This window comes from Nakamurella alba (assembly GCF_009707545.1).
GTDB classification, from domain to species: domain Bacteria; phylum Actinomycetota; class Actinomycetes; order Mycobacteriales; family Nakamurellaceae; genus Nakamurella; species Nakamurella alba.
Genome location: NZ_WLYK01000006.1, coordinates 1 through 115,343, shown reverse-complemented (window position 1 = coordinate 115,343; position 115,343 = coordinate 1). Strand labels below are relative to the sequence as shown.

Here is a 115,343-nt window from a genome sequence, read left to right as displayed (position 1 = left end):
CACCGCACGGCGGCGGGCGGTGGTGGCGAGCCATGCGGCCGGGTTGTCCGGGGTCCCGGCCAGCGGCCAGTGCTGCAGCGCCCGCTCGACCGCGTCCTGCAGGCAGTCCTCGGCCAGTTCCCAGTCGCCGGTGGTGCGGATCAGCCCGGCGACGATCGGCACCCGCTCCTCGGCGACGGCTCTGGCGACAGCCGATCGTGCCGCCTGCTCCTCGCCGGGTCGGTGCGGAGTCTGTGCGGTGCCGGGCACCGGCCCCGGATCGGCGGGGTGTCGATCCGGGGCGGGCGGGACGTCGGGATGTGCGGCGACGGCTCAGTCCTCGAACGGCCAGAAGGGCCGCAGCTCGAGCCGGCCGCCGCGGGCCATCGGGTGCCGGCCGGCGATCTCGATGGCCTCGTCCAGGTCGTCGCACTCCAGGATGTCGAACCCGACGATCCACTCCTTGGACTCGGTGAACGGGCCGTCGGTGACCAGCAACTCACCCGCCCGGACCCGGACCGTGGTGGCGTCGGCGACCGGCCGCAGCCGCTCCCCGTCCAGCCGCTTCCCGCGGGTGTCGACGTCCTCCACCCACTCCTCGATGCTCTCGCCGTTGTCCGGAGCCGTGTCAGGGGCGGGATCGGTGCAGACGAACATCATGTACTTCATGGGGTCTCCTCCTCGTGGGTCGAACCGTACGACCCCACGACGAACGGGACCCGCCCGATCGGACAACCCGGCCGAAGAAAATGTGCCCTAAGACCCCAGGTACCCGCGAGGATCTTCATCGCAGGCGCGTACGAAGTGGTCGACTCCTGCACCACCCGTCCCAAATGCGGCAACTTCCCACGCGCAGGCGATGAAGATCCTGGCGCCAGGGTGGGGTCAGGCCATGTCGTCGAGGGGGCGGAGCTCGTCGGCGTAGGACACCGACTTCCGCCGGAGCATCCCGCTGCGCGACACCGTGTACTGGCCCATCCGCCACAGCGGCGGGGAGTAGGCGTGCACCGAGACGCTGCCCGGATCCCGCCCGGTCAGCCGGTGGATGTGGTCGGGTCCGAAGGCGAAGACCTGTCCGGCCGGCACGTCCGTCGCCAGCGACGGCGTGCCGACGGCGAGGTTGTGCTCGGTGAGCGTGCCCTCGGTGACGGCCACCGCCCCGGACGACACGTCGTGGTCGTGCCAGCCGGTGTCGTTCTGCGGCGTCCAGCACAGCACCCACACGTCGACGTGCGCATCGCGGTGCAGGGAGACGTAGTGCCGCTTGTCGTCGGAGAAGGCGACGTGCTGCTGCCACTGCGTCGGGTCCGCGGCGATCGAGGCCGCGAGCTCGCGCAGCTCCTCGGACTCCAGGTCGCGGCCGGGCAGGGTGTCGAGGGTGAGCCGGTCGGGACCGGCAGCCTGCAGCACGTCGTCGATCGGGCGGGCGCCGTTGACCGGCGCCCCGTCGGTGCCGGGCAGGGCGATGATCCGCTCGGCCGTCAGGTCCTGCCCGACCTCCTGCGTGCCGGCATCGGCGAGGTGGGTGGTGTGGCTGTCGGCAGTGGCGGTGGTGCGGTGGTGCAGGTGTGCGGTGGTCATGAGGGAACTCCGGGTGATCGGCGGGTGGCGATCGCCGGGTACCGCGCGGGTACCCCGGGGGCGATCGGGGGTCGCGTGCGCCGGGGAAGAGGCGCTGATCAGCCGGAACAGAGTGCGCTGGAGACCCGCTGCAGATCGACGTGGCGGCGGCCGTGCGGGCGCAGGCCGCGGTCGGATCCCGGGTGGGACTGCTGCCGGTGTGTCATGGCGGGTACTCCGTCGACCGGCCGCCCGGGGGCGGCGATTCCGTGGTTGCCGGCGCCGTTGACGCCGACCTGGTCCTCATCCGGAGCACCCCAGCCACGGTCGGAGGGTTGCCGCCCAGCAAGCCGGAGCTTGTCGCTGGGACTCATGACCAACACCCGTCACGCTAGCGCCGATCCGGCGCCGGGGCAACGGAACGCCTCGACCGGCAGGGTCAGGACGGAGCCGCGTCGGACCCGGCGACCGGACCTTGATCGGGAGAGGATGCACCCATGGCGACGTCGCAGTCCGGGACCCGTTCCCCCGTACCCGCTCTGGTGGCGATCCTGCTGCTCGGCGCCCTCGCCTGGTGGGCGGTGGCGTCGGTGCAGCCGCCCGATGCGGAGCCGGCCGACGCCCCGGCCGCGGAGTTCAGTGCCGGCCGGGCCATGGCGCACGTCGAACGGATCGGCACGGAGGTGCACGTCGCCGGGTCGCCGGCGGCCGACGAGGTCCGGCAGTACATCATCAACACCCTCGACGGGCTCGGGCTGGACCCGGTCGTGCAGGACGCGATCGGCGCGGACGACGCCCTCGGTGGCTTCGCGATGGCCAGGGTGCAGAACGTGGTGGCGGTGATTCCCGGGACGGCGTCGACCGGGCGGGTGGTGCTGATGGCGCACTACGACTCGGTCCAGGTCTCTTACGGCGCCAACGACGACGGGGCCGGCGTCTCCACGCTGCTGGAGACCGCGCGGGCGCTGGTGGCAGGACCGCCGCAGCGCAACGACATCGTCCTGCTGTTCACCGATGCCGAGGAGGCCTGCCTCTGCGGCGCGGAGGCCTTCGTGACCCAGAGCCCGCTGGCCGCCGACGGCGGCGTGGTGCTCAACGTCGAGGCCCGCGGATCCTCCGGACCGGCGATCATGTTCGAGACCACCAGGGACAACGCCGATCTCGTCGACCTCTACGCGGGCGCGGTGCCGTACCCGGTGGCCACCAACTTCGCCGTCGAGGTGTACCGGATCCTGCCGAACGACACCGACTTCTCGCCGCTGCGAGACTCGGGCCGGTTCACCGGACTGAACTCGGCCTACATCGACGGCAGTGCCACCTACCACGCGCCGGAGGACCGGCCGGAGTACCTGTCGACAGCGTCGCTGCAGCACCACGGTGCGAACACGCTGGCCCTGGCGTACGCGCTGGGCGGCAGTGACATCGGAGCGCTCTCGCAGCCGTCGTCGGGCGATGCCACCTACTTCCCGGTCCTCGGCCACCTGCTCGTCTACCCGGGCTGGTGGGTCTGGCCGCTGGCCGTCCTCGCCGTGCTGCTGGTGGCGGCGGCCGGGCTGCTGGCGGTGCGTCGCGGGTTCTGCACCGGGGGCGGTCTGGCCGCGGCCGGCGGACTCGGCCTGATCCCGTTGATCCTGGGACCCGCTGCGGCACAGGGATTCTGGCTGCTCATGACATGGATCCGGCCCGGGTGGTCGACGATGATCGACCCCTGGCGGCCCGGCTGGTTCCGGATCGCGGTGGTGGCCCTGGTGCTGCTGCTCGTCCTCGGCTGGTTCGTCCTGCTGCGCCGGCGGCTCGGCGCGTACACGCTCGCCGTCGCCGGACTGGGCTGGCTGGCCGTGCTCGGTGCGGTCCTCGCCGCGTTCGCCCCCGGCGGTTCCTACCTCGCCGCGATCCCGGCCGGTGCAGGAGCCCTGGCCATCATCATTGCGATGCTCGTGCCGGAACCCTGGTCGTTGGTCCCGGTCACTCTGGGCGGCGCCGTCGCCGTCCTGGTGCTGGCGCCGACGGTCGCGCTGTTCTTCCCGGCCCTGGGCCTGGCGACCGGCGCCGCCGCCGCGCTCTTCGCCACCCTGCTGGCGTTGGTCCTGCTGCCGGTGCTGGACGGGATCCTCGCCGAGGACTGGGGCCCGGCGGTGCGGCGGCGCTCCTTGTTGCCGGTCGGCGTCGTCGCGGTGGTCGCCGTGGCGGCGACGACCACCGGGCTGCTCACCGACCGGTTCGACGCCCGGCATCCCGCGCCGGTGGAGCTGATGTACGCGATGGAGGCCGGTCCGGGCACGCCGCAGGCCTGGTGGGTGCGGCCCGGGGAGGACCCGACCGGCTGGAGCGACGCGATGGTCACCACTGGCCAGGATCTGGGCGACCGTTTCCCGCTGCTGCCGGACGACACCACCGTCGGTCCCGCGACTCCCGCGGCACTGACGCCGCCCGAGGTGCAGGTCGTCGCGGAGTCGGCCGGTCCGGGCGGCACCCGGCAGCTGCAGCTACGGGTCACCTCGGTGCGTGGCGGGCGACTGGTCTACGTGGAACTGCCGTCCAGCACGGTGGTCTCGGCCTCCGTCCAGGCCGGGCGGGGCACCGCGCGGGACATCCCGGTCGCCGACGTCGGCGAACCCTTCGGCCTGCTGTTCCACGCACCACCTGCCGACGGGATCCTGCTGTCACTGACCCTGCAGGATCCCGGTCCGGCGCAGGTGCGGGTGATGGACGGGTCCGACGGGTTGTCCGCGCTGCCCGGCTTCGTCCCACGGCCCGTGGGTGTCGGGGTGCTCGGCTCGCACACCTCGGAGACCGCGCTGGTGGCCACCACCGTCACCGTCTGACGGGTGGTCGGGGGGAAGAATGCCTGACGTGAACGCTGCCGAACCGCCCCTCGTCCCTGCGACCGACTTCTCCGTGTCCGTCGACCTGTCGACCGCCGGTGGTGAGGCGCTGGCCACCGCACTCGGGCTGGAGCCGCTGGATCCCGAGGGCGGCCGCTTCCGCCGGGTCTACACGGGCGGGTCGAGCACGGCGATCGAGTTCATGGTGCTGGCGCCGGACTTCTCCGCGATGCACCGGATGCGCACCAGCGACGAGCTGTTCTTCCACCATGCAGGGGCACCGCTGCGGATGCTGCTGCTGGACGTTCCCGGCGGCCGGGAAGTGGTGCTGGGGACCGACATCGGCTCCGGGCAGGTGCCGATGGTGGTGGTGCCGGCCGGCATCTGGCAGGGCTCCTCGCCGGACGGCCCCTGGTCGCTGGTGTCCACCGTGGTCAGCCCCGGCTTCGAGTGGTCGGACTTCGAGATGGCCGACACCGACGGCCTGATCGCGGAGCACCCGACCGCGGCCGCGCGGATCCGTGAGCTGACCCACCGCACTGATCCACTGCATTGATCCATCGCACTAACCCACTGCAGTGACCCACCGCACTAACCCACTGCAGTGACCCACCGCACTGACCCCTGCACTGACTCACTGCACAGACCCACCGGACCCGGCCCGCTGAGCCGGCCCACAGCTTCGATCCGCTGATCTGCCCGGAGCGCCGCCGCGCCTGCCGTGCGCCCGGGCGGCCGGTGGGCGTGGGATCATCGGAACTCGTGACCGCTACGCTCGTCGCCAAGGGACTGTCCGCCGGCCACGGTGCCCGCACGCTCTTCGCCGACCTCGACCTCGTCGTGGCACCCGGCGACGTGATCGGGCTGGTCGGAGTGAACGGGGCCGGCAAGTCGACGCTGCTGAAGATGCTGGCGGGCCTGCGCCGGCCCGACGCCGGTTCCATCAGCCTGTCCCCGCCCGATGCCGCTGTGGGCTACCTGGCGCAGGAGGTGCTGGCCGGTGGCGACGCCGGATCCGAGGACGTGGCAGGGTTTCTCGCCCGCCGCACCGGGGTCGCCGCTGCGGAGGCCGAGTTCACCGCCGCTGCCGAGGGCCTCGGGTCCGACGATCCCGGCGCCGACGACCGGTACTCGCGTGCGCTGGACCGGTACGTGGCGATCGGCGCCGCGGACCTGGCCGAGCGGGCCGAGGTGGTGCTGGCCGACCTCGGCCTGGACGTCGGCACCGACCGGCCGATGACCGCGCTGTCCGGCGGGCAGGCCGCCCGGGTCGGTCTCGCAGCGGTGCTGCTGTCCCGGTTCGATGTGCTGCTACTGGACGAGCCGACCAACGACCTCGACCTGGCCGGGTTGGCCCGGCTCGAGCAGTTCGTCACCGAGACCGCCGGTCGCAGTTCGGCTCCCGGCATCGTGCTGGTCTCCCATGACCGGGAGTTCCTGGCCCGCACCGTGTCCACCGTGGTCGAGCTGGATCTCGCGCAGCAGCAGGTGGGGATCTACGGCGGCGGCTACGAGTCCTACCTCACCGAAAGGGATGTCGCCCGTCGGCACGCGCGGGAGGCGTACGAGGAGTACGAGGACACCCGGCAGGGCCTGCTGCTGCGATCGCGCACCCAGCGGGCGTGGATGGACGGCGGTGTGCGGAAGGCCCTGGCCCGGCCGAAGGACAACGACAAGATCGGCCGCAACAAGAAGGTCGAGTCCACCGAGAAGCAGGCGGCGAAGGTGGCGCAGACCGAGCGGATGATCGAGCGGCTGCCGGAGGTGGCCGAGCCACGCAAGGAGTGGCAGCTGCAGTACACGATCGCCGCCGCGCCGCGGTCGGGATCGGTGGTGGCGACACTGAACGGGGCGACCCTGGACCGCGGCGACTTCCGTTTCGGGCCGGTCACTCTCGGGGTGGACCAGGGCGACCGGATCGGCATCACCGGGGCGAACGGAGCCGGCAAGACGACACTGCTGCGGCTGTTGCTGGGCCGTGAGCAGCCGGAGTCGGGGAGCGCGTCGCTGGGATCCGGGGTGGCGATCGGCGAGGTCGACCAGGCCCGGTCGTTGCTGGAGGGATCGGGCAGCCTGCTCGGCGCCTTCGAGGATCTGTTGCCGGACACCGCGCCGTCGGAGCTGCGCACTCTGCTGGCGAAGTTCGGACTCACCGCCGACCACGTGCTGCGACCGGCCGGCAGCCTCTCGCCCGGCGAGCGCACCCGGGCCGCGCTGGCCCTGCTGCAGGCCCGCGGGGTGAACCTGCTGGTGCTCGACGAGCCCACCAACCACCTGGATCTCGCCGCGATCGAGCAGCTCGAACAGGCGCTGGAGGGCTACACCGGCACCCTGCTGCTGGTCACCCACGACCGCCGGATGCTGGACGCGGTGCGGCTCAATCGGCGGTGGACCGTCGACGCCGGTCGCGTCACCACCGACTGACCCGCCCTCCCCGCGCGGGGATCATCATCCGCGGCGCGTAGGAAAGTGGCGACAGCAGTCACACCAGTACCGATAGCGGCAGGATCGCACGCGCAAGCGAAGTTGATCCTCGCGCCGGGGTGGGGGCAGGGAGAGCGGGGGTGGGGTCAGAGGGAGGCGGCGGGGGTGGCGATGTCGGTGTCGGTCAGCTCCGGCAGGGCGGTGATGGCCCGGCGGATCGCGGCGGCGTCCAGGTGCGCGGGAGCGCTGACGGTGATCTCCATGTGCTCCCGGAGCCGGTGGGCGAAGATGGTGATGCCGTCCGCCGAGACCGGGAAACCACCGCCGACGTAGACCTTCTCGCGACCGGGCAGCCAGGGCAGGTCGGAGGTGCCGGGAAGGCCGGGCATGGAGTTGAAGGTCATCGAGATCGATCCACCTGCCGGGGCGGACCCGTGCTCACCGCTGCCGCGCCGCAACACGGACGAGATCCGGTGCAGCACGGCGCCGATCAGCGTCGCGGCGGCCGGGCGGCCGCTGTCGATGGTCTCCTGCAGCGCATGGTCGACCGAGGTGGGATCGGTGAGATCGCAGGGCAGGTAGATGCTCTTGCCCAGGTTGCCGGTGAGTGCGGCACCCTCGGCGGCATACCGCCGCAGGTCGAACAGGCTGAACATGCCGTCGGCGCGCACCGGGATGCCCTCGGTCACCAGCGCCCGGCGCACCAGGACGGCCAGCACCGCGGTGATCGAGGCGCCCTTGGCATTCCGGTTGCGCCACTTGTTGATCCGGATCATGTCCTTGTTGGACAGCCGCATGCCGATCATCTGCGCGCCGGTGTCAGCAGTCGCGGTCGGGGCGCCCGCAACGCCGGCATCGGGCGCTGCGGGGCCGGTGTCACCGCGGTGCCGGGCCGCCCGGACCCAGTCCCGGCCGTGCGCCCGGAACTGCTGCCACGCCGCCTTGGTGACGGTGGCGGTGGTGGCGCGGCCCAGCAGGGTGCGGCGCAGCAGGTCCTCGTCGAGGTCGATGACCGCGCGGATGATCGCGGTGCCGGTGGCGGCGTCCCCGGCCACGTGCGAGGTCAGGTAGCCGACGGTGGACGGACCGACGCCGATCCACATCGGAATGCCCGGGTCGACATCGGCGGCGATCGCGTTGAGCAGGTCGTCCTCGGCGCCGGGGACGGGATCGCCGATGGGCCGGACGATCTCGACCACCCGATCGCGACGCGCAGCCGCAGCCACCGGCACCCAGCGCTGCCGCTGCGGATCGAGCACGCTCAGGTGCGGGGCGGTCGGCAGGTCGGCCATGACCCGTTCGACCATGGCGCGCACCGCCTCGATGTCCGGGAGGACCACCGGGGTGACCATGATCGCCGACCAGTGGTCGGCCCACGGGCGGTCGATCCAGCTGACGGAACGTGACGACGAGCGGGCGGAGGTGCCCATGTGATGCCCCCGGTGGTTCGAGATCGGTGTGTTCACTGTCGATCTGATCACGTCGAGGTACACCTGACGCGTCGATCGGGCGATGTCCACCCAATCGGGGACGTCCACCACCACACGGGGGGAACCGTCCAGGGCCGCGTTCACGGCGGCGGCGATCCGATCGGTGTCCACGGCGGCACCGGCCGGGTCGTCGGAGTCCCTCGCCGGTAGCAGCACCGCCGCATCCCCCAGGTAACGCCGGGTGATCTCGCGGTGCGCCGGGATGTCGGAGAGCACGACCCGGGCACCGGCCGCGGCGGCCTCGAGCGGCGCCATGCCGAAGGCCTCGTGGTCGGACAGCGAGACCAACACCGAGGCGGTGCGCAGCCAGCGGTGCAGGTCGGCCGTGTCCACCCCGCCGAGCAGGCGCAGCCGCTCCCCGAGGCCGAGAGCGTCCGCACGGGAGCGCAACTCGGCCGCACTGCTGCCGCTGCCGATGATCACCAACTGCGCCCCGGGCACCGCGACCATTGCTTCGGCCATCCGGTGCACACCCTTGTACGGCTCCAGTCGGCCCACCACCAGCACGGTGGGGGGTTCGCCGAGGAACGGCGCCGCGGCGCGGATCGCCGTGGTGTCGGCGCCGTTCGGGATGACCACCGTGCGGCCGCGGGTCGCGGGGAAGTCCGCCTCGAGCAGGTCCCGCTCGGCGTCGGAGACGCAGATGACGGCGGCGGCCGATCGGAACATCAGTCGGCCGGCGAGTCCGTACACCAGGTGCAGCGCCCGGGCGGCGGCCGTGTGCCCGCCGCCGTGGTAGTGCGGGGTCAGCACCAGTGGTCGCTTCCGGCCGGCCAGCGCGGCGAATCCGCTGCTGGCGTGGTAGCTGTGCACGTGCACCACGTCGTCGGGCACCGAGGCGCGCCGCACGGGACCGCCCGCCCGGCGGATCCGCCGGAACGCCTCGGGCAGCATCCCGGGGGCGATCGACATCGCCGTGGTCGCGGCGGCTCTCACCGTCCGGATCTCCAGACCATCTGCCCCGATGACCGTCCCGGTCGGAGCGCTGCGGTCGGCGGTCAGCACCCGGACGTCGTCGCCGCCCCGGGCCAGCTCGGCGGCCAATCGGCCGACGTGCTCCTCGACACCGCCCCGGACGGGCGGGAAACCTGGTGTGACCAGCGTGATCCGGAGCGGACCCGGACCCGACGGCGCCGGCCGGGTCACTTGGTCCAGCCGACCGCGGCCAGGATCTTGTTGGCGTACCACTCGTAACCGGCGGAGTTGGGGTGCAGATCCTGCGACTCGCAGAAGTGCGTGTAGGCACAGACCGTCGCGACCGGCAGCGGCAGGGTCGTGCCGGCCAGTTCGGTGGTCTCCGACATCGACCCGTAGGCGCCGGAGTCCGCCGTGGCGTCGATGAAGAAGGCCCCGGACGCGGTGTACACCTCGTCCAGCACGGGGTTGAGCAGGTCCTTGAACACCTTCAGCGACGCCTCGGCCCGCGCCTTGTCGTCGGCGTTCCCGGTGAGGGTGAGCCCGAGGTAGATGTCGGGGTAGCTCAGACCGACGATCTGGGCGTAGGGCACGATGCTGCGCACGGTGCTGACGATGGTGGTGAGGTTCTTCTTGACCGTCGCCACCGCGTCCTCGGCGCAGGGCAAGGGGTCGACGTCGTCGAAGCACGGACGGATGTCGTTGCCACCCACGATGATCGTGACCAGCCGTACGGAGTCGGGTGCGGACCGCAGCGCCTGCTCGGCGGCGGCGAGCTGCGTCGTGTCCGGGTGTGCGATCGAACCCGGTGCGCTGTCCTGCGTCTCGCAACCCACGTCCTCGACGACGGCGGCGCTGGTGGCGCCCGGACAGCCGAAGTTCTCCAGCTCCAGCGGGTTCCCGCTGCCCGCGAGGTCGGCGACCAGCTGCTGCGCGAAGCCCTCGTCGGTGGGGAACCCGTCCGGCTGGTACCCGGCCGCGTAGGAGTCGCCGATGGAGATGTACCGGTACGCGGTGGCCGCCGAGGTACCCGTGCCGGAACCGGTCGTGGACGAGCCCGGCGTCGACGACGCACTTGTGGTGACCACCACACCGGAGCCGTCAGGGGACGAGGAGCAGGCCGTGACCAGCGACAGTGCCAGCAGGAGCGGCACGATCACGGCCGACCGGATGCACGACCGGCGACGGCCGCCGGGCCGGCGGGACGTCTCGGGGCGGTGGCCCGGCGTCGCTGACATGTCCTTCGTCGTCCTCCTGGGATCCGACCACGTCAGAGGGCCGGGATGCTGGCCGGACCCCGGTGTCCGGGCGTGCCGTGCGGGCGCGCCGGACACCATCATTCATCACGTTCCGAAGACCTGCGGCGGAACCCGCGCCGGTCCCCGCCTGCCATTCTGTCCGCCCTGGGCGTCCGGAATCCAGCGATTGCGCAGGTTAGGCCATTAGTGGTTAGCGGTGGGTGAATGGTCTGTTACGTACAGCTGATGCCACATATTACCGCTTCAGTGGGGGCCATTTCACTCGTTCGGAAGCAGGCGATGGCATGTCGGTGGCATAGAGTCATGACAGCCGGTCGACGCGGAGGTGCCGCAAACCCTCCCTTCGAACTCGACGTCGAGACCGGCGGCCGATCCAGCAGCATGCCGTCCCGGGTCGGACTCCGACCCGATCGAGAAAGCTGAGCCGATGATCAAGTTGACCGTCGTCATGCCCGTGTACAACGAGGCACGGACGATCGAGCACGCGCTGCGCCGTGTGCTGGACGTCGACTATCCCTGTGCTGTCGAGATTGTCGCCGTCAACGACGGGTCACGGGACGACACCGCGTCGATCCTGGATGCCATCGACGACCCGCGGCTGCGTGTCGTGCATCACCCGGCGAACCGGGGCAAGGGTGCTGCGGTGCGGACCGGTGTGGACCACGCCACCGGTACGCACATGATCATCATGGACGCCGATCTGGAGTACTCGCCGGCCGACATCCCGACGATGCTGCGCCCCGTCCTCGATGGTGTGGCGGATCATGTCTTCGGCGTGCGGGTCTTCGGACTCAACACCCGCTACCAGTCGTTCAAATTCGCGGTCGGGGGACGGGCGACCACTCTCGCGGCGAACATTCTTTTCGATTCCATGCTCACCGACATGCATACGTGTCTGAAATTGCTGCCGGTGGCACACTTCCGTGCACTCAGGCTCCGGCAGACCGGATTCGGCCTCGACACCGAGCTGACGGCACGACTGCTGCGCGCCGGCGTCCGCCCGTTCGAGGTGCCCGTCAGCTACAACGGACGCAGCGTCGCCGAGGGCAAGAAGATCGAGTGGCGGGACGGCGTGCAGTGCCTCGCGGTGCTCGCCCGGGTGCGCCGCGAGCAGCCGCAGCATCTGCCCGAGGTGGTCGTACCGCGGGCCCTGCCGAGCGCCACGGCGCCGGCTCCCGCCGTGCCGGCGCTGCCGGTGCAGAGCGGGGACCGGGAGCCGCACCTGGTCGTGGTGCCGGACGCGGACCTGGACCGCCAGGTCGTCTGATCCGGTGCCGGTCCCCGATGGTGTGAACGGGGCCGGTGCCGCGTGCTGTCCCCGAGTGGACGGCGTCCCACAGGGGAGACCGCGAGGGGGCGGGGGAAATGCCGCTGTCCGTGAACAGCGGCCGAACAGCGATCGAAGAGGGAGTGACCGGTGAGCGTGTCGGTGGAGGGACCTGCGGCGGTGCAGAGCGCGGGTGAGACCCCGGTGCGGCACCGGATCTGCCTGGTGGGGCCGGGTTTCCGGTTCCTCGGCGGACTCTCCGTGTACACCTGTCGGCTGGCCACCGCGCTGGCCGAGCAGCACGACGTGTCGGTGATCACCCTCGACCGGCTGCTGCCCGCCCGGTTCTACCCCGGCGGACACCGCGTGGGACAGCAGCTCTCGGTGCTGCGGTACCCGGACACCGTGCAGCAGGGCCCCTCCGTGGACTGGTGGTGGGGGCGCACGATCGCTCGTGCCGTTGCGCACCTGCGGCGGGAGCGCCCCGAGGTGCTGCTCCTGCAGTGGTGGACCGCCGCCACCTTGCACACCTACCTGGCGCTGGCGATCGCCGCGAAGCGGCTGGGCATCCCGGTGGTCATCGAGTTCCACGAGCTGCAGGACACCGGCGAGGCCGGGATCCCGCTGATCGGCCCGTACCGGGCGCTGCTCATGCCGCGCCTGCTGAAGCTCGCCTCCGGCGCCCTGGTCCACAACCAGCACGACCTGGAGATGCTGCAGGACGAGTACCGTGACCACCTCGATCATCTCGCGGTGGAGATCGCGCCGCACGGCCCTTACGACCACCTCGGTGCCGAGACCGCCGGCACGGCCGATGCCGCCGTCACGGAGGACGCCGACGGCGCCGACGGCGTGACCCGGCTGCTGTTCTTCGGCCTGATCCGGCCGTACAAGGGCGCGGAGGACCTGGTCGAGGCGTTCAACGCGCTGACGGCGGAGGAGGCCGCGCGTTTCCGGCTGACCGTGGTCGGCGAGACCTGGGAGGGTCACACCCGTCCGGCCGACCTGATCCGGGACAGCCCGCACCGCGACCGCATCGAGTTCGTGAACCGCTACGTCAGCGACACCGAGGCGGCCGGGTTCTTCGCCGACGCCGACGCCGTGGTGCTGCCCTACCGGCGGGGTTCGGCCAGCGGACCGCTGCAGATCGCGATGAGCAACGGCCTGCACGTCCTGCTCTACGCCGTCGGCGGGCTGGTCGAGGCCGTCCGCGACTACCCGGGTGCCGTGTTGCTCCCGCCGGACGACGTGATCGCCCTGGGCAAGGCCATCCGGTCGCTGCCGGAGCGGCGCGGAGAGCGCTTCGAGGACCCGCACAGCTGGTCCGCCACACTGGACGCGGTGTCCCGGCTCGCAGCGGCGGTGCACCCCGGCCAGGTGTCCTCCGCGTGAGCCGAACGGGGGCCGGGGCGGTGACCGACGACCGGACGGAGGCGCTGTCCGGGGACGAGGCCATCGCAGTTCCGGCGACGCCGCCGCTGGCGCCGTCGACCGCCCGACCCGGCACGGCGCGTGCGCTGCGCTGGGTGGTGGCGGTCGTCGCCGCGGCGCTGGGCACCGTGGTGGTCGGTCTGTCCTACCGGCTCTCCGGCAGCGGCGAGCCGTCCGGCCTGTACTACGCGGTCTTCTGGGTCGGCATGCTGCTCGGCACCGTGCCGACGATCCTGCTGCTGATCGGCACCCGGGTGCGTGCTGTCGACCGGGCCCGGGCGCTCGGGTTGCTCGGGCTGTTCACCGCCGTGCCCAAGTACCTGCGCAACCCCGCCGGGCCGCTGTACCACGACGAGTACGCGCACTGGCGCGAGGTCGTCGACATCTTCTCCACCGGCTCGCTGATGCGGCCGAACGCGATCATCCCGATCATCCAGTTCTACCCGGGCACCTCGACCGCGACCTCGGCGATCGACGCGATCACCGGGCTGTCGATCTGGGACTCCGGCGAGCTGCTGATCCTGTCGGCGCACGTGCTGTCGTTCTTCGCGATCCTGGTGCTGGTGCGGACGCTGCTGCACTCGGTGCGGGCCGGAGCCGTTGCGGCCGTGGTCTACTCGCTGAACCCCTCGGTGCTCTACTTCGACACCCAGTACGCCTACGAGAGTGTCACCATCGCGTGGTTCCTGTGGGTGCTGGCGTTCGGTGTGCTGGCCGCGCGGCAGCCGCGGAGGATCGCCCGCTGGTCGCTGGTGGGCGGTGCGATCGTCTGCGGCGCTGCGACGGTGCTCACCCATCACCTGACCTCGCTCGCGCTGATCGGGTTGCTGCTGCTGGTCACGGGTTTCGTCGTGCTGCGGCCGGTGCTGCGCGGCCGGACCGCCCGTCGGCTGCGGCTGCGCCGCCGGGTCCGTTCCGCCCGGCGGACCCGCCAGCACCCCGGCGCGCTACGGCAGGCGATCCCGGACCGCGCGCCGTACCCGTTCGTCTGGGTCGGCATCACCGGTGGCGTCCTGCTGGTCGCGGTGATCTGGCTGGTCACCGCCGCCTGGCAGACCATCGTCTACCTCTCCCCGTACGCCGGCAGTTCCGTCGGCCAGCTCACCGAACTGGCGGGCGGCAACCAGGAGGCCGGCCGGGAACTGCTGGCGGCCAGCGTGCAGCCGCTCTGGGAACGGGCGCTGTCCGGACTGGCGCCGGTGCTGATCGGGTTGGTCTGCCTGGCCGGGCTGCTGCTGCTCCGCCGCCAGCGCCGGCGCTGGCCCACCGACACCCTGGCACTGATCGCCTTCGGGATGGTCTATTTCCCGTCGCTGCCCTTCATCCTCGCGCCGATGGGTGCCGAAGGGGCCCGCCGCTCCTGGGCGTTCACCTACGCCGGTGTCGCGCTGCTGGTCGCCCTGGTCACCGTGTGGCCCGGTGTGCGACAGGCGTTGCCGCGCCTGCGCCGCCGCACCAGCGCGCGCAACCGTTGGGCTGTCGCGATCGTCGGACTGGTGATCATCATGATCGGCAACGTCGGCGCCGGCCTGAACGACCCGTACCGCTTCCCCGGCCCGTTCAACTGGGGCACCGACACCAACTCGGCCAGCCAGGAGGCCCGTACCGTGGCCGAGCAGCTGCACATCCAGGTCGGGCCGGTCCGTGCGGTGTCCGACCGCTACACCGGGCTGGCCCTGTCCGCCTACGGCGGCGTGTGGGTGGCCACCCCGTCCACCGGTTTCCCGGCCGCCGACGTGATCCAGACCGACCAGGACCCGACCCCGGAACTGGCCGAGATGATGGTGACCTCGCGCTACGACTACCTGGTGGTCGACACCCGGATGTCGGAGCAGCCCGCTTACAACGGCGACAACTTCGGCTCCGCCGACCCGCTGCCCGGCGAGGCGACCCCGATCGCCTATCTCAACCGGCTGAACGCGGTGCCGTGGGCGAACCTGGTGATGTCCACCGAGCACCTGCGGGTGTACCGGCTCGACCTGGCCCGAATGGGCCAGGTCGTGGTGGGTGACTCGTGATGGCGCGGCATCTCACCGCCCCGGAAGGAGGCGCCCGGATCGGCCTGGGGCCGGTGCTGCCGCGCGCGCTGGCCGGTCTCGCGCTCCTGGTGGTGGCGGGCGTCCTGGTGCTCTCTGGGATGCCGTGGCAGCTGCGGCTGCCGCTCGCACTGCCCGCGGTGATCGCCGTCGCCGGGATCAGCGTGACCGTGCTGGTTCTCGGCCCGCGGACACCCCGGGCCCCGGACCTGGCCGACGACGCACCGCCCGCTGTGTCCGCCGATCCGTTGCTACGGGCCTGCGCCACGGTGATGTTCGGGGTCATCGCCCTGCTGCCGCCGGTGCTGTTGATGGGCCTGTTCGGTATCCGGATCACCGACACCTCCATCGCCTGGGGTGTTCTCGTCTTCGACCTGGCGCTGCTGGTGGCCGCGACGGCCCGGCTGGCCGGCGCCCGGTCCGAGGCCGACGTGGCCGTCTTCCCGACCCGCGACGTCCGCCGCGGGTTCTTCGTCGCCGGTGCGGTCGTCGCCGCGCTCGCGCTCCTGGTGGGGGCCACCGCGGTGGCCCGGTCCATGGAGGTGCAGCGGGTCGAGAGCTACGCCCAGTTCACCCTGGGGCAGCCGCAGCTGTACGCCTCCGGCGAGCTGACCGCCGCGCCGGGCGCGCAGGTGGAGGTCGGTTGGATCCTGCGCGGCTACGCCCTCGACCTGCCCGCGGATCCGTCCGTCACGGTCGAGGTCGGTGGGGAGCCGGTGCAGGCCACCACCGCGCCGCTGGACGTGCCCGCGGACACCACCGGGGCACAGGTCACCAGGTCCGGTGAGGTGCTGTTCGCCGCACCGACCGAGGCCGGCCTGTACCGGGTCCGGCTGTCGGTCGCCGATCCCACCGGGGGCACCCGGGAGCTCCTGCTGCTGCTGGCGGTGAACGTATGAGCGCGGACGAGACGGTGGCCGGGCCGGAGCTCGGGGCCGACCCGGTGGCGCCGGGACCCCGGCCGGGTCTGCTGGCGCGGCTGACCGGCGACCGGATGTTCCGCAGCACCCTGGCGATCATGGCCACCACCGTGGTCACGTCCGGCCTCGGGTACGTGACATGGCTGCTGGTGGCCCGGTTCTCCGGCACCCAGGTCAGCGGCGACGGCGCCGCGGTGACCAGCCTGATGATGGCCGCCGCGCTGCTGGCGGCGATCGGCGCCGCCACCGCGATGATCGAGTGGCTGCCGCGCGCGGTCGACGCCCGCGCCTGGCGGCTGCGGGTGACCGCCGGACTGGTGGCGACCGTCGGCGGAGCGCTGGTCGGCGGCGTGGTGGCGGTCGGCGTGGCCGGCTACTGGCTCGGTGCGATCCCCTCGCTGACCACGGTCACCGGTGGTGTGCTGTTCGTCGCCGGCACGGTCGCCACGGCCCTCGGGTCGCTGTTCGACTACATCTGCATCTCGCGCGAGCGCGGCGGGATGATGTTGCTGCGCAACCTGATCGCCTCGGTGGTCCGGATCCCGCTGGTGCTGGTGCCGATCACCGTCGAGGGTCACCCGCTGGAGATCCTGCTGGCCTGGACGGCGTCGGCGGCACTGTCGCTGCTGGTCTGCATGCCGCTGTTCGGCGGCCGCGCGACCGGTCACCACCTGTGGCCGACCCGCGGCGGGATCCGGTCCGAGCTGCGGCTGATGTTCCGGTCGGTGGTCGGTCAGCACCTGATCACCGTGTCGGCGATGCTCACCACCTACCTGCTGCCGGTGCTGGTGGTGGCCCGGCTGGACGCCACCGCCAACGCCTACTTCTACGTGACATGGATGCTGGGCTCGCTCTTCTCGATCGTCAGCCCGGCGGTGTCGACCTCGCTGTTCGCCGCGGCCGCCGCCGACCCGGCGGGGATCCCGGGCGCCGTGCGGCGCAGTTCGCGGATCATCGCCCTGCTGCTCGCCGGCCCGGTGCTCGTCTACCTGCTGGGCGGCCGGTTGCTGCTGTCGATGTTCGGCGCGGACTATCCCGACGCCGGCTGGACACTGCTGGTGCTGCTGACGATCTCGGCGCTGCCGGACGCCGTCACCAACATCGCGGTCGCGGTGCTGCGCGCGGTCGGCCGGTTCGGCGCGGCCATCCGGCTGAACGCCTTCATGATGATCGGCTGCCTGATCGGGTCGGTCGTGCTGCTGCCGGTGCTCGGCATCGCCGCGGTCGGCTGGAGCTGGCTCGGGGCGCAGACCCTCGGCGCGGTGTGGGCGCTGGCGACACGGTCCCGATGGATGAGGGCGGCCTGATGCGGATCCTGCACGTCACCGACAACTATCCGCCGGCGACCGGTGGGCTGGAGCGAGCGGTGCAGGCCATGGCCCGTGGCCAGGCCGAGTCCGGGCACTCCGTCCACGTCGCCACCCTGGGTCGTCCCGGGCTGCCCGATGTCGAGGTCGACGGCGGGGTGCTGGTGCACCGGGTCGAGGGGCTCACCCGCTTCCTGCGCCGGTTCTCCGCCGATCCGGACCACCAGTTCCACCCGACGATCGCCGACCCGCAGTTGGTCCGCGCGCTCGAGACCCTCGTCGACACCGTGCGTCCCGATGTGGTGCACGCTCACGGGTGGATCGTCGCGAGTGTGCTGGGCCTGCGCCGGCGACCGGGGATGATCGTCGCGCACACCCTGCACGACTACGGCACCACCTGCGCCCGCAAGACCATGATGCGCGGCGGTCGGCTCGACGAGCTGTGCGCCGGGCCGTCGCTGCGCCGTTGCCTGCCGTGCGCGAAGGGCGCGTACGGTGCGGCGAAGGGGACCGCGTTGACGCTGGGACTGGCGACGCGTCGGTTGTCGAGGATCGATCTGTACCTGCCGATCTCGTCCGCGGTGGCCGGGACACTGCACGACGTCGACCCGTCCCGGGTGCGCGTCCTGCCGAGCTTCGTGCCGGACGAGGTGGCGGCGTCGGTGGCGCCCAACGCGCCGGAGACGTTGCCCCGTCCGGACTTCCTGCCGCCCGGGCCGTTCCTGCTGGCAGTCGGCCAGCTCGGTGAGCACAAGGGGATCGGCACCCTGCTCGAGGCGCACCGGGCGATGCGACATGCGCTGCCACTGGTGCTGATCGGACCGCGCCGGCCGGACACCCCCGATCTCTCCGGCACGCCGGACCGCCCGGTTTCGGTGCACGAGGGTGTGCCGCACGAGCAGATCATGGCGGCCCACCGTGCCGCGGAGGTCGTGGTCGCGGCGTCGCGCTGGGCCGAGCCGCTCGGCCTGGTCGCGGTCGAGGCCCTGGCCGCCGGAACTCCGGTGGTGGCAGGCGATGTCGGAGGGCTACCGGACGTCGTCGGCCCGGACTGCGGGGTGCTCGTACCGCCCGGCGACGCTGCTGCCCTCGCAGCCGCGCTCGACGCGCTGCTGGACGACCCGGAGCGGCGCGCCCGGCTCGGCGCCGCCGGACCGGCCCGGGCCGCTCGCTTCACCGCCGCGGCGGTGCTGCCCGAGCTCGAGGCCGCCTACCGGGAGGCGCTGGAGGGTCGCGCCTCTCGTGACGGTGTGACCAGCCTGTCCGCGACGGGCGCCACCAGCGCCACCTGATCGGCCGGGCGGCCCGCGCTGCACACGTGGGAGCGGGTCCGCAACGATCCGGGCGCCCGTTTCGCGAAACTCCACCCGTACGGCCGACGTCTCGGCGGCGCGCTGTCTTCCGACCACGCCGTTGCCCCACAGGCCGTAGGCCCCCGCTCGCCGGGCCACCAGGCGGCCGCACCCGAATGTGCACTGTCACCTGGTTGCCCGGAACAGCGAGCGACTCCGGTGACGGTCGAGGCGTCCGTCCACCGCATCTCCGTTGACACGGCTGCGACGATTCCGGCATGTCCATGTGAAAGCAGCTTTACCTTCACGGAGGAGAACCCCATGCGTCGTTTCCTCGCACCACTGGTCGCGATCGGCTTGTTCCTCGGCGGGTCCCTGGCCGTCGCCGCGCCGGATCCGGCCACCGTCACTGCCGCGGAGCAACAGGCCCCTGGCACCCAATCCTTGTCGGGAACCTCGGTCTACCAGGCGATCACGCCCGTCTGTCGGATCTTCGACACGCGCACGTCGAACCCGCCGGCGCTGATCGCGGGCGCGGCCCGCCAGGTCGACGCCCTGGACAACTGTTTCGACGTCTTCACCCCGTTCAACAACAACGTGGTGGTCGCGGTCGCGGTGACGGTGACGATGATCAGTCCGTCCGGGAACGGGTTCCTGCGGTTCTGGCCGCAAGCGACCACCGAGTCCAACACCGTCATCAACTTCACGACGGGCGAATCCCAGTCCGGGTTCTCGATCGTCCCGACGAACCGGAACGAGTTCAAGGGCCGGTTCTTCAACGTCCGCGCGGCTGGTGCCTCCGGGCACTTCACCGTCGACCTGGTGGGCATCTTCCGGCTCTGACGGGGAACGCCCGCTGTTGTCCGCCGGTCGGTCCGCTAAGGCGCGGGCCGACCGGCTGATCAGTCGAGACCCCAGCTGCGGGAGACGATGTCGGTCGCCCAGCTGTCGTACCAGTAGCCGGAGTAGGGCCCTGACTTGCAGGTGCCGTCCGACTCACCGGGGTGCTTGATCCAGAGGTAGGCGTCGGCGTGGGCGCCCGCGGTGTCGGCGGTCGGTTGCGTCCCGAGGGTCCGGCCGGCCGGGTTGCACCAGTTCTCCGGCTCGGCCGGCGCCGGGCCTGATCCGTTGCGCGAGGTGTCGAGCACGTAGTGCTTGCCGCCCAGCAACGTCGAGACCTTCTCGCCGTAGGCGATCTCGTCCGCCGTCCGGTAGAAGTTCGACACGTTGAGCGAGAAACCGCGCGCCTGGGCGACATTCGCCTCCGTCAGTCGCCGGGCGGCCTCTGCGGGCGGCAGCCACTCCTGGTGCCCGGCGTCGATGTAGACGGCGGTGGTCGGGTCGGCGGCCAGGATGCCGACGGCCTCGCCCAGCAGGTCCAGTCGCTCCTCCGTCGCGGCGGTGTCCCCGCCGCAGCCACCGTTGGTCAGCGCGTCCGGCTCGACGACGACGGCCACCGGGCGGTCGGCGATGCCGGCGCGGACCTCGCGCACCCAGTCCAGGTAGCTGTCGCCGGAGGAACGGCCGCCGGCCGAGTAGCTGCCGCAATCCCGGCCCGGAACGGCGTAGAGCACGGCCACCGGGTAGCGCCCGGCGGCGGCCGCCTGGTCCATGTAGAGGTCGACCGAGGCCGAGGTGTCACTGTCCACGAACCACTTCGCCTGGGGGATCGCCGCGAGCTTCGCACCGGCCGGCGAACCGGCGGCGCCGGCCTGGGCAGCGGTGGAGTGCGGGTCGGCGAACAACGTCCGCCCGGCGAAGGGATTGCCGTCGGCCGGCAGCGCCGACGTCGTCGTGGAGGGTGCTGTGGTGGACGGTGCTGTGGTGGACGGTGCTGTGGTGGACGGTGCTGTGGTGGACGGTGCTGTGGTGGACGGTGCTGTGGTGGACGGTGCTGTGGTGGACCGGGGCGTGGTCGGCGCTGCGGTGCTGACCGGTGTCGTCGTCGTCGGTGCTGCGGTCGTCGACGGGGTGCTGGTGCCCGGCAGGCTGATCGACACCGATGGGATCGGATCCGACAACTTGCGGGAGGTCGCGCTGCCCAGCGAGATGGTGATCGGGACGGGGCCCGCACCGGCGGCCGGTACCGCGGCCGAGGCGGTGTCTCCGCCCGCGTCGTGCAGGACGGCCTGCCCGGTGACGACCACTGCGACCACGCCCAGCGAGCAGAGCAGTGTGCGGAGGGTCGACATGTGGCGCGGTCCTGACGAAGCGGGCTCTCGGAGCAAGAACGGTGACGTTTGGTCACCAAGAGTCTCGCATTGGTTGCGCTGCGTGAGAAGGGGCAGGGAGGTGATCTCCCGCATCGGGGGAGGAGCCGGACATAGTGCGTGACGTGCGCTGCGCAGGGTGACGGCGGCACCGCCGGCGGAGCGGTAGGAGCAACGGTGACACCGTGCCGTCGCCCGATCAGGGAGCCGGCCGGCGGTCGCCGTGTGCGGTCGGTGACCGTTCCGCGTCCTGCCGCACCCGCGCACCCCCGGGAGAACGGGTGACGGTGCTCACCGCTGAGCCGACCGCGCGCCGGGCAGCGACGAGCGCCGGGCACGAGCGCCCGTGCCCAGGCGGGCACGGGCGTGACGGGGTGCCTGCGGGGTGCGGCGTGCGAGCTGCGGCGAAGGCCCGTGGTCCTGCGATGGCCGCGATGAAGTCCGGGTGCGATGGAGCCCGGGTACGACGAAGGCCCGGACCCGCGGGTGCGGGTCCGGGCCTTCGCCGGTGTCGATCAGGTGGTCCGTGCGGACCCGCCCGATCGGATCAGGGCGTCACTTGGCGGCGACGTACTTGAAGTCCGGGGTGGTGGACAGGATCGTCGGCACCCGGAACTGGCCGCGGCCGAGCATCGAGTCGCGGTAGGCGACCTTGCCGCTCATGGTGGCCGGACGGCCGAGCATGTCCCGGTAGATCGCGTCGACCTGCCGCTCCTTCCAACCGGAGAACTGCAGCATGTGCCGGACGGCCCAGGCGCGGCCGTTGGCCTGCGCAGCGGCGGCGAGGCGGTTCACCTCGGCCGAGGACGGGGTCCGGCCGCTCAGCATGTTGTAGGTGCGCAGGATCCACTGCGGCATGCTGCCGCCGGCCACCCAATAGGACTCGGCCGAACTGCAGACCGACTCGTACAGGTGGTAGACGGTGCCGGTGGCCAGCGCCGCGGTGCGGGCGGCCAGCCACTCGGTGGACGGTGCACGACCGACGCAGTCGCGGTAGGCGTCGATCACGTACTGCTGGCGCCGCTGGATGCTGGTGGACACGTCGGCGGTGACCAGCTGGATGGCGTTGTGGCCGACCGCGAGCTGATCCCGGTAGGACGCGCCGGTGGCGCCGCCGCTGCGGTCGAGCAGGCCTTCGTAGACCTCGTTGACCCAGTCGGAGGCGGTCGGCTTCGGGATGACCGCGTACGGGGCCGGCTCCGGCTCGGGTGCGGACGCGACCTCGAGCGGCGGGGCGGTGCCGTCACTGAGCGAGACCATGCTCGCGCAGGCCCACGGGCTCCAGCCGCGGCTGCGCCACAGCCGCAGCGCCATCTCGTCCTGCACGGCCGGGCTGGCCTCGTGCGGGTAGCCGCTGCCGCCGACGCTCCGCCAGGTGCTGAGGTCGAACTGGTACGCGCCGTAGTAGCCGTTGCCGGTGTTGATCGAGTAGTTCCCGCCCGACTCGCACTGGCGGATCGCGGCCCAGTCGGCGGCGGTCGGATCGGCGGAGGCCGGTCCGATGGCGAACACCAGGCCCACAGCGGCGAGGCCGACCGTGGCAACGGCCTGGGACCTGCGGAAACGGGAGACTGCGCGGTGGCGGCCGGTGGTCCCGGTCGTCTTCCGACGAATCATGCGTTGTCCTGCTTTCGGTTCGTCCCCCAACGGGGGTACGGCCGTCAGGAACGACGACCGTCGGTGTATTCGGCACACCGGGCGAGGACGTTACCGTTTCGAGATAGAAACTCGATAATTCGTGATCGGCGCAACTCATCCGATCAAGATCATTCGCAGCCGTTCAGGACGAATCGGACGGCGTGTCGGAACCTGCACCCAGGGCGCGGACAGGCGCCGCCCAGCCGTCGAGCCACAGTCCCATCAATTCATAAGCAGAGGCTCTGACCTGCGGAGATGACAGAAGAACGTCATGGATCGCATCACGGATGCGTAAACAGGTGACGTTCGGTCCGAGTCGTGGTGAAAGATCGGCAATCGCATCCGCATCCAGGACCACATCTCCGGTGCTCACAACCGTCGACCATTCCTTGACCCTCAGCGCCCGCGACGAGCACATCAGCAGCACCGGGACGGGCAGTCCGAGACCCTGCCGGACGCGGTGCTGGGCCCTCCGGACGGCGGCCAGCCAGCCCATCCGGACCGGCACACCGTGCAACGGTTTCCACGGAAGATGGAAGTCCCATTCCCCGTTCGCGCTGGTGTGCAGGCTGCGTCCGTACAGTCCGTGATCGGGCAGCGGCAGCACCTGCTGCGGTCGGCGCGGTCCGACCAGGTCGATGACCGGCCCCATCACCGTCCGCACCGCTGCCGACGCGGGGAGGGCGAGAAACGGCGAGTTGAGCACCACGGTGTCGATCGGCTCCGGTGACGGGCGGGATGCCAGCCAGACCGCGGTGATCAGGCCGCCGGTGGAGTGGGCGACCAGGGTGACCGGACCGTGCCCGTCGGCGGCGATCACCGCGAGGGCGGCCTCCAGTTCAGGGACGTACTCGGCCACGTCGGACATGTCGTAGGGGATCTGACCGTCCCGCAGCGAGCGGCCGTACCGACGCAGGTCCAGCGCGTAGAAGGCCTCGCCGCGGCCGGTGTGGAACTCGGCCAGTTCGGTCTGGAAGAAGTAGTCCGCGAAGCCGTGCACGTACAGCACCGCCCGCCCTCCGGGCACGGCCGGTCCGTCCGCGGCCCGGTGCACCAGGGTGGCCACGGCCGGATCGCCCGGGCCGTTCCCAGGGCCGCCCGGGAGCCGGAGGGTGCGGGCGCGGTAGGGCTCGCCCAGCATGTCCGGGACCGCGTCGCCGACCTGTACGTCCGCCGATTGCACGAGCCGAGACTAGGAGCAGAGTCCGCGGCGGAGGTCGGCGGCCCTGCTCGTTTCCCGTCAGGAGCGGCGGCGGTGTCCGAAGCCGGGGTCCGGGCGCGGGTCGGTCCCTCTCGTGCAGGTCAGCGCAGCGAGGCGCCGGACCTGCCACGCCAGCGGGCCGGCAGTGCCCACCAGATGCCGAGGATCATCAGGACGCCGGCCGTCATCGACAGCACGGAGGCGAGGCGACCGCCGACCAGATCGACGACCAGCCCGACCCCGGCGATGATCGTGACGCCGAGGGCGATCAGTCCCAGTACCGCGAGCCGCCCGGCGAAGACCACCAGGTCGTCCTTGCGGCGCCGGCGGAACAGCACCCGGTGCGCGGCCACCGGCGCGACGAACAGCACCACCGCGGTGGCCGCGGCCAGCAGGGTACCCAGATACCAGGCCTGATGACCCTCGTCCAGCTGCGAGAACCGGTTCTGGAACGGCAGTGTCAGCAGGAAGGCGAACAGGATCTGCACGCCGGCCTGTGCCACCCGGAACTCCTGCAGCAGCTCGCCGTAGTTCCGGTCCAGTCGCTGGGCATCCGTCTCGTCCCGGACGTAGCTCTCGCCGTCCTTCGGCACCGGGGTGGCGGCCGGCGGCGGGGTGGTGGACGCACGATCCGGTGTGCCGTCGGTCGGGCCTCCGTGGGTCCCGCCGCTGCCAGATGTCTCCGCCATCCCGCCATTCTCTGCGCACCGCCGCTCCGGCCCCGCCCCGCCGCTCCGGCCGGTGTCTCCCGGTCAGCCCCCGCCCGCGTGCACCCCGTCGCGCCCGGAACCCGTACCCCCCGACCCCCACCCGTCGCGATGATCAACTTCGTCGACACGTGAGTTCGGGGCGGAAATGGGACGGGTGGGACAGGAGTCGACGACTTCGTACGCGCCGACGAAGTTGATCATCGCGGCAGGGGGCGGTGCGGTCAGGCGTCGACCGGCTGCCGGTGCGAGCTGCGCAGCAGGACCGCGACCACTCCCAGGACCGCCAGCAGCACCACCGCGAAGACCGTCATGGCAGCGACGGAGGAGACGACGAGCGAGGCGACGCCGATGCCGAGGGCGGCCAGACTCAGCCCGGCGTAGGCGATGACGAAGACCGCAGCCAGTGCGCTGCCGCGCTTCTCGGGCACGGCGGTCGCGATGACCATCCCGATGGCTGCCTTGAACAGCGTGCCCGCACCGGCACCGGCGATCACACCGCCGACCAGGAAGAGCGTCAGGTCCGCCGCGTACGTACCGGCCAGCACGGTCGGGATGCCGACGGCGATCGCCCACAGCCCCAGAGCGGTGCGGCGGGGCAGTGTCAGCGATCCGGTCAGGCTCTGCGCGATCGCCGCCGCCCCGAACACCGCGAACACCAGGCCGCCGGCCAGGAAGCGGGAGCTGTGGTGCAGTGTGCCACCCACGAAACCCGGTGCGACCGAGGTGAACAGACCGAACACCGCGAAGGCGGCGGCGCCGGCCACTCCGGCGGCGATCATCCGTGACCGGGCGCCGCCGGTACCGAGGTCGACCCGCTGCGGGCGGTAGGGAGCCCGTTCCCGGTCGGCCGGCACGGTCTCCGGGGCGAGGAGCACGGCGACGATCGCGAGCACCAGCAGCACGGCGAACACGACGTACGGGGTGCGCAACGGGCCGTCGACGTACTGGGCGAGCGCACCGGCAACCAGTGGCCCGACCCCGAGGCCGCCGATGTTGGCGGCGGTCGAGACCAGCTCGAACCGCTGCCGCGAGGCGCCCGGGCGATGGGCCGCATGCAGTTCCGCGAGGTGCGCGGTCGCGGTGGCCGAGATCATCCCGACACCGAGGCCGGTGATCAGCCGTGCGGCCAGCAGCACCGGCAGCGTCGGGTCGGACAGGAACAGTGCTGCCGCGACCAGTTCGAGCAGCAGTGCGGCGACCAGGATCCGGCGACGGCCGAAGGTGTCGGAGACGTGACCGGCGAGCAGCAGGCTGACCAGCACACCGATCGCGTAGACGCCGAAGACGACCGTCACCATGAAGGTCGAGAAGCCGTCCCGCGCCTGGTAGAGGGTGTAGAGCGGGGCCGGGACGGTGGAGAACGCCATCGCCGTGAGGAACGCGAAGGCGATCAGCCAGAAGCCGGCGCCGTGGCGGGCCGGCGAGGGCGGCGCCGCCGGGGACGCGGCGGGCCTGGCGGTGAACGTGGCGGTCATGAGACAACTCCGGGTGCTCGGTCGGGTGGCGCCTCCCGGCGGCCGATCCCAGTGTCCGAACATGGATGCATCAAGTCCAACGACTGTTCATGCTCGTAGTCATCGCGAATCGCGATCGTCAGGCCTAGCATGCACCGATGGAGCTCCGGCATCTCAAGTACTTCGTCGCGGTGGCCGAGGAGCGGAACTTCACCCGCGCCGGGGAGCGACTGCACATCGTGCAGTCGGCGGTGTCCGCGGCCGTGAAAGGGCTGGAACGGGAGCTCGGTGCCGAGTTGCTCGACCGCGGGTCGCGCCGGGTCCGGTTGACCGACGCCGGCGAGGCGCTCCTGCCGCAGGCCCGACTCACCCTCGCCGCAGCCAGGGACGCCAGGGACGCGGTGGCGCAGGTGCGTGGCGGGCTCCGCGGCACACTCCGGGTCGGCACCCTGACCTCGGTGAGTGGGCTGCTCGACCTACCGGCGGCGCTGGGGGAGTACCACCGCCGACACCCCGGCGTGGTGCTCCGGACGAGCGCCGCCCCCACCGGGTCGCAGGGGCTGGTGGACGCACTGATCGCCCACCGGCTGGATGTCACCGTCGTGTCGCTGCCCGGGCCGGCACCGGCCGGCATCACCGTCGTCGATCTCGCCTCGGCGCCCATCGACCTGGCGGTGCCGGCGGAGCACCGGCTCGCGGACCGCGACACCGTGACGCTGGCCGACCTCGACGACGCCGACTTCATCGACTCCCCGATCGGCTACGGCAACCGGGCCGTGGTCGACCGGGCCTTCGCCACCGCCGGGCTCCGGCGCCGGGTGACGATCGAGATCCCTGACATCGCCACGGGTGTCGAGTACGTCCGGCACGGCCTGGGCATCGCCCTGCTGCCCCGGTTCGTGTTGCCCCGGTTCACGCAGCCAGGGTCGGGCGTGGATGCGGGTGTCCGAACGATCCGGGTGACCGGCGCGGAGCTGGACTGGCCGCTGTCCGTCGCGGTGCCGGCCGACCGCGCACCCGGGGCTGCGGTCACTGCGCTGCTCGAGCTGATCGGCGACTTCGTCAGGAGCTGAGCCGGCCGGTTCCTGATCAGGTGCCATCCGGTGCGGCGGGTGCCGCGGCAGCGTCGACCGCCGCGGTCCGGCCTGCACAGCGGGGTCGGACGACGGACAGGATCGGTCCCGACAAGGGAGCGCTCGGGCACACGGCGGACGTTCGGCCACTGGAGAGCGCTCGGGCAGATGGAGTGCGCCCGGGCAAAGGAGGGATGGTCGCCGGAAACGGAACGGCCCCCGACGCAGTGCGTCGGGGGCCGTTCGCGGCGGAGGATAGGGGATTTGAACCCCTGAGGGCGGTTAACCCAACACGCATTCCAAGCGTGCGCCATAGGCCACTAGGCGAATCCTCCGCCGAGGAGTCTAGCGGGTGCCGGGGGGTGATCCGGACCGTGAACGCCGCCCGCCGGTCACTGCTGTTCGGCGACGAGGGGAGCCACGGGGTCCTCCCGCCGGCGGGCGCGACGGCGCAGCGCCCACCAGACCAGCCCGCCGACCAGCACCGCACCGACCGCGATCGCCGCCCACGGCGAACTGACGGCGAGCCAGATCGCCCCTTCGATCGCGGCGAGTCCGACCGTCGCGTAGAGCACGGCCCACAGCAGGCACCCGGGGATCATCGCCAGCAGGTAGCGCCCGAACGGCATCCGGGTCAGGCCGGCGGCCGCGTTCATCACCGTCTGGAAGCCGACGGTCAGGAACGAGACGGTGATCACCGGGGGGCCGTAGCGGTGCACGATCCGGGTGGCCCGCTGCACACCGGGTCCGGACAGCTTCGCGGAGAACCGGCTGCGCAGCGCCCCGGTGGCGGCCCCGCGGGCGATCCAGTAGGTGGCCTGCGCCCGGCAGAAGACGATGACGGCCAGGATCGATGCCGCGATCAGGAACGGCTGCCCGGTCACCCAGCTCGGCATGCCGGCAACGCTACCGGTGAGGCAAGGGCACCCTTCCCCGGGCCGGTCGGGGTGGTCCGATCCGGGCGTCGACGCCGCCGCAGGGCCGGTCGACAGCCTGAAGGATCGGCGGGGCCGCCCGGCCTGACGGTGCGTTAGAGTTGTCGGCGGACCCCCGCGGCGTCCATCTCATCAACCCCCCCAGGGCCGGAAGGCAGCAAGGGTCCGTGAGCTCTGGCGGGTGCGGGGGTCCCCTTTCGTCTCCGGGGCCGGCGCCCGGGCCGGGCCGCCCGCCGGGCTGCCCGCCGGGATCTTCCGGACGCATCTCGCCGGGCCGGTTTCCCTCCCGGATCTGTATCTCCCCGATGCACCGCTCCGGGGTCCTCCACCCGGCGTCGACCCTCCGTCGGACGGTGAGGGGCGCCGCGGGCGCCCCTCACCAGCAGGCTGTGGACGCGTGATGCCGGGTGTCGGCCGGGCCACGTAGTCTCGCCCCGTGGCGCTGGCTCTCTATCGCAAGTACCGCCCGGCGACCTTCGCCGAGGTGATCGGTCAGGAGCACGTCACCGATCCCTTGCGCACGGCGCTCTCGGCCGGCCGGATCAACCATGCCTATCTCTTCTCGGGCCCGCGCGGCTGCGGCAAGACCTCGTCGGCGCGCATCCTGGCCCGGTCCCTCAACTGCGAGCAGGGGCCGACGCCGGATCCGTGCGGGGTCTGCTCGTCCTGCATCGCGCTGGCCCCGGAGGGGCCGGGTTCGCTGGACGTGGTCGAGCTCGACGCCGCGTCGCACGGCGGTGTCGACGACACCCGGGAGCTGCGGGACCGTGCCTTCTACATGCCGGCCGAGTCGCGGTACCGGGTGTTCATCATCGACGAGGCCCACATGGTCACCCCGCAGGGCTTTAACGCCCTGCTGAAGATCGTCGAGGAGCCGCCGGAGCACCTGGTCTTCATCTTCGCCACCACCGAGCCGGACAAGGTGCTGACCACCATCCGGTCGCGCACCCACCACTACCCGTTCCGGCTGATGCCGCCCGCGGTGATGCGCGGCCTGCTGGAGCGGCTGTGCGAGCAGGAGGGTGTCCCGGTGGAGCCGGCGGTGTACCCGCTGGTCATCCAGGCCGGTGGCGGTTCCGCGCGTGACTCGCTCTCGGTGCTGGACCAGCTGCTGGCCGGCGCCGGCGAGGGCGGGGTCACCTACCGGCACGCGATGGCGCTGCTCGGCGTGACCGACGCGGCTCTGCTGGACGAGATGGTGGACGCCCTGGCGGCCGGTGACGGTGCGTCGGTGTTCGGCGCGGTCGACCGGGTCGCCGAGGCCGGGCACGACCCCCGCCGGTTCGCGGCCGACCTGCTGCAGCGCATGCGCGACCTGGTCATCCTGTCCGCGGTGCCGGGCGCTGCGGGCAACGGCCTGATCTCCGCGCCCGACGACCAGCTGGAGTCCATGACCGGCCAGGCACAGCGGCTCGGCACGGCGACCGCGTCCCGGTGGGCGGACGTTCTGCACACCGGGCTGGTCGAGATGCGCGGGACCACCGCGCCCCGCCTGGTGCTCGAGCTGATGTGCGCGCGGATGCTGCTGCCCGCGGCGTCCCTCGCCGACGGCGCGCTGCTGCAGCGGCTCGAGCGGATGGAACGCCGGATGGCCATCGCCGGGGAGGACCCCGGTCCGGGCACCGGTGAGGGTGACCGCTCCACGGACCTGCCGGGTGACCGGACCGCCCCGTCGTCCGGATCGCTGTCGTCCGGATCGCCGTCGGGCGGTGCGGACGGCGCAGGACGGCAGTTCCGTCGCCGCTCGCAGGAGGCCTCGCCCACCGGCGGGCAGCCGGGCACCGGAGCTTCTCCCGCCGTGCCTGCCGCGGCCGCGCCCGGCGTTCAGGCGGACGGTTCCCGGTCCGGTGCCGCGCCCGCGGCCGTCCCGGCCTCACCGGCGGCGGCATCCCCGTCGTCGACAGCGCCTGCGCCGGACACCCGTGGCGGCGCCGCCGCGCAACCGGACGCCGGAACGGTCCCGGACGAGGGCGGCCCCTCCGCCCCGGGTGGTACCGCACGCGACAGTCACGATCGAACCGAGCATCGGACTGCGCAGGATCGGACCGATCCCGCTCACGCCGGGTCGCCGGTCCAGGACCGTGCTCCGGCCCCGTCTTCGACCCCGCCCGAGCAACCGGTCCGCGCCCAGGCCGCGCCGGCCGGCCCGGACCTCGGGCTGCCCGCCCCGCCCGGCCGGCGGACCTCGGTGCCCGCAGCGGGTGCCGGGCCGGATCTCGGCCTGCCGGCGGCGCCCGGCCGGCGGCCCCGCGGCGGGGACCCGGCCCCCGCCGCTCCCTCCACGTGGGCGGCGCACGGGGAGCCGTCCGGCACCGATCGCGGTCCGGCCCGGGAGCGCCAGGGGGCAACGCCACCGACCCGCACGGCGCAGACGCCGCCGCCGGCGCCGACAACGCAGACACAGCAGCAGGTCCCGTCCGCACCGCCCGCCGCCGCTCCGGCAGCTACCGCCCCGGCCGGGGTCGGCGTGCCCGACGTCACCGACGTCCGCCGGGTGTGGAAGGAGATCCTCGCGTCCGTCCAGCGCACCAGACGGACCACGCAGGTGCTGCTCGAGGGCGCCACGGTGACCTCCGTCGAGGGGGGCGTGCTCGAGCTGACCATGTCGACCGCGGCGCTGGCCCGCCGGGTCAACGAGCCGGCCAACATCGAGCTGCTGCGCAAGTCGCTGCAGGAGGTGCTCGGCGTCAGCTGGCAGATCCGGTGCGACACCGGCACACCGGCGCCGCCCCCGGCGGCAGCATCGCGTCAACCGGTCGACCCTTCGGTCCCACTGCCCCCGGAGCCCCCGGCCGAGGACGACGACATCCCGGACGACTACGGCGCCGAACCGGACCCGAACGCGCCGCCGGTCAAGGTGCAGGACCCGCAGGATGCCGCGATCGAGTTGCTCACCAGCCAACTCGGTGCGCGGCCGCTCGACGAACGGGCCTGACCACCGGAGTGGTGACCGGGTCGCAGGTGGCGGGTCGCAGGTAGCAGGTCGCCGGTTGATGGTGGCCGGTTGCAGGTGGCCAGTTGTCGCCGACGGACCACCGCTCCCGCGCCCGTGACGACGCGTTACGGTGCGTGCACCGATGCCGTCGGCCGCAGCGCCCGCAGGCGGCTCGGCCAGGACATCCGAGCGGATCGGACCGGACCAGCCCGGCGAGCGGAGGTGGCGGTGATCGCCTCGATCCTGCCGACCGATGTGGCCGCAGCGCACTGCTACGGGGACCTGTTGCACGGCAGGGTCTTCCCCGCGGAACAGGAACGGGTCGCCGGCGCGGTGGAGGTCCGGCGCCGGGAGTTCACCACCACCCGGGAGTGTGCGAGGCAGGCGTTGGGCGTTCTCGGAGTGGCGCCGGTGGCCATCATCGCCGGGCGGCGCGGCGAGCCCCGGTGGCCCGACGGTGTCGTCGGCAGCATGACGCACTGCGTCGGCTACCGGGCGGCCGCCGTTGCCCGCAGTTCGGTGGTGGCCAGCCTGGGGATCGACGCGGAACCGCACGGGCCGCTGCCGGACGGGGTGCTGGACGTGGTGTCCGGGGCGGGGGAGCGGGAGCATCTCGCGGAGCTGTCCCTCCTTCCGGGTCCGGTCCGGCACTGGGACCGGCTGCTGTTCAGTGCCAAGGAGTCGGTCTTCAAGGCCTGGTACCCGGTCATGCGCACCGAGCTCACCTTCCGCGACGCCGCCGTCCGGTTCGATCCGGCGGGCGGCTTCCGGGCGGAGTTCGGCCGGCACGTCCCGGTGGCAGGTTTCGGCCAGGTCGTCACAGGCAGGTGGTCCGTGCATGCCGGGATCCTGCACACCGCCGTGATCCGGAGGATCGGTCACGCAGAGCCGTGATCCGTGGGCCCGTTCCGGCCATGTCGGTCGCTCGCGTCGTCCCGGTGGGCGCAGACGTGGCACACACCCTCGCCGGGCTGACCGATTTGCCGCTTTCACCGTCGCATTCGTGCGACAGGTCCAGCCGATCCGGGCGGTGCATCCGGGGAAGGCGGGTGTTGCGATCCGGCCGCCGGACGGCCGTCGTTCGCCGGGTGCGGTCGGACTCCGCCCGCTGCCACCGTTCTCGACCTGCAGGTACGGACAAATGGTCATCGAAAGGAAACATCCCGTACAGGCCACGAACCGCCCGGTAACCGGTAGCGTTCGCATCGGACGACGCGCCTGACGGCCGTCAACGGGGATCCGTGCCGAGGTGTCGTCCGTGGCATTTGATCGAGGGGAACCTCTTGCACCGCAACCGGTTCGGCCGTTGCCGGTACGACAGCGCAACAACGGCACTTGATCTCGAACAGTTCGGGAGGGTCCGATGCAGACGGACGTGCACGACCAGGAGACCGACTGCGCCACGGTCTACCGGTTCGCCCTGCGCACCGGGTCCATCCCGTGCCTGGAGACCCTCGCCACCACCCTCGCCATCACGCTGCCCGATCTCCGGGCCGCGGTCGAGCTGCTCGTCGAGCGCCGGTTGCTGCGTCGGGACGGCGTCAGCTTCATCCCGGTGGATCCGGAGATCGCCGCTGCCATCCTGGTCTCGCCGATGGAGCGGGAGATCCAGCAGAACCGCGAGCACATCGCCCGCATCCGCGCCCGGACCGACGTCTTCCGACAGGACTACGTGGACTCGGTGCAACCGCTCGCCGGCGACGACATGGCCGCGCAGCGGATGGGCGGATCCGAGCTCTGCGGGTACCTGCTGGCCGCCGCGCAGAACTGTCGCAGTGAGGTGCTGGTGCTGCTGTCCGGTGGGCACGAGCGGGAGGCCTTCGGCGACTTCCTGCAGCTCTGCCGGTACCTCGCCGAACGGGCGGTGCCGATCCGGGTGGTCTGCCAGCACCGCGGGCGGGCCGACCTCGCCGTCCGGACCCGGCTGAAGGCCCTCACCGATCTCGGAGCGGAGATCCGGACGGTCACCTATGTCCCGCGGTCGGCGGTGGTGCTCGACCGGCGGAGCGCGCTGCTGTTCGGCGGGGACGCCACCGAGATCACCGCGAACCGGATCGGACGTGTGGACGTCGTCGGGTTCCTCCTCGACATGTTCGACCACATGTGGGATCTCGCCACGCCCATGGCCAGTCACCGATCCGGCTACGACGAGGTGTCCGACGATCTGCAGCGCACCCTGTCCAGCATGATGGCCAAAGGGTTCACCGACGAGGTCCTCGCCCGCAAACTCGGTCTGTCGGTACGGACCTGCCGCCGCCACATCGCGACACTGATGCGTGACCTGGGGGCGGTCAGCAGGTTCCAGGCGGGCGTGCTGGCCTCCCGGCGGGAGATGGTCGACGACTGATCGTCGTCCGGCGCGGTTGGCAGCTACTGCAGTTCCGGTTCCGGCCAACGTCTTTCCGGTCCATGTGGACCCTGCCCTCTTCCCTCAGTGCGTCCCTGCGCGCACGCTGAGGGCGAGCCCGTTCGTTGTCCCGGGGCGCGATCGGAAGGGGAACGATCCTCGTGGAGCGCGCGGACGGCGGATCCTGGGTGGCCCGGGCATGACGTCGCCGGGTGTTCCGCACTGGGACGCGTGGGTGGCCGGCCGTGCCGCAGCCGCGGTGGCGGCCGCGGCGGGGAGCCTGACCCGACTCGGTCTCCGCCGGGGAACGCGCGTCGGGGTGGACGTCACCCTGTCCGCGGCCCATCTCCCGGCCGGTGATCCCGACCTCGGCGTACTCCCGCTGCTGGCGGCGATCTCGCAACTCGGCGCCGTCCCGGTCCCCCTCTCCGCGGCGACCACCCGTGAGATGCGCCGGGTGCTGGCCGCCTGCCGCGTCGATGCGGTGCTCCCCGGCAGCGGGATGCAGTCCCTGGCGCAGCCGGCGACCGGTTCCGGGGCGGAGGGTGATCCGGCAGGACCCGGGCCGCGGCCGGGCACGGTGCAGGGAGCGCCCGGGGAGGTGATCTTCTGCGTGCCGGACGGGCCGGAAGGTCCGACCTGCCGGCGCTTCTCGCCGGCGACGCTGATCGCGGGGGCCCGGACGCTGGCCGGGCACCTCGGGTTGGCGGCCGACGACCGGATGCTCGTCCGGAGCTCGCCGGCCACCGTCGCGGGCTTCTGCGCCGCACTGGCCGGGCTGTCGGCCGGCGCCGTGATCGACCTCCGGCCAGGGCCCGCCGAGGGGGTGATCCGGCGGTGCCGGCAGGACGGCGTCTCCGTGCTCGTCGACACCCCCGCCGGTTTCGCCCATCTCGCGGCGACACGACAGCTGGGACCGGGCGGGGTGGACGCACCGGGGGTGCGGGTGTGGCTCGGGGTGGGGCCGCAGATCTCGCCACCGGTGGTGCAGCGCCTCCGGGAGGTGCTGCCGATGGCGGACCCGGTCCTGTTGCACGGATCGGCCGAGGTGGTGGCCACCGCCGCGGTGCGCATCGACGGATGGGACGGCGGTGCCGAGCTGCTCGACACGCCGCTGCCCGGTCAGACCGTCAGCGTCCGGCGACCGGACGGGACGGAGACCGACCCCGGTGAGGTGGGCGAACTGGAGCAGTCCGGCGACCTGGTCTGCGACGGCCCGCCGGACCGCCCGCGCCCCGGGACACCGGTCCGCACCGGCGATCTGGCCACCCGGTCGGAGAGCGGGCAGATCCGGCTGGCCGGCCGCGCCGACCAGCTCATCGTCGCCGGCGGGATGCGGTTCAGTCCCGACGAGGTGGAGGAGGTCGCCTGTGCCAGCGGTTTCGTCGGGGAGGCGACCGCCTTCGGGATCACCGACGAGAACCAGGTGCAGCAGGTCGTTCTGGCGGTGACCGCGCCGCTGGACGGGCGCTGCCGACTGGCCGACCTGGACATCCTGCTCCGCGAGGTGCTGCCGTCGTACATGGTGCCCTCGCTGGTCGTCGAGCTGCCCGAACTGCCGCGCACCGGCACCGGCGCGGTGGACCGGCATCAACTGCGCCTGGTCGTCGGCTAACGGGCGCCCGGCGGCCCACCACACGGCGGGGCCCGCGGATACCCCGTGGTGCTGGCACGTACTCCCGGCCAGTCCCTGCCACCGCCGGGGCCTGTACGGCGACGGGCCGAGGCGCGAGAGTCGTGATGAGGAACGGAGTCCGGGCACACCGCGACGACTCCCGGCCGCGGGCCGGGGAGTCGTGGTCGTCGTGCGCCGCCGGCCGAGGGAGGGTCGCGAGGATGGTCCAGGGACCGCAGCACTGGCGCGATCGCGCCGTTGTGCCTGCGGACGCCGGTGCGCGGGAGGGTGTCCACCCACTCCGCGGCGACCGGGCCCCCATCGCGGTCGTCGGCGTCGGCTGTCGGCTACCGGCGGCCGAGACCCCCGACGAGTTCTGGGATCTGCTCGCCGACGGCCGGGACGCGGTGAGCGACGCACCGGCCTCCAGGAGGCAGGCGGGCACGGCCGGGATGGGCCGCGGCGGGTTCCTCGACGCGGTGGACGAGTTCGATGCCGCCTTCTTCGGGATGTCCCCGGCGGAGGCGGCGACGGCGGACCCGCACCACCGGCTGGCCCTGGAACTCTGCTGGCGGGCGGTCGAGGACTCCCGGTTGCCGATGGAGTCGTTGGACGGCAGTGCGACCGGGGTGTTCCTCGGCATGCTGTCCACGGATCACGCGGTGCTGGCCGACCGGGCCGATGCGTCCGGACCGCACGTCTACACCGGGTCGGCGCGATCGCTGGCGGCCAACCGGCTGTCCTACCGGTTCGGGTTGCGTGGTCCGAGCCTCACCGTCGACTCCGGGCAGTCCTCGTCCCTGGTCGCCGTCCACCTGGCCGTGCAGAGCCTGCGCCGCGGCGAGTCGACCGTGGCGTTCGCCGGTGGCGTGAACCTGGCACTCGGGCCCGGGACGACCACGGCCATCGGCGATTTCGGCGCGCTGTCGCCGCAGGGGCGCTGTGCGGTGCTGGACGTGTCCGCCGACGGATACGTGCGTGGCGAGGGTGGTGTGGTGCTGCTGCTCAAGCCGCTGGACGCCGCGCTGCGGGACGGCGACCCGGTCCGCGCGGTGATCCACGGCAGCGCTGTCAACAACGACGGCGGTGGTCCTGGCCTGACCGTTCCGGTGGCCCGGGCGCAGGCCGACCTGTTGCGACGGGCCCTGGCCGACGCCGGCGCCGCCGACACCGCGATCGGCTACGTCGAACTGCACGGCACCGGCACCCCGGTCGGCGACCCGGTCGAGGTCGCTGCGCTGCGCGCGGTGTTCGGCCCTCCGGATGCGGTCGGCGACGATGACCCCGGCGACCGCACGGTGCTGGTGGGATCGGTGAAGTCGACGATCGGGCATCTCGAGGGCGCCGCCGGGGCCGCCGGGCTGCTGCGCACCGTGCTGGCCCGCCAGCACGCCTGCGTCCCGGCTACCCTGCACCACCACACGCCGTCGGTTCCCCTGGGCCCGCTGGTGGTCGCGACGGCCCCGACCATCTGGCCCGCCGTCGCGCCGCTGGCCGCGGTCTCCTCCTTCGGCATGGGCGGCACCAACTGCTCGGTGGTGGTCGGCCCGGCCCCGGCGCTGCCCGCGGCGGCGACCGGCGCTGTGACAGCGGACGGTCCGGTGCCGATCTCCGCAGCGAACCTGGCTGCGCTGCAGCAGATTTCCGTGGAGCTCGCGGAGGTCACCGGGACGGCCGGACCGGGGCCGGTCGCAGCGGCACTGCGGCGCACCCGGTCTTCGCTTCCGCACCGGGCCGTGCTGCTGCCCGCGGCGGGTCGGACGGAGCCGACCGACCTGTCGTCCCGGTTCCGTGCGCTGGCCGCCGGGAGACCGGACCACCGCACGGTGCTGGGCCGCGCCGCCACCGGCAGCACCGCGTTCGTATTCCCCGGGCAGGGCAGCCAATGGCCGCGGATGGCGGCCGGGCTGATCGCGGGCGTGCCGGCCGCCGCGCGGCGACTGGCGGAGTGCTGCGACGCGCTCGCGCCGCACCTCGACACCGACCTGCACGCGCTGCTCCGGGACGGGAAGCCCTTGGAGCGAGTGGATCTCGTCCAGCCGGCCCTGTGGGCGGTGCTGGTGTCGCTGGCGGAGTGGTGGCGGGCCGCCGGGGTGCTGCCGGACCTGGTGCTCGGGCACTCGCAGGGCGAGATCGCCGCGGCCACCGTCGCCGGGGTGCTCGACCTGTCGGACGGCGCGCGGGTGGTCGCGCTGCGCAGCCGGGCCCTGGTCGAGCTGGCCGGGTCCGGTGGGATGTTGTCGGTCCGGCTGGACCCGGAACTCGCGGCGCAGGTGGCCGCGGCGTCGGGTGCCCACCTGGCTGCGGTCAACGGTCCCACCTCCTGTGTGCTCTCCGGATCGGCGGAGTCATTGCAGGAGGCCGGGTCCCGGGTGGTCGCGGACGGTGGCCGGGCACGGCCGATCGCGGTGGACTACCCGTCGCACTCACCGGCGGTGGACCGCATCCGTGACCGGGTGCTGGCCGACCTAGCGCTGATCCGTCCGCGGCCGGCGCGGATCCCGATGATGTCCGCGGTCACCGGTGCGCCGGTCGACGGCGAGACCCTGGATGCCGCCTACTGGTTCACCAACCTGCGGTCCACGGTGCGGTTCGATCGGGCGGTCCGGGCCGCGCTGGCCGCCGGTGCCGGCCGCTTCGTCGAGTCGTCCCCCCATCCGGTGTTGGTCGACGCGGTGCTGGACGTCGCGGATGCGGGCGGGGTGCTGGTCTCCGCCTCGGGCACCCTGCGCCGCGACGCCGACCCGGTCGACGAGTTGGAGCTCGCCCGCGCCACCGCCTGGGTCGGCGGCACACCGGTCGCCTGGCCGGTCGCCGACCCGCCGCGGTCGGCGCTGCCGGCCCTGCCCGGCCACCCGTTCGACCGGCGGCGGCACTGGTTCGAGACACCGGGACCGTTGCCGGAGCGACGCCGGCCGGTGTCGCCCCCGGTCACCACAGGCGTTGTCGCCGAGGACCTCCCGGCACCCGGGGGGACGGCCGCTGTGGCCGGGGAACTGCTCGACCTGGTGCGCACCTGCACCGCCGGCGTGCTCGGCCACCCGGACGCCTCCGCCGTCGACCCCGACACCACCTTCGCCGACCTGGGTCTGGATTCCGCCGGCGCGCTGGCGCTGCGCACCCGTCTACGGGCGCTGACCGGTGAAAGCCTGGCCGCCGGTGTGGTCTACGACCACCCCACGCCGCGGCGTCTCGCCCGGTCCATGGAGCGCCGCAGCGGATCCGTCGGCACGGTCGACCCGCCCCACCAGGCCGATCCGGTGCCGTCGACCGGCCAGGTGGCACCCGATGCGCGGCGACCGGCAGGTGCCGCCGCCGGCGATCCGGTCGTGGTGGTCGGAACGGGCTGCCGGTTCCCGGGCGGTGTCGACGGGCCGGAGGACCTGCTCGCGCTGCTGGAGTCGGGCGGCGAGGTGGTCGGGTCCGCGCCGGTGGACCGCGGCTGGGGGGTCGGACCGGACCGCCTGCGGGGCGGCTTCCTCGACACGGCAACGATGTTCGACCCGGACCAGTTCGGCATCAGTCCGCGCGAGGCACTGGCGATGGACCCGCAGCAGCGGGTGCTGCTGGAGGTGGTGCTGCAGACGCTGGACCGGGCGGGTCTGGATCCGGCGGCCGTCGATCCGACCCGATCGGCGGTGTTCGTCGGCGCGATGGCCGGCGACTACGGGCCCGCCCTCGCCCGCCCCGACAACGCGGGCGGCGGCCATCTGCTCACCGGCACCACACCGAGCGTGCTGTCCGGCCGGATCGCCTACCAGTTGGGCTGGCAGGGCCCGGCGATGACGGTGGACACCGCGTGCTCCTCCTCGCTGGTGGCCACCCACCTGGCGGTGCGGGCCCTGCGGCAGCGGGAGTGCGACCTCGCCCTCGTCGGTGGTGTCACCGTGATGTCGACGCCGGGCATCTTCGTCGAGTTCGGCCGCCAGGGCGGCCTCGCGGAGGACGGCCGCTGCAAGGCCTTCGCCGACACCGCCGACGGCACCGGGTGGTCCGAGGGCGCCGGGGTCCTGCTGCTGACCCGCCGGTCCCACGCGCTGCGCCTGGGCCTGCCGGAGCTCGCGGTGATCCGCGGCAGCGCGGTCAACCAGGACGGCAGGTCCAACGGGCTCACTGCGCCGAACGGGCCGGCCCAGCAGCAGGTCATCACCGCGGCCCTGGCCGATGCCGGGCTGACGCCGTTCGACGTGCTGGGGGTGGAGGCGCACGGCACCGGGACCCGGCTCGGCGACCCGATCGAGGCCGGCGCCCTGGCCGCTGCCTACCGGTCCGCCGAACGCGCCGCGGAGACCGGCGCCGCCCCGCTGCTGCTCGGATCGGTGAAGTCGAACCTGGGCCACACCCAGGCCGCCGCCGGCATCGCCGGCCTGCTGCGGGTGATCCTCACCCTGCGCACCCGGCAGTGGCCGCGCACGCTGCACGTCGACGCCCCGAGCAGCCGGATCGACTGGGACGGCGGGATCCGGCTGGCCACCGCGCCGGTGCCGCTGCCCGACTCCGGCCCGCTGCGGATCGCCGTGTCCGGCTTCGGGATCAGCGGCACCAACGCCCATGTCGTGCTCGAGTCACCGGCACCGGCTTCCGCGCCGCTCGGCGGGGTACCGGGCGACAGCGGAGTACCGGGCGCCGGACCGATCTGCTGGCCGCTCTCCGGCCGGGACGACGAAGGGCTGGCCGCGCTCGCCGCCGCCCTGCTGCCGGTCGCCCGTGACCTCGACCCGGCCGTGCTGCCCGCCGCCGGCCGCCGGTTGGCCGGCCGCTCCGCCGGATCCGCGCGGGCCGTGCTGGTCGCCGGGGACCGGGACGAGCTGCTGGCGGCGTTGGGCGCGCTCGCGGAGCAGTCACCCGACCCCGGTCTGGTCCGCGGCACCGCAGTGCCGGGCCGCTCACCCGTGCTGGTCTTCCCCGGGCAGGGCGGCCAGTGGCCGGGCATGGCGGTCGAGCTGCTGGACGCCGATCCCGTGATCGGGGCCGCCTTCGACGCTGCCGATGCGGCGCTGCGGCCGCACACCGGCTGGTCCGCCCGGGCGGTGCTGCGCGGTGACGAGGACGCACCCGAACTGGCCGGATCCGCTGTGGTGCAACCGGTGCTGTTCGCGCTCGCCGTGGCGCTGGGCCGTGGGTGGGCTGCTGCCGGGCTGCCGGTGCGGACAGTGATCGGGCACTCCCAGGGCGAGATCGCCGCGGCCTGCGTGGCCGGTGCCCTCGACCTCGACACGGCGGCGCTGGTGGTGGCCCGGCGCAGTCGCGCGCTGGCCGACGTGGACGGGACGGGCGCGATGCTGTCCGTGCCGGCGCCCGCGGACGAGGTCACCCGCTGGCTGGCGGACCTGCCGGAACCGGTGTGGGTGGCCGTCCGCAACTCGCCCGAGTCCTGTGTGATCGCCGGGACCCCCGGTGGCATCGCGGCTTTCGAGCAACGGCACGGCGGGCAGCTGCGGCTCCGGCGCACCGGTGGCGACTACGCCTCGCACACCCCGATGATGCGGACGCTGACGGACCGGCTGCAGACCGACCTCGCAGGTGTCCGGCCGACCCCCACGGCCGTCCGCGTCGTCTCGGCGGTCACCGGTTCCGATGCGCCGGCGGCGAGCCTGGACACCGGGTATTGGATCGACAACCTCTGCCGCCCGGTGGTGTTCGACGCGGCACTGCGCACGGCCGCCGGAGCGGCCGACCCGGACGGCCGGGAGCTGCTGTTCGTCGAGGTCGGCCCGCACCCGGTGCTGACCGGCGCGATCGCGGGCACGTTGCCGCGGGCGGCGGTGGTCGGCACGCTGCGGCGTGGGGCCGGTGACCGGGCCCAGTGGCTGCGGGCGCTCGCCGCGGCCTGGTGCGCCGGTGCGCCGATCCGCTGGGCCGATCTGCTGCCGGGCAGCGGAACCGCGCCGACCCCCGACCTCCCGGTGACACCGCTGCGCCGACAGCGGTTCTGGCTGACGGACCCGGCGCTGTCCACGGCCGGGGACTCCGGACCGCTGCTGGGACCGCAGGTCCCGGTGCTCGCGACCGGCGAGTCGCTGGCCACCGGGACCCTGGACGCCCCGTGGCTGGCCGATCACGCCGTCGCCGGCACCCCGATCCTGCCCGGCACGGCCACCCTGCTGGCGGTGCTCGGTGCCGGCGGGGGCCGGGATCTCGCCGAGCTGACGTTGACCGCGCCGGTGACCACCGGCGCGGACCACCGGATCCAACTGCGCCTGACCGGGACCGCCGACCCGGTCCCCGGCCGCGACGGTGTGCAGGGCCTCGAACTGCTCGCCGCCGATCCGACCCCGTCGGTCCGGGCCCATGGTCGCCTGGTGCCGGCCGCGCCCCCGCCGTCGGGCCGGTTGCAGGTCCCGTCCGGTGCGGTGCCGGCGGCGCTGCCCGACTACGCCCTGCTCGCCGCCACCGGCTACGGGTACGGGCCGGCATTCCGCTCGCTGCAACAGGTCTGGACCACCAACGACGGATACCTGGCGTTGGCCGTGCTCCCGGACGGGGTGACCGCCGACCACCCGGTGCACCCGGTGCTGCTGGACGCGGTCCTGCACCCGCTGCTGGTGGAACCGGCAGCGGCCGGCCGGCTGCTGTTGCCGCACACGGTGTCCGACGCTCGGTGGGGAGTGGTGGACCCGGTCCGCGCGCTGCTGGCGCGGGTCCGCCGCGTGCCCGGTGCCGACCCCGGTTCCGTGACGGTCCGGATCACGGCCGCCGTCCCGCACCAGGTACCTGGGGCAGGTCCGGCAGCGGTGCCGCCGGATGCGGCGCCCGGCGGCGAGATCGTACTGGAGATCGGGTCCCTCGGACTTCGTGGGGTACCGGCGAGGGGCGCCGCGGGACCCGCGGCCGGCGCGGCAACGGTGCAGTGGACCGAACTCGCCGCGCCCGATCTCGCCGCCCGGTGGGCCGTGCTCGATCCGGAGGGTCTCGGCGGGGCACCGGCCGACTGGCCGGAGGCCTGGCAGCCGAGCGACCTGGCGGGTGCGGACCTCGCCCTGGTGCCGGTCGACATCACCGTGGCAGGCGGGGACGTCCCCGCCGCCGTGCGCACGGCGCTGGCCCGGGTGCTGGAGGACGCCCAGGGGTTCCTGGTCGAGGAGTCCTGCGCGGCCGTCCGTCTGGTGGTGGCCGTACGGCCGTCACCCGGTACCCCGGAGGAGCTGGTCGCGGCCGCGGTGGCCGGGCTGGTGCGCACCGCCGATCAGGAGCATCCACGGCGGTTCGCGGTCGTCGATCTGCCGGCCGACCCGTCCGCTCCCGTGCCCTGGGCCGCCGTGGCCGGTGCCCTCGCGGCCGGGGAACGTGAGATCAGGGTCCGGGACGGGCGTCTCGAGGTGCCGCGGGTGGTGGAGACCGTCAGCGTCCCGGGCGCAACGTCGGCCGAGGCCGCCACCCGTCCGCCGATCTCCGGGACGGTGGTGGTCACCGGCGGCACCACGGGTGTCGGGGCACAGCTGGCCCGCCGGCTGGTGCGCGTCCACGGCGTCCGGGACCTGGTGCTGGTCTCCCGGCGCGGCGGTGCCGCACCCGGGGTGGACGACCTGGTGACGGAGCTCGCGGCGGACGGCGCCCGGGTGGCCGTCCGCGCGCTCGACCTGGCAGCGCCCGGCGCGGTGCGGGAGATGCTCGACGGCATCGATGATCTCGCCGGGATCGTGCACGCCGCCGGTGCCCTCGACGACGCGCCGCTGACGGTGCTCGGGCCGGACCGGGTGGAGGTGCCGCTGCGGCCGAAGGTGGACGCCGGGTGGGCCCTGCACCTGGCCACGGCGGACCGGGCCGATCCGGGCTTCCTCGTGTTCTGTTCCTCCGTCGCCGCACTGGTCGGCAACCCCGGGCAGGCCGGTTACGCCGCGGCCAACTCCTTCCTCGACGCCCTGGCGGTGGCGCGGCGGGCCGCCGGGCTGCCGGCCACGTCCGTCACCTGGGGTCTGTGGGAGGTGGGGTCCGAGCTGACCGCGCGGATGGGTGCGGCCGGGGTGGACCGGCTGGCCCGCGCCGGGGTGGACCGGCTGGATCTGAACTCGGCCCTGTCCCACTTCGACACCGCGCTGCAGCAGCCGGATGTCGATCCGGTCGCGGTGGCGTGGAACGCCGCGGCGCTGGCCGCCCGCGCCGGCACCGGCGACCTGCCGGCGGTGCTGCGCGGGCTGACCGTCGCGCAGCCGGTCGCGGCCGCCGCCCCCCGGTTCCCGGAACCGGAGCACACCGGGGCCACGGCGACGGCCCGGCGGACCGGGCCGGCCGCCCCGCTGTCCGGCATGGACCGCGACGAGGCGGCGCGGTGGCTGACCGAGAAGGTCTCCGGCCACGTGTGTGCGGTGCTCGGGCACCGCACCGTCGCGCCGGACCGCGCGTTCTCCGAACTCGGCCTCGACTCGCTGACCGCGGTGGAGCTGCGGAACCGGCTGGACGCCGAGACCGGGCTGCGGCTGCCGACCACCACCGCGTTCGACCACCCGACGGTCGAGGACCTGTCCGCACACCTGCTCGGCGTGCTCCGGCCCGCCCCGCCGGCCGCGGACCTCCGGCTCGCGGGCTGGCTCGCCGAGCTCGAGCAGGACCTGACCGACAGCTCGCCGGAGGTCCGGACCCGGGTGCTGGACCTCCTGTCCGCGGGAGCGCGACGGCTGGCCGGTGCACCGGCCGCCGACGACCTCGCGGGCGCCACCGACGACGAGATCTTCGACTTCATCGACACCCAGCTGGGTGGGGCCGACCCGGCACCCGGTGCCGGTCCCGCAGCAACCGGCGGAGCACCTGGAAGGGGCTGGTCATGACCGCAACGCTGGATCCGGCGGGGACCTCGCGCGAGGCCAAGCTGCGTGACTACCTCAAGCGTGTCACCGTCGACCTCACCGAGACCCGGCGCCGGTTGGCCGATCTCGAGCGGGGCGCGGCGGAGCCGATCGCGGTCGTCGGGATGGCCTGCCGGTACCCGGGCGGGGTCCGGGGCCCGGAGGACCTGTGGCAGCTGGTCGAGCAGGAGCGGGAGGCGATCACCGGCTTCCCGACCGACCGCGGGTGGGACCTGGACGCCCTGTACGACCCGGACCCGGACTCGATCGGCACCGCATACACCCACTGGGGCGGCTTCCTGGACGACCCGGGCGGCTTCGACGCCGCGTTCTTCGACATGAGCCCGCGCAGCGCCCTGGCCACCGACCCGCAGCACCGGCTGTTCCTGGAGACGGCCTGGGAGGTCTTCGAGCGGGCCGGGATCGACCCGTCGTCGGTCCGCGGCAGCCGCACCGGTGTCTACGCCGGGAACATGTACAACGACTACCTGCTCCGCTACAGCGGCCGGGTTCCACCGGCGCTCGAGGGCATCGTCGCCATCTCCAACGCGCCCAGCGTGCTGTCCGGCCGGGTGTCGTACCTGTTCGGCCTGGAGGGCCCGGCGCTGACCCTGGACACCGCCTGTTCGTCGTCCTTGGTGGCCGTGCACCTGGCCACCCAGGCGCTGCGGCGCGGCGAGTGCTCGCTGGCGCTGGCCGGCGCGGCAACGGTGATGGCCACCCCGGATCCCTATGTCGAGTTCAGCCGCCAGCGGGCCCTCGCCCCGGACGGCCACACCCGCTCGTTCGCCGCCTCCAGCTCCGGTGCCACCTGGTCCGAGGGTGTGGGAGTGCTCTTGCTGGAACGACTCTCGGATGCGGAGAAGGCCGGCCGGTCGATCCTCGCGGTGATCCGCGGCAGCGCCGTCAACCAGGACGGCCGGTCGAACGGGATGACCGCACCGAGCGGGCCGGCCCAGGAACGGGTGATCCGGCAGGCGCTGGCCGACGCGCGGCTGGAGGCGGACGACGTCGACGTGATCGAGGCGCACGGCACCGGCACGGCGCTCGGCGACCCGATCGAGGCGCAGGCGCTGCTGGCCACCTACGGCCGGCGCCGGGACCCGGACCGGCCGCTGTGGCTCGGCTCGGTGAAGTCCAACATCGGGCACACCCAGGCCGCGGCCGGGGTCGCCGGGATCATCAAGATGATCGCGGCCATGCGGGCCGGCACGCTGCCGCGCACCCTGCACGTGGACGCCCCGACCCCGCACGTGGACTGGTCGGCCGGCGCGGTGCAACTGCTGACCGAGCCGCAGCACTGGGCCGGATCGGCGGAACACCCTCGGACGGCCGGTGTCTCGTCGTTCGGCATCTCCGGAACGAACGCCCATGTGCTGCTGCAGGAATACACCGCGGGCGCCGCCGCCACCCCCTCGCTGCCGCACGGGAACGCCGGCCCGGCCGGGACGGACACGGTGACGGACACTGCGGCCGACACGGTCACCGACACCGTTGCCGACGCGCCGACCGACACTGTTGCCGACACGGGGGCCGCGGCCACCTGGGTGCTGTCGGCCCGGTCGGCGGCCTCGTTGCGGGAGGGCGCGGGCAGATTGGCCGCCTGGTCCCGCTCCCACTCCGCCGTGCCGGTGGTGCGCACCGCGCACGCCCTGGCCACCCGGCGTGCGGCCCTGCGCGAACGGGTGGTGCTGCACGGCGACCGGGCCGCGCTCGAGCGGGCCCTGGACGGGCTGACCACCGGGACGGCGGGTGACGGAGGCCCGGCGGTGGTCGCCACCGGCAGCGCCCCGGAGGTGGTGCGCACCGCGTTCCTGTTCACCGGTCAGGGCGGTCAGCGGGTGGGCATGGGGCGTGACCTGTACGCGAGCGAGCCGGCCTTCGCGGTCGCCTTCGACGAGGTGACCGCTGCACTCTCCCCGCACCTGCCCCGCCCGCTCACCGAGATCCTCTGGGCGGAGCCGGGTTCCGCAGACGCCGCACTGCTGGACCGCACCGCGTGGACGCAGCCGGCGCTGTTCGCATTCCAGGTCGCGAGCACCGCGCTGCTGGCCGCGCGCGGCGTGCGACCGGACATGGTCGCCGGCCACTCAGTGGGCGAGTTCGCCGCCGCGGTCGCGGCCGGCGTGCTCACCGTGGCGGACGCGGCGCGGTTGGTGGCGGTCCGCGGGGCCCTGATGGACGCGCTGCCGGCCGGCGGCGCGATGATCTCGATCGGCGTGGACGCCGAGCAGGTGCGCCCGCTGCTGGACGGCGAGCCGGAGGTCGGCATCGGCGCCGTCAACGCCCCCGACGCCTGCGTGATCTCCGGCCCCGTCGAGGCCTGCGAGCGCATCGCCGCAGTGTTCGCCGACCAGGGGCGCCGGGTGCGCCCGCTGCAGGTCAGCCACGCCTTCCACTCGCCGCTGATGGAGCCGGTGCTGGACGACTTCGACCGGGTGCTGGCCACGACGGTCTTCTCCGCGCCGCGGCTGGCCGCGGTCACCGCGCTCACCTCCCGGCCGGACCTCGACTGGTCGATGCCGGCCTACTGGCGCGAGCAGATCCGCCACGGCGTCGAGTTCGCCGCCGCCATGACCGGTCTGGACACCCGCGGTGCCACCGCCTTCGTCGAGGTCGGCCCTGCGCCGGTGCTCTCGGCGCTGGTCCCGATGATCCTCGGCCCGGACCGACCGGTGCTGCCGGTGCGGCGCACCGACCGGCCCGAGACGGAGTCCTTCGCCGGTCTGCTCGCCGGTGCCTGGGCGGCCGGGATCACCGTCGACTGGTCCGGTCTGCTCGCCGCCGGTGCGGGCGGCACCGACTGGCAGGACCTGCCGGTGTACGCCTTCGACCGGGGTACCCGGTACTGGGTGGCGCCCCCGGACAACGGTGCGGGCCGGTCGGCCGGGCACCCGTTGCTCGGCCGGACGGTCGAGATCGGCGGTGGGGGAACGGTCTCCACCGCACGGGTCGGTGTCGACGCCCTGCCGTGGCTGGCCGACCACCGGATCTCCGGCGCGGTCGTCCTGCCCGGCACGGCCATCCTGGAGGCGGTGCTCGCGGCCGCCGCGGCGGTCGGCTGCGACGAGGTGACCGAGTTGCTGTTCCGCGCGCCGGTGGTGATCCCGGACGGGGGTGCGGTCGAACTGCAGACCGTCACCGACCGACCCGACGGTGACGCGACCGGCGCGACCGGCGCGGACGGCGCGGACGGCGCGGACGGCGCGGACGGGAGCGGCGGTGGTGCCGGACCGCGGGCCGTGCGGGTGCACGTGCGTGGTGCGGACGGGGGGTGGATGCTCGTCGCGGACGGCCGGATCACCACTGCCGACGCCGCCGCCGCCACCGCCCCGGCACCCGCCTGGGACGTCGCCGGGGCCGGGACCCTCGCGGTGGACAGCGGTTACGACGCGTTGTTGGACGCCGGATACGACTACGGCCCGGCCTTCCGTGGCCTCACCTCCGTCTGGCACCGGGGCGAGGAGTACCTCGGCGAGCTGACCGTGCCGGCCGATCTGGACCTGTCCGTCGGTGGCCTGCACCCGGCGGTGCTCGATGCCGCCTTCCACCCGATGCTGCTGGCCGGCGGCGCCGGCGGCCGGACGAAGCTGCCGTTCCTGTTCGCCGGGGTGCGCCGCGGGCCGGGGGCTGTCGCCGCCGGCGGGATCCTGCGGGCCCGGCTCGCCGCCCCGGCATCCGGTGCGGCCGACGAACTCGGCGTCCACCTGGTCGACAGCGCGGGCGCGACGGTGCTGTCGATCGACACGCTGCGCGTCCGGGAGATCGACCCGGCCGCACTGGCCGGCGCGCCGGCGGCCGGGCCGACGCCGCAGATGCTCACCTGGGTGCCGATCGAGAATGCCTCTGTGGCCACAGCTGTCGGAGCCTCCGGGCTGCCGGACGGGTGGCGGTGTCTCGCCGGCGACGCCGGAGCGGACCTGTCCCGGATCGCGGCGGACCCGCCTGCCGGTCCCGCCGTCCTGGTGCTGACCGTCGCGGAGCCCGCGGCGGAGGTCACGCCCCCGGTCGCGGTCGCCGAGGCCACGTCCGCGGTCCTGGCGGTGCTGCAGCGGTTCTCGGCCGCGGCCGGCCTGCAGAATGCGCGGTTGTTGGTGCACACCACCGGGGCCACCGGCACGCCGTCGGGCGCCGCCGGTATCGCGGGTGCAGCGGTCCAGGGCCTGGTGCGGTCCGCCGAGTCGGAGCATCCCGGCCGGTTCCTGCTGGTGGACAGCGATCCCGGCGGGCCGCCGCCGGACTGGGCCGCGGTCGCCGCCGCGGCGGAGTCGGAGTCGCAACTGGCCTGGCGGGACGGTGCCGTGCTGGTACCGCGGCTGGCGCCGGTACCGCCGGGCGGCATCGGCGACGTCGCAGGCACCCCGGACCCGAGCGACAGGGACACCGGGGACGGCGATCTCGGCGACGGGACGGTGCTGGTCACCGGCGGGCTGTCCGGGCTCGGCGCGCTCACCGCGCAGCGGTTGGCGGAGGTGCACGGGGTGCGGCACCTGCTGCTGGTGTCCCGGCGTGGCCGCGACACCCCGGGCACCGACGAGCTGATCTCCGGGCTGTGCGCCGTGGGGTGCGCGGTCACCGTGGCCGCCTGCGACGTGACAGATCCATCCGCCCTGCGTGAGGTGGTGGACGGCCTGCCGCCGTCCCGGCCGCTGATCGGCGTGGTGCACACGGCGGGCGTACTGGACGACAGCACGCTGGCCGGACTGGATGCCGACCGGCTGGCCCGGGTGGCCGGACCGAAGATCGGTGCCGCCTGGGCCCTGCACGAGATCACCCGGGACCGGCCGCTCCGGCTGTTCACCGTCTTCTCCTCGCTGGCCGGCGTGCTCGGCAACCCAGGCCAGGGCAACTACGCCGCGGCGAACGCCGGGCTGGACGCGCTGGCCGCGTACCGGCGCGGGCAGGGCCTGCCGGGCCGGTCGCTGATCTGGGGGCTCTGGGCGGCGGGTGGGATGGCCGGTGAGCTGGACGAGGCGGACCTGGCCCGGCTGGGCCGGTCCGGAGTCGGTGCGCTGACCGTCGACGACGGCCTGGCGCTGCTCGACCTGGCGATCCGGGCCGACCTGGACGCGACGGGACCGGCGCCGCAGCAGGCGAACTGGGTCTGTGCGGTCTGGGATCCGGCCGGGCTCCGGGCCCGCGCCGAGGGCGGTGTGCTGCCGCCGGCCCTGCGTGGGCTGGTCCGGGTGCGCCGGTCCGCCGCACCGGCGACCACCTCCGCCGACCTGGCCGCCGAGCTCACCGGACTGCCGGAGCCGGCCGGCCGGGAGATGCTCACCGGGCTGGTCCGCGGTCACGTCGCGGCGGTGCTGGCGCACGCCGATCCCGGTGGCGTGTCGCTCGACAGGTCCTTCAGCGAACTGGGTTTCGACTCCCTGACGGCGGTGGAGCTGCGCAACCGGCTGGGCACGGCGACCGGGATGACACTGCCCGCGACGATCGCCTTCGACCACCCGACCGTGGCCGCACTCGCCGACTTCCTCTACACCGCACTGGCTCCCACCCCGCCCTCGGCGGACGAGCTGCTGGAGGCGGATCTCGACCGGCTCACCGGGCAGCTGGAGTCGGTCGACGAGGACACCCGCGGTCGGTTCCTCGGGCTGCTCCGCGGCCGGCTGGCCCGCTGGGAGAGCGGCGGAACGGGCGGAGGGGTGGCCGCGCTGGTCGCGGACGCCTCCGACGAGGAGATCTTCGCGCTGATCGACGACGAACTCTGACCCGCACCCCGCGACCGCCCGCACCGGCGCACACCACCACGTCGCACCCGCACACCGAGGAGGATCGATGGCCACCGCCGAGGAACTGCGCAGCTATCTCAAGCGCGCCGCCGTCGACCTGACCGCGGCGCGGCAACGGGTGGCGGAGCTGGAGTCCCGGTTGGCCGGTGCGCCGGTGGCGGTGACCGGACTCGCCTGCCGCTTCCCCGGCGGTGCCGACGACCCGGCCGGGTACTGGGACCTGCTGTCCCGCAGCGGATCCGGCGTGCGGGAGATTCCGGAGGACCGGTTCGACCTGTCCGCGGAGGAGCTCGCGGACCGCCGTGTCTACGCGCGCCACGGCAGCTTCCTGGACGACGTGGCCGGCTTCGACGCCGCCCACTTCGGGATGGCCCCGCACGAGGCGCTGCGGACCGACCCGCAGCACCGGCTGCTGATGGAGCTGGTGTGGCGCGGTCTGGAGGACGCCGGGCTGCCGCCCGCCGAGGTGGCCGGCAGCCGGACCGCGGTGTTCGTCGGCTTCATGGACCCGGTGCAGTACGCCAGGGTCGAGACCGAGCGCACCGGGTTCGGCATCCTGGCGGATCCGCAGTTCGGGCAGGGGGTCTCGTCCAGCGTGGTGGCCGGCCGGATCGCCTACCAGTTCGACCTGCGAGGACCGGCGGTCACCCTGGACACCGCCTGCTCGTCGTCGTTGGTCGGGGTGCATCTCGCGGTGCAGGCCCTGCGTCGCGGCGAGTGCGACCGGGCGATCGTGGCCGGCGTCTACCTGATCCTCCACTCCGACCCCTACATCCAGGGCTGCGTGACCCGGATGCTCGCCCCGGACGGCGCCTGCAAGACCTTCGGCGCGGACGCCGACGGCTACGTGCTCGGTGAGGGCGGGGGGCTGGTCGTACTCGAGCGGCTGGACGACGCCCGGTCCGCCGGTCACCGGGTGCGCGCCGTGGTGCGGGGCAGCGCCATCGGCCAGGACGGCCGGTCCAACGGGCTGACCGCCCCGAACCGGGGCGCCCAGGTCGACGTGATCCGCCGGGCGCTCGCCGACGCCGGCACGACCGCGGACCGCATCGGCTACCTGGAGGCGCACGGTTCCGGGACGTCGCTGGGCGACGCCATCGAGCTGGGCGCGCTGCACGACGTGTTCGGCCGCCGGGGCTCCGGCCCGCTCCCGGTCGGGGCGGTGAAGACCAACCTCGGCCACACCCAGGCCGCCGCGGGGGTCGCCGGCCTGGTCAAGACGGTCCTCACGCTGGAGCACGGCCGCTACCCGGCGAACCTGGTCACCGGCGCACCGGCAACCGCCGTCCCGGCCGACGGGAGCGTCGCCCCGGCGGTCACCGGCGGGCCGCTGGATCCGGAGGCCTGGGCCGGGGTGAGCTCGTTCGGTTGGTCCGGCACCAACGCCCATGTCGTGCTGTCGCCGGGCACCGGGAGCGGGAACCCGGCGGCCGGGGAAGGCGATCCGGCGCCGGCCGTGGACCTGCTGGTCTCCGGGTCGACCCCGGCGGCGGTCACCGCCCAGCTCACTGCGCTCGCCGATCTGCTCGGGTCCGACGGCGCACCGGCCCTGGTCGACGTCGCGCACACCCTGGCGGTCGGACGGGCCCGGCTCGACCACCGGATCGCGGTGCCGGTCGCGGCGGGCGCCGATCCGGTCGCGGCGTTGCGGTCGGCGGCGCAGCGGACGCCGGTCCGTACCGGTGACCCGGCCGCCGCCCATCCCTTCGAGGCCGGCGACACCACCGTGCGCGCCCTCCCGGACGGTGTCGACGGGTCCCTGGTGCCGCTGCCGCCGCACCCGTTCCACCGGCTGCGGTTCTGGCCGGAACGGGAAGGTGCGGGCACGCCCTCCGCCGGGACGGCGGAGGGCGGCAGGTCGGCCGCACCCGGGAACCGCAGTTTCCGGCCCACCTGGCGGGTGGACCGCACCGCAACCCCGGGTGAGGTCCCCGGGCCGGTGCTGCTGGTGCCCGACGCGCTCGGCATCGCCACCGCACTGGCGGCGGAACTGATCGCGCTCGGCCATCCGGTGCTGACGGTGACCGACGGGCTGACCGCCGCGGAGGCGGTCCGCGAGGCCGTCGCACTCGCCGCCGGCCCGGTGCAGCTGGTGCAGCTGTCGTCGGTCGGAGCGGTCGCGCCCGGTGCCCGGTGGGACCCCGCCGCGGCGCTGCCGTTCGCCTTCGACGACACCCTCGCCGCCGTCCAGGCCCTCGGTGCCGCCGGTGGCCCGGCCCGCCTGCTGACGGTCACCTGTGGCGCGCAGCTGGTCACCGGGGGCGATGCGCGCGCCCCGCTCACCGCCGCGGCCCACGGCCTGGGTCGCTCCGTCCGCCACGAGTACGCCGGGATGTCCTGGTCCGGCATCGATCTCGATCCCCGGGCGGACGTGGCGGACTGCGCCGCGGCGCTCCTGGCCGAACTGACCCTGCCGCCCCGGCCCGAGGTCGTCGCCCGAAGGGCCGGGCGCCGGCACCGGCCGGAGTGGGCGGAACTGCTGGAGCCGGAGACCCTGCCGTGGCCGACGGACGGGGTCCACCTGATCACCGGCGGCACCCGCGGTCTGGGTGCGCTGCTGGCCCGGCGGCTGGTGGCCGACGGGGTGCGCCGGATCGCCCTGCTGTCCCGCGGGACGACCGACAGTGCCGAACTGGTCGATGATCTCACTGCCGCGGGCGCAACGGTCCGGGTGCTGGTGGCGGACGCCGCCGACCCGCGACAGCTGCGAGCGGCCGTCGCGGCCTGCACGGCGGAACTGGGTGCCCCGGAGGTCCTGGTGCACGCCGCCGGGGTGCCGGCCGGTGGCATGGCCCAGGCGTCGGACGCGGTGCGGTCCCGTGCCGTGCTGCTGCCGAAACTGGCTCCGCTCGAGGTGGTCTCGGAGCTGATCGACAGCTCGCCGGCGCTGCGGACGGTGGTGCTCTACTCCTCGGCGGTCACCGCTTTCGGCGGTCTCGGCGAGGGCGACTACTGCGCCGCCAACACGGCCCTGGACGCCGCTGCGGCCGCGTGGGCCGACGAGGCCCGGCCGGGCCTGCGGGTCCTGTCGGTCGGATGGGCGCCCTGGCAGCACGACGACTGGCAGCAGCGGGCCGGTGGCCCGTTGGCCGAGCAGGCCACCGCGTACCGCCGCCGGTTCGGTTTCGGCGCCGCCGACGGCTGCGACCTGCTGCTGCAGCTGCACGGCACCGATGGTCCGGTGCTGGCGCTCCGGCAGTCCCTGCAGGAGGCGGAGCAGTCCTTCACCGCCCTGCTGGACCTGGATGCGCTCACCGCCGCGGCCAGGGCGGCAGCCGCGGCCCGACCACGGTTCCCGCGCCCGGACCTCCGCGTCGCCTACGCCCCGCCCACCGGCGGGCCGGAGAGCCTGCAGAGCATCGTCGCGGACGTGTGGGGCGAGTTCCTCGGCATCGACGCCGTCGGGATCCGTGACCCGTTCTTCGATCTCGGTGGCAACTCGCTGGTCGGTGCCGCCATGGTGCGGGAACTGGAGCTGCGACTGGACCGGCCGATCCCACCGGCCGCGCTCTACCAGCACCCGACGGTGGCCGAGTTCGCGGCCGCACTCGGCGGGCCCGGAGGTGGCGCGGCGGAACCGGCCGCCGCCCTGCTGGCCGGCAGCGCCGCCCGTGGCGCGCGACGACGCCGGGCCCGGGTGGCCCGCAACGAGGAGGCCCTGTGAGCGTTCCGGGACACCACACCGCCGATCCGACATCACCTGCTGCACCTACGGTGTCGGACGGCGACATCGCACTGGTCGGACTCTCCGGGATGTTCCCCGGGGCCGCGGACGCCGGTCGGCTGTGGGAGCGGTTGCTGGCGGGGGAGTCGGGGATCACCCGGTTCTCCGAACAGGATCTGCTGGCGGCCGGGGTGCCGGCGGAGCGACTGGCCGACCCGGCCTACGTCCGCGCGGGTGCGGTGCTGGACGGCGTGGACCTGTTCGACGCCGGCTTCTTCGGGTTCGGACCGGCGGAGGCGCAGATCCTCGATCCGCAGCACCGGTTGTTCCTGGAGCACTCGTGGCGGGCACTGGAGGACGCCGGGTGCGACCCGGACCGTTTCGACGGCGCGATCGGGGTGTTCGGCGGCAGCGCCTACTCGACGTACCTGCAGAACAACCTGGGCCCGGCCGGCCTCGGTGACGTGGTCGGCGAACTCGCCCTCGGCCTGGCCAACGACAAGGACTCGCTGGTGCTGCGGGTCGCCCACGTGCTAGGGCTGACCGGCCCCGCCTACGGCATCCAGAGCTACTGCAGCACCTCGCTCGTCGCCGTCTGCGCGGCGGCGTCGTCGCTGGCCGCCTTCGAGTGCGACCTGGCCCTGGCCGGGGGTGCGGCGGTGTCGGTCCCGCACCGGGTCGGCTACCACTACCAGCCCGGCGGGATCCTGCCGCCGGACGGGGAGTGCCGGGCCTTCGACGCCGACGGTGCCGGTGCGCCGCTGGGCGGCGGCGTCGCGGTGGTGGCGCTGCGCCGGCTGTCCGACGCGCTGGCCGACGGCGACCGGGTCTACGCGGTCCTGCGCGGCTGGGCGGTCAACAACGACGGCGGGCACAAGGTGGGGTTCACCGCTCCCGGGCCGGCCGGGCAGGCCGCGGTCATCGGCGAGGCACTCGCCGCGGCCGACGTGACCCCCGGACAGATCGGCTACGTCGAGGCGCACGGCACCGGGACGGCACTCGGCGACGCGGCCGAGATCGCAGCCCTGCAACAGGTCTTCGCAGGTACCGAGGTCCGGGTGGGATCGGTCAAGACCAATGTGGGTCACCTCGACCGCGCGGCCGGGGTGACCGGGCTGATCAAGACGGCGCTCTCGCTGCACCACGGCGTCATCCCGGCCACCCGTAACCTGCGCACCCCGAACCCGCAGCTGGCGCTCGGTACCGCGGCGATCTCGGTGGTCACGCAGCGGACCGACTGGCCACGGTCGGAGCAGCCGCGTTACGCCGGCGTGAGCGCCTTCGGGATCGGCGGCACCAACGCACATGTGGTGCTGGAGGAGGCGCCGCCGGTACCGGTGGCGCCGCACCCGGCACCGGCCGCGCAGCTGCTCGTCTGGTCCGGCCGCACCGCCGAGGCCGCGGACCGGCTGACCCGCGATCTGGCCGACCTGCTGGAGCGGGACACGACGCCGCTCGACGCGGTGGCCCACACCCTCCGGGTGGGTCGCAAGGAGTTCACCCATCGCCGTGCGCTGGTGGTCACCGACCGGTCCGCCGCTGTCGCCGCGCTGCGGTCGGGTGCCCTGCTCACCGGGGCCTCCGCGGCCGGACCGCTCCCGGCCCTGGGACTCCGCTGGCTGCAGGGGGAGTCGATCGACTGGGCCGTCGAGCTGCCGACGGACGCACCGCGCAAGGTGTCCGTGCCGGGTCACCCGCTGGACCGCCGCCGCTGGTGGGTCGATCCGCCGGCCGCGGGCCCGGCCGCTCCGTCCGCGACGGCCCTGCCGGATCCGGCCCCGGCAGGACCCGTTCCGGTCGAGCTGGTGATGCCGGTGTGGAGCGAATGGTCGGACGCGGCACCGCCGGGGTCCGGGACCTGGTTCCTGCTCGGTGATCCCGCACTCACGGGACCCTGCGCGCTCGCCCTCGGTGCGGCCGGCCTGGAGGTGACGGAGCTGTCCGGCATCGACCCGGACGGCCCGCCGCCGGCGGGCACGGTGGTCGACCTCCGGTTCGCCGCCGGCCCGGTCGCCGACCTGGCGTCGGCGATCGCCCCGGTGGCCGCGACCGTCGATCGGCTGGGTGCGTCCGGTGCCGGCGGACAGGGCTACCTGTTGCTGACCCGCGGTGGGCAGAGCGTGTCCGGGGAGCCGGCCGACCCCGGGGCGGCCGGACTGGCCGGGCTGCTGACCGCGGCCCGTGCCGAGTACCCGGGGCTGCGGACGGCCGTCCTCGATCTGCCGGCCACCGTCGGTCGCGTCGCTCCCGAGACGACACCGGCCGTCGAACACACTGTCGCGGAACACTTCCCGGCCGCGATGTCGGTACCGCTCGGTGCCTGGCGGGACGGTCGGCTGCTGGTGCCGGACTGGCAGCCGGTTCCGGCCGGTCACCGCTCGGGGAGCCCGGTCGGCGCCGATCACGCCGACGCCCCCGAAGGTGCTGTCGGCAGCGCGATCCGTGCCGGTGCCGCCTACCTCGTCACCGGTGGACTGGGTCCGCTCGGGCTGCGGCTGGCGGACCACCTGGTCGAGGCGGGCGCCGGCCGGCTGGTCCTGCTGGGCAGATCGGAGCCGGGACCCGCAGCGACGCAGGCGATCGAGGCGTGGCGCGCGCGGGACGTGATGGTGGAGGCGGTGCGCGGCGACGTCCGCGACCCGGCGCTGCTGGGTCGGCTGCTGGACGGGGTCGCCGGTGTGCTGCACGCCGCCGCGGACACCCGGCGGGAGACCTTCCGGCCGCTCGGGATGCTCGACGACGACTGCGTGGCCGCCCATCTCGGCGCGAAGCTGGACGGCGCGCGGGCACTGGCGGCCGCCGTGGCCGACCGGCCGGAGTCCGGGCGGCCGGACTTCTGCCTGACGTTCTCCTCGACCTCGGCGATCCTCGGCGGCATCGCGTTCGGCAGCTACGCGGCGGCCAACGCCGCGCTGGTCGCCGTGGGCAGCACCGCCCCGGCCGGCACCCGCTGGTCCACCGTGCTCTGGGACACCTGGGCCGACACCCTGCCGGCCGACGACGGCGGTCCGGTCGGCGCCGGTATGCGGGTCCACGCCATGGCGACCGACCGTGCGCTCGCCGCGCTCGACGCGGTGCTGGCCGGCGGACGGTCGGTGACCGCGGTGGTCGCCGGCGGACTGACGGACCGGCTGTCCGGGACGGTGGGACCGGGCGCGGACCTGGTACCGATGCCGGTCCTCGACGGACCACGGGTCCCGCGCCCGGACCTGCCGCAGCCGTACCTGCCGCCGCGGACGGCCATCCAGCGACGGGTCGCCGAGATCTGGTCCGCCGTACTCGGTGTGGAGCCGGTCGGGTTGCGCGACAACTTCTTCGACCTGTCCGGCAACTCGCTGCTGGCACTGCAGATGCTCACCCTGCTCGGGCGGGAGTACGGGGTCACCGTGCCGACCGTGCGGCTGTTCGAGTCGCCGACCGTGCAGGGTCTCGCCGAGGTGCTCGACGGCGCCAACGCGACCGCCGTCGTCCCGGTCCTGTCTCCGCCGGCTCCCGCACCACGTCAGGCCGGGATCCCGGGTGCACCCGCACCGGTCGGCCCGGCACTCCCGGTCCCGCCGCTCGGGATCCCGGGGACGGTCGAGGACACCGACCGGCACATCGCCATCATCGGTATGGCAGGCCGTTTCCCCGGAGCCGCGGACGTCGCCGCCTTCTGGCGCAACCTGTGTGCCGGCGACGAGTCGATCAGCTTCTTCGACCAGGACGAGCTGCGCGCCGCCGGGGTGCCGGAGGCCGAGTTCACCGCCCCCGGCTACGTCCCGGCCCGCCCGGTGCTGGACGACGTCGCCGGGTTCGACGCCGCGTTCTTCGGCCTCAGCCCGCGGATGGCGGCGCTCACCGACCCCCAGCAGCGCATCTTCCTCGAGGTGTGCTGGGAGGCACTGGAATCCGCCGGGTACGGGGCGCCCGAGCACCGGCCGCGGGTCGGCGTCTACGGCGGCTGCAACCTCTCGACCTACCTCCTGCACATGCCGGACGAGGTGTTCACCGGTGGCGACGTGAGCACCTACGAGATCATCATGGGCAACGAGAAGGACGCGCTCACCACGAACGTCAGCTACCTGTTCGACCTGCGCGGGCCGAGCGTCGCGGTGCAGACGTTCTGCTCGACCTCCTTGGTCGCCACCCACCTGGCCGTGCAGGCACTGCGCGCCGGGGACTGCGAGATGGCCCTGGCCGGCGGGGTGTCGATCCGCACCCCGGACCGGGTGGGGCACCACTTCGCCCCGGGCGGCCAGGAGTCGCCGGACGGGCACGTACGGGCCTTCGACGCCGCGGCCCGGGGGAGCATGTTCGGTGACGGCGCCGCGGTCGTGGTCCTCAAGCGGCTGGATGCTGCCCTGCGCGACGGCGACGACATCACCGCCGTGATCAGGGGTTCGGCGATGAACAACGACGGGTCGCGCAAGGTCGGCTTCACCGCGCCGAGTGTGGTCGGCCAGGCGCGGGTGGTCGCGGACGCGCTCGCGGACGCGGGGGTGCGCGGCGCCGACGTCGGGTACGTCGAGGCGCACGGGACGGGCACCGAACTCGGCGACCCGATCGAGGTGGCGGCACTGACGATGGCATTCGCCGCGACGGGTGCCGCCGGCGACCCGGGATCCTGCGGGATCGGTTCGGTGAAGACCAATGTCGGGCACCTGGACCGCGCCGCGGGCGCCACCGGTCTGATCAAGACGGCGTTGGCGGTGCGGGAGGGACACCTGCCGGCCACCCTGCACTACACCGCGCCCAATCCGGAGATCGACTTCGCGGCCGGGCCCTTCCGGGTGGTCGATACGCAGACCGCCTGGGCGGCGGGCGATCGACCGCGGATCGCCGGGCTGAACTCGCTCGGGATGGGCGGGACCAACGTCCACGTGGTGGTGCAGGAACCACCGGTCCGGCCGCTCGTGCTGCCGGATCCGTTGCGCGACCGGCGCTTCCACGTCCTGCCCGTGTCGGCCAGGACCGGGCCGGCGATGGACGACGGGCTGACCCGGATGGCGGATCACCTCGGCAGCCACGTCCTCGCCCCGGCCGACGTGGCGTACACCCTGCAGACCGGCCGGACGGTCTTCGAGCACCGGGCGGTGGTGGTGGCGGGCGACCTGCTGTCGGCGTCCGCGGCCTTCGCCGGCGGGGACGGCCTGCTGCGCCGCGCGGAGGCGCTGCGCGGCCGGCCGGTGGCCCTGCTGCTGGACGGGGTCGGCGAGCAGTACCCGGGCATGGTCGGCGAGCTCGCCCGCCGCGAGCCGGCCTTCGCGGCCCGGCTGGACGAGGTGCTCGGCCTGCTGGCCGGGGAGGAGCAGGCGACCGGTGTCGACCTGCGTGACCTGCTCTGCGGTGCCCGGCCGGATGCCGGCGGTGGGCTGGCCGCGATGCTCGGTCGTGCGCCGGAGCCGGATGCCCGCAGCCGGGAGCTGGCCCGGACCGAGCTGGTGCAGCCGCTGGTGTTCGCCGCGGAGTGGGCCCTGGCCCGCACGCTGATGGACTGGGGTGTCGAACCCGTCGGGATGGTCGGGTACAGCCTGGGCGAGTACGTGGCGGCCGCACTGTCGGGCGTGCTCACGCTGCCGGAGGCCGTCCGGTTGGTGGCCCACCGGGCGCGGCTGATCGCCGGGCTGCCCGGCGGTGCGATGGTGGCCGTGGGGCTCGGCGAGGCCGAGTTGGCGGAGCGCTGCGACCCGGCAGCCTTCGGTCTGGACATCGCTGCGCTCAACGGACCGGGGGTCACGGTCGTCGCCGGCCCGGTCGAGGCCGCCGAGGCCTACCAGGCGGAGCTGCGCCGGGCCGGGATCGCGGCCCGGGCCCTCGCGACCACGCACGCCTTCCACAGCCGGATGCTGGAGCCGGTCGCCGCCGCGCTGACCGAGTGGGTGGCCGGGAACATCACCCCGTCCGCCCCGCAGATCCCGTACACCTCCAACGTCACCGGCGGACCGGCGACCGCCGGACTGGTCGCCGACCCCGGGTACTGGGCGCGGCACATGTGCGGCACCGTCCGGTTCGCCGACCAGACCGCGGTCCTGGTCCGGGACGCCACCGACAGCCAGGCCGCAGTGGTCGAGATCGGGGCCGGCCAGTCGCTGGGGGCGCTGCTGCGGGCCGCGCTCCCGCCGGACCGCTGGGGTCAGGTGCTGCCGACCCTGCCCGGCGCCGCCGAGCCCGCACCGGCGGACCGCACGGTGGCCGACGCACTGGCCCGGATGTGGCTGCTCGGCGTGGATCTCGACTGGACGGCGGTTGCCGGCCGGTCCGGTCCGGCGCCGCTGCAGGCCGACGCGCAGCCGCACCGGGTCCCCTTGCCCACCTATGCGTTCCAGCGCCGGCGGTACTGGCTGGACCGCACCCGGTCCATGTCCGCCGGCGGCGGGTCCGGGGCAGTCCCGGCCGCGCCGACGAGCGAGAACCTGCTGGAGGTGATCGGCGCGCTGCCGGTGCTCGAGGAGAAGGACTGGCTGCAGCTCCCGGTCTTCGACCCGACGCCGCCACCGCCGGCGGCCGGCCGTCCGCTGCGTCGCGTCGTGCTCGACACCCCCTGCAGCGCCGGCACTCCCGCCGTCCCCGGAATGGACGGTGCCGCAGGGGCCCCGGTCCGCCTGGGCGCCGACCTGGAACGGGCCCGGCAGCTGGTCCGGGAGTGGCGGGACGCGGACGCGTTGCCGGACCGGGTCACCCTGGTGGTGGACCGCTCGCCCGCGGCGCTGCTGGGCGTGGCGGCGGCGCTGGCCCGCGCCGCCGGCGAGAGCGGCTGGCGGGACTGGCGCCTCGAGATCCTCACGCACGGCGCGCAGTCCGTCGCCGGCGAGCCCGTCACCGATCCGGAGGCGGCGTCGGCCGCCGGCCCGGCGCTGGTGCTGCCGCTGGAGTTCCCGGGTCTGCAGGTCAGCTGGATCGATCTCCCCGACATCGCCGGCCCCGCCGACCCGCGGACGGACGCGGCGCTGGCGGCCGAACTGGCCGGCGCCGGTGACGACCCGGTGGTGGTGCTGCGCGGTGGTCGCCGGTTCGTCCCGGGTTTCCGCACGCTGCCGGCCACTGCTGGTGCTCCGGGTCCTGCCGGTGCCGCTGCTCCTGGCGGTGCCACCGCCGCTGCGACTGCAACGGCGACTGGAACTGCAATTGGAACTGCAACTGCGGGAACAGCGCTCGCCGACAACGGCGGCCCGATCGCCCGGGCCGGCGGCTGCTACCTGATCACCGGTGGTCTGGGCACCCTGGCCCTGCAGGTGGCCCGCGAACTGGCCGGGCAGGCGCCGTGCACCTTCGTGCTGCTGGCCCGGCGCCCGCTGCCGGAGCGGTCCGCGTGGGCCGCCCTGCTGGCCGACCCCTCGACCGACCCGGGGCTGCGCCGCCGGTTGGCGGGCTGCGCGGAGATCCTCGCGGCCGGGTCCGAGGTCGAGGTGGTGGTCGGTGATGTCACCGACACCGCGGCAGTTCGCCGGGCCGTGGAGACCGCGCAGCAGCGGTACGGCCGGCTGGACGGGGTGTGGCACATGGCGGGCACCGCCGGTCGCGGGCTGGTGCTCTACAAGGAACCGGACCAGGCCGGTGCCGCCGCCGACCCGAAGGTCACCGGTCTGCGCGCTCTGGCCGAGGCGCTCCGGATCGGCGGGCCCGACGAGATCCGGTTGGACCACCTGGTGCTGTTCTCCTCGATCGCGGCCTTCACCGGAGGCGGACCCGGCCAGTACGACTACGCGGCGGGGAACGCGGTGCTGGGCAGCCGCGCCCTGCAGTGGAACGCGCCGGGACGCCGGGTGCTGGCCATCGACTGGGGCGAGTGGACCGACAACGCCTGGGAGGACGGGCTCGCCGGGTACGACCCGGCGGTGCAGCAGTTCTTCGTCGACAACCGCGCGCGGATCGGCATCGGGGTCGCCGCAGGCCTGCGCGCCGCTGCGCGAGCGTTGGCCACCGGGGAACCGCGGGTGGTGGTCTGCAGCCAGGACGCCACCACGTTGACCACCGGCAGCCGACTGTTCACCGTCGAGGCGGTGGCCGGCACCGGTGGTGGGCGCCGGCCGACCGGACCCCGCCACCCGCGTCCCGACCTGCTCACGCCGTACCAGGAGCCGGTCGGGGACCTCGAGCTGTTCATCGCCCGGACCTGGTGCGAGGCCTTGCATCTGGAACAGGTCGGGGTGCTGGACAACTTCTTCGAGCTCGGCGGGAACTCGCTGCTCGGGGTCGGGATCGTCGCCGCGGTCCGGGAGCACCAGCAGCTGGACGACCTGCCTCCGCACATCCTCTACGAAGCTCCTACCGTGGCGACGCTCGCGCTCGCCGTCGGGGCCGCTGCGCTGGATCCCGCGGACCTGGCCGGGTCCGGTGGGGACGGGAGTGCCGGGGGTGATCAGGAGGCCGAGGGCGGATCCTCCACGGTCCGCGCACAGCTGCGCCGGTCCGGCCTGCAGGCCTCCGCCCGCCGCCGGGCCCGGGAGGATGCATGACCACTTTTCGCGCGCGGGTTGCGGTGCCACCCGGTGCCGGTCCGCCCGCCGGCGCGCCACATGCCGCCACCGCTCGTCCCGCCACCGCCCTTCCCGCAACCGCCTGTCCCGCAATCGCAGCACCGGCAGCACCACCCCGACCGCCGGCCCCCGACCAGCAAGGAGTTCAGCCATGACCGTGATCGGAGTCGTCGGCGCCGGTGTGATGGGCGTCGGTGTCGCCCAGAACCTCGCCGCCACCGGGCATTCCGTCGTGATGGTGGACGTGTCCGAGGACATCCTCGGCAACGCCCTGGCCACCGTGGAGCGCAACTGCCGGATGAGCCGCCTGCTCGGCGGACCGGCGATCGACGCGGCCGAGGTGATGGACCGGATCAGCACCTCGATCGGACCCGGTGGGCTCACCGACGTCGACATCGTCATCGAGAGCACCACGGAGAACTGGGACGTCAAGCAGCAGGTCTACCGCGAGATGGACGAGATCTGCCCGCCGGACACGGTGTTCGTGGTCAACACCTCGGCGATCCCGATCACCCGGGTCGCGGGCATCACCTCCCGGCCGGAGCAGGTCATCGGGGTCCACTTCATGAACCCGGTGCCGGCCAAGTCCGCCGTCGAACTCATCCCTGGTGTGCACACCAGCCCGCGCACCATCGCCCGCACCACGGCCCTGCTCAAGGCCATGGGCAAGAAACCCATCCCGGTCAAGGACTCCTGCGGGTTCGTCTCCAACCGGGTGCTGATGCTCACCGTGAACGAGGCCGCGTTCCTGGTGCACGAGGGTGTCGCCGACGCGGCGACGGTCGACGAGGTCTTCCGAGAGTGCTTCGGACATCCCATGGGCCCGCTGGAGACCGCCGACCTGATCGGCGTCGACACGATCCTGTACTCGGTCGAGGTGCTGTACGAGCACTATGCCGACAGCAAGTACCGCCCGTGCCCGTTGCTCAAGCAGATGACCGACGCCGGGCTGCACGGTCGCAAGGCCGGCCGCGGTTTCTACGCCTACAGCACCGCCACCGCCCGCCCCGCCGTCCTGGCCGGCTGAGATGTGATGAGGCTGCCTGACCTCACGAACTAAGTCTCGATGACCCGCCCTTCACCACAACGCTTCTCACCGATTCGGAGACGACCATGACCCTTGCCACCACCGACGCCCGCGACCAGATCCTGTCCTTCATCAAGGGCCGCTACCCGCAGGTGGAGATCGAGCCGGACCAGGACATCTTCCAGCTCGGCTTCGTCAACTCGCTGTTCGCCATGGAGCTGGTGATGTTCGTCGAGAAGACCTTCGGCGTCACCGTTCCCAACGACGAGCTGCGGATCGACAACTTCCGCACGGCAGAGAAGATGACGGAGCTGGTCGGGCGGTTGACCGCGGCATGACCGTCCTCGCCGACCCGGTCCCCGGAACCGGTGACCCCGGCGCGACCACCCCGGTCCTCGACCGGGAGTCCGCCCGCGCCTTCGTGCTGCGGCACGTCGCACCGGGGGCCGCCGAGTTCGAGCGGGCGGCGGCGGTCCCGGAGTCCGTGCTGCAGCAGATGTCCGCGGCGGGGCTGTGGGCGCCGTTCCTGCCGGCCGCGGTGGGCGGGGCGGGCCTGCCGATGACCGCGGTCGGCGAGATCCACGAGGAGGTCGGTCGCGGTTGCTCCTCGGTGCGCAGCCTGCTGACGGTGCATTCCATGCTGTCCTGGACCGTGGCGCGCTGGGGCAGCGACGAGCAGAAGTCCCGCTGGCTGCCCGATCTCGCCGCCGGGACACTCCTGGGCGCCTTCTGCCTGTCCGAGCCGGACGCCGGCAGCGACGCCACCGGGATCCGGACCACGGCGACGCCGGACGGCACCGGGTGGCGGTTGGACGGTACGAAGACCTGGATCACCGGCGGGATGCGGGCCGACCTGCTGCTCGTCTTCGCCCGCCTCGGGGCGGGCATCGGGGCCTTCCTGGTGTCGGCCGATGCGCCGGGGGTGCGGCGTCGGCCGCTCCCGGAGGTGATGGGGACCCGCGGGTCGATGATCGCCGAGATCACCTTCACCGACGTGGCTCTCGGTGCGGATGCACTGCTCGGCCCGAGCGGGTTCACCGCCGGGATGGTGCTGACCGGGACCCTGGACATCGGCCGGTTCAGCGTCGCCTGCGGGTCGGTCGGGATCATCCAGGCCTGTCTGGACGCCAGCGCCGCCCATGCCGCGCGACGGCGGGTGGGCGGCGTGCTGGTCAAGGACCTCCAGCTGGTGCAGGCGAAGCTGACGGACATGGTCACCGACGTCCGGGCCGCCCGGCTGCTGTGCCAGGAGGCAGGCCGGCTCAAGGATCTCGGCGACTCGTCGACGCTGATGGCGACCTGGGTCGCCAAGTACTTCGCCTCGACCGCGGCCGCCCGGCACGCGTCCGAGGCGGTGCAGATCCACGGCGCGCTCGGCATGACGGATCGGACACCGGTCGCCCGGCTCTACCGCGACGCGAAGGTCATGGAGATCATCGAGGGGAGCAACGAGGTGCAGCGGACCACCATCGCGGCGGAGGCCTTCCGCGCCGCCGACCTGCCGGCGGCCGGGTCATGACCGAGACGCTCGCCGCAGCGCCCGAGGGCGCCGGGGTCGATCCCACGGTCAAGCCCCGACGCGGCCGGATCAAGTGCATCGTCTGGGATCTCGACCACACACTGTGGGACGGGGTCCTGCTGGAGGACGACGCCGTGCACGTCCGGGAGTCCGTGGTCGCGCACATCGAGCGACTGGACCGGATGGGCGTCCTGCACTCGCTGGCCAGCCGCAACGACGAGCAGGCCGCGATGGACCGGCTGCGGGAGCTCGGCCTGGACCGGTACTTCCTCGCGCCGCAGATCACCTGGGACGCGAAGTCGGGGTCGATCCGCCGGATCGCCGCCGCGCTGAACCTCGGGCTCGACGCCTTCGCCTTCGTCGACGACCAGCCGTTCGAGCTCGCCGAGGTCTCCGCCGCACTCCCGGAGGTGACGGTGGTGCACGTCGACGACGTCGACGAGGCGCTGCAGCGGGACGAGTTCCGGCCGCGGTTCGTCACCGACGAGTCGGCCCGGCGGCGGGAGATGTACGCGGGGCAGCTGCTCCGGGACGACCTGGAGAAGGAGTTCGTCGGCACCAACGACGAGTTCCTGGCCGGGCTGTCGATGCAGTTCGTCATCGAGCAGTGCCGGCAGGAGGACCTGCAGCGGGCCGAGGAGCTCACCGTCCGGACGAACCAGCTCAACGCCACCGGGCGTACGTTCTCCTACGAGGAACTGGACGAACTGCGCACCTCCGACGACCACCTGCTGCTGGTCGCGTCGCTGACCGACAGGTTCGGCAGCTACGGCAAGATCGGCCTCGCTCTGGTCGAGAAGTCCACCACGGCCTGGCATCTGCGGATGATGCTGATGTCCTGCCGGGTGATGTCGCGTGGCGTCGGCATGGTGCTGCTCAACCATCTGATGGGCTCCGCGGCCGGGGCCGGGGTCCCGCTGCGGGCCGACTTCGTGGAGACGGGACGGAACCGGATGATGCAGATCACCTACGCCTTCGCGGGTTTCCGCGAGGTCGAGCGGGACGGCAATCGGGTGGTGCTGCAGGCGGACGGCGATCCGCAGCCGGCACCCGCCTGGGTGGACGTACAGGTGATCGCATGACCTCGCACCTGGCAGCACCGGTCACCGAGGGGGCGGATCCTTTGCGGGCGTGGTTGCCGATGCGGCCCCGGGTGTCGGCGGCCGACTTCCCGCTGTTCTGCATCCCGCACGCCGGTGGCGGTGCCTCGGCCTTCGGGTCCTGGCTCGGCCGCATCCCCGGCGTCGGCGTGCTCGCCGTGCAGCCGCCCGGCCGGGAGAGCCGGATCGCCGAGACCCCGCACCGGGTGATCGAACCGCTGGTCGCCGACATGGCGGGGGTCGTCGCCACCGCCGCGCAGGGCCGGCCGTTCGCGATCTACGGGCACAGCCACGGGGCACTGCTGGGCTTCGAGGTGGTGCGGGAACTCCGGCGACGCGGCGGTCCGCTGCCGGTGCACCTGGTGGTGTCCGGTTGCCCGGCGCCGCACACCCGCAACATCGAACCGGCCGTCAGTCGGATGTCACGGCCCGAGCTGGTGAAGTTCCTGCGCAAGCTGGGCGGCACACCGGAGTGGTTGCTGGCCGACCCCGGGGCGCTCGACATGATCCTGCCGCCCTTCGTCGCGGACTTCGCGGTCCGGGAGAACTACCGCTACCGCGATGAGCCGGCGCTGCCGGTGCCGCTCACGGTGCTGGCGGCGGTCAAGGACGGCCGGGCCTCGATGGGCAAGCAGCAGCGATGGGCCGACCTCACCACCGGCGCCTTCCGCCTGCACACCATGCCGGGCGGGCACTTCGCCGTCTACGAGGACGCCGCCACCACCCACCGGCTGCTGGCGGGAGCGTTGGGACCGGCCCTGGCCGGCCTGCGGTGACCGTGCCGGGCGCGGGACGTGCCGGCCGCCGCCGGGCGGTCGGCACTCCCGTGGCGTGAACCCCGGGCCGGCCTCAGCCGCGCTTGCTGACCGGCACCACGAAACGCTGGTAGACCAGGTCGCGCAGCACGTCGTCACCCGCCTCGACGATGGAGACGTAGCGGATGTCGCGGAGCAGCTTCCCGACCAGGCTGTCCGAGGTGTAGCCCAGCCCGCCGAACAGCTCCGAGCAGGTGGACAGGATCGACCACCCGGTCCGGCCGCAGAACATCTTGGCGGCCAGGGCGGAACGCAGCGCGCCGGCCCGGAGGAACGCCCTGGCCGGGTCCGGTCCGCGCAGCAGCCCGTCGAACTCCGCCGCCGCGGCCAGGCACTGCGAGGTCATCACGTCGATCAACATCTCGATCTCGCCGAGCTTGGCGGCGAACACGGCGTTCATCGCCAGCGGCGCGCCCTTCACCTGCTTCGTCGCCGCGTACTCCATCGCCAGATCCCGGGCCCGCCGGGCGATCCCGACCGCGGTGGTGGCGATCAGGATGCGACTGGCGTTCAGTCCGATCTCCAGCAGCCGCAGGCCGTTGCCGCGCAACGCGTTCCCCGCCGGTACCCGGCAGCCGGAGAGCGACACGCCGTAGGTCCCGGAGGACCGCAGTCCCAGCACGTCCCAGCGCCGGGTCACCTCCAGGCCGGGGGTGTCCCGGGGCACGACCACCGCCAGGTAGTTGCCCTCGAGCGGGGTCCCGTCGGCGTCGACCTCCCGGCAGATCGCGACCAGGTGCGTGGCGAAGTCGGCGTCGGTGGAGAACGCCTTCTCGCCGTCCAGCACCAGCTCGTCACCGTCCCGCCGGACGGTGGTGCTGATCCGGGTGAGTTCGCTGCCGGCGTCGTGCTCGCTGCCGAGGGTGGCGGCGAACCCGCCGTCCAGGGCCAGTGACCCGAGTACCTGCTTGCGCAGGTCCTCCTCCCCGTACAGGTCGATCATCGTCGCGGCCAGCACCGGGATGAACAGGGTGAAGGCGGTACCGGCGTCAGCGTAGGCGATCTCGTTGACGATGCGGACACCGTCGGCGAGATCGAGTCCGGCGCCGCCCAGCTCGGTGGGCAGCCACCAGTTGGCCAGCCCCGTCGTGGCGAACCCGCGCTGCACCGCCAAGGGCATGGGGGCCGGGTTGTCGAGGCCCGGGTGGTCGAGCAGTTCCTGCCGCACCCAGGACCGGACGGTGCGCAACTGGTCAGGCTGCATCGGCGGGCACTCCTTCGGCCGGGCTGCGCGGTGCATCGGCCCCGGCGGCGGTCGGGACGCTATCGGCGGTGCCTTCGGCCGCAGCGTCGCACCGCGGCCCGCCGGCGTCGTCCCCCGCGGCAGTACCGTCGGCCGCCGCAGCACCGTCCCCCGTCGCAGCAGCACCGGCCGCTGCGGCGGCGGAGATCCGCCCGGCCAGCTCGCGGACCGTCGGGAACTGCAGCAGCGCCGTCACCGGCACCTCGGCGCCGAAGGTGGCGCGGACCTTGGCGGTCAGTTCGATGGCCAGCAGCGAGTGCCCGCCGAGGGTGAAGAAGTTGTCGAGCATGCCGATCGGCTCGATGGCCAGCACCCGCGACCAGATGTCGGCGAGCTGCGCCTCAGCGTCGTCGGCCGGCGGGACGTACGGCACGTCCAGCTCCGGGCGCGGGTGCCGCTCGCGGTCCCCGGCGTCGTCGGTGCCGGCATGGATGTCGCCGAGCACCCACTGGTCGAGGCGCTGTTGCAGCGAGCCGGTGGAGATCACCAGGTGCCCCGCGCGGTCCGCGACCGACAGTGCACGGAGCAGCACGTCCACGCCCTCCGCCGGGCTCATGGTGAAGTCGGTGACGGAGCTGCTGTGCCCGGCCACCCGGTTCGCGTCGATGTTCCAGGTGTCCCAGTCGACGGTGATCCAGTCGGCCACGCCGGCCCGTCGGGAGACGGCCGCCCAGGCGTCCAGGGCCGCGTTGGCGGCGGCGTACGGACCGAGGGTTATGCCGCCCAGCACCGCGGCCAGGGAGGACAGGGTGATGCGCCGGTCGACGGCCTGCCCGGCGAGCACCTCGTCCAGCGCCAGCAAACCTCCGACCTTGGACCGCAGGTGGGCGGCGGCCACCGACGGGTCCAGCTGGTGCAGGAACCCGAACCAGCGCCCGTCCTGCAGTCCCGCGGCGTGCACGACGGCGTCGATGCGCCCGAAGCGGTCGGTCGCCGCGGTGACCACCTCGCGCATCCGGTCCGCATCGGCCACGTCGGCTGCCAGGGCCAGCACGTCGGCGCCCCGGGCCCGTAGCGCGTCGATCGACTCCCGGTGGCGGGCCGATCGCGGGTCCGCCGGTTCGCCCTCCTCCGGGATGCGATGCAGCGTCGTCAGCACCAACCGGCAGCCCAGGTCCGCCAGTCGCCCGGCCACCGCCAGGCCGACGTCACCGAGACCACCGGTGATCAGGACTGTCTCGCCGGGTACGAAGAGATCGCCGCGCGGCGCGCCGGTGGGCAGCGGGAGGTAGTCACGGTGCAGCACGTCCGTGCCGCGCACCGCTGCCGGCCCCTGGTGCCCGTCGAGCACCGCCGCCAGCAATGTGCGTGCCTGACGGTGCGTGCCACCGGCGGACCCGGGTGCCGGGCCGAGATCGACCGCCCGGCAGCGCACCTGCGGGTTCTCCTGGGTGATGGTCGGGGCCAGCGCGGGGATGCCGGCGTGCTCCGGGTGCCGGAGGTCCCCGGCGACGTCGGCGGCACCGTCGGTGAGCAGCACGACGCGGGTCCGGCCCTGCGGCCCCGGTCGGGCAGCCGGTCCGGCGAGGACCGTCGCGAGAGCCTGGACCGACGCCGTGCCGGGGCGCTGGGCCGCCTCGACCGCGGTCCAGTCGATCACCGGCAGGTGCGGTGCACCCAGCGAGAAGCCGTGCAGCACGGTACCGATCGGCGGAAGCGCGGTCAGCAGCGCGGCCAGGTCGGTCGGGTCGTCGACCCGGACGGTGAAGCCGTCTCCGGTCGTCCGGAACTCCGGGCCGGGCCGGGCGGTGAACACCAGCGCGCCGGCCGATCGCAGCAGGTCCGCGGCGGCGTCCAACCGGCGGTCGGTGCCGAGCAGCAGCCACGGGCCGGCCTCGCGCAGTCCGTCGGCACCGGGTGCCGGGTGCGGGACGGCACGCCATCCCGGCTGCAGTGTCCAGTCGTCACGGTCCCAGCTGCGGCCGACCGGCCGCGCCGGGGCGGCCGACGCGACCGGGTCCACCCAGTAGCGCCGTCGCTCGAACGGGTAGGTGGGGAGTTCGACCCGGAGGCCCGCCCCGCCGTGCAGCGCCGACCAGTCGATGGCCGACCCGGCCAGCCACAGCCGCGCGAGCTCCAGCAGCCGGGACCGGGCGGCGGCCGGGTGGCCGGCGGAACCATCGGCAGGCCAATCGATCTCGACGGCGCCTTCGGCCTGTCCGGTGACGGTGACCCCGAGCGCCGCGAGCGCCGCGACCGCGGAGCCGGCCGACTCACCGCTGCGCAGGGCGACCGGTGGTTGCCGCCTGGTGGTGCGCCCGTCCAGCCAGCGGGACGGATCGGTGAGTGCGGCGAGCGCGTCGGGCAGGTCGTCGACGACCACGGCGCGCCTGGTCGCGAACCCACCGCGGGAGACCTGCAGGGTGTAGGCGACGTCGGCGAGATCGACGTCCGTGACGTGTGTCTCGAGGTGGGTGCGGAGCCGGGCAGTGGCCCGGTCCAGGGCCTCCGGTCCGGTCGCGGACAGCACCAGCAGGTGCGGCCCGGGCCGCGCGGGCCGGGCCGGCCGGGGTGGTGCCTGCTCCAGGACCACGTGGGCGTTGGTCCCGCCCAGGCCGAACGAGCTGACGCCGGCCCGCCGCGGGCCCGGTTGGTCCGGCCACGACCGATTCTCCGGCAGCACGGTGAAGCGGTCGGTGGCCAGCGCGGTGTTCGGGCTGCGGAACCCGGGCACGCCCGGTTGCACACCGTGCCGGACCGCGAGCGAGGCCCGGATGAGACCGGTCACCCCGGACGCCCGGTCCAGGTGACCCAGCATCGGTTTGGCGGTGCCGAGCACGCACGGATCCGCCCGCGGCGGGAACACCCGGCGCATCGCGGCCAGCTCGATGGAGTCACCGAGAGATGTTCCGGTGGCGTGGCACTCGACGTAACCGACGGTCGCCGGGTCGACCCCGGCCACGCCCAGCGCGGCCTCGACGACCTCCGCCTGCCCGTCGACGCCGGGCGCCGTGTACCCGGCCCGGACCCGGCCGTCGTTGTTGGTGGCGGACCCGAGGATCACCGCCGAGACCAGGTCGCCGTCCCGCACGGCGTCGGCCATCCGCTTGAGCACCACGACGCCGACCCCGCTGCCCATCACGGTGCCGGACGCGCCGGCGTCGAAGCTGCGCACCACCCCGTCCGGCGCGGTGATGCCGCCCGGCTCGTACCGGTAGCCGGTGCCGGCCGGGAGCGGGGTGAAAGCGCCTCCGGCGAGGGCGGTGTCGCACTCGTAGGTGAGCAGCGACTGACACGCCAGGTGGACCGCGACCAGCGAGGTGGAACAGAACGTCTGCACCGCCACGGAAGGACCGCGGAAGCCGAACTTGTACGAGACCAGGGAGGTGAGCGAGTCGCGCTCGTTCCCGGTGGCCAGCAGCAGCGCCCCGCCCGGCTCCGCGGTCAGGTGCTGGACGTTCTGCACGATGTAGTCCGGGAAACCGCAGCCGCCGAACACGCCGACCTGCCCCGGCACGTCGGTGGGCTGGTAGCCGGCCGACTCCAGGGCCTCCCAGCAGGACACCAGGAACAGCCGGTGCTGCGGGTCCATCGTCTCCGCCTCACGCGGACCGATGCCGAACACCGTGGCGTCGAACATCTCCAGATCCGGCACCGGCCCGCCGACCCGGACGTACTGCGGGTCCGCCAGCTGGGCCGCGGACACCCCGGCCGCGGCCAGCTCCTGCTCGTCGAGGGTGCGCAGGCCCGGTGTGCCGGCGAGCAGCGCGGACCACAGCTCACCGACCCCGGCCGCCGACGGGAAGCGCCCGGCCATCCCGATCACCGCGACCGCGGCGCCGTGGTCGGTGTCCCATCCGGGATCCGCGGGCGCCGCCGGTGCACCCGGTGCCGTGACCGGGGTCTGCCCGGCGCTGCCGTCGGTCGGACTCATCCGCGACCACCTCCGAGGGTGCGACGTCGTTGCAGGTAACGGTTGCCCTCGCCGGACGCGGTGGCGGCCGGGGACGCCGCCGCGCCGGCGGCGTGCCGGGGCTCCGGCCCGTGTCCAGGACCTGCTCCGGCCGGTGGCCCGGCGATGTCGCCGGTGCCTGCGGTGGCCGGGACGGCCGCCCGGGAGGCGGCCGCCTCGGCGGCGAGCAGCGCGACGGTCGGTGCCTGGTAGAGGATGTGCGGCGGCAGGAAGGGCACGCCCAGCTGCTCACGCACCCCGGCGATGATCTCCATCCCGATCAGCGAGTTGCCGCCGAGCTCGAAGAAGTTGTCGTCGACGCCGATCTCCTCGATCCCCAAGGCCTCCGACCAGAGACCGGCCAACGCCTCCTGGTCGGGTGTCGCCGGGGCCTGGTACGGAGTGCCCAGCGGCGGCCGGGGGTGACGCCCGAGTGCGTCCCGGGCCTTGCGGACAGCGCCCTGGTGCCGCTCGATGGACGAGAGCCGGCTCATCGCCACCAGTGTCGGCAGGTCCTGGGTGGACACGTGCACGTGCCGTTCGCCGCTGGCCAGCACCCGGCCGAGGATCTGCCAGCCCTGCTCGAAGTCGACCCCGAACTGCGCACGGTAGGCCTCGAAGAACTGGCGCGAGCCCTCGTCGTAGCCGTCCAGCCCGACCGTCCAGCCGTTCCAGGTCCACTCGCCCCAGCCGACCGACACCACCACCGTGCCCGGCAGCGGGTCCGACTGCGCCACGGCGTCGAGATAGGCGTTGGCGGCACAGTAGTCGACCTGGCCGGCGCCACCACCGGTGATCGAGGTGGTGGAGGAGAACAGCACGAGGAAGGACGGCGGCCGGTCGGCCAGCGCCGCCAGCAGCGCCCTGGTGCCGGCTACCTTGGGGGCCAGCACACGCTCCATGTCCGCGGCGGTCTTGAACTGCATCAGCCCGAGCGCGGGGACCCCGGCGCAGTGCAGCACGCCGTCCAACGGCCCGAAACTGCTCTCCGCCAGGCGGACCGCCCGCCGGACGTCCTCCGGCTCCGACACGTCACCGGTGACGGTGAGCACGGCCGCGCCCAGGTCCGCCAGTTCCTGCAGCCCGAGCAGCCGGCGCCGCACCTCCGCCGGGGTGCCGGGTGCGGCCAGCACCGCGGCACGCTCGTGCTCGGCGGGCACCGGGGTGCGGCCCATCAGCACCAGCCGGGCCCGCACGTCCCGGGCCAGCCGGATCGCCATCGCCAGGCCGATCCCGCCCAGCCCGCCGGTGATCAGGTACACCCCACCCTGCCGGAAACCGGGTGCCACGACGGTCGTGTCGGGGACCACGCTGTGCCCGGGCAGCCACCGGCGGCGCCCGCGCAGGGCGACCACCTGGTCGGTCGGCGGCGACAGCAGCTCGGCGGCCAACACGTCCGGGTGCAGATCCGGTCCCAGGTCGATCAACCGGGTCCGGCACCGGGGGTACTCGACGGGGACGAGCCGCGCGGGACCGGTGAGCAGCGCGCCGGCGGGGTCGACCCGGTCGCCGGGCAGCACCGCGTGCGCGCCCTGCACCACCAGGTCCATGATCCAGCCGTCCAGGCCGAGATCCCCGGCGGCGCGGGCGAATGCGGTGACGGCGAACAGCCCGCGCGCGGTGCTGCCGTCGGACAGCGACCACAGGTGCAGCATCCGATCCGGACGCAGCCCGCGATCGACGACCACCCGCAGGGCGGCAGCGATGTCGGCCGGGTCACCCGGCCTGACCTCGAAACCGTCGGCGGTGATTGCGAACCCGGGCCCCGGCCGCAGGGTCAGCACGGTGGAGCCCTCCGCCCGGAGCCGCCGCAGCAGCGGTTCGGCCAGCGCGTCGCCGGCGCCGGCGGCGGTGTGCACCAGCCAGGTGGCCGGCGCGGCGGACGGCGGCCGCAGCACCTCCGAGCGCCAGGTGGGTGTCGAGATCCACTCGGCGTCGGGCAGTTTCGGCAGCGCGGTGAGGACGGCGGTCGGATCGGACAGATCGATCCCGGTGGCGGCCCCGGCCGCCGCGGGGGCCGGCCCTTCCGGTGCCTCCAGCCAGTACTCCTGGCGCTGGAAGGGATACGTCGGCAGGGGCACCCGGCCGGGTGTCCAGTGCGGTCCGTCGGATCCCTCGGTGTGCAGGGCCTTGAAGTCCACCGGCACACCGGAGAGCCAGAGCCGGCCGACCGTCTCGGCCAGCGCCTGGTGCGGGTCCCGCCGCTCCATCGCCGACGGGAGGGTGCCGGTCACCAGCGGCCACCGCGCCTGGGCGCAGTCCGGGTGCGATCGGGTCAACGCGCCGAGCGACTGGCCGGGCCCGACCTCGACCAGCATCGCGTCCGGGACGGCGGCCAGCAGCGTGCTCGCGCCCCGCCCGAACTCGACGGTGCCGCACATGTGCCGTGCCCAGTAGCCCGGATCCGCGAGGAGCTCGGGAGTGACCACCCCACCGGTCACGTTGCTCACGTAAGGGATACGCGGCGGGTGCACGGTGATGTGCTCGGCCACCCACGCGGTCAGCGGCGCGGCGGCGGGGGCCAGCAGGCGGGAGTGAAAGGCGGACGCGGTGTCCAGCTGCCGGCACCCGATCCCCGCCGCCGTGAGTGCCGCGGCGGCCGCGGCGACGGCCGGCAGCGTGCCCGCCAGCGTCAGCTGCCCCGGGGTATGCACCGCGACGTCGAGTTCCCGATCCTCCAGGGAGCCCAGGACGGCGTGGATCCGCCGGTCGTCGGCGGCGACGGCGAGCATCGCCCCGGACGGCAGCGCGGCGATCAACCGGGCCCGGTGGGCGACCAGCGCGAGCGCGTCCGGCAGCGAGAGCACCCCGGACAGACAGGCCGCGACGTACTCGCCGAGGCTGTAGCCCAGCATCACCTCCGGTTGCACGCCCCACCGCTGGAGCAGGCGGGCCAGCGCGTACTCCGCCACGAACACCGCCGGCTGCACCAGGGCCGGGTCGGTGGCGGCCGGCCGGGTCGGGGCCCGGCCGAGCAGCCGGGCGAGCTCGTCGTCCACCGGATCGGCGGTGGCGGTCGCGAAGATCGGCGAGAGTGCCTCGGGTGAGGGCAGTCCCAGCAGGCCGACACACTCCAGCACGTCCCGCCGGTAGTCCGGCTCGTCGGTCATCAGGGCCGCGACCATGCCCGGGTACTGCTCGCCGACGCCGGCGATCAGCAGACCCACCGGGCGGCCGACCGTCGTCTCGTGACGGCTGGGCCGCGGCCCGGACAGTGCGGCGGCCGCACCGGTCCCGGTCTCCGCGACGACCACCGTGCGGTGCGCCATCGACCGGCGGCCCTGCTGCAGCGTGTACGCGACGTCGCCGAGATCGAGGTCCACGTCCCGCTGCAGGGCAGCGGCCAGCCGCCCCGCGGCCTGCTCGCGGGCCTGTTCGGTGCGGGCGGACACCGGCAGCACCTGCCAGCGCCGCCGGCGGGGCGGCCGCGGTGCCGGCAGCGGCGCCTCCTCGACGACGGCGTGGGCGTTCGTGCCGCCGGTGCCGAGCGAGGACAGCCCGGCGCGACGCGGCCGACCCGGGGTCCGCGGCCACGAGGTGGGACCGGAGGTGACCCGGAACGGGCTGGCCGCGAAGTCGATGTCGGGATTGGGTGCGGTGAAGTGCAGTGTGCCGGGGATCATCTCGTGCCGCAGGGACTGGACCACCTTGATCAGACCGGTGGCGCCGGATGCCCGGTCCAGGTGACCCACGTTGGGTTTCACCGACCCCAGCACGCAGAACTGGCGCTGCGCGGTGCTGCCGAAGGCGTCGGTGAGCGCCGCGACCTCCATCGGGTCGCCGACCACGGTCGCGGTCCCGTGCGCCTCGACGTAGGAGATCTCCTCCGGCCGCACCCCGGACCGGTCGAGAGCACGCGCCACGCAACGGCGTTGCCCGTCGATGCTCGGCGCCTGGTAGCTGAACTTGACCCCGCCGTCGTTGTTGATGGCGCTCCCGCGCAGCACGGCCAGCACGGTGTCCCGGTCGGCGAGCGCCCGGTTCAGCCGCTTGAGCGCGACCACCGCCACGCCGTCGCCGAACATGCTGCCCCGGCCCAGCGCGTCGAAGGTGCGGACGTGACCGTCCGGCGAGGCCTGGTTGCCCTCCTGGTACAGGTGACCGACCCGGTCCGGGACGCGGATCGACACGCCGCCGGCCAGCGCGAGGTCGCAGTCGCCCTGCCGCAGCGCCTCGCTCGCCAGGTGCACGGCCACCAGGGAGGTGGAGCAGAAGGTCTGCACCGCGACGGCCGGACCGCGCAGGTCGAGCCGGTAGGCGACACCGGTGGCCAGGGCATCCTTGTCGTTGCCGATCATCAGCGCGTCGGTGTCCACCCCGAGCGACATCACGTTCGGCCGGCTGAGCAGGTAGGTGCTGACGTTGCAGCCGGCGAACACCCCGACCTGACCACGGTCCTCGGGGCTCGCGTAGCCGGCGGATTCCAAGGCCTGCCAGGAGGTCTCGAGGAAGAGCCGGTGCTGCGGATCGGTCAGCACCGCCTCCCGCGGCGAGTACCCGAAGAACTCCGCGTCGAAGGACCGCACATCGCGCAGCACCGGCCGGACCCGGACGTACCGCGGGTCCGCCAGCTGTGCGGGATCCACCCCGGCGGCGAGAAGGTCATCGTCGTCGAACGAGGTGAAGGCCTCGACGCCGCCTGCGAGGTTCGACCAGAACTCGTCCACGTCGTCCGCGCCCGGGAAGCGGCCGGCCATGCCGATGACGGCGATGCGTTCGGCACCCGGCAGCTGCGGGTCCACTGGATGCGACACGGACGGTCCTCCCCGCCGGCGAACGGCCCGGCCGGCTCGCGTTCGGCAACTGACTTCTGGAGCGGGTGGGTGCTACAGCAGGTGGGTGCTAGAGAAGATGGGTACGGCCCCACCCGCGGGCGAGCCGGCGGACGGCGAACACCGCGGCCACGGCGCCGAGCGCGAGCAGGATGACGGCCGGCCAGAGCATGCCGCCGGCCTCACCGGCGAGAGCGGACTGCAGCATCTCCAGGGCCCAGTAGCCGGGCGAGGCATGTGCCGCGGCCTGCGCCCACCCCGGCATGATCGCGATCGGCACCAGCGCGCCGCCCAGCGAGGAGACGACCAGCGCGCTGACATCCGAGATGACGCCGAGCTCCCCGAGACTGCGGGCGACCGTGGCCAGCGCGGTACCCAGGGCGAGCAGTGTGAAGGCCCACAGCAGCACCGCGAGCAACAGCAGGCCGGGCGCGGGTGGGAAGCCCAGGCCGATCACCGCGCAGCCGTAGACGAGCAGGAACACCTGCTGCACGACCATCAGCAGGTACACCGGGATCGTCTTGCCCAGCAGCAGTTCCGTGGTCGAGGCCCGGGTGACCCGGAGCCGGTCCCAGGTCTTCCACTGCCGCTCCGACAGGATCGAGTTGCCGGCGATGGCCACCGCGAACACCGAGAACATCACCAGCAGGCCGGTGACCACCTGGGCCTCGCCGCGGTCGACCACCCGGACGTAGATCGGCTTGAGCACCAGCATCAGGATCATCGGCATGACCAGGTAGCTGATGAACTGGCCGGGGTCGCGCCGCCGGATCAGCAGGTTGTGCCGGACCAGCGCGCCCACCCGGTACGCGGACTCGCGGAACCCCTGCGCTGCAGGGGATCCGGTCCGCACCGGTTCACGCGACGCGATTGCTGACATCGTCCACCGCCAGGGATCGGTACAGGTCGTCCAGGGAAGGCTGTCGGACCTCGACCGCGGTGACCGCGCGGTCGGTCGAGGAGAGCAGCGAGATCAGCGTCTGGGTGGGCGCCGTCGTGGAGATGGCGACGTCCTCACCCTCGTCCTCGAAGGCAAGCCGGACCTCGCCGGGCAGGCCGAGGACGAGCTCGTCGTAGGTGCCGCGGGCGATGATCCGGCCGTGCTGCGCCACCGCGATGGTGGCCCGCAGCTCGACCAGCTCGGGCAGGTAGTGCGTGGTGTAGACGACGGCGGCGCCGGCCTCCGCGCGGGCGCGCACGACGTCGAGCATCGCCTGCCGGGTCTGCAGATCGGCGCCGGCGGTGGGCTCGTCGAGCATCAGCAGGCGCGGGTGGTGGATCAGCGCGGTGGCCGCCTGCACCCGTCGCTGCTGCCCGCCGGAGAGCACGCCGCTGCGCCGGTCCATGATCTCGGCGAGGCGCAGTGAGTCGCACATCTCCTCGATCGCCGCGGACAGGGCCGCCCGCCGCAGTCCGGCCAGCCGGCCGAAGAGCTGCAGGTGCTCGCGCACCGTCACCGACGGGTAGAGGCCGAGATGCTGTGGGGTGACGCCGACCTCGCCACGGGCGCGGGCCGGCGGGAGTCCGCAGATGCTCACCGAGCCGGAGTCCTGGGCCACCAAGCCGGTGACGATCTCCACGAAAGTGGTTTTGCCGGCGCCGTTGTGGCCGACCAGGCCGACGATCTCGCCTGGATGCGCGGACAGCGTGAACCCGTCCAGTGCGTGCACCTCGCCGTAGCTCTTGCGCACCTCGACCGCTTCGAGCATCGCCCTGCGCACCACCTCTCGGCAGACCCGGAACCGGGACGACGTCGAGGATGTGGCCCGCCGTCCCGCGCCGTCCGGCGGTGGTGGTGGGCCGGTCCCGGACCGGGTGTCCCGCTGATCACGTTCTGCCGGAACGATATCGGCCGCCGGGCCCGCGGGAGCTTGCAGGAAGTGGCCGGACTGTAGGTGCCAGCGGACGTGCCGGGCTCCCGGGAGTGTCCTTTTCGGCGAGCGGTCCTCCGGGACCTGTGCTGTGGTGCCGTACGCGAGTGTCGTTGCGCCGTCGGGTGATCCTCGACCCGAACGGCCCATCCGTCGCTCGTTCCCGCGGCGTAGCATCACGGTGCAGGCCGGCCCGGAGCCCCGGGCCGACGGGGGAGGACGCACACCGGCGGCCACCGTCCCGGTCCCGACGCGAAGAAGCAGGATGCGGCCATGACGGATCAGCAGGACCTCCGGATCTCCGACGCCGACCGGAAGCTCGCGGCCGACCGGCTGCGGGCCGCGGTGGACGAGGGTCGCCTCGACCTGTTCGAGTACGACAGCCGCCTCAACCGTGCGTACACCTCCCGGACCTATGGCGAACTCGACGCCGTGATGGCGGATCTGCCCCTCGCCGCTCCGGTGGTACCGGCGCCGCGGCCTGCGGATCCGGCGCCGGTGACGGTCACGCGGCCCCGGCCCGCGCGAGCCGGCATGCCGACCGCGCTGCGGGTGCTCTGGATCATCTGGGGCGCGATCATGGCCGTCAACCTGGTGGTCTGGGTGCTGGTCAGTCTCGGGTCCGGATTCACCTACTTCTGGCCGATGTGGCTGCTCGTGCCCGGCGCGATCCTCGCCGCCGTCACCGCCGGCGTCCGCCGCTGAACGTGCCGGCCGGCGTCCGCCGCTGAACCTGCCGGCCGGCGTCCGCTGCTGAACCTCCCGGCCGATGCCGGCGGGCCGACCTCCCGGGCCGATGTCCTGTCTGGTCGTCCCGGCCGGCCCTTCCGGCAGGCCGGCGTCGGAGTGGGCGGGCCGGACATCCTGTCCTGCAGGGGAACCCGTGCCGCGTCGGCGGTCCCACATCCGATCCGCTGCACTCCTGCAGCCCCGATCTTCTGATGGTGTGGGGGCGATCCGGGCGGTGGCGCCCGGAGCCGGTCAGACCGTGACGTCCGAGCGGCCCGGTGACGGTGTGTCCGCCGGATCCACGGGACCGTCCGCCGCCGGCGCTCCGGTCATGGCGCCGGCAGCGGCCACACCTGTTGTTGCGTCGGTGCTCCCGCTGTCCTGCGGCGCGCCACGCGCCGGCTCCGGTGCGTCGTCGGCGGCCGACTCGTGGCCCAGACCCTTGCTGCGGGCGAGGAATCCGGGTGCCCACCAGTTCGCCGCGCCGAGCAGCTTCATGGTGGCCGGCACCAGGACCAACCGCACCAGGGTCGCGTCGATGATCAGCGCGACGAGGATGCCGACACCGATCATCTTCAGGAACGTGATGCCGGACAACGAGAATGCGCCGACCACCACACAGAGCAGCGCCGCGGCGGCGGTGATGATGCGGCCGGTCTGCTGGACGCCGAGCGAGACGGAGGTCGCGTTGTCGTGGCCGTTGTCGCGGTTCTCCCGGATCCGGGACAGCAGGAAGACCTCGTAGTCCATCGAGAGGCCGAACAGGATGGCCACCATCAGGACCGGTTGACTGGCCTCCACGTAACCGGTGGGTGTGAAGTTCAGGAAGCCCGACAGGTGTCCGTCCTGGAAGATCCAGGTGACCACACCGAAGGACGCGCCGATCGAGACGACGTTCATCACGATCGCCTTGATCGGCACCAGGACGGAGCGGAAGGCGAAGGCGAGGAACAGGAAGGTCAGCACACCGACCAGCAGGGCCATCCAGGGCAGCCGCTGGGCGATGCTGTCCAACTGGTCCAGGACGCTCGCGCTGGTCCCGCCGACCAACAGGGTCGTCCCGTCCGGCGGTGGCAGGTCGCGGATCCCGGCGACCACGTCCCGGGCTTGGACGGAGCTGGCCTCACCGGTGTAGCCGGACCGGATCAGGAACGACGTGCCCTGCTGCGCGGTGATCGTCACCTCCTGCGCCCCCGGCACGGTGCCCACCTGTGCCGCGAAGGCCTGCGCCTGCTGCTCCGTCGCACCGCCGAGGTAGATGTTGATCGGTTGTGACGTGGTGCCCGCGGGGAAGTCTGTCGCGAGTTCCTCTGCCGCGACCAGACTTTCGGTTCCCGGTGGCAGCATTCGCTCGTCGATGCCGCCGAACTGGACACGCAGGAACGGCAGAGCGAGCACCACCAGCACGACCACCACCGAGATCGCGCAGAGCGCGGGGCGGCGCATGACCGCCTCGGCGAAGCGTGCCCAGCGTCGGTGGTCCGGTGGCGGCACCGTTCCCGCGGCGACGGCTGCGCGCCTCCGCTTCACCCAGGGCAGCGGCGCGGCGTCGACCTTGCTGCCGAGCATCGCCAGGACCGCGGGCAGCACCGTCAGGCTGGTGATCATCGCGACCAGGACGGCGGCGGCGCCGCCGAAGCCCATGGAGCGCAACAGCACCTGCGGGAAGATCAGCAGACTGCACAGGGACAGTCCGACCAGCAGACCGGAGACCAGCACGGTGCGGCCGGCTCCGGCCATCGTCCTGGCCACCGCCTCCTCGGTGGTCCGGCCACGGGCCAGTTCCTCCCGGAAGCGGCTGACCACGAAGAGTCCGTAGTCCACGGCCAGACCGAGACCGAGGATCGTGATGATGTTGATCGAGAAGATCGACACGTCGGTGAAGGAGGTGATCACCCGGACCACGGTGAACGCGCCGAGGATCGCGACGGTGCCGATCACCAGTGGCATGCAGGCCGCGACCACGTTGCCGAACAACAGCAGCAACAGGATCAGCAGGATCGGCATCGAGATCATCTCGGCACGGGCGATGTCCGGGCCGACCCGGTCGTCGATGTCCAGGCTGACCGCCCGGGAGCCGCCCACGACCGTGGTGACACCCTCGGCGCTGCGCAGGGTGTCGCGCACCGTCTCGGCGGCGCTGTCCCGGGTTCCGGTGTCCAGCCGGACGGTGACGAAGGTGCCGCGGCCGTCGGTCGCCAGGAACGAGGGCGATCCGGTGGACCAGTAGTCGGCCACCGCGGCGACACCGGGCAGGGCAGTGACGTCGGCGATGGTCCGCTGCACGGCGCCGGCGAAAGCAGGGTCGTCGACCGCCATCGTGTCGCTGCTGTAGACCGCGACCAGATCGATGCTCTGGCGCCCGATCTCGCTGTTGATCAGGTTGGTGGCGGCGATCGACTCGCTGGTCGGGTCGGTGAGGTCGGCGTCCCCCTGGAGCTTGCCGAACGCGCCGGTGCCCCAGACCCCGGCGAACACGGTGAACACCGCGCCGATGATCACGATCGCCAACCGGTGGCGCGCCACGAAGAATCCCCAGCGTTCGAACACGGCCGCTCCTGTCCACTCCCGGTGCGCGGCGGCGCCGCGGACCGGTGGAACTGGTGCTGCGGGGTCCGCGACGTGCCGGCCTGGCACCTCTCATGCTCGTCCGCCGTTCCGCAGAACGGCACCCTGGAACATTGGCCGCTTGTTGCCAGCGTCGCAGGGGTGCTTTCCCCGGGTGTTCCCCCTTGTCAGCGGGGGTGGAGTGTGCATCGGAGCCGGTCGGCCGGGCCGCCGCGGCCGTGGCAGGCCAGGATGGGGACATGACGGACACGGAACCCGCGGGCCGGCTGCCCGAACTCCCCGACGACTTCGACTCGGTCCTGGTGGTGGTGGCGCACCCGGACGACGCCGAGTACGGCATCGGCGCGGCGGTCGCGAGGTGGACCCGCGAGGGGAAGAAGGTCGCCTACACGCTCGCCAGCCGCGGCGAGGCCGGCATCGCCGGGTTGCCACCGGAGGAGTCGGGACCGTTGCGCGAGCAGGAGCAACGGGCGGCCTGCACCGAGGTCGGTGTCTCGGCGCTGGAATTCCTCGACCATCCGGACGGCCGGATCGAACCGACGCTGCAGCTGCGGGCCGACATCGCCGGGGCGATCCGCCGCCACCGACCGCAGCTGGTCGTCACCCTCAACGCCGACGACACCTGGTTCGGACAGCACTGGAACTCCGCGGACCACCGCCACCTGGGCCGGTCGGTGCTGGACGCCGTCGCCGACGCCGGCAACGAGTGGATCTTCCGGGAGCTGACCGAGCCGCCGTGGGCCGGGGTGAAACGGGTCGGCATGCACGGCACCGCGCCGACGCACCGGGTGGCGGTCGACGACGAGGCGGTGCAGGCGGCCGTCCGGTCGCTGTCCCGGCACGCCCGCTACCTCGAGGCGCTGTCCGACGAGCCCGTCGCGGATCAGTCCCGGACCGTCGTCGAGCGGGCCTGCCCCGCCGACGACGACGGCCGCCGGTGGATCTCGCTGCGGATCATGGACTTCTGACCGAACAGGTCCGCCCGCCGAGGACCACCCTGCCGGGTTCAGTGCCCGCGGACCACCCAGTCGTCCAGGTGCGGCGCCTCGGCACCGATGGAGGTGTCGTCGCCGTGGCCGGTGTGCACGACGGTGTCGTCGGGAAGGCTGAGCAGCCGGCTGGAGATCGACTCGATGATGGTCGGGAAGTCGGAGAACGACCGTCCGGTGGCGCCGGGTCCGCCGTTGAAGAGGGTGTCCCCGGAGAACACGACGCCGAGCGCCGGGAAGCTGACGCAGACCGCGCCGGGGGAGTGGCCGGGGGTGTGCAGGACGGTGCCCTCGACGTCGGCCACCGCGATGACCTGGCCGTCGGTGAGGTCGGCGTCGGGGCGACGGTCCTGGTGCTTCATCCCCCACAGCGGTGCGTCCGCCGGGTGCAGCAGGATCGGAGCACCGGTGCGCGCCGCGAGCTCCGGGGCGGCATCGATGTGATCGTCGTGCCCGTGGGTGGACAGGATCGCGACCACCTTGCGATCCCCGATCGCCGCTGCGATGGCGTCGGCGTCGTGCGCCGCGTCGATCACCAGCACCTCGCTGTCGTCGCCGACCAGCCAGACGTTGTTGTCGACGTCCCAGGTGCCTCCGTCCAGGGAGAACGTTCCCGAGGTCACGACCTTCTCGACGCGTGCCGCCACTGCTGCTCCTTGCTGCTCGTCCGTGTCCACCAAAGTGGTGGCCCTGTGCGGAAGTGCTCCGGCACAGGGGTGTTCCTGCGTGTCGTCACCGGCTCACCGGCCGCCGCCCGGGCGTGGTGCGTCCCGCGGCAGTGCCCGAACCCTATCGGCCGGTGCCGCCCGCCCTTCCCCGCCGATCGGTCGGTGGGCCGCCGGGGCACCGCCTGGTCCGACCAGGAGTGAGACCCCGACGGCATTCCCGCCGATCGGTCGGTGGGCCGTCGAGCACCGCCTCGGCCCACCGGGACTGAGAATTCGAAGGCCTTCGCGGCCGTTCGATCGCGGATCGGGGGCCCGTCTCGCCGATCGGTCGTGAACCGGGCGCCCGCTCCGGCCGGTCGGTCCGGGCGGCCACTCCGGTCGGTCGACGGCATGCGGGACGATGCCCACCGGCAGCGGGCAACACCGTCCACGCAGTCCCGCTCACCGGTCGCGCGCCCGGCGGCCCCGGGTGATGCTGGTGCGGATCCGGCCTCCGACAAGCGGCCGGGGATGGGACGGATGCACATGGCCGCGTCGACCTGGTCGGCCTTCACGAAGGGGCTGGACCAGCATGATCTCGCCCTGATCCGGCACTACCGCGATGTCTGTCGGGCCCTGCCGGGCGCCGAGGAGCGGGTGCACACGTCGCAGGTGCAGTACGCCCGGAAGCGGATCTTCACCTCGGCCTACGTGAAGAGCCACTACCTGGAGATCGGCCTGGAACTGCTGCGAACGGCCGAACACCCGAAGCTGCGCACGTCGTTCGCCTCGTCGAAGAAGGTGACCATGCACCGGATCACCCTGCGTGAGCTCGACCAGTTCGACGATGCACTGGTCGACCTGCTGCGCGAGTCCTGCGAGACCGTCGGTCCTGGCCTCCGCTGAACCGCCGCCACCTGCGCGCCCGGTTGTCGCGTGGATCATCGACGTTCGCAGGTCGTCCGGGCGGGAAATGTGATCCGTGTGCAGGGAGTCGACGAGTTGCTCCATGCAGGCGCACTGCTCCCCGGCGGTGTCAGCAGGGCCGGCGTGTCAGCAGGGCCGGCGTGTCAGCAGGGCCGGCGTGTCAGCAGGGCCGGTGTGTCAGCAGAGAGGAACGGCGATGGTGTTGCGGGTCCCGCCGACCGGCGGTGAGAAGGAGAGTCTCCGGGTCGCGCTGCAGCGCAGCCGGGACGCCGTGCTCTGGAAGGTGTCTGGGCTGGACGAGGAGGCCGCCCGGCGGCCGATGACACCGTCCGGCACCTCGCTGCTCGGTCTGGTCAAACATCTCGCATCGGTCGAGTACGGCTGGTTCGTCGAGTCTTTCGGCGGGACCACGGAGGTCATGCCGTTCGACGAGACGGACCCGGACGCGGACATGAGGGCGAGGCCCGACGAGAGCACCGCCGACATCCTCGCGTTCCACGGCCGCGCGACCGCCGCGGCCGATGCCTCCATCGAGGCGCACGACCTCGACGATCTGGGCACGGCCTGGTTCGGGCAACAGGTGAGCCTGCGGTGGGTGCTGCTGCACATGATCCAGGAGACCGCGCGGCACGCCGGCCACATGGACATCCTGCGCGAGCTGATCGACGGCACCGTCGGAGACCATCGCCGCTGATCCAGGCGTCCTGGACCAGGGGGCCGGACTCTGATCGCGCGCGGCCCCTTGTCGGTCCGGACTCCTGTCGGGCCGGATTCTGATCGCGCTCGGCCCCATTGTCGGCCCGGCCCTTGTCGCCCGGCTCTGTGTCGCTCGGCTCTTTGTCGGCGCGGACCCTTGCCTGGCCGGGCCCTTGCCGCGGCCGGGCCCTTGCCGGGCCGGACCCTGGCCGGGGCCGGATTCTGATCCCGCTCGGCACCCTTCCTCGGCCAGACCCTTACCGGGTCGGATCCTGAACCCGCTCGGACCCTCGCCGGCCCCCTGCCGGGCCGGACCTTGCCGGGCCGGATTCTGATCCCGCTCGGCCGCCTTCCCGGGCCGGAACGTGGCCGGCCCGAACCGCAGCGCACCGGGCGCGCTCCGAGCTTCCTCTGGTTGCCCGTCGGCATCTATTGAACGCGATCGCGCACTGAAGTTCGGAACCACGTAGTATCCGACGGTATGACGGACAAAGAACTGGAGCACCGTCTTACTGCACTTGAGCGCAGGGTGTCGGACCTCGAGGCCGGGACGGTCGCGAGCGAGGACGCCGACGACTTCTGGGCGTTGCACGGTCTGGAGCAGCGCGTCGATCCGCGGGACGAGGGGACGGTCCTGTTCACGGGCGTCGTCCGCCCTGCTCCCGGCGAGCGCTACGTCTGGCAGCAGGGTGTGCCGGCAGGGTCGGGGTTCGATCATCCGGAACGGGCCGCCAGTGTGCTGTCCGCGCTCGGGCACCCGGTCCGCCTGGCGCTGCTGCAGGCAGCGCTCGCCGGGCACCGATCGACCGGCGTGCTCGCGGAGACGCCCGGACTTGCCACGACCGGTCAGTTGCACCACCACCTGCGGATCCTGGTCGCGGCCGGCTGGTTGGAGACCGCGATCCGAGGTCACTACTCGGTCCCGGCGACCCGGGTGGTCCCGCTACTGGTGGTGCTGGCGGCCGCGGCCGGCGCGCCGGCACCGGTCGGCGCCGACAACCGGGAGGCGGATCCGGGCGATGGTCATGTGCCCGAAGCCGGTCCGAGGGAGAACCGGCCGGGATTGATCGGGAACCACGAGAACCGGCCGGGAGCGAACCGGCCGGGAGGACCCGGGCCGGGATCCGACGCCACTGCGGAGGAGCGGCTGGGATGACCGGGGAGAGAACCATGCCGGACGGGGTCCCGGCGGTGCATCGTCTGCTCGCGCGCACCGGGGGCATCGCGGCTCCGGTCGGTGCCGTCCTGGTGGTCGCGGTCGCTGCGCTCGCGCTGTTCGGTCCGGATCCCGTGCCATCCGGAATCAGGGTCGTGACGCTGCCGGTGGCGGTGATCGGGGTGCTGCTGCTCGGGGCCGGAACCGTCTCCCTGTTCCTCAGGCCGACGCTGCGCCGGTCTCCGGTCCGGCTGGCGCCGCCGGTCACCGGCCGCTGGGTGGCGGTCAACTCGCCGGCGACGAAGGTGCCGAGCCATGGCACCCACGCCTACGGTCAGACCTTTGCGGTGGACCTGGTGCTGGATGATCCGGACTCCGGTCGGCGACGGCCGGAACACGGTGGCGCACAGGCCTTCCGCGCCCCCACCGATTACCCGGCGTTCGGTGTGCCGCTGCGCTCGCCGGTGGACGGGACGGTGGTCCGGGTCCGGGACTCGCAGCGCGACCACCGCGCACGGGCGAACGCGGCCGGGGTCGCCTACATGGTGCTCGACGGGTTGGTCCGGGAACTCGGCGGACCGGGTCGGGTCCTGGGTAACCACCTGGTGCTGCGCGCCGACACCGGCGAGTTCGTGCTGCTCGCCCATCTGCAACAGGGATCGGCCGAGGTCCGGGTCGGCGACCGGGTCGGGATCGGTGATCCGCTGGCCCGCTGCGGCAACACCGGCAACTCCAGCGAACCGCACCTGCACCTGCAGGTCATGGACCATCCGCGGCCGGGTCGCGCGGTGGGGTTGCCGATGACCTTCCGCGGTGAGGGCGCGGCTCCGGACCGGGTGCCTGCCGACAACGAGGCGATGACCGTCTGAGTCCTGGGTCCGTCCGGTATCGCACCGACCCCGGTCCGCCGTTGGTGCCCCAACGGCCGGTCGGTCTTCGATCTCCGTCCGGGTTGTGCGATCCCGGGGCTCGACAACCGGTCAGGTTCCTGCCCCGGTCGCCCAGCATCGGAACCTGCCCGAGCCGGCCCCGCGGGTCGGTCAACTGCGGCCGGCGGGATGGGTGAGTGCCCGGAGTTCCTCCAGCACCCCACGCTGGATGTCCCCGATCGACCGCTGCTCGCCGTCGGCCAGCCACTGGCGGAAGGAAATGCCGAAGACCGTCATCCCTGACTCGGCGGCCAGCGTGGCCTGCGGCTCCGGGACGCCTCGGCGGCGGAGGGCCTCGGCCAGCGATGCCGCGACCGCGGTCAGCTTGAGCAGTTCGCGCTCCTGGAGCCCGGGATGCGCGTCGATGATCGTCTGCCGGAGCCGGGAGTGGGGGCGGCGTTCGTCGGGGAAGAACTCCTCGGCAGCGCCCAGCGCGGACGCGACCATGTCCATCGGCGCGGCGTCGGGGGCGGCGGCGATGCCGTCGACGAACAGCTGCTCGAAGAGTTCCTGTCCGCCGAAGATCACCTCACGCTTGTCGGCGAAGTGTCGGAAGAAGGTGCGTTCGGTCAGGCCGACCGCCTGGGCGATGTCCGCCGCGGTCGTCGCCTCGTACCCGCGCGTCGCGTACAGCTGGAGAGCCGCCTCCATCAGCCGTTCCCGTGCACCGGGTTCCCACCTGCCCACGGTCCCGATCGTAGAACGATCTGCGCAGGGATGACAGCCGCTGACATGAGGCGTACGGTGATGTCAGTCGCTGATATCAGTGACTGACATCGCGGACAGGCCGGACGCTCGTTGCTCCGTTCGGCCACGAGAAGGGAAGTCCCATGCGCGTTTTCATCACCGGTGCCTCCGGGTGGATCGGTTCCGCCGCCGTCGACGAACTGCTGGCCCACGGCTACGACGTCACCGGCCTGGCCCGGTCGGATGCCTCTGCGGCCGCGCTCGCCGCGAAGGGCGCCGCGGTGCTGCGGGGTGATCTGGACGACCTCGACGGGCTCCGCGCCGGGGCCGAGGGTGCGGAGGCGGTCCTGCACCTGGCGAACAAGCACGACTGGGCGAACATGGCGGAATCGAACCGGGCCGAGCGGGCCGCGGTGCAGACGATGCTCGACACGCTGGCCGGCAGCGGCCGCAAGTTCCTGCTGGCCGCGGGCGTGGCCGGGCTGGCGCCGGGTCGCCCGGCCACCGAGCAGGACCGGTCGTCGGCAGTCGGACCTGACTCGCCCCGGGGCGGTACCGAGAACCTGGCGCTGGACTATCTGGAGAAGGACGTCGCGTCGATCGGTCTCCGGTTCTCGCCGACCACGCACGGCACCGGTGACCACGGGTTCATCGCCGCCGTTGTCGCTGCGGCACAGCGCACCGGCACCTCGGCCCACGTCGGCGACGGCGGCAACGCCTGGGCCGCGGTGCACGTCAGTGATGCAGCGCGGATGATCCGGCTGGGACTGGAGAAGGCGCCGGCCGGCAGCCTGCTGCACGCCGTCGGCGAGACGGCCGTGCCGACCAGGGACATCGCCGCGGCCATCGGCGCCGGGCTCGGACTTTCGGTGAGCTCGGTCGACGCTGACGACGCGATCGACCACTTCGGGTTCATCGGCGCGTTCTTCCGGATGGACCTGCGGGCCACCGCCGACGCCACCCGCGAGCTGCTCGGCTGGTCGCCCACGGGGCCGACGCTGCTCGAGGACATCGCCGCCGGCGCCTACTTCCCCGTCTGGTCCCGCTCCTCGAGCACCGCTGCGGGCGGGCACGCATGGCGTGCCCGCCCGTACGGCGTCACCGGGGTCCCCGCCCCGACCACCCGCCCCGTTACCGCGGTGATCAACTTCGCCTGCGCGCACGAACTGGTTGACTGCTGCCCCATCCGTCACATTTCCGGCGATTTCTCACGTGTGGACGAAGTTGATCACCGTGGGGGCCGGGGGGTCGAGCGCGCCGCCCGAGGACGGACGTGATCTGGACGGAGAGTGTCCGGCCGAACTCACTCCAAGGCTCCGGTCGATGCTCACGCCCGGGCCGGGCCGGGCCGGGCTGAGCTGAGCGCTGACCGATTGTTCGACCGCCGGCCGTCGCGATGATCAACTTCGCCTGCGCGTACGAACTGGTTGACAGCTGCACCACCAGTCACATTTCCGGCGATTTCTCACGTGTCGACGAAGTTGATCATCGCGGGAGTCGGGGGTGGGTGCAGCGGTGGACGGTGGAGCGGCGGGTCAGCCGAGGCGTTGGGAGATGCCGTCGAAGTGGGCGGCGACGGCGCGGGCCATGTGGTCGCGGTCGGCGGCGTCGATCGCGGCGAGGATGTCAGCGTGCCAGCCGGCGATGACCTCGGGGGTGGCGGAACCCTGGGGCAGTCGGTCGTCGAGGCGGTGGAAGACGGACCAGAAGACCTCGAGCAATTCCAGGATGAGCCCGTTGCCGATCGGTTCGTACAGCAGCCGGTGGAAGGTCCAGTCAGCAGAGGCCTCGTAATCGCCGTCCGCAGCGGCCCGTTCCATCCGCGACACCGCGGACCGCAGCGCCGGCATGTCCAGCTCGTCCCGCCGGGCGAGCACCTCCCCGGCCAGGCCCGACTCAAGCAACCGGCGCACCTGCAGGAGTTCCCGGGCCGCCAGCAGGTCCCCGTTGAGGGACAGTGCCGCCCGGAACTCCAGGCCCTCGCGCAATGCGGTGAGCGAGCCGATGCCGACGAAAGTGCCGGACCCGTGCCGGATGTCGACGATCCCGACGGCCTCCAGTGCCTTCATCGCCTCGCGCAGCGGGTGCCGGCTGACCCCGAACCGCTCCATCAGCACCTGCTCCGGCGGCATCGGCACCCCGGAGCTCAGCCGCTCGTCGAGGATGTACTCCCGGATGGCCCGCTGCAGCGCCTGTTGATTGGCCCGGGCCCCGGTCGTCCTGGTCGCCGTCATGCTCCGATCCTGCCCTCCTCCCGGTCCCTGGTGTGCCGGGGGTTGCCCTGCGCGCCGTCGAGCCCTACTCTCTGACATAGGACATCCTATGTCTCACCGGTTCGAAGCGCTCCGCCAGGGGTGCCCGGCTCGGGAATCCGCCGGACGTCCGAACGATGTGGTCACCGCGTCCGGCGGAGACGTGTCGAACGGGAAGCACCGCCCCTCGAAGGCCCTGGAAAGCACCGACAGGTGCACCGCAACCAGTTGCGGCACAACAACCGGCACCGCCACACGACCGGAGCCACCACCAGCACCACGACGACCAGCACCACGACGACCAGATGCACCGCCAGGTACATCCACGAGCAGTACCGGGTACTCCCCACCCGGATCGCCCGGCCACGGGCCGACCGGACGGGGCTGCACCCGGACCTCCACCCAACGCACGGCCGGCACGGGACCGGCCACACGAGAGGACGGAACATGGCAACGACGCCGTCGTCGGCACCGGGAGGTGCGACGTCCGCCGCGAGCGGGGTCGGCACCGCCCATTCCTTCGCCACACTGCGGCCCGACCAGAAGAAGGCCTTCGCGGCCGCCTGGCTGGGCTACCTGCTGGACGGGTTCGACTTCGTCCTGATCACCCTGGTGCTCACCGAGATCGCCGCCGAGTTCGAGCTGTCCACGATCCAGGCCGCGACACTGGTGTCCGCGGCCTTCGTGTCGCGCTGGCTCGGCGGCCTCGTGCTGGGCGCCATCGGCGACCACTACGGGCGCAAACCGGCGATGATCCTGTCGATCGTCGCCTACTCGGTGGGCAGCATCCTCTGCGGCTTCTCCTGGGGCTACTGGTCGCTGTTCATCTTCCGCGCGGTGGTCGGCATCGGCATGGCCGGTGAGTACGGTTCCAGCGCAACGTATGTCATGGAATCCTGGCCAAGCAAGATGCGCAACCGGGCGAGCGGCTTCCTGCTGTCCGCCTACCCGATCGGCACCGTGCTGGCCGCGCAGGTCTACCACCTGATCACCCCGCAGCTGAGCTGGCGGTGGCTGTTCTTCATCGGCATCATCCCGATCGCCCTGACCCTTTACCTGCGCCGGGCGCTGCCGGAGGCCGAGGAGTGGAAGGCCGAGGTCGGTGACAAACGTGAACGCGGCCAAGAGGTCTCGACCTCCACCGTGCTGTTCGCGCCGCACCGCCGGGTGCTCAACGGCGTGTTGACGGTGGTGCTCGCCGCCGCGTTGGTGCTGATCTTCTCCGGCAACGTGACCGGCTGGGTCAAGCTGCTGATGGTCGCGGTCGTGATCGCCTGCTTCGTAACGTTCGCGATCCAGCTGGCCGGCCGCAGTTGGGTGACGATGGTGGCGATCATGGGCACGGTGTTCTGTGCCTTCCTGTACTCCTGGCCGGTGCAGTCGCTGCTGCCGACCTACCTCAAGACCGGACTGGGCTACGACGCCGCGCAGGTCTCACTGGCCCTGACCTGGGCCGGCCTCGGGTACGCGGCCGGATCCTGTCTGTCCGGATGGTTGGGTGACAAGATCGGCACCCGCAAGGCGTACGTGACCGGGCTGGTGCTCTCGCTGCTCTTCGTCTTCCCGGTCTTCGCCCTGGACGGCAAGAACGTCGTGCTGCTGTGGCTGCTGCTGTTCCTGCTGCAGGCCACCAACCAGGGCATCTCCGGTCTGCTGCCGAAATTCATCGGCGACCACTTCCCGACCCGGATGCGCGCTGCGGGACTCGGGTTCTCCTACAACGTCGGCGCTCTCGGCGGCGCGGTGGCCCCGCTCGCCGGTGCGGCCCTGGCCGCATCGCTCGCCGGCAGCAGTGATCCGGCCACCGGGCTGGGCCGTGCCCTGATGATCCTGGCCGGCGGCGTCACCGTCGTGGTGGCCCTGATCATCGGCTTCAACATTCCGGCCCGCCTCGGCCGGCTCACCGGGACCGATTGGGAAGCACCCGCTTTCGACCGGACCGCACCCGGGGCCGACGCCGTCGAGGGCTCTCCCGGCGCCGCGACCGACACCCCCCGCCCGGCGACCGCCGGCGCACGAAAGGAACTCTGATGACCGTCCCCGCACTGTACGGGGTGATCCCCCCGCTGGTGACACCGCTCTCCGCCGACGGCAGTGTCGACGAGAAGGCGATGGCCGAGCTGGCCGAGAGTCAGCTGGCCGCCGGCGTCGACGGGCTGTTCGTCGGCGGGTCCTCCGGCGAGGTGGCGCTGCTCGACACCGAGCAGCTGACCGCTGCCGTGTCGGCCGCGGCCCGGGTGGCCGCCGGATCGGTGCCGGTGCTGGCCGGCAGCATCGAGACCGGCACCCGCCGGGTGATCGCCACCGCCCGTCAGGTCGTTGCCGCCGGGGCGGACGCGGTGGTCACCACCGCGCCGTTCTACATCGCCCCGCACGACGACGAGATCATCGGCCACTTCGCCGCTGTCGCCGCGGCGATCGACGCACCCGTGGTCGCCTACGACTACCCGGCCGGCACGGCCCAGCGGCTGCGGCCGCACGTGGTCGCCGAGCTGCACCGGCAGGGTTCGGTGATCGGGCTCAAGGACTCCAGCGGTGACCTGGTCACCTTCCGCGAGATCCTGCGACTGGTACCGGATCTGCCGGTGCTCACCGGCTCGGAGCTGCTGGCCGACACGGCGCTGTCGCTGGGTGCTGCCGGGCTGGTGCCGGGTCTGGGCAACGTCGATCCGGAGGGCTACGTGCGGCTGTACCGGGCGGCGAAGGACGGGCGCTGGGCCGATGCCGCGGCGGAGCAGGACCGGCTGGCGCGGCTCTTCCGCATCGTCTCGGTGGCCGACACCGGCCGGATCGGTTTCACCGCCGGCGCCCTCGGTGCGTTCAAGGCGGCGATGGTGCTGCGCGGGACCATCCCCGACGGCCGGGTGAACCCGCCGATGCTGCCGCTGCAGCAGGACGAGATCGATCGCATCGCCGGGCTGCTCGCCGACGCCGGACTCTGAGGCCACCTGCTGACCAACACTTCGGTCCCGCCACATCATGTGGCGGGGCCGACGTGTGTCCGTCAGGCAAGGTCAGACGTACTCGGGTGCGCTGAGCAGTAGCCACTCGGCGAGGTGCGCGGCGAAGGACGAGCGGACCAGGATCTTGACCAGGTCGTCGTCGGTACGCGCCGGGCCGTCGGCGAACACCACCACCGAGCACTGGGCGAGAACGGTCTGGGCGCAGGTGCTCTCGGGCAGCTTGTCCAGGTCGATCGCCAGGCCGTGGGCCAGCAGGTCCCGGGTCCGTGGGCCGGTCACCCGGATCATCGTCCGGGACGCCGACACGTCGGTCACCGACCCGGAGGCCCCGACAGCGGCGCGCAGCCGGTCCACCAGCTCCGGCCCGTGGCCGGGACCGGACAGCACCAGGAACTCGTCCGGCGCCAGGGCCAGCACCGCGTCGCTGCCGGCGTAGGTCACCGAACCGGTCGCGGCCGGCAACGTGGTGCCGAGTGCGGTATGCACCGCCTCGGCGGCCGGCGTGCCCCGGCGCACCCGCAGGTTCACCTGGGTGCCCAGCGGTGCCTCGCTGATCCGCACCCCGGCATCCGCTCGGCCATGGCACAGGCCGGCGAACCGGTCGGTCCACCCGGCCAGCGGCGAGACCGGCAGGTGCGCCGACGGTGTCACCGGACGCACTGCGGGTACCTCGACGGCGGGATCACCGTCGCGGCGGGCGCCGTCCGGGTCCACCAGCACCATCGAGGTCACCGTCACCGGTCGCGGCACGTCCCCGACCACCACCCACACGGTCTCGCCGATCAGGTCCCGCCCGCCCTTGCACAGTGCCAGCGCGAACGGCCGGCCGAGCGCCGCGGAGCGGTAGGACGAGGTGACGTGACCCAGCATCGGCACCGGCGGTGCGCCGAGCGCGGCGGTCCCGACGATCTGGGATCCCTCCGGCAGCAGCAGGTCCGGGTCCTCCGGCAGCAGCCCGACCAAGTGCTTGCGGTCGGCGCGGGAGTTGTCCGGCCGGGCGTGCGAGCGCTTGCCGATGTAGTCGGCCTTCTTCTTCGACACCACCCACGACATCCCCAGGTCCTGCGGGGTGATCGTACCGTCGGTGTCCTGACCGACGATGGGGAAACCCTTCTCGGCCCGCAGCACGTGCATGGTCTCGGTGCCGTAGGGGGTGAGTCCGATCGGCTCGCCGGCCGCCCAGGCGGCGTCCCAGAGTGCCGCCGCGTCGGACCATGCCACGTTGATCTCGAAGGCCAGCTCGCCGGAGAAGGAGATCCGCGCGACCCGGGCCGGCAGCCCGGCCACCTCGGTGTCCCGCCAGGCCATGAAGGGGAACGACTCCTGGGCCGCGTCGAGACCCGGGGCGAGCGCCCCGACCAGCGTGCGGGACAGCGGTCCCACCACCGCCATGGTCGCCCACTGCTCGGTGACCGAGGTGCACCACACCTGCATCGCAGGCCACTCCGTCTGGTGCCACTCCTCCATCCAGTCCAGGATCTTCGCGGCATTGCCGGTGGTGGTGGTGACGAGGAACCGGTGCTCGTCCAGCCGGAACACGGTGCCGTCGTCGATGACCATGCCGTCGACCCCGCACATCACCCCGTACCGGACCATGCCGACCTTCAGCGTCGACATCAGGTTGGTGTAGAGCAGGTCCAGGAAGGCGCCGGCGTCCGGCCCGGTGACCTCGATCTTGCCCAGGGTCGAACCGTCCATGAAGGCGACACCCGCACGGGCGGCGGCACATTCGCGCAGCACGGCGGCCTCGATGTCCTCGACCCCACCGCCCGGCAGTGTGGCCGGGTAGTACCAGGGGCGCTTCCACTGCCCGACGTTCTCGAACAGCGCGCCGCGCGCGACATGCCAGCCGTGCGCGCCGGTGGTGCGCACCGGGTCGAAGAGCTGCCCGCGCTCGCGCCCGGCCAGGGTGGCGAACGCGATCGGGGTGAACGGCGGCCGGAACGTGGTGGTGCCCAGCTCTCCCGGCTGCACGCCGAGCAGGTGCGCCACCACGCCCGTGGTCAGCACCCCGGAGGTCTTGCCCTGGTCGTGGGCGGTACCTGCGGTGGTGTACCGCTTGACGTGCTCGACGGACAGCAGGCCGGCGCCGGTGGCCCGGGCCAGGTCCGCCACGGTGACATCCCTTTGCAGGTCGACGAAGTGGGTGGTCATCCCGGCGACCGGGACGTCGGGCTCGTCCACCAGGTAGAGCCGGGCGGCGGGTTCCGGGTACTCCGATAGGCCGTCGTCCGGGGCAGCCAGGTCCGGCACCCCGGCGGGCACGAACTCGTGCCGCAGTGCGCCCGCGGTGCCGATCGCGGCCTCGGCGGCGGATGCGCCGGCCCGCTCGCCGTCGTCGACGATCTCGGCGGTGGTGCGCAGACCGGCCGCCGCGCCGGCGACGGTCAGCCGGTGGCGGCCGCCGCCCGCGGGGACGAAAGCACCTGCGGTGTCGGAGAACTCGAGCTTGCCGCCGGCCTGGGAGTACAGGTGCACGGCCGGGTTCCAACCACCGGAGACGGCCAGCACGTCGGCCGGTAGTTCGACGGCCGCGCCGCTGTGCGTCCGCACCCGGACCGCCACCAGTTCGCCGGCCTCGTCGGTCACCGTGCCGGTCACCACGGACCCGGCCAGCACGGTGCCGGTGGGCACCGGCGGCAGCGGCACGTCGGTCGACTGCTCCGGCGGCGTGCGGGGGTCCACCACGACCACCTGGGCGCCGGCGGCGAGCAGGTCCCCGGCCACCGGGTAGGCATCGTCGTGGGTGGTGAACAGCACCACTCGCTCGCCGGCGAGAACTCCGTAGCGGAGCAGGTACTCGCGGACGGCGCCGGCCAGCATCACCCCGGGTGCGTCGTTGCCGGCGAACACCACCGGACGTTCGTGGGCGCCGGTCGCCAGCACGACCTCGGCGGCCCGGATCCTGCGAACCCGCTCGCGGACCGGCGCGAGCGGCTCGGTGAACCGCTGGACCGCGATCAGGTAGTTGTCGTCGTAGTAGCCGGTGACGGTGGTCGACGGCAGGTACGTGACGTTCGGCAGGGCGCCGAGTGCGGCAGCCAGGCCCTCGGCCCAGGCGACACCCGCCTCGGTGAGCAGACTCCCGCCCGGCAGCGGGCGGTCGTCCAGCAACAGCACCCGGGCGCCGGTGCTCGCCGCGGCGACCGCCGCGGCCAGCCCGGCCGGGCCCGCGCCGATCACCGCGACCTCGCAGTGGTGGTGCACGGCGTCGTAGGTCGCCGGGTCCGGATCCTCCGCGAGCCGGCCCTGTCCCCAGATCGACGACGCGGCGAGGCCGTCGACGGCGGGCACCGTGGTGGCGGTGAGCATCGGTTCGGGGAAAGGCTTGTCGACCTGGACCAGGGCGGTGGACTCCTCCACCCCGGCGGAGGTGATGCCGCGCGGACGTCCGAGCATCACCGACCGGGCCACGGTCCGGATGCCCGAGGCGAGCAGCGCGGAGGCCAGGGTGTCGCCGGCATAGGCCTGCAGTGGGGTGCCGTCGAAGCTGACGTCCAGCGGCGTGGCGCGGTCGATGCGGCCGCCGGATGCGAGGCGGGAGGAGGTCATGCCGACACCCCGTCCCGGGAGTGCAGGTGCGGCCGTGGTTGTCCGGCCCGGTAGACGGCGAGGAACTCGTAGGTCACGGTGTCGCGCACGGCGTTGAACCACTGCCGGCAGCCGGCGGAGTGGCACCAGCGCTCGGCGAACGGTCCCTTGGTGTTGTCCCGGAAGAACAGGTACTGCGCCCACTCCTCGTCGGTCAACGACGCGCCGCCGTCGGCCGGATAGGCGACATGCGCCTGACCGCCGTAGTGGAACTCGTTCTCGTTGCGGGGCCCGCACTCCGGGCAGGGGATGAGCATCATGACGGGGTTCTCCTGGAACTTCCGGCCGACGGATGTCAGGGCGACTGGAGTGGCCTGGGTGCCGCTGCCGATCAGTGGGCCACGGCCGCGGCGCCGTGCTCGTCGACCAACCGGCCGGTGGTGAACCGGTCCAGCCCGAACTCGGCGGCGAGGTCGGGAACCTTTCCGGTGTCGAGCATCTCGGCCATCACGTTGCCGACGCCAGGGGTGGCCTTGAACCCGCCGGTGCCCCAGCCGCAGTTGACGAACAGGTTCTCGACCGGGGTGAGCCCCATGATCGCCGAGGCGTCCGGGGTGGTGTCGACGATGCCGCCCCAGGTGCGCAGCACGTGCGCGCGGGCGAAGACCGGGAAGAGTTCGACGGCGGCGGACATCTGGCGTTCGATCACGTGGAAGGCGCCGCGCTGGCCGTAGCCGTTGTAGGTGTCGACGCCGGCTCCCATCACCAGCTCGCCCTTGTGCGCCTGCGACACGTAGACGTGCACCGCGTTGGACATCACGACGGTCGGGTGCACCGGCTGCAGCAGCTCGGACACCAGGGCCTGCAACGGATGTGACTGCACCGGCAGCCGGAACCCGGCCATCCTCGCCAGCACCGCGGAGTGCCCGGCGCCGATCATCGCGACCCGGTCGGCGGTGATCGGGCCGCGCGAGGTCTGCACCCCGCGTACCGTGCCGTGCTCGACGTCGATCCCGGTGACCTCGCAGTTCTGGATGATGTCGATCCCGGCGGCGTCGGCCGACCGGGCGAAACCCCAGGCCACGTAGTCGTGCTTGGCGATGCCGCCGCGCGGCTGGTAGGTCCCGCCGAGCACCGGGTACCGGATGTCGGGGGAGATGTTGAGGATCGGGCAGATCTCCTGGGCGCCGGCCGCGTCCACCCACTCGGCGTCGACGCCGTTGAGCTTGTTGGCCTCCACCCGGCGGCGGGAGTCGCGGATGTCCTGCAGCGAGTGGTCCAGGTTCAGCACCCCGCGCTGGGAGAACAGGATCGGGTAGTCCAGGTCCTCGTCGAGCGACTCCCACAGCTTCATCGAGTGCTCGTAGATCGCCGCCGAGGCGTCCCACAGGTAGTTCGACCGGATGATCGTGGTGTTGCGGGCCATGTTCCCGCCGGCCAGCCAGCCCTTCTCGAGCACCGCGACGTCGGTGACGCCGCGGCGCGCGAGGTAGTGGGCGGTGGCCAGACCGTGACCGCCGCCGCCGATGATGACGACCTGGTAGTGCCGGCGCGGCTCCGGGTTCCGCCAGAGGAACTCGGGATGCTCGGGCAGGTCCGCACCGGGCGGGATGCCAGGGTCCAGCGGCGGGGTCACGGTTCTCCCATCGGGTTACAGGTTGGGGTAGAGCGGGCGGGAGGCGGCCAGGGCGGAGACGCGGGCGCGCAGCGAGGCGGCCAGGTCGGTGTCCAGCTCGCCGACCGGGGCGATCAGCGCGGCGGCGATGATGTCGGCGACCTCGGCGAAGTCGGCGGTGTCGAAGCCGCGGGTGGCCAGCGCCGGGGCGCCGATCCGCAGGCCGGAGGTGACCATCGGCGGGCGCGGGTCGAACGGCACGGCGTTGCGGTTCACCGTGATGCCGATGTCGTGCAGCCGGTCCTCGGCCTGCTTGCCGTCCAGCTCGGAGTCGCGCAGGTCGACCAGCACCAGGTGCACGTCGGTGCCGCCGGTGAGCACCTTGACGCCGGCGGCGGCGCAGTCGTCCTGCACCAGCCGGGCGGCCAGCGCCTGCGCGCCGTCGATCGTGCGCTGCGCGCGCTCGGTGAACTGCGGGTCCGCGGCCATCTTGAAGGCGACGGCCTTGGCGGCGATGACGTGCTCCAACGGGCCGCCCTGCTGGCCGGGGAACACCGCGGAGTTGATCTTCTTGGCCAGGTCGGCGTCGTTGGTGAGGATGACGCCGCCGCGCGGACCGCCCAGGGTCTTGTGCGTGGTGGTCGTGGTGACGTGCGCGTGCGGCACCGGCGACGGGTGCAGCCCGGCGGCCACCAGGCCGGCGAAGTGCGCCATGTCGACCATCAGGTAGGCGCCGACCTCGTCGGCGATCTCCCGGAATCGCGCGAAGTCCAACTGCCGCGGGTAGGCCGACCAGCCGGCGATGATCAGCTTGGGCCGGTGGGCGCGGGCCAGCCGGGCCACCTCCTCCATGTCGACGCGGTGGTCCTCCTTGGACACCTCGTACGCCGCCACGTCGTAGAGCAGGCCGGAGAAGTTGATCCGCATGCCGTGGGTGAGGTGGCCGCCGTGCGCCAGCGACAGGCCGAGGATGGTGTCGCCGGGCTTGATCAGCGCCTGCATCGCGGCGGCGTTCGCCTGGGCGCCGGAGTGCGGCTGGACGTTGGCGAACCCGGCACCGAACAGGCCCTTGATCCGCTCGATGGCCAGCCGCTCGATGACGTCGACGTTCTCGCAGCCACCGTAGTAGCGGCGGCCCGGGTAACCCTCGGCGTACTTGTTGGTCAGCACGCTGCCCTGCGCCTGCATCGCGGCGACCGCCGCGAAGTTCTCGCTGGCGATCATCTCCAGGGTGGACTGCTGGCGGTGCAGCTCGGCCGCGATGGCAGCCGCGACCTCGGGATCGGCCTGCTCCAGGGGTGCGTCCAGGCCCGGCCAGGTGGTCGTGTCGGTGGCTGCGGTCATGGGTGTCGTGTCTCCTGCGGGTCGTGCCCGCGGCCGCGGGCGATGACATGCGACGGCAGCAGCGCCGGTCGCACCGCGGACAACGGTAGTGACCCGGCGCCGGAACGACGAACCGGGACGGCCGCGCAGGTCAGGATCACAGGCGCAAGGTCCGGGGGCAGGGCGGTCAGCACCGGATCTTCTTCATCTCCGGGTCGAAGGCCGGCTCGGCGGTGACCACGGCGCGGTAACGCCGGTCGAACCAGCCCACCTCCACCTCGCTGCCGGGCACGGCGAGGGCAGTCGGCAGCCAGGCGTAGGCGAGCGGGACACCCAGCGTGTAGGAGTAGGCCGCGGAGGTCACGTAGCCGACCGCCGTGTCCGCAGTGCCGGCAGCACTCTCGGCGCTGACCGCATAGACCGGCTCGGAGCCGAGGACGATGTGGTCGGGGCCGTCGCCGCCGGCCGGCGACTCCAGGGTGAGCAGGCAGAGCCGGGACGTCGGCGCCGGCCGGGCTGCCAGGCCGGCCTTGCCGTGGAACTCCAGGTCGCCCTTGACCGCGAAGGACAGCCCGGACTCGTCCGGGCCGTGCTCGCCGGTCATGTCACCGCCGAAGGACCGGTAGCCCTTCTCGATGCGGAGCGCGTTGAACGCGCCGCGGCCGGCGGCGATGATGCCGTGCTCGGCGCCGGTCCGCATCAGCAGGTCCCACAGCGCCAGCCCCTGGTCGGCGGTGGTGTAGAGCTCCCAGCCCAGCTCGCCGACGTAGGACAGCCGCATCGCGGTGACCTTCACCGTGCCCAGGTAGCACTCCTTGGCGCGGAAGTACTTGAAGCCGGCGTGCGAGAAGTCCTCGCCGGTGAGCTGCTGGACGACCTCGCGGGCCTTCGGGCCCCAGATGCCGATGCAGCAGGTGCCGGCCGTGATGTCCCGGACCTGCACGGTGTCCGCCTGGTCGCTGCGGCGCAGTGCGCGCAGCAACCAGTCGAGGTCGATCGCGCCGTTGGCGCCGACCTGGTACCGCTCCGGCGCGAGCCGGGCGACGGTGACGTCGGACCGCACGCCGCCGTCGGCGTCGAGCATCAGGCAGTAGGTGACCGACCCGACCGACTTGTCGATCTTGCCGGTGACCATCGACTGCAGGAAGACGGTGGCCCCGGGACCGGTGACCTCCAGCCGCTTGAGCGCGGTCATGTCGTAGAGCGCCACGTCGGTGCGGGTGATGGAGGCCTCCGCGGCGATGACCGGGGACCAGAACTGCGCCGCCCAGTCGTCGGGGGAGGGCATGTGCCAGCCGGTGTTGCGGTCGGAGTCCAGCAGGCCGGCGTTCGCCTCGTACCAGTGCGGCCGCTCCCAGCCGTTGGCCTCCAGGAAGACCGCGCCGAGTTCCTGTTGCCGCGGGTAGAAGGGCGAGGTGCGCAGCGGCCGGGAGTGCTCCATCGGCTGCAGCGGGTGCAGGATGTCGTAGACCTCGACGAAGTTCTGGCAGTCCTTGGCCTCGATGTAGGCCGGCGCCAGCTGGTGCACCTCGAACCGGTTGAGGTCGCAGGAGTGCAGGTCGAACGTGGAGTGCCCGTCGACGATCCACTCGGCCATCGCCTTCGCGACGCCGGCGGAGTGGGTCACCCACACCGCCTCGGCGGTCCAGAACCCGTCCAGGGTGGCGTGCGGACCGAGCAGCGGCATGTTGTCGGTGGTGAACGAGAAGACACCGTTGAACGGGTTCGCGAGCTCGAGATGCCCGTCCGCGTCGAAGATCCCGGGCATGATCCGCCGGGTCTCCGCGATCGGGAACTCGAAGTCGGCGGGGGTGAACTCCAGCACCGAGGGTTGGCCGTGCAGGGAGTCCATGGAGTCGAAGTCGGACCAGGCCCGCAGCTCGTCCTGCCGGACGGGCATCGGCCGGTGCCGGTAGGAGCCGATGCCCATCCCGGTGCCGTTCTCCCGGTAGTACAGGTCGGCGTCCTGGTGACGCAGCACCGGGCGGACCGACTCGGTGGTGCGGCCGGCGAGCGGGGCGACCGGTCCGGTCCAGGCGAACTGGTGGGCGAGTGGCGTCAGCGCCAGCGTCTGGCCGACCAGGCCGGCCACCGTCGGACCCCAGATGCCGGCACAGCAGACGACGACATCGGCGTCCAGATCACCGTTGTCGGTGCGGACCCCGGTGACCTTGTCGCCGCTGGTGAGGATGTCGAGCACCTGGGTGCGGTCGCGTACGGTCGCACCGCGCTCGGTGGCGCGGGCCAGCTGGGCGGCGACGGCGCGGACGGCCTTGGCGATGCCGTCCTGCGGCACGAACAGCCCGCCGTGCACCGTCGACGGCTCGAGCAGGTCCCACATCGCGACGGTCTGCTCCGGGTCCAGCAGCTGTGCCCCGGGGACGCCCCACGACTGCGCAAATCCGAAGCGGCGCTGCAGTTCCCGGGCGCGCTCAGGGGTGGTGGCGATCTCCAGGCCGCCGACCGGCAGGTAGCAGGGATCGCCCTGCCAGGTCAGCGCGGAAAACTTCTCCACCGTGTAGCGGGCGAAGTCGCTCATCACCTTGGTGCCGTTGGTCTGGAAGACGACACCTGGTGCGTGCGAGGTGGATCCGCCGGCGGCGGGCAGCGGACCGGCTTCCAGCACGGTGATCTCGGTCCAGCCGCGCGCGGTCAGTTCGTCGGCCAGGCTGGCGCCGACGATCCCGGCGCCGATGATGACGACCTTGGGTCCCGTCATGGATACCTCCGCCGGATGTGCGCACTGGGGCTGGGATGCCGGTCTGTGCCTGATGTTTCGGGTGTGCGGTACTGCAGGGTTTTGGTGCTGTGGGTGATCGAGCTGCGGGGCACCCAGTTGCGAACTGTGCAACGCGATGCATCTGGTGCAACACCAGCCTAGGTGACCGGTGGTGGGTGTCAAGTGGTGGGGGCCGGATCACCGTGTGGCCGTTGGGGGTCCGTCGATGGGGGGTGGCGTCACGGTCCTCGATGCCGCGGCGTGGTGCGGACCGACAGCCGTGGTGCCGGGGTCCCGCCGTCGTGCCCCGGCGCCCCCGGCATCCGACGGGCGGTTCCGCCGAGGTCGCTCCGGGTGTCGTCGGGCCGATGCCCGCTGCTGCCAGCGGCGGAGACGCTGTGGCCTGCGGACCGGCCGGGCACCACGGGATCGCGGTGCCCGGCCGGCCGGTGTTCAGGACGGGATCACTTGCCCAGCCAGGCGTTCACCTTGTCGGGGTTGTCGGTCACCCACTTCTCGGCGGCGGCCTCGGGGGTCATGCCGTCGGCGGTGATGTACTTCGCGACCAGGTTCTGGTCGTCGTTGGTCCAGTTGAAGTTCTTCATCAGCGCGGCGCCGCTGGAGCCGCCCTCGGCGAAGGTCTTCGACATGATCTTGTTCAGCTTGTACTCGGGGTAGTCGCAGGCGACCTTCTCGGCATCGGCGTCACAGCCCTCGGTGTACGGCGGCAGCGCGACCTTCTCCAGCGGGACCTCGGAGAGGAACCACTGCGGCGAGTAGAAGTAGCCGAGCACCCACTTCTTGTTGGTCTCGGCATCCTGGAAGGCCTTGATCAGCGCGGCTTCCGAACCGGCGTAGACGACCTCGAAGTTCAGGTCGAGGTTCTGCACCAGGGCCTCGTCGTTGGTGACGAAGGTCGGGTCGCCGTCGAGCAGCTGGCCCTTGTCGCCGGACTCGGAGGTCTTGAAGTTCTCGGCGTACTTGTTCAGGTTCTCCCACTGCAGGATGTCCGGGTGCTCCTTGGCCAGCCACGGCGGCACGTACCAGCCGATGTACCCGATGTTGCCGGTGGGCCCGCCGTCCACGGCGGTCTGCTGCTGGTCGATGTACTTCTCGACCAGGTCGGCGTGGCCCCAGTTCTCGATGACGGCATCGACCTGGCCGGAACCGAAGCCCTGCCAGGCGATCTCCTCCTTGAGCGACTTCTGCTCGACCTTGCAGCCGAGCTCCTTCTCCGCCACGTAGGTGTAGACGGCGGCGTCGGCGGTGTAGCCCACCCAGTCGTTCATCGCCAGGTTGACGGTGCCGCACTCGCCGGTGACCGGGACCATGCTGCCGGTCGCGGAACCCGTGGCCGAGCCGGTCGCAGAGCCCGTCGCGGTTCCGGTGGCCGACCCGGATGCGCTCGCGCCGGTCGCCGCCGGGCTGGTGGCCGCAGGGGTGGTGGCGCCGGCGCCGGTGTCGTTCACCGTGGCGCCGCCACAGGCCGCTGCGGTGAGCAGCAGGGTCGCGGTGGCGACCCCGGCGGACAGCCGGGTGGCCGTCCGTCCGGATCGCCGGGTCGATCGCAGTGACATCGATTCTCCTCGTGGGTGACTGGCCGGGACCGGCCGATCGGTGGGCGGGGATCGCTGGATGTCGGTCGGGCGGATGCCGGCCGGCGGCGGTGCAGATGGTGCGTCGTGGGTCTTGGCAGTGGATGGATGGTGGCGGCGGGTCGGTGGTGGTGGATGGGCCGTAGGGTCGGACCGTCAGACGCCGGCGGCGGCCGGCGCGGTGGCGGTCAGGGTGGGATCGGTGGTGCCGGAGGTGGTCTTCCTGCGCGGCGGGATCGCCGGTCCGGAGGCGCGCCCGGACCGGTCGGCCGCGGCCTGGGTGATGCGGTCGAGCACGATGCCCATCACCACCAAGGTCAGTCCGGCGGACAGCCCCTTGCCGAAGAGGTCGAGCTGGTTGAGCCCGGCGATCACGTCGTAGCCGAGGGCGCCGGCTCCGACCATGCCGCCGATGACCACCATCGACAGCGAGTAGATGAGCCCCTGGTTGAAGGCCAGGCCGATGGACTTGGCGGCCATCGGGATCTGCACCTTGGTGATCACCTGCCAGTTCGTCGATCCGGTGGAGATCGCCGCCTCCACCGTCGTCGACGGCACCTGGGAGATACCGTCGGTGATGATCTTGATGGCGGCGGGGGCCGCGTAGACCACCGCGGCGATGATCGCGGTGAAGCGGCTGGAACCGAACAGCGCGAGGAAGGGCACCAGGTAGACGAACGGCGGCATCGTCTGCGCGGCGTCCAGCAGCGGCCGGATGACCTTGTCGGCGGTCGACGAGCGGCCCATCCAGACGCCGAACACCACGCCGAGGATCATCACGAAGACCGTCGCCAGCAGGGTGGCGGCCAGCGTGACCATCGCGTCGTTCCAGACGCCCAGCAGCACCATCAGGCCGACCCCGACCGCGGCGATCACCGCCACCCGGATGCGGCCGGCGAGGTAGCCGAGCACCACCAGCACGGCGCCGACGACGAACCACGGCGAGTTGGACAGCAGGTCCTGCAACGGGTTCAGGATCGCCTCGGTCAGGTTGTCCCGCATGCTCTGGGTGAACCAGGCCAGGTTGTCCTGCAGCCACTGCGCCACGGTGTTGCCGACGGTGGCGATGCCCTCGCCCAGGTCCGGCAGCACGGGCGGCTCCGCGGCCCACAGCATGGTCCGGGACAGGTAGATCGCGACCACGGCCAGGACCAGCGCACCGATCACCGCGTACCGCCGGACCAGCCGCACGTGCGGGGCCGCCCGGCGCAGGTTCTCCGACCGCACGCTGGCGGCGGTGGTCACCCGGTCGAAGATGATGGCCAGCAGCACGATCGCGATGCCCGCGTTCAGGGCGGCGCCGACGTCCAGGGTCTGCAGCGCCTGGGTCACGGACAGGCCGAGACCGGGTGCGCCGATCAGCGCGGCGATGGTCACCATGGAGAGCGCAGCCATGATCGTCTGGTTGATGCCGATCACGATGGTCCGCTTGGCCATCGGCAGCAGCATGGTGCGGAGGCGTTGCACGCCACCGGCTCCCAGCGAGTCGACGGCCTCGCGGGTGGTGGCCGGTACCTGCCGGATGCCGTGCGCGGTCAGCCGGATGACCGGCGGGATGGCGTAGATCCAGGTGGTGACCACCGCCGGGGCCGGGCCGATCATGAAGATCAGCGCCAGCGGGGCCAGGTAGGCGAACGCCGGCAGGATCTGCATGAAGTCCAGCACCGGGGTCACGATCTTGTTGACCCGGCTGTTCACGCCGGCCCAGATGCCCAGCGGCAGACCGATGATCAGCGCCAGCAGCACGGCGAGGGCGACCAGCGAGAAGGTGTCCATCGCCTCCGCCCACAGCCCTTGGGCGACGATGACGAGCAGCCCGACCAGGGTCAGTGCCGCGACCCGGGCGTTGCCGACCACGAACGCGACGGCGGTGAGCAGTGCGGTGGTGCCCAGCCAGCCGATCTCCGGCAGCTCGCGACCGACGTCGGTGTGCGAGAACAGCTGGGTGAAGAAGTCGGCCGCACCCTCGATGCCGAGCTGGATGTAGTTGAAGAAGTAGAGGAAGACCGGGCTGGTGTCGCGGTTCGCACCGACCCAGTCGTTGACGTCGTTGAGGGTCCGGTGCAGCGGCGTCAGCTCGGACCGGCCGATGTCGAGGTTCCAGCGGCCGTCGAAGATCTTCCAGAGGACGATCCAGACCACCAGCGTGCCGAGCAGCACGGTGGCGCCGGTGCCGAGCGGCCAACCGCGGCGCCGGACCGGACCGGGCGGCGGGGTGATGCCGGACGGCGCGTCCGGGGCCTGGGTCGTCCCGGGTGCGGTGGGGGCGGCCATCAGGCCGCGTCCGGGTCCACGGTGGCGGAGGCCGCCCCGACCTCGGTGACGCCGTGCCCGGAACTGGTGATCAGGTGCAGGATGTCGTCCCGGCCGACCACCCCGAGGGTGACCCCGCCGTCGACCACCCGGACCGGGCCGGGGGTGCCCAGCACGGTGGGGATCGCGGACCGGATCACCGTGTCGGCGGACAGCGCGGGTGCGGTGGACAGGTCGGTGCCGTCCGGCACCGGCGAGGCGATCCAGCGGAGTGTCAGGACGTCGGCCCGCGGTACCTCGGAGACGAAGTCGGCCACGTACTCGTCCGCCGGCGCGCCGACGAGTTCGTCGCCGCGGCCGATCTGGACCAGCTCACCATGCCGCATGATCAGGATCCGGTCGCCCAGCTTGAGCGCCTCGGAGAGGTCGTGGGTGATGAAGACCATCGTCTTGCCCATCTCGCGGTGCAGCCGGATCACCTCCGCCTGCATGTCCCGCCGGATCAGCGGGTCGAGGGCGGAGAACGGCTCGTCGAAGAGCAGCACGTCGGGATCGCCGGCCAGCGCGCGGGCCAGGCCGACCCGCTGCTGCATGCCGCCGGACAGCTGGTCCGGGAAGCGGTCCTCGTAGCCGTGCAGGCCGACCAGCTCGATGATCTCGCGGGCCCGGGTGTGCCGGGCGCCCTTGCCGGTGCCGCGGATCTCCAGGCCGTAGGAGACGTTGTCCAGCACGGTGCGGTGCGGGAGCAGGCCGAAGTGCTGGAACACCATCGACATCTTGCGGCGGCGGAGCTCGCGCAGGTCGCTCTCCGAGGCCTTCATGATGTCCAGGCCCTCGAGCAGCACCTGGCCGGCGGTGGGTTCGATCAGCCGGGTGAGACACCGGACCAGGGTGGACTTCCCGGAGCCGGACAGACCCATCACCACGAAGACCTCGCCGCGGCCGACGTCGAAGCTCATGTCGCGGACGGCGGGCACGCACCCGGTGCGCTCGAGGATCTCCGGTCCGGTCAGGCCCGCCAGCTGCGGGTCACCGGGGATGCGATCGGCCTTGTGGCCGAACACCTTCCAGAGGTTGCGGACGGAGAAGTCCGGTTCGGCGGACGGAGTCGCGCCCTTGGCGAGGAGGGGGGCGGATGTGGTGCTCATGTCGGGCTCCTTCGATGCAGGGGCGGGCCTGCGTCGGTGGGACTACCTGATGGCGCCGTGCTGGAGTCGTGGTGCTCGCTGGATGGTGCTGGGCTCCAAGTGTTGCGGGGTAGTGCTGTGCTGCGGGGTGGTGATGTGCTGCTGGTTGGTCCGGGTTCGTGCTGGGTGGTGATGTGCAGCGGGTGGTGGTGTGCTGCAGGGGTGGTGCGGGACTGCCCGGCTGCGGCGGTGTTTCGAGCCGGCTACTTCGAGAACCAGTACTGCGCTGTGGGTGCGGTGTTCTGCCAGATGTGCTTGATCTCGCGGTACTCGGCGAGTCCGGTGGGGCCGAGCTCGCGACCGTTGCCGGAGCGGCCGAAGCCGCCCCACTCGGCCTGCGGCACGTAGGGGTGGTAGTCGTTGATCCAGACGGTGCCGTGCCGCAGGGCTTGGGCGACCCGCTGCGCACGGCCGGCGTCCTGCGTCCAGACGGCGCCGGCCAGGCCGTACTCGGTGTCGTTGGCGATCGCGATCGCCTCGGCCTCGTCGGTGAAGGTCTCCACGGTCAGCACCGGGCCGAAGGACTCCTCCTGCACGCAGCGCATCGAGGCATCGCAGCCGTCCAGCACGGTCGGCGGGTAGTAGAAGCCGTCGGCCAGTGCCGGATCGCCGGGAACCGCTCCGCCGCAACGGAGTTCGGCGCCTTCCGCGACCGCGGACCGGACGTAGGAGTGCACCTTCTCGCGGTGCGCGGCCGAGATCAGCGGACCGGTCTCGGCCTTCTCGTCGAACGGCCCGCCCAGCCGGATGCGGCCGGCGCGCTCGGCCAACTCGGCGACGAACTCGTCGTGGATGCTGTCCTGCACCACCAGCCGGGCGCCGGCCGAGCAGACCTGACCGGAATGCAGGAACACGGCGGTGAGGGCGTTGTCGAGTGCCGCCTCGCGGTCCGCGTCGGCGAACACGATGTTCGGGTTCTTGCCGCCCAGCTCGAGGGCGACCCGCTTCACCGTGTCGGCGCCGGCCGCCATGATCGCCTTGCCGGTCGCCAGACCGCCGGTGAAGCTGACCATGTCGACGCGCGGGTCGGTGGTCAGGACGGCACCGACCCCGGTGCCGGTGCCGGTGACCAGGTTCGCGACGCCGGCCGGAAGGCCGGCCTCGGCGAGGGTGGACATCAGCAGGATCGCCGTCGACGGGGTGAGCTCGGAGGGCTTGAGGACGAAGGTGTTCCCGGCCAGCAGTGCGGGCGCCACCTTCCAGGAGACCTGGAGCAATGGGTAGTTCCACGGGGTGATCAGCGAGCAGACGCCGATCGGCGCGTACACGATGCGGCTCAACGCATCCGGGCGGCCGGTGTCCACCACGCGACCGGAGTCGGTGCCGGCGATGCCGCCGTAGTAGCGGAAGGCCGAGGTCACGTCGTCGATGTCGTACTCGGCCTCGACCAGCCGCTTGCCGGTGTCCAGTGCCTCGGCGCGGGCGTAGGCCGCCCGGTCGCGCTGGAGCAGGTCGGCCACCCGGAGCAGCAGGGCACCGCGCTCGATCTCCGGGACGGCCGACCAGACGCCGGAGTCGAACGCGGCGCGGGCCGCATCGATCGCGGCGCTCGCGTCCGCGGCGGTACCCTCCGTCACCGTCGCGACCAGCGAACCATCAGCAGGGCAACGGATCTCGCGGATACCAGTGCCCGTCGAGACCGCCCGGGCGCCATCGATCCAGAGGCCGTCGACGGCGGTCGGCGTGGCGCCGTCGCTGTCCACGGTCGCGGTCACCCTGTGCCTGCCCTCTCCTGGATCCTGTTGCGTATCGCGCACCTGAGTGCTCTGTGAGCAACAGAATGGAACGGTGGGCAGGGGCTGTCAAGGCTCCTGGAGACGTCGTGCGACAGCTGTAACGTGCTTTTGACACACAGCCCGGCAGCGGTGTGACGGGAGATCACCAGGGTGCGAACCGCTGCTCCGGATGAGTTGCGGAGCTGCCCGTGGCATCCGGACGAGCCGGGCGGTTCCGACCTCGCGAGCTCCGCGGGTGGTGGGTGCGTTCAACTTGGTGGCGACGCGGCGGAACGGGGGAATCCGTCGTCGGGACTCGAAGTGGCAGGGCATGCGGGTGTGCCGGCCGGTTCCGACCTCGGGGCGACCGGCGTGCGAGGCCGGCCCGGCCCATGCCGGGACTCCGTGAGAGAGGCCGGCCCGGCCCATGCCGGGACTCCGTGAGAGCGGCGTTGACCATTGCCTGCCGGACCGTGCGGTGGGACTCCGTGAGTGCGGCGTGGACCACCGCGGTCGCAGGTCTCAGGACGACAGACCCTCGGGGCCGGTCCCACCCCATGTGGGACACGGCGAGCGCGGCGTTGACCAATGCGGCTACCGAGTCGAGGCGACGGGCGCAACGGCCTGCCATGCCGTGCCGTGGGACACCGCGACCGCGGCGTCGACCCGTGCGGCGGCCGGGTTCAGGACGACAGGCGTGACGGGCCGGCCCAGCCCATGCGGTGCGACACCGCGACCGCGGCGCTCATCACCGCCGCCACCACACCGTCGAGCCGGTCCGCGACCCGGAAGGTCGGGCCGGATGCGGAGAGGGAGGCGATGACGGACCCGTCGGTGCCGCGGATCGGCGCCGCTACGGCGGTCAGGCCGATCTCGAGTTCGTCGCGGGCCACGGCGTACCCGCGTGCCCGGACCTGCTCCAGCTCGGCGAGCAACCCGGCCCGACTGGTCACCGTGTGCTCGGTGAGCCGCGGCAGGGAGCCCGCCGACCCCACCGACGCCGCGAGGAGTGCGTCCCGCTCGGTGTCGGAGATGTGGGCGAGCAGTACCCGGCCGTTCGCCGTGGCGTGCAGCGGGTTCCGCTTGCCGACCCAGTTGTGGATGCGCAGCGCCGAGGTCCCGGCGACCTGGTCCAGGTAGAGCGTCTCCCGGCCGGACAGGATCACGATGTTGACCGTCTCGCCGATCTCGGTGGCCAGTGCCTTGGTGACCGGCCGGCTCTCCTGCACGACGTCGAGGCGGGACCGAGTGGCGCCGGCCAGCCGCAGCACCCCGACGCCGAGCCGGTACCGGCCGCGATCGGGCAGTTGCTCGGCGAGGCCGTGCGACTCGAGGGTGGCCAGCAGCCGGGAGGCCGTCGACTTGTGCACGCCGAGCAGGCCGGCGATCTCGGTGACGCCGAGCTGACCGTCCGCGGCGAGCAGTTCGAGGATGGTCAGTGCACGGTCCACCGACTGCACGGCGCCTGCCTCGGCGCCGCGGAGCGGGACGACGGGCTCGGACATGCAGGAAGCCTAGGCGGTCGGGTGGTGGTGCGGCGTGGACCTGGGATCGGACATTCCGCGCAGTGGTCTTGACCGGCGATCAGCGACCGATCATGCTGGATGCGGTTGCGCGATACGCAGTCAGTTGCGTAATACGCACTTCCAGATGTGTTGCCCTGCTCGTCCGCCCGCTGCTCGTCCCTGGGTCGCCCCCGGCCGGTATCCCCTGATCTTGGTCCCCCCCCGTCCCGCTGTCCACCCGGCCTGACTCTGCCGCGACCCGCTGCCGGTGTCCACGATGTCCACGTGGCTGACCCGCCGGCTGCTGTGCACCACCCGATGCTGATCGGCAACGCCCCCCGTCGTCCTCGCCACCGCTCGAACCCATTCGCAACGCCCGCAGGATCCGCACCACCTCGACGATCCGCACCGCCTCGACGATCCGCACCGCCTCGACGATCCGCACCGCCTCGACGATCCCGCACCGCCCGACTTCTCCCCGGAGGTACCCGTGTCCCCTCGCCCGGCACCCGGCCGCGAGTTCGTGCTGACCCTGTCCTGCCAGGACGGGCCCGGCCTGGTCTACGCCGTCACCGGCTACCTGGTGCGTTGCGGTGCGGACATCCTGGCCAGCCAGCAGTTCGACGACCGGCTCACAGGGCGGTTCTTCATGCGGGTGCACTTCGACGTGCCGGATGGCGGTCTTTCGATCGCGGAGCTGCGGCGGGAGTTCGACGACGTCTCGCAGGCTCACGCCATGACGTACGACCTGGTCGACGTCACCACGCCGACCCGCACGCTGCTGATGGTCAGCAAGTTCGGGCACTGCCTGAACGATCTGCTCTACCGGTATCGCATCGGCACCCTCAACATCGAGATCCCGGTGATCGTCTCCAACCACCCGGATTACGCGGCGCTCGCTGCGTCGTACGAGATCCCTTACGTACACATCCCTGTCACCCGGGAGACGAAGCCGGAGGCGGAAGCGCAGCTGCTCCGGCTGATCAAGGAGCACGACGTCGACCTGGTGGTGCTGGCCCGGTACATGCAGGTGCTCAGCGAACAGACCAGCCACGAGCTGTCCGGCCGGGCGATCAACATCCACCACTCGTTCCTGCCGAGCTTCAAGGGCGCGAAGCCGTACCACCAGGCGCACGACCGCGGGGTCAAGCTGATCGGGGCGACCGCGCACTACGTCAACGACGACCTCGACGAGGGGCCGATCATCGAGCAGGACGTGGTGCGGGTGGACCACAACCTGGGGCCGGACGACCTGGTCGCCGCCGGCCGCGACGTCGAGACCCAGGTGCTGTCCAGGGCCGTGCAATGGCACAGCGAGCGCCGGGTGATGCTCAACGGCGCCCGCACCGTGGTTTTTCGGTAGTCGGGGCAGACGCCTGGCCGGACGGCTGCTGTTCGTCGTGGCGTTTGCAGAGGGCCGTCGGTGCATCAGGGGTGTGGGCTGGGCGTCCCCGCTTGGGGCACTGGCGTCGCGACATGCCCGATCGGGCTCAGGAGTGGTGCCGGGGTCAGTGGCGCCCGGGTCGGTTCGCCTCTCAGAACAGGGTCTGCGCCTCGACGCCGAGCAGGATGTGCTTGCGCTCCATGCCGCCGCCGAACCCGACCATCGACCCGTCGGCACCGATGACCCGATGGCAGGGCACGACGATCGGGAGCGGATTCACGTGGTTGGCCGATCCGACGGCCCGCGCCGCTCCGGGCCGCCCGATGCGCTCGGCGATGTCGCCGTAGGAGGCGGTCTCGCCGTAGGGGATCTGCGTGAGTGCGGCCCAGACCCGCATCGCGAAGAGCGGGCCGGTGGGTGCGAGTCGGAGGTCGAACGACTGCCGCTCGCCCGCGAAGTACTCGTGCAGCTGCCGCCGGGCGTCGGCGAAGGCGGCGTCGTCGCGCGGCAACGGGCAGGCCGGGGCGATGCCGGCGTCGTCGGCGAAAAAGGTGCCGAGCAGTTGTTCGCCGTTCCCGGTCATCAAGAACTCGCCGACGGGCGTGGGCAGCACCGTGCACCGGTCGGCCGGGGCCAGCGGAACCTCGAACGGCGCCGGCGGCAGGGAAGCGCCGGTCGCCGGGGCCGGGCCATCGACGGTCTGGGTCACGGGGCCATCATGCGCCGCAGGCCCGACAGGATCGCTCACCTGCGCAGACGACGCTCCGATGACGTGGTCGGTCCGGCCGCCGCCGAACGGCTGCGCCGCAAGCCGTGCAACGGTCAAGCGCCGGCGCAGGCCTCCTGGCAGGCCATTTCCGAGACAGCCCTGTTCGCCGTCGAGCAGTCCAGCCCGTCGGGCAGCCGGGCACCCCCGGTCACATGGCCACTGCCGCGCAGTCCTGTTCGCCGTCGAGCGGTCCGGCCCGTCGGGCAGGCTGGCACCCCCGGTCACATGGCCCTGCCGCGCAGTCCTGTTCGCCGTCGAGCGGTCCGGCCCGTCTGGCAGCCTGGCACCTCCGGTCACATGGCCACTGCCGCGCAATGCTGTTCGCCGTCGAGCGGTCCGGCCCGTCGGGCAGGCTGGCACCTCCGGTCACATGGCCACTGCCGCGCAATGCTGTTCGCCGTCGAGCAGTCCAGCCCGCGGAAGTCCACGCCGTGCCGACAGGTTGCCGACCAGCCACGGCTGTCGTCGATGCCGCCGCGCGCATGCCGGCTTCCGCCACGCCGGAACTCATCGGGTGTCGGGCGGGGACTCGCGCTGCTGTGACGCAGGTCGCGACCGGTGCCGGCGGGCGTCCGGAGCGGTCCGGAGCGGCAGGTCCGGACCGTTAGGCTCCACGTCGTGTCCAAGGTTCTGACGTCCCTCCCGGCCGGCGAGAAGGTCGGCATCGCGTTCTCCGGTGGTCTCGACACCTCGGTGGCGGTCGCCTGGATGCGCGAGCACGGCGCCGTGCCGTGCGCGTACACCGCCGACATCGGCCAGTACGACGAGCCCGATCTGTCCGGCGTGCCGTCCCGGGCGCAGCAGTACGGCGCCGACATCGCGCGACTGGTCGACTGCCGCGCAGCGCTGGTGGAGGAGGGCCTGGTCGCCCTCGCCTGCGGCGCCTTCCACATCCGTTCCGGCGGTTTGCCGTACTTCAACACCACGCCGCTCGGTCGCGCGGTGACCGGCACCCTGCTGGTCCGTGCGATGCACGAGGACGGCGTCTCGATCTGGGGCGACGGCTCGACCTACAAGGGCAACGACATCGAGCGGTTCTACCGCTACGGCCTGCTGGCGAACCCGCGGCTGCGGATCTACAAGCCGTGGCTGGACGAGGCCTTCGTCTCCGAGCTGGGCGGCCGCACCGAGATGTCCGAGTGGCTGACCGCCCGCGACCTGCCCTACCGCGCGTCGGTGGAGAAGGCGTACTCGACGGACGCCAACATCTGGGGTGCCACCCACGAGGCGAAGAAGCTCGAGTTCCTCGACGCCTCGATCGAGATCGTCGAGCCCATCATGGGTGTCGCGCACTGGGACGCCTCGGTCGACATCCCCGCCGAGGACGTCACTGTCACGTTCGAGCGCGGCCGTCCCGTCGCGATCAACGGGCAGACGTTCGCGTCGGCGGTCGACCTGGTGATGGAGGCGAACGCGGTCGGCGGCCGGCACGGACTGGGCATGACCGACCAGATCGAGAACCGGATCATCGAGGCCAAGTCGCGCGGCATCTACGAGGCCCCGGGCATGGCGCTGCTGTTCACCGCGTACGAGCGGCTCGTCAATGCGGTGCACAACGAGGACACCATCGCGACCTACCACGCCGAAGGGCGGCGGCTGGGCCGGCTGCTCTACGAAGGCCGCTGGCTGGACCCGCAGTCGCTGATGCTGCGCGAGTCGCTGCAGCGCTGGGTCGGGTCGGCCGTGACCGGGACCGTGACGCTGCGCCTGCGTCGTGGCTGGGACTACACGGTGCTGGACACCGTGGGCGAGAACCTCAGCTACCACCCGGAGAAGCTGTCCATGGAGCGCGTCGAGGACGCGGCCTTCGGGCCGACGGACCGCATCGGCCAGCTGACCATGCGGAACCTCGACATCGCCGACTCCCGGTCGAAGCTGGAGCTCTATGCCGGTCTCGGTCAGCTGGACGCCGAGCGCACCCTCGTCGGAGCGCTGGAGCCAGGGGAGAGCGCGGCGATCGCGTCCCTCTCCCCTTCCGACCAGCCCGACGAGGCGATGGACGAGGCCGTCGACCGCGCGCAGATGGAGTTCGGCGCCGACTGAACTGAGTGGCTCTTGCGGTTCGGTGCCGGCTCGTCGGCGGTCCTGCTGGATCCGGCCGATGGACGAGGCCGTCGACCGGGCAAAGATGGAGTTCGGCGCCGACTGAGCTGAGTGGCTCTTGCGGTTCGGTGCTCCGGTCTTCCGGCGCCCGGCATGTTCCTCTGCCGGGTAGAGCACGTTGTGCGTGCCGATCGGTCCGGCGGCGACGGGTGAGCCGAGCTCTGCGTGACTGTGCCCGATCAACGGCGTCCGACTGGCACGCCGGTGCACTTTTCGCCTGCCGCTCCGGTGCATCCTGTGCGCGCCGATGATTCCGTGGGCGACGTCGGGTCCAACAGGCAGGTGGACAGCGGATCCCCGACGTCCGGACGGTGAGAGGAAGAACTCGATGAAGTGGCTGCTCGAAGTGGTTCAGGTGCCGGTCGCCGATGTCGATCGTGCGAAGTCGTTCTACGCCGACGGGCTCGGGTTCGTCGTGGACTTCGATATGCCCGCCGGTGAGGGACGTCGTTTCGTCCAGCTGACCCCGCCGGGGTCCGGCTGCTCGATCCAGATCTCCACCGGCATGCACGCCGATCTGGTGCCGGGCACGTTGCGCGGCCTGGTGCTGGTGGTGCCCGACATCCTCGCTGCTCATGCGGAACTCGCCGGTCGTGGGGTGGAGACCAGCGGCGTGACCGTGATCGACCGTGACCTCGGGTCCCGTCCGCCGCGGGAGGGCGATGACCTCGACAACGTCGGAATGGTCCACCTCTCGGATCCCGACGGGAACCAGTGGGTCGTGCAGCAGATCAGCAGCCGCGCCGACTGACACTGGCTGGTCGAGATTCTCGTTCGGTCGCAATCCGTAGGTACTGGTGGCGTAGCAACGCTGTCGCCTCTGCCGCGCGTCGTCCATTGGCTGCCGCCTCGGTCCTGGAGACAGCACGACCACCCCGGCCGGCGTGGGTATTTCGCCGATCGGGGTGGTCGTGTGCTGTTGAAACAGGTCTGCCGGACCACTTCCCGATCGCCGGGATGTGTTGCTGTGGTTCGGGTGTCAGCCGCTGCTGGTGCCGGATGCGCGGTGGGGTGGGTGGTGGGTGTTGCGGCGTGGTCGTTGTCCGGGGTCGAGCCAGGGGGGTGGGATGAATTCGGGGAGCCGGTCTTCGGGGTTGAGCTGGATGGTCCAGTCCTGTTGGTGGATCAGGCGGTGGTGGTGTCCGCAGAGCAGGACGCCGTTGTCCAGGCTGGTGACGCCGAGGTCGCGGGCCCAGAACTGGATGTGGTGGGCGTCGCACCAGGCGGGGGGTCGGTCGCAGCCGGGGAACGCGCACCCGCGGTCGCGGAGGATGAGTGCTCCGCGCAGGGCTTTGGGGACGGTGCGGCGGGCGCGGCCGACATCCAACGGCACCCCGAGGGCGTCCAGCACGGCGGGGATGACTTTGGTGTCGCACAGCAGCCTGCGGGTTTCGG

The 115,343-nt window shown here is 72.7% G+C and carries 67 protein-coding genes, 1 tRNA gene, 1 other RNA gene, 2 pseudogenes and 1 riboswitch (1 of these 72 running past the window's edge); of the genes and pseudogenes, 37 read left to right on the top strand and 34 right to left on the bottom strand.

Features of this window, described 5'->3' with window-relative positions; translation table 11 throughout:
* The 4 genes from GIS00_RS15685 to GIS00_RS29370 form a co-directional block, all read right to left on the bottom strand.
* A protein-coding gene (locus tag GIS00_RS15685) for an RNA polymerase sigma factor (protein WP_322098006.1) crosses the window boundary here: on the bottom strand, positions 1-162 show its beginning. Its footprint begins 1,053 nt before the window's first position; 162 of the gene's 1,215 nt are visible here — the first part of the coding sequence; the start codon lies at positions 160-162; its stop codon lies off the left edge, out of view.
* A gap of 150 nt (positions 163-312) precedes the next feature.
* Complete coding sequence (locus tag GIS00_RS15680) at positions 313-648, bottom strand: YciI family protein (RefSeq protein WP_154769396.1); 336 nt, start codon at positions 646-648, stop codon at positions 313-315.
* Positions 649-864: 216 nt separating this feature from the next.
* Complete coding sequence (locus tag GIS00_RS15675; protein ID WP_407666876.1) at positions 865-1,449, bottom strand: cysteine dioxygenase; 585 nt, start codon at positions 1,447-1,449, stop codon at positions 865-867.
* A gap of 209 nt (positions 1,450-1,658) precedes the next feature.
* Positions 1,659-1,766, bottom strand: a complete 108-nt coding sequence (locus GIS00_RS29370) for a putative leader peptide (RefSeq protein WP_407666873.1) — start codon at positions 1,764-1,766, stop codon at positions 1,659-1,661.
* A 37-nt stretch (positions 1,767-1,803) separates the two neighbouring features.
* Positions 1,804-1,917, bottom strand: a riboswitch (SAM riboswitch).
* A 119-nt stretch (positions 1,918-2,036) separates the two neighbouring features.
* On the opposite strand from GIS00_RS29370, the gene GIS00_RS15670 reads away from it, so the two are divergent.
* The 3 genes from GIS00_RS15670 (at position 2,037) to GIS00_RS15660 (ending at position 6,788) form a co-directional block, all read left to right on the top strand.
* Entirely contained in the window at positions 2,037-4,364 is a 2,328-nt protein-coding gene (locus GIS00_RS15670) for a M28 family peptidase (protein WP_154769394.1), read from the top strand.
* A 28-nt stretch (positions 4,365-4,392) separates the two neighbouring features.
* Positions 4,393-4,920: a cupin domain-containing protein gene (locus GIS00_RS15665; RefSeq protein ID WP_196073303.1), complete on the top strand. Its 528-nt coding sequence runs from the start codon at positions 4,393-4,395 to the stop codon at positions 4,918-4,920.
* A gap of 206 nt (positions 4,921-5,126) precedes the next feature.
* Positions 5,127-6,788 carry an ABC-F family ATP-binding cassette domain-containing protein gene (locus tag GIS00_RS15660; RefSeq protein ID WP_322098005.1) on the top strand — a complete coding sequence of 554 codons (1,662 nt, stop codon included), beginning with the start codon at positions 5,127-5,129 and terminating at the stop codon, positions 6,786-6,788.
* Between the two features lie 146 nt (positions 6,789-6,934).
* On the opposite strand, the gene GIS00_RS15655 is transcribed toward GIS00_RS15660, so the two are convergent.
* Together GIS00_RS15655 and GIS00_RS15650 are read right to left on the bottom strand one after the other, a co-directional pair.
* Positions 6,935-9,424, bottom strand: a complete 2,490-nt coding sequence (locus tag GIS00_RS15655; RefSeq protein WP_196073302.1) for a glycosyltransferase — start codon at positions 9,422-9,424, stop codon at positions 6,935-6,937.
* A complete protein-coding gene (locus GIS00_RS15650; protein ID WP_322098004.1) occupies positions 9,421-10,353 on the bottom strand; it encodes an SGNH/GDSL hydrolase family protein in 933 nt (310 codons plus the stop codon). Before GIS00_RS15650 ends, GIS00_RS15655 begins: the two co-directional genes overlap by 4 nt.
* 529 nt (positions 10,354-10,882) lie before the next feature.
* Between GIS00_RS15650 and GIS00_RS15645 the strand changes: the two are divergent.
* The 7 genes and pseudogenes from GIS00_RS15645 to GIS00_RS15615 all read left to right on the top strand — a co-directional run.
* A pseudogene (locus GIS00_RS15645) lies at positions 10,883-11,599 on the top strand (glycosyltransferase family 2 protein); the annotation flags it as partial.
* Between the two features lie 270 nt (positions 11,600-11,869).
* Complete coding sequence (locus GIS00_RS15640; RefSeq protein WP_322098003.1) at positions 11,870-13,111, top strand: glycosyltransferase; 1,242 nt, start codon at positions 11,870-11,872, stop codon at positions 13,109-13,111.
* Positions 13,108-15,168 carry a hypothetical protein gene (locus GIS00_RS15635; RefSeq protein ID WP_154769388.1) on the top strand — a complete coding sequence of 687 codons (2,061 nt, stop codon included), beginning with the start codon at positions 13,108-13,110 and terminating at the stop codon, positions 15,166-15,168. Before GIS00_RS15640 ends, GIS00_RS15635 begins: the two co-directional genes overlap by 4 nt.
* A complete protein-coding gene (locus GIS00_RS15630) occupies positions 15,168-16,085 on the top strand; it encodes a hypothetical protein (RefSeq protein ID WP_154769387.1) in 918 nt (305 codons plus the stop codon). Before GIS00_RS15635 ends, GIS00_RS15630 begins: the two co-directional genes overlap by 1 nt.
* Positions 16,082-17,413 carry a lipopolysaccharide biosynthesis protein gene (locus GIS00_RS15625; protein ID WP_154769386.1) on the top strand — a complete coding sequence of 444 codons (1,332 nt, stop codon included), beginning with the start codon at positions 16,082-16,084 and terminating at the stop codon, positions 17,411-17,413. The genes GIS00_RS15630 and GIS00_RS15625 overlap by 4 nt, the downstream gene beginning before the upstream one ends.
* The gene (locus tag GIS00_RS26960; protein WP_196073300.1) at positions 17,395-18,705 is read left to right on the top strand and encodes a glycosyltransferase family 4 protein; all 1,311 of its coding nucleotides are present in this window, start codon (positions 17,395-17,397) and stop codon (positions 18,703-18,705) included. Before GIS00_RS15625 ends, GIS00_RS26960 begins: the two co-directional genes overlap by 19 nt.
* A gap of 321 nt (positions 18,706-19,026) precedes the next feature.
* The gene (locus GIS00_RS15615; protein ID WP_154769385.1) at positions 19,027-19,548 is read left to right on the top strand and encodes a hypothetical protein; all 522 of its coding nucleotides are present in this window, start codon (positions 19,027-19,029) and stop codon (positions 19,546-19,548) included.
* A 59-nt stretch (positions 19,549-19,607) separates the two neighbouring features.
* Here the strand turns inward: GIS00_RS15615 and GIS00_RS15610 are convergent, their stop codons facing one another.
* From GIS00_RS15610 to GIS00_RS15590, 5 genes are all read right to left on the bottom strand, one after another.
* Positions 19,608-20,897, bottom strand: coding sequence for a glycoside hydrolase family 6 protein (locus GIS00_RS15610; protein WP_196073299.1), 1,290 nt, complete (start codon positions 20,895-20,897; stop codon positions 19,608-19,610).
* A 573-nt stretch (positions 20,898-21,470) separates the two neighbouring features.
* Entirely contained in the window at positions 21,471-22,532 is a 1,062-nt protein-coding gene (locus GIS00_RS27735; protein ID WP_284700284.1) for a transglycosylase family protein, read from the bottom strand.
* A 163-nt stretch (positions 22,533-22,695) separates the two neighbouring features.
* Positions 22,696-23,736, bottom strand: a complete 1,041-nt coding sequence (locus tag GIS00_RS15600; RefSeq protein ID WP_154769384.1) for an alpha/beta hydrolase — start codon at positions 23,734-23,736, stop codon at positions 22,696-22,698.
* A gap of 119 nt (positions 23,737-23,855) precedes the next feature.
* Positions 23,856-24,443: a DUF6328 family protein gene (locus tag GIS00_RS15595; RefSeq protein ID WP_230313676.1), complete on the bottom strand. Its 588-nt coding sequence runs from the start codon at positions 24,441-24,443 to the stop codon at positions 23,856-23,858.
* Positions 24,444-24,685: 242 nt separating this feature from the next.
* Positions 24,686-25,939, bottom strand: coding sequence for an MFS transporter (locus GIS00_RS15590; protein ID WP_154769383.1), 1,254 nt, complete (start codon positions 25,937-25,939; stop codon positions 24,686-24,688).
* A 137-nt stretch (positions 25,940-26,076) separates the two neighbouring features.
* Here GIS00_RS15590 and GIS00_RS15585 point away from each other — a divergent pair, with 137 nt between their 5' ends.
* Complete coding sequence (locus GIS00_RS15585) at positions 26,077-26,991, top strand: LysR family transcriptional regulator (RefSeq protein WP_154769382.1); 915 nt, start codon at positions 26,077-26,079, stop codon at positions 26,989-26,991.
* 249 nt (positions 26,992-27,240) lie between these two features.
* On the opposite strand, the gene GIS00_RS15580 is transcribed toward GIS00_RS15585, so the two are convergent.
* Positions 27,241-27,326: transfer RNA gene (locus tag GIS00_RS15580), tRNA-Ser, on the bottom strand.
* Between the two features lie 57 nt (positions 27,327-27,383).
* Positions 27,384-27,887, bottom strand: coding sequence for a DedA family protein (locus tag GIS00_RS15575; RefSeq protein ID WP_154769381.1), 504 nt, complete (start codon positions 27,885-27,887; stop codon positions 27,384-27,386).
* Positions 27,888-28,030: 143 nt separating this feature from the next.
* Between GIS00_RS15575 and ffs the strand changes: the two genes are divergently transcribed.
* From ffs to GIS00_RS15490, 14 genes are all read left to right on the top strand, one after another.
* Positions 28,031-28,127: signal recognition particle sRNA small type (gene ffs / locus GIS00_RS15570), an RNA gene on the top strand.
* A 235-nt stretch (positions 28,128-28,362) separates the two neighbouring features.
* Complete coding sequence (locus GIS00_RS15565) at positions 28,363-30,861, top strand: DNA polymerase III subunit gamma and tau (RefSeq protein WP_322098002.1); 2,499 nt, start codon at positions 28,363-28,365, stop codon at positions 30,859-30,861.
* Between the two features lie 228 nt (positions 30,862-31,089).
* Entirely contained in the window at positions 31,090-31,755 is a 666-nt protein-coding gene (locus tag GIS00_RS15560) for a 4'-phosphopantetheinyl transferase family protein (RefSeq protein ID WP_322098001.1), read from the top strand.
* Between the two features lie 469 nt (positions 31,756-32,224).
* Complete coding sequence (locus tag GIS00_RS15555; protein ID WP_154769380.1) at positions 32,225-33,208, top strand: helix-turn-helix domain-containing protein; 984 nt, start codon at positions 32,225-32,227, stop codon at positions 33,206-33,208.
* A gap of 199 nt (positions 33,209-33,407) precedes the next feature.
* Positions 33,408-34,823: a class I adenylate-forming enzyme family protein gene (locus GIS00_RS15550; RefSeq protein ID WP_154769379.1), complete on the top strand. Its 1,416-nt coding sequence runs from the start codon at positions 33,408-33,410 to the stop codon at positions 34,821-34,823.
* A 221-nt stretch (positions 34,824-35,044) separates the two neighbouring features.
* Positions 35,045-43,588 (top strand): type I polyketide synthase, encoded by an 8,544-nt coding sequence (locus GIS00_RS15545; RefSeq protein WP_196073298.1) that lies wholly within the window; start codon positions 35,045-35,047, stop codon positions 43,586-43,588.
* On the top strand, positions 43,579-49,323 hold the full coding sequence (locus tag GIS00_RS27725) for a type I polyketide synthase (protein WP_456094173.1): 5,745 nt from the start codon (positions 43,579-43,581) through the stop codon (positions 49,321-49,323). The genes GIS00_RS15545 and GIS00_RS27725 overlap by 10 nt, the downstream gene beginning before the upstream one ends.
* A gap of 67 nt (positions 49,324-49,390) precedes the next feature.
* The gene (locus GIS00_RS15520; protein ID WP_154769377.1) at positions 49,391-53,008 is read left to right on the top strand and encodes an SDR family NAD(P)-dependent oxidoreductase; all 3,618 of its coding nucleotides are present in this window, start codon (positions 49,391-49,393) and stop codon (positions 53,006-53,008) included.
* Positions 53,005-61,446 carry a type I polyketide synthase gene (locus GIS00_RS28660; protein ID WP_154769376.1) on the top strand — a complete coding sequence of 2,814 codons (8,442 nt, stop codon included), beginning with the start codon at positions 53,005-53,007 and terminating at the stop codon, positions 61,444-61,446. The genes GIS00_RS15520 and GIS00_RS28660 overlap by 4 nt, the downstream gene beginning before the upstream one ends.
* Positions 61,447-61,618: 172 nt before the next feature.
* Entirely contained in the window at positions 61,619-62,494 is an 876-nt protein-coding gene (locus tag GIS00_RS15510; protein ID WP_154769375.1) for a 3-hydroxyacyl-CoA dehydrogenase family protein, read from the top strand.
* Positions 62,495-62,580: 86 nt separating this feature from the next.
* Complete coding sequence (locus GIS00_RS15505) at positions 62,581-62,832, top strand: acyl carrier protein (RefSeq protein ID WP_154769374.1); 252 nt, start codon at positions 62,581-62,583, stop codon at positions 62,830-62,832.
* Positions 62,829-64,013 (top strand): acyl-CoA dehydrogenase family protein, encoded by a 1,185-nt coding sequence (locus GIS00_RS15500; RefSeq protein ID WP_154769373.1) that lies wholly within the window; start codon positions 62,829-62,831, stop codon positions 64,011-64,013. The genes GIS00_RS15505 and GIS00_RS15500 overlap by 4 nt, the downstream gene beginning before the upstream one ends.
* On the top strand, positions 64,010-65,095 hold the full coding sequence (locus GIS00_RS15495) for an HAD-IIIC family phosphatase (protein WP_154769372.1): 1,086 nt from the start codon (positions 64,010-64,012) through the stop codon (positions 65,093-65,095). Before GIS00_RS15500 ends, GIS00_RS15495 begins: the two co-directional genes overlap by 4 nt.
* The gene (locus GIS00_RS15490) at positions 65,092-65,889 is read left to right on the top strand and encodes a thioesterase II family protein (RefSeq protein ID WP_154769371.1); all 798 of its coding nucleotides are present in this window, start codon (positions 65,092-65,094) and stop codon (positions 65,887-65,889) included. Before GIS00_RS15495 ends, GIS00_RS15490 begins: the two co-directional genes overlap by 4 nt.
* Before the next feature lie 73 nt (positions 65,890-65,962).
* Here GIS00_RS15490 and GIS00_RS15485 read toward each other — a convergent pair whose 3' ends face one another.
* The 5 genes from GIS00_RS15485 to GIS00_RS15465 all read right to left on the bottom strand — a co-directional run bounded on the left by GIS00_RS15485 (position 65,963) and on the right by GIS00_RS15465 (position 77,544).
* Positions 65,963-67,132 carry an acyl-CoA dehydrogenase family protein gene (locus GIS00_RS15485; RefSeq protein WP_154769370.1) on the bottom strand — a complete coding sequence of 390 codons (1,170 nt, stop codon included), beginning with the start codon at positions 67,130-67,132 and terminating at the stop codon, positions 65,963-65,965.
* On the bottom strand, positions 67,122-71,045 hold the full coding sequence (locus GIS00_RS15480; protein WP_154769369.1) for an SDR family NAD(P)-dependent oxidoreductase: 3,924 nt from the start codon (positions 71,043-71,045) through the stop codon (positions 67,122-67,124). Before GIS00_RS15480 ends, GIS00_RS15485 begins: the two co-directional genes overlap by 11 nt.
* On the bottom strand, positions 71,042-75,817 hold the full coding sequence (locus tag GIS00_RS15475; RefSeq protein ID WP_154769368.1) for a type I polyketide synthase: 4,776 nt from the start codon (positions 75,815-75,817) through the stop codon (positions 71,042-71,044). Before GIS00_RS15475 ends, GIS00_RS15480 begins: the two co-directional genes overlap by 4 nt.
* Positions 75,818-75,905: 88 nt before the next feature.
* Complete coding sequence (locus tag GIS00_RS15470) at positions 75,906-76,688, bottom strand: ABC transporter permease (RefSeq protein WP_322098000.1); 783 nt, start codon at positions 76,686-76,688, stop codon at positions 75,906-75,908.
* Positions 76,689-76,692: 4 nt separating this feature from the next.
* Positions 76,693-77,544, bottom strand: a complete 852-nt coding sequence (locus GIS00_RS15465) for an ABC transporter ATP-binding protein (protein WP_154769366.1) — start codon at positions 77,542-77,544, stop codon at positions 76,693-76,695.
* Between the two features lie 435 nt (positions 77,545-77,979).
* Here GIS00_RS15465 and GIS00_RS15460 point away from each other — a divergent pair, with 435 nt between their 5' ends.
* On the top strand, positions 77,980-78,411 hold the full coding sequence (locus GIS00_RS15460; RefSeq protein WP_154769365.1) for a DUF1707 SHOCT-like domain-containing protein: 432 nt from the start codon (positions 77,980-77,982) through the stop codon (positions 78,409-78,411).
* A gap of 276 nt (positions 78,412-78,687) precedes the next feature.
* Here the strand turns inward: GIS00_RS15460 and GIS00_RS15455 are convergent, their stop codons facing one another.
* Positions 78,688-80,985, bottom strand: coding sequence for an MMPL family transporter (locus tag GIS00_RS15455; protein ID WP_154769364.1), 2,298 nt, complete (start codon positions 80,983-80,985; stop codon positions 78,688-78,690).
* A gap of 284 nt (positions 80,986-81,269) precedes the next feature.
* Between GIS00_RS15455 and GIS00_RS15450 the strand changes: the two genes are divergently transcribed.
* On the top strand, positions 81,270-81,971 hold the full coding sequence (locus GIS00_RS15450; RefSeq protein ID WP_154769682.1) for a PIG-L deacetylase family protein: 702 nt from the start codon (positions 81,270-81,272) through the stop codon (positions 81,969-81,971).
* 38 nt (positions 81,972-82,009) lie between these two features.
* On the opposite strand, the gene GIS00_RS15445 is transcribed toward GIS00_RS15450, so the two are convergent.
* Positions 82,010-82,639 (bottom strand): MBL fold metallo-hydrolase, encoded by a 630-nt coding sequence (locus GIS00_RS15445; protein WP_322097999.1) that lies wholly within the window; start codon positions 82,637-82,639, stop codon positions 82,010-82,012.
* Between the two features lie 546 nt (positions 82,640-83,185).
* On the opposite strand from GIS00_RS15445, the gene GIS00_RS15440 reads away from it, so the two are divergent.
* The 4 genes from GIS00_RS15440 to GIS00_RS15425 all read left to right on the top strand — a co-directional run bounded on the left by GIS00_RS15440 (position 83,186) and on the right by GIS00_RS15425 (position 86,287).
* Positions 83,186-83,545, top strand: a complete 360-nt coding sequence (locus GIS00_RS15440; protein WP_154769362.1) for a DUF5655 domain-containing protein — start codon at positions 83,186-83,188, stop codon at positions 83,543-83,545.
* A 217-nt stretch (positions 83,546-83,762) separates the two neighbouring features.
* Positions 83,763-84,260, top strand: a complete 498-nt coding sequence (locus GIS00_RS15435; protein WP_154769361.1) for a DinB family protein — start codon at positions 83,763-83,765, stop codon at positions 84,258-84,260.
* 531 nt (positions 84,261-84,791) lie between these two features.
* The gene (locus GIS00_RS15430; protein ID WP_322097998.1) at positions 84,792-85,418 is read left to right on the top strand and encodes a helix-turn-helix domain-containing protein; all 627 of its coding nucleotides are present in this window, start codon (positions 84,792-84,794) and stop codon (positions 85,416-85,418) included.
* Complete coding sequence (locus tag GIS00_RS15425; protein WP_230313674.1) at positions 85,415-86,287, top strand: M23 family metallopeptidase; 873 nt, start codon at positions 85,415-85,417, stop codon at positions 86,285-86,287. Before GIS00_RS15430 ends, GIS00_RS15425 begins: the two co-directional genes overlap by 4 nt.
* Positions 86,288-86,458: 171 nt before the next feature.
* Here GIS00_RS15425 and GIS00_RS15420 read toward each other — a convergent pair whose 3' ends face one another.
* Positions 86,459-87,034, bottom strand: a complete 576-nt coding sequence (locus GIS00_RS15420; RefSeq protein ID WP_322097997.1) for a TetR/AcrR family transcriptional regulator — start codon at positions 87,032-87,034, stop codon at positions 86,459-86,461.
* Between the two features lie 143 nt (positions 87,035-87,177).
* Here GIS00_RS15420 and GIS00_RS15415 point away from each other — a divergent pair.
* Positions 87,178-88,062: pseudogene (locus GIS00_RS15415) on the top strand (NAD-dependent epimerase/dehydratase family protein); the annotation flags it as partial.
* Positions 88,063-88,569: 507 nt separating this feature from the next.
* On the opposite strand, the gene GIS00_RS15410 reads toward GIS00_RS15415, so the two are convergent.
* Positions 88,570-89,268, bottom strand: a complete 699-nt coding sequence (locus GIS00_RS15410) for a FadR/GntR family transcriptional regulator (protein WP_154769358.1) — start codon at positions 89,266-89,268, stop codon at positions 88,570-88,572.
* A gap of 465 nt (positions 89,269-89,733) precedes the next feature.
* On the opposite strand from GIS00_RS15410, the gene GIS00_RS15405 reads away from it, so the two are divergent.
* Positions 89,734-91,317 (top strand): sialate:H+ symport family MFS transporter, encoded by a 1,584-nt coding sequence (locus tag GIS00_RS15405; protein WP_154769357.1) that lies wholly within the window; start codon positions 89,734-89,736, stop codon positions 91,315-91,317.
* A complete protein-coding gene (locus GIS00_RS15400) occupies positions 91,317-92,228 on the top strand; it encodes a dihydrodipicolinate synthase family protein (protein WP_154769356.1) in 912 nt (303 codons plus the stop codon). Before GIS00_RS15405 ends, GIS00_RS15400 begins: the two co-directional genes overlap by 1 nt.
* Before the next feature lie 72 nt (positions 92,229-92,300).
* On the opposite strand, the gene GIS00_RS15395 is transcribed toward GIS00_RS15400, so the two are convergent.
* From GIS00_RS15395 to GIS00_RS15350, 10 genes are all read right to left on the bottom strand, one after another.
* Positions 92,301-95,801, bottom strand: a complete 3,501-nt coding sequence (locus GIS00_RS15395) for a 2Fe-2S iron-sulfur cluster-binding protein (RefSeq protein ID WP_154769355.1) — start codon at positions 95,799-95,801, stop codon at positions 92,301-92,303.
* On the bottom strand, positions 95,798-96,100 hold the full coding sequence (locus GIS00_RS15390) for a sarcosine oxidase subunit delta (protein ID WP_154769354.1): 303 nt from the start codon (positions 96,098-96,100) through the stop codon (positions 95,798-95,800). The genes GIS00_RS15395 and GIS00_RS15390 overlap by 4 nt, the downstream gene beginning before the upstream one ends.
* A gap of 71 nt (positions 96,101-96,171) precedes the next feature.
* The gene (locus GIS00_RS15385) at positions 96,172-97,416 is read right to left on the bottom strand and encodes a sarcosine oxidase subunit beta family protein (protein ID WP_322097996.1); all 1,245 of its coding nucleotides are present in this window, start codon (positions 97,414-97,416) and stop codon (positions 96,172-96,174) included.
* Positions 97,417-97,431: 15 nt separating this feature from the next.
* Positions 97,432-98,739 (bottom strand): serine hydroxymethyltransferase, encoded by a 1,308-nt coding sequence (gene glyA, locus GIS00_RS15380; RefSeq protein ID WP_154769353.1) that lies wholly within the window; start codon positions 98,737-98,739, stop codon positions 97,432-97,434.
* A gap of 166 nt (positions 98,740-98,905) precedes the next feature.
* Positions 98,906-101,437, bottom strand: coding sequence for a GcvT family protein (locus GIS00_RS15375; protein ID WP_154769352.1), 2,532 nt, complete (start codon positions 101,435-101,437; stop codon positions 98,906-98,908).
* A gap of 464 nt (positions 101,438-101,901) precedes the next feature.
* Positions 101,902-103,014: an ABC transporter substrate-binding protein gene (locus GIS00_RS15370; RefSeq protein ID WP_154769351.1), complete on the bottom strand. Its 1,113-nt coding sequence runs from the start codon at positions 103,012-103,014 to the stop codon at positions 101,902-101,904.
* A gap of 174 nt (positions 103,015-103,188) precedes the next feature.
* Positions 103,189-105,306, bottom strand: a complete 2,118-nt coding sequence (locus GIS00_RS15365) for an ABC transporter permease (RefSeq protein WP_154769350.1) — start codon at positions 105,304-105,306, stop codon at positions 103,189-103,191.
* Positions 105,306-106,433 carry a quaternary amine ABC transporter ATP-binding protein gene (locus tag GIS00_RS15360; protein ID WP_154769349.1) on the bottom strand — a complete coding sequence of 376 codons (1,128 nt, stop codon included), beginning with the start codon at positions 106,431-106,433 and terminating at the stop codon, positions 105,306-105,308. Before GIS00_RS15360 ends, GIS00_RS15365 begins: the two co-directional genes overlap by 1 nt.
* Positions 106,434-106,675: 242 nt before the next feature.
* Positions 106,676-108,187, bottom strand: coding sequence for an aldehyde dehydrogenase family protein (locus GIS00_RS15355; RefSeq protein ID WP_322097995.1), 1,512 nt, complete (start codon positions 108,185-108,187; stop codon positions 106,676-106,678).
* Positions 108,188-108,870: 683 nt separating this feature from the next.
* Positions 108,871-109,692 (bottom strand): IclR family transcriptional regulator, encoded by an 822-nt coding sequence (locus GIS00_RS15350; RefSeq protein ID WP_154769347.1) that lies wholly within the window; start codon positions 109,690-109,692, stop codon positions 108,871-108,873.
* A 490-nt stretch (positions 109,693-110,182) separates the two neighbouring features.
* Here GIS00_RS15350 and purU point away from each other — a divergent pair, with 490 nt between their 5' ends.
* A complete protein-coding gene (purU, locus tag GIS00_RS15345; protein ID WP_322097994.1) occupies positions 110,183-111,055 on the top strand; it encodes a formyltetrahydrofolate deformylase in 873 nt (290 codons plus the stop codon).
* 172 nt (positions 111,056-111,227) lie between these two features.
* On the opposite strand, the gene GIS00_RS28450 is transcribed toward purU, so the two are convergent.
* Complete coding sequence (locus GIS00_RS28450; protein ID WP_322097993.1) at positions 111,228-111,785, bottom strand: methylated-DNA--[protein]-cysteine S-methyltransferase; 558 nt, start codon at positions 111,783-111,785, stop codon at positions 111,228-111,230.
* Between the two features lie 678 nt (positions 111,786-112,463).
* Here GIS00_RS28450 and argG point away from each other — a divergent pair.
* Both argG and GIS00_RS15330 read left to right on the top strand, forming a co-directional pair.
* Positions 112,464-113,888 (top strand): argininosuccinate synthase, encoded by a 1,425-nt coding sequence (gene argG, locus GIS00_RS15335; protein ID WP_322097992.1) that lies wholly within the window; start codon positions 112,464-112,466, stop codon positions 113,886-113,888.
* 388 nt (positions 113,889-114,276) lie between these two features.
* A complete protein-coding gene (locus tag GIS00_RS15330; protein WP_154769346.1) occupies positions 114,277-114,699 on the top strand; it encodes a VOC family protein in 423 nt (140 codons plus the stop codon).
* A 228-nt stretch (positions 114,700-114,927) separates the two neighbouring features.
* On the opposite strand, the gene GIS00_RS26955 is transcribed toward GIS00_RS15330, so the two are convergent.
* Positions 114,928-115,343, bottom strand: a 416-nt coding sequence (locus GIS00_RS26955; RefSeq protein ID WP_196073297.1) for an HNH endonuclease signature motif containing protein, incomplete at its 5' end; no start/stop codon positions are given.

Coding starts and splice junctions, on each gene's coding strand:
- GIS00_RS15680 (WP_154769396.1), bottom strand. CDS start 648: ATGAAGTACATGATGTTCGTCTGCACCGATCCCGCCCCTGACACGGCT.
- GIS00_RS29370 (WP_407666873.1), bottom strand. CDS start 1,766: ATGACACACCGGCAGCAGTCCCACCCGGGATCCGACCGCGGCCTGCGC.
- GIS00_RS15670 (WP_154769394.1), top strand. CDS start 2,037: ATGGCGACGTCGCAGTCCGGGACCCGTTCCCCCGTACCCGCTCTGGTG.
- GIS00_RS15630 (WP_154769387.1), top strand. CDS start 15,168: ATGGCGCGGCATCTCACCGCCCCGGAAGGAGGCGCCCGGATCGGCCTG.
- GIS00_RS15625 (WP_154769386.1), top strand. CDS start 16,082: ATGAGCGCGGACGAGACGGTGGCCGGGCCGGAGCTCGGGGCCGACCCG.
- GIS00_RS26960 (WP_196073300.1), top strand. CDS start 17,395: ATGGATGAGGGCGGCCTGATGCGGATCCTGCACGTCACCGACAACTAT.
- GIS00_RS15615 (WP_154769385.1), top strand. CDS start 19,027: ATGCGTCGTTTCCTCGCACCACTGGTCGCGATCGGCTTGTTCCTCGGC.
- GIS00_RS15610 (WP_196073299.1), bottom strand. CDS start 20,897: ATGTCGACCCTCCGCACACTGCTCTGCTCGCTGGGCGTGGTCGCAGTG.
- GIS00_RS27735 (WP_284700284.1), bottom strand. CDS start 22,532: ATGATTCGTCGGAAGACGACCGGGACCACCGGCCGCCACCGCGCAGTC.
- GIS00_RS15595 (WP_230313676.1), bottom strand. CDS start 24,443: ATGGCGGAGACATCTGGCAGCGGCGGGACCCACGGAGGCCCGACCGAC.
- GIS00_RS15590 (WP_154769383.1), bottom strand. CDS start 25,939: ATGACCGCCACGTTCACCGCCAGGCCCGCCGCGTCCCCGGCGGCGCCG.
- GIS00_RS15585 (WP_154769382.1), top strand. CDS start 26,077: ATGGAGCTCCGGCATCTCAAGTACTTCGTCGCGGTGGCCGAGGAGCGG.
- GIS00_RS15575 (WP_154769381.1), bottom strand. CDS start 27,887: ATGCCGAGCTGGGTGACCGGGCAGCCGTTCCTGATCGCGGCATCGATC.
- GIS00_RS15555 (WP_154769380.1), top strand. CDS start 32,225: ATGCAGACGGACGTGCACGACCAGGAGACCGACTGCGCCACGGTCTAC.
- GIS00_RS15550 (WP_154769379.1), top strand. CDS start 33,408: ATGACGTCGCCGGGTGTTCCGCACTGGGACGCGTGGGTGGCCGGCCGT.
- GIS00_RS15545 (WP_196073298.1), top strand. CDS start 35,045: ATGGTCCAGGGACCGCAGCACTGGCGCGATCGCGCCGTTGTGCCTGCG.
- GIS00_RS15520 (WP_154769377.1), top strand. CDS start 49,391: ATGGCCACCGCCGAGGAACTGCGCAGCTATCTCAAGCGCGCCGCCGTC.
- GIS00_RS15510 (WP_154769375.1), top strand. CDS start 61,619: ATGACCGTGATCGGAGTCGTCGGCGCCGGTGTGATGGGCGTCGGTGTC.
- GIS00_RS15505 (WP_154769374.1), top strand. CDS start 62,581: ATGACCCTTGCCACCACCGACGCCCGCGACCAGATCCTGTCCTTCATC.
- GIS00_RS15500 (WP_154769373.1), top strand. CDS start 62,829: ATGACCGTCCTCGCCGACCCGGTCCCCGGAACCGGTGACCCCGGCGCG.
- GIS00_RS15495 (WP_154769372.1), top strand. CDS start 64,010: ATGACCGAGACGCTCGCCGCAGCGCCCGAGGGCGCCGGGGTCGATCCC.
- GIS00_RS15490 (WP_154769371.1), top strand. CDS start 65,092: ATGACCTCGCACCTGGCAGCACCGGTCACCGAGGGGGCGGATCCTTTG.
- GIS00_RS15485 (WP_154769370.1), bottom strand. CDS start 67,132: ATGCAGCCTGACCAGTTGCGCACCGTCCGGTCCTGGGTGCGGCAGGAA.
- GIS00_RS15480 (WP_154769369.1), bottom strand. CDS start 71,045: ATGAGTCCGACCGACGGCAGCGCCGGGCAGACCCCGGTCACGGCACCG.
- GIS00_RS15465 (WP_154769366.1), bottom strand. CDS start 77,544: ATGCTCGAAGCGGTCGAGGTGCGCAAGAGCTACGGCGAGGTGCACGCA.
- GIS00_RS15460 (WP_154769365.1), top strand. CDS start 77,980: ATGACGGATCAGCAGGACCTCCGGATCTCCGACGCCGACCGGAAGCTC.
- GIS00_RS15440 (WP_154769362.1), top strand. CDS start 83,186: ATGGCCGCGTCGACCTGGTCGGCCTTCACGAAGGGGCTGGACCAGCAT.
- GIS00_RS15435 (WP_154769361.1), top strand. CDS start 83,763: ATGGTGTTGCGGGTCCCGCCGACCGGCGGTGAGAAGGAGAGTCTCCGG.
- GIS00_RS15425 (WP_230313674.1), top strand. CDS start 85,415: ATGACCGGGGAGAGAACCATGCCGGACGGGGTCCCGGCGGTGCATCGT.
- GIS00_RS15410 (WP_154769358.1), bottom strand. CDS start 89,268: ATGACGGCGACCAGGACGACCGGGGCCCGGGCCAATCAACAGGCGCTG.
- GIS00_RS15405 (WP_154769357.1), top strand. CDS start 89,734: ATGGCAACGACGCCGTCGTCGGCACCGGGAGGTGCGACGTCCGCCGCG.
- GIS00_RS15400 (WP_154769356.1), top strand. CDS start 91,317: ATGACCGTCCCCGCACTGTACGGGGTGATCCCCCCGCTGGTGACACCG.
- GIS00_RS15395 (WP_154769355.1), bottom strand. CDS start 95,801: ATGACCTCCTCCCGCCTCGCATCCGGCGGCCGCATCGACCGCGCCACG.
- GIS00_RS15390 (WP_154769354.1), bottom strand. CDS start 96,100: ATGATGCTCATCCCCTGCCCGGAGTGCGGGCCCCGCAACGAGAACGAG.
- glyA (WP_154769353.1), bottom strand. CDS start 98,739: ATGACCGCAGCCACCGACACGACCACCTGGCCGGGCCTGGACGCACCC.
- GIS00_RS15375 (WP_154769352.1), bottom strand. CDS start 101,437: ATGACGGGACCCAAGGTCGTCATCATCGGCGCCGGGATCGTCGGCGCC.
- GIS00_RS15370 (WP_154769351.1), bottom strand. CDS start 103,014: ATGTCACTGCGATCGACCCGGCGATCCGGACGGACGGCCACCCGGCTG.
- GIS00_RS15365 (WP_154769350.1), bottom strand. CDS start 105,306: ATGGCCGCCCCCACCGCACCCGGGACGACCCAGGCCCCGGACGCGCCG.
- GIS00_RS15360 (WP_154769349.1), bottom strand. CDS start 106,433: ATGAGCACCACATCCGCCCCCCTCCTCGCCAAGGGCGCGACTCCGTCC.
- GIS00_RS15350 (WP_154769347.1), bottom strand. CDS start 109,692: ATGTCCGAGCCCGTCGTCCCGCTCCGCGGCGCCGAGGCAGGCGCCGTG.
- GIS00_RS15330 (WP_154769346.1), top strand. CDS start 114,277: ATGAAGTGGCTGCTCGAAGTGGTTCAGGTGCCGGTCGCCGATGTCGAT.